The 88,332-nt window shown below is 43.3% G+C and carries 71 protein-coding genes and 1 tRNA gene; 36 read left to right on the forward strand and 36 right to left on the reverse strand.

Annotated features, from left to right (window positions below; translation table 11 throughout):
- Nucleotides 1-726: 726 nt before the first annotated feature.
- From thrS to rnr, 4 genes are all read left to right on the forward strand, one after another.
- Nucleotides 727-2,661: a threonine--tRNA ligase gene (gene thrS / locus QO189_RS12820; RefSeq protein ID WP_371533018.1), complete on the forward strand. Its 1,935-nt coding sequence runs from the start codon at nt 727-729 to the stop codon at nt 2,659-2,661.
- A gap of 23 nt (nt 2,662-2,684) precedes the next feature.
- Entirely contained in the window at nt 2,685-3,188 is a 504-nt protein-coding gene (gene infC, locus QO189_RS12825; RefSeq protein ID WP_057762155.1) for a translation initiation factor IF-3, read from the forward strand.
- A gap of 334 nt (nt 3,189-3,522) precedes the next feature.
- Nucleotides 3,523-4,767: a toxic anion resistance protein gene (locus tag QO189_RS12830; RefSeq protein ID WP_371533019.1), complete on the forward strand. Its 1,245-nt coding sequence runs from the start codon at nt 3,523-3,525 to the stop codon at nt 4,765-4,767.
- A 137-nt stretch (nt 4,768-4,904) separates the two neighbouring features.
- The gene (gene rnr / locus QO189_RS12835; RefSeq protein WP_371533020.1) at nt 4,905-7,181 is read left to right on the forward strand and encodes a ribonuclease R; all 2,277 of its coding nucleotides are present in this window, start codon (nt 4,905-4,907) and stop codon (nt 7,179-7,181) included.
- 93 nt (nt 7,182-7,274) lie between these two features.
- On the opposite strand, the gene QO189_RS12840 is transcribed toward rnr, so the two are convergent.
- The 3 genes from QO189_RS12840 to hisA form a co-directional block, all read right to left on the reverse strand.
- Complete coding sequence (locus tag QO189_RS12840) at nt 7,275-7,574, reverse strand: hypothetical protein (protein ID WP_371533021.1); 300 nt, start codon at nt 7,572-7,574, stop codon at nt 7,275-7,277.
- 81 nt (nt 7,575-7,655) lie between these two features.
- On the reverse strand, nt 7,656-9,284 hold the full coding sequence (locus QO189_RS12845) for a mechanosensitive ion channel domain-containing protein (protein ID WP_371533022.1): 1,629 nt from the start codon (nt 9,282-9,284) through the stop codon (nt 7,656-7,658).
- A gap of 75 nt (nt 9,285-9,359) precedes the next feature.
- On the reverse strand, nt 9,360-10,097 hold the full coding sequence (gene hisA, locus QO189_RS12850; RefSeq protein WP_371533023.1) for a 1-(5-phosphoribosyl)-5-[(5-phosphoribosylamino)methylideneamino]imidazole-4-carboxamide isomerase: 738 nt from the start codon (nt 10,095-10,097) through the stop codon (nt 9,360-9,362).
- A gap of 1,085 nt (nt 10,098-11,182) precedes the next feature.
- Here hisA and QO189_RS12855 point away from each other — a divergent pair.
- The 14 genes from QO189_RS12855 (at nt 11,183) to QO189_RS12920 (ending at nt 26,596) form a co-directional block, all read left to right on the forward strand.
- The gene (locus QO189_RS12855; protein WP_371533024.1) at nt 11,183-12,535 is read left to right on the forward strand and encodes a Na(+)-translocating NADH-quinone reductase subunit A; all 1,353 of its coding nucleotides are present in this window, start codon (nt 11,183-11,185) and stop codon (nt 12,533-12,535) included.
- A 5-nt stretch (nt 12,536-12,540) separates the two neighbouring features.
- A complete protein-coding gene (locus tag QO189_RS12860) occupies nt 12,541-13,776 on the forward strand; it encodes an NADH:ubiquinone reductase (Na(+)-transporting) subunit B (protein WP_371533025.1) in 1,236 nt (411 codons plus the stop codon).
- Nucleotides 13,757-14,659, forward strand: coding sequence for a Na(+)-translocating NADH-quinone reductase subunit C (locus QO189_RS12865; RefSeq protein ID WP_371533026.1), 903 nt, complete (start codon nt 13,757-13,759; stop codon nt 14,657-14,659). The genes QO189_RS12860 and QO189_RS12865 overlap by 20 nt, the downstream gene beginning before the upstream one ends.
- Before the next feature lies 1 nt (nt 14,660).
- On the forward strand, nt 14,661-15,332 hold the full coding sequence (locus tag QO189_RS12870) for an NADH:ubiquinone reductase (Na(+)-transporting) subunit D (RefSeq protein ID WP_201602231.1): 672 nt from the start codon (nt 14,661-14,663) through the stop codon (nt 15,330-15,332).
- A complete protein-coding gene (gene nqrE, locus QO189_RS12875; RefSeq protein ID WP_075107228.1) occupies nt 15,332-15,940 on the forward strand; it encodes an NADH:ubiquinone reductase (Na(+)-transporting) subunit E in 609 nt (202 codons plus the stop codon). Before QO189_RS12870 ends, nqrE begins: the two co-directional genes overlap by 1 nt.
- 122 nt (nt 15,941-16,062) lie before the next feature.
- Nucleotides 16,063-17,298: an NADH:ubiquinone reductase (Na(+)-transporting) subunit F gene (gene nqrF, locus QO189_RS12880; RefSeq protein ID WP_371533027.1), complete on the forward strand. Its 1,236-nt coding sequence runs from the start codon at nt 16,063-16,065 to the stop codon at nt 17,296-17,298.
- A gap of 167 nt (nt 17,299-17,465) precedes the next feature.
- Entirely contained in the window at nt 17,466-18,266 is an 801-nt protein-coding gene (locus QO189_RS12885; protein WP_371533028.1) for an SDR family NAD(P)-dependent oxidoreductase, read from the forward strand.
- Between the two features lie 150 nt (nt 18,267-18,416).
- A complete protein-coding gene (locus QO189_RS12890; protein WP_371533029.1) occupies nt 18,417-19,580 on the forward strand; it encodes an FAD:protein FMN transferase in 1,164 nt (387 codons plus the stop codon).
- A gap of 144 nt (nt 19,581-19,724) precedes the next feature.
- Nucleotides 19,725-19,970: a (Na+)-NQR maturation NqrM gene (nqrM, locus tag QO189_RS12895; protein WP_238035777.1), complete on the forward strand. Its 246-nt coding sequence runs from the start codon at nt 19,725-19,727 to the stop codon at nt 19,968-19,970.
- A 330-nt stretch (nt 19,971-20,300) separates the two neighbouring features.
- Nucleotides 20,301-21,515, forward strand: coding sequence for a CynX/NimT family MFS transporter (locus QO189_RS12900; RefSeq protein ID WP_371533030.1), 1,215 nt, complete (start codon nt 20,301-20,303; stop codon nt 21,513-21,515).
- Nucleotides 21,516-21,649: 134 nt separating this feature from the next.
- Nucleotides 21,650-22,489 carry an arylesterase gene (locus QO189_RS12905; protein WP_371533031.1) on the forward strand — a complete coding sequence of 280 codons (840 nt, stop codon included), beginning with the start codon at nt 21,650-21,652 and terminating at the stop codon, nt 22,487-22,489.
- A gap of 25 nt (nt 22,490-22,514) precedes the next feature.
- Entirely contained in the window at nt 22,515-23,234 is a 720-nt protein-coding gene (locus QO189_RS12910; RefSeq protein WP_371533032.1) for an ABC transporter ATP-binding protein, read from the forward strand.
- Nucleotides 23,235-23,286: 52 nt separating this feature from the next.
- Nucleotides 23,287-23,955: a hypothetical protein gene (locus tag QO189_RS12915; protein ID WP_371533033.1), complete on the forward strand. Its 669-nt coding sequence runs from the start codon at nt 23,287-23,289 to the stop codon at nt 23,953-23,955.
- 37 nt (nt 23,956-23,992) lie between these two features.
- Nucleotides 23,993-26,596: an ABC transporter permease gene (locus tag QO189_RS12920; RefSeq protein ID WP_371533034.1), complete on the forward strand. Its 2,604-nt coding sequence runs from the start codon at nt 23,993-23,995 to the stop codon at nt 26,594-26,596.
- A gap of 206 nt (nt 26,597-26,802) precedes the next feature.
- Here QO189_RS12920 and QO189_RS12925 read toward each other — a convergent pair whose 3' ends face one another.
- The 3 genes from QO189_RS12925 to QO189_RS12935 are packed head-to-tail and all read right to left on the reverse strand — an operon-like array spanning nt 26,803 to nt 29,000.
- Nucleotides 26,803-27,636, reverse strand: coding sequence for a hypothetical protein (locus QO189_RS12925; protein ID WP_371533035.1), 834 nt, complete (start codon nt 27,634-27,636; stop codon nt 26,803-26,805).
- Nucleotides 27,637-27,642: 6 nt separating this feature from the next.
- A complete protein-coding gene (locus QO189_RS12930; protein WP_371533036.1) occupies nt 27,643-28,191 on the reverse strand; it encodes a hypothetical protein in 549 nt (182 codons plus the stop codon).
- Nucleotides 28,188-29,000, reverse strand: a complete 813-nt coding sequence (locus tag QO189_RS12935) for a TIGR04255 family protein (protein WP_371533037.1) — start codon at nt 28,998-29,000, stop codon at nt 28,188-28,190. The genes QO189_RS12930 and QO189_RS12935 overlap by 4 nt, the downstream gene beginning before the upstream one ends.
- Before the next feature lie 620 nt (nt 29,001-29,620).
- Between QO189_RS12935 and QO189_RS12940 the strand changes: the two genes are divergently transcribed.
- Nucleotides 29,621-30,946 (forward strand): valine--pyruvate transaminase, encoded by a 1,326-nt coding sequence (locus QO189_RS12940; RefSeq protein WP_371533038.1) that lies wholly within the window; start codon nt 29,621-29,623, stop codon nt 30,944-30,946.
- A gap of 103 nt (nt 30,947-31,049) precedes the next feature.
- Here the strand turns inward: QO189_RS12940 and QO189_RS12945 are convergent, their stop codons facing one another.
- The 4 genes from QO189_RS12945 to hisB form a co-directional block, all read right to left on the reverse strand.
- The gene (locus tag QO189_RS12945; protein ID WP_371533039.1) at nt 31,050-31,955 is read right to left on the reverse strand and encodes a DJ-1/PfpI family protein; all 906 of its coding nucleotides are present in this window, start codon (nt 31,953-31,955) and stop codon (nt 31,050-31,052) included.
- A 391-nt stretch (nt 31,956-32,346) separates the two neighbouring features.
- On the reverse strand, nt 32,347-32,736 hold the full coding sequence (locus QO189_RS12950) for a hypothetical protein (RefSeq protein WP_371533040.1): 390 nt from the start codon (nt 32,734-32,736) through the stop codon (nt 32,347-32,349).
- Nucleotides 32,737-32,907: 171 nt separating this feature from the next.
- Nucleotides 32,908-33,543 carry an imidazole glycerol phosphate synthase subunit HisH gene (hisH, locus tag QO189_RS12955; protein ID WP_371533041.1) on the reverse strand — a complete coding sequence of 212 codons (636 nt, stop codon included), beginning with the start codon at nt 33,541-33,543 and terminating at the stop codon, nt 32,908-32,910.
- A gap of 172 nt (nt 33,544-33,715) precedes the next feature.
- Complete coding sequence (gene hisB, locus QO189_RS12960) at nt 33,716-34,363, reverse strand: imidazoleglycerol-phosphate dehydratase HisB (RefSeq protein WP_371533042.1); 648 nt, start codon at nt 34,361-34,363, stop codon at nt 33,716-33,718.
- 399 nt (nt 34,364-34,762) lie between these two features.
- Here hisB and QO189_RS12965 point away from each other — a divergent pair, with 399 nt between their 5' ends.
- Both QO189_RS12965 and QO189_RS12970 read left to right on the forward strand, forming a co-directional pair.
- Nucleotides 34,763-35,185: a hypothetical protein gene (locus tag QO189_RS12965; protein ID WP_371533043.1), complete on the forward strand. Its 423-nt coding sequence runs from the start codon at nt 34,763-34,765 to the stop codon at nt 35,183-35,185.
- 122 nt (nt 35,186-35,307) lie between these two features.
- Nucleotides 35,308-35,383, forward strand: a tRNA-Phe gene (locus QO189_RS12970).
- A gap of 123 nt (nt 35,384-35,506) precedes the next feature.
- Here QO189_RS12970 and QO189_RS12975 read toward each other — a convergent pair.
- Complete coding sequence (locus QO189_RS12975) at nt 35,507-35,863, reverse strand: hypothetical protein (protein ID WP_371533044.1); 357 nt, start codon at nt 35,861-35,863, stop codon at nt 35,507-35,509.
- 133 nt (nt 35,864-35,996) lie between these two features.
- Between QO189_RS12975 and QO189_RS12980 the strand changes: the two genes are divergently transcribed.
- Together QO189_RS12980 and QO189_RS12985 are read left to right on the forward strand one after the other, a co-directional pair.
- Nucleotides 35,997-36,497: a DUF4385 domain-containing protein gene (locus QO189_RS12980; protein WP_371533045.1), complete on the forward strand. Its 501-nt coding sequence runs from the start codon at nt 35,997-35,999 to the stop codon at nt 36,495-36,497.
- A gap of 127 nt (nt 36,498-36,624) precedes the next feature.
- A complete protein-coding gene (locus QO189_RS12985; protein ID WP_371533046.1) occupies nt 36,625-37,308 on the forward strand; it encodes a phosphoglycolate phosphatase in 684 nt (227 codons plus the stop codon).
- Nucleotides 37,309-37,357: 49 nt separating this feature from the next.
- On the opposite strand, the gene QO189_RS12990 is transcribed toward QO189_RS12985, so the two are convergent.
- Nucleotides 37,358-38,938 (reverse strand): YifB family Mg chelatase-like AAA ATPase, encoded by a 1,581-nt coding sequence (locus QO189_RS12990; protein ID WP_371533047.1) that lies wholly within the window; start codon nt 38,936-38,938, stop codon nt 37,358-37,360.
- Nucleotides 38,939-39,274: 336 nt separating this feature from the next.
- Here QO189_RS12990 and QO189_RS12995 point away from each other — a divergent pair, with 336 nt between their 5' ends.
- Nucleotides 39,275-41,725: a penicillin acylase family protein gene (locus tag QO189_RS12995; RefSeq protein WP_371533048.1), complete on the forward strand. Its 2,451-nt coding sequence runs from the start codon at nt 39,275-39,277 to the stop codon at nt 41,723-41,725.
- Between the two features lie 363 nt (nt 41,726-42,088).
- Nucleotides 42,089-43,582, forward strand: coding sequence for an oxygen-independent coproporphyrinogen III oxidase (gene hemN, locus QO189_RS13000; protein WP_371533078.1), 1,494 nt, complete (start codon nt 42,089-42,091; stop codon nt 43,580-43,582).
- A gap of 77 nt (nt 43,583-43,659) precedes the next feature.
- Here the strand turns inward: hemN and QO189_RS13005 are convergent, their stop codons facing one another.
- The 4 genes from QO189_RS13005 to QO189_RS13020 all read right to left on the reverse strand — a co-directional run bounded on the left by QO189_RS13005 (nt 43,660) and on the right by QO189_RS13020 (nt 46,755).
- On the reverse strand, nt 43,660-44,541 hold the full coding sequence (locus QO189_RS13005; RefSeq protein WP_201603343.1) for an SPFH domain-containing protein: 882 nt from the start codon (nt 44,539-44,541) through the stop codon (nt 43,660-43,662).
- Between the two features lie 90 nt (nt 44,542-44,631).
- Nucleotides 44,632-45,246 (reverse strand): NfeD family protein, encoded by a 615-nt coding sequence (locus tag QO189_RS13010; RefSeq protein ID WP_371533049.1) that lies wholly within the window; start codon nt 45,244-45,246, stop codon nt 44,632-44,634.
- A 194-nt stretch (nt 45,247-45,440) separates the two neighbouring features.
- Nucleotides 45,441-45,992 (reverse strand): porin family protein, encoded by a 552-nt coding sequence (locus QO189_RS13015; RefSeq protein ID WP_371533050.1) that lies wholly within the window; start codon nt 45,990-45,992, stop codon nt 45,441-45,443.
- Between the two features lie 226 nt (nt 45,993-46,218).
- Nucleotides 46,219-46,755, reverse strand: a complete 537-nt coding sequence (locus tag QO189_RS13020) for a porin family protein (RefSeq protein WP_371533051.1) — start codon at nt 46,753-46,755, stop codon at nt 46,219-46,221.
- A gap of 283 nt (nt 46,756-47,038) precedes the next feature.
- Here QO189_RS13020 and QO189_RS13025 point away from each other — a divergent pair, with 283 nt between their 5' ends.
- Nucleotides 47,039-48,271, forward strand: coding sequence for an 8-amino-7-oxononanoate synthase (locus tag QO189_RS13025; RefSeq protein ID WP_371533052.1), 1,233 nt, complete (start codon nt 47,039-47,041; stop codon nt 48,269-48,271).
- A 50-nt stretch (nt 48,272-48,321) separates the two neighbouring features.
- On the forward strand, nt 48,322-49,149 hold the full coding sequence (locus tag QO189_RS13030) for a methyltransferase domain-containing protein (RefSeq protein ID WP_371533053.1): 828 nt from the start codon (nt 48,322-48,324) through the stop codon (nt 49,147-49,149).
- A 127-nt stretch (nt 49,150-49,276) separates the two neighbouring features.
- Here QO189_RS13030 and dnaK read toward each other — a convergent pair whose 3' ends face one another.
- Complete coding sequence (gene dnaK / locus QO189_RS13035) at nt 49,277-51,217, reverse strand: molecular chaperone DnaK (RefSeq protein ID WP_371533054.1); 1,941 nt, start codon at nt 51,215-51,217, stop codon at nt 49,277-49,279.
- Nucleotides 51,218-51,401: 184 nt separating this feature from the next.
- A complete protein-coding gene (gene grpE, locus QO189_RS13040; protein ID WP_371533055.1) occupies nt 51,402-52,001 on the reverse strand; it encodes a nucleotide exchange factor GrpE in 600 nt (199 codons plus the stop codon).
- A 450-nt stretch (nt 52,002-52,451) separates the two neighbouring features.
- Here grpE and QO189_RS13045 point away from each other — a divergent pair, with 450 nt between their 5' ends.
- Nucleotides 52,452-53,846, forward strand: coding sequence for an alpha/beta hydrolase (locus tag QO189_RS13045; RefSeq protein WP_371533056.1), 1,395 nt, complete (start codon nt 52,452-52,454; stop codon nt 53,844-53,846).
- Nucleotides 53,847-53,863: 17 nt separating this feature from the next.
- Here QO189_RS13045 and QO189_RS13050 read toward each other — a convergent pair whose 3' ends face one another.
- From QO189_RS13050 to fmt, 8 genes are all read right to left on the reverse strand, one after another.
- Nucleotides 53,864-55,000 carry a metallophosphoesterase gene (locus QO189_RS13050; protein WP_371533057.1) on the reverse strand — a complete coding sequence of 379 codons (1,137 nt, stop codon included), beginning with the start codon at nt 54,998-55,000 and terminating at the stop codon, nt 53,864-53,866.
- A gap of 87 nt (nt 55,001-55,087) precedes the next feature.
- On the reverse strand, nt 55,088-56,059 hold the full coding sequence (locus tag QO189_RS13055) for an epimerase (RefSeq protein WP_371533058.1): 972 nt from the start codon (nt 56,057-56,059) through the stop codon (nt 55,088-55,090).
- A gap of 328 nt (nt 56,060-56,387) precedes the next feature.
- A complete protein-coding gene (locus QO189_RS13060; protein ID WP_371533059.1) occupies nt 56,388-57,017 on the reverse strand; it encodes an L-threonylcarbamoyladenylate synthase in 630 nt (209 codons plus the stop codon).
- A gap of 123 nt (nt 57,018-57,140) precedes the next feature.
- Entirely contained in the window at nt 57,141-58,394 is a 1,254-nt protein-coding gene (gene dprA / locus QO189_RS13065; RefSeq protein ID WP_371533079.1) for a DNA-processing protein DprA, read from the reverse strand.
- 57 nt (nt 58,395-58,451) lie between these two features.
- Nucleotides 58,452-59,561, reverse strand: a complete 1,110-nt coding sequence (locus QO189_RS13070) for a LysM peptidoglycan-binding domain-containing protein (RefSeq protein WP_371533060.1) — start codon at nt 59,559-59,561, stop codon at nt 58,452-58,454.
- Nucleotides 59,562-59,885: 324 nt separating this feature from the next.
- The gene (gene thrC, locus QO189_RS13075; RefSeq protein ID WP_371533061.1) at nt 59,886-61,307 is read right to left on the reverse strand and encodes a threonine synthase; all 1,422 of its coding nucleotides are present in this window, start codon (nt 61,305-61,307) and stop codon (nt 59,886-59,888) included.
- A gap of 46 nt (nt 61,308-61,353) precedes the next feature.
- Nucleotides 61,354-62,937 carry a transcription antitermination factor NusB gene (locus QO189_RS13080; RefSeq protein ID WP_371533062.1) on the reverse strand — a complete coding sequence of 528 codons (1,584 nt, stop codon included), beginning with the start codon at nt 62,935-62,937 and terminating at the stop codon, nt 61,354-61,356.
- 94 nt (nt 62,938-63,031) lie between these two features.
- Nucleotides 63,032-64,120: a methionyl-tRNA formyltransferase gene (gene fmt / locus QO189_RS13085; RefSeq protein ID WP_371533063.1), complete on the reverse strand. Its 1,089-nt coding sequence runs from the start codon at nt 64,118-64,120 to the stop codon at nt 63,032-63,034.
- 311 nt (nt 64,121-64,431) lie between these two features.
- Here fmt and QO189_RS13090 point away from each other — a divergent pair, with 311 nt between their 5' ends.
- Nucleotides 64,432-67,296, forward strand: coding sequence for a response regulator (locus tag QO189_RS13090; RefSeq protein ID WP_371533064.1), 2,865 nt, complete (start codon nt 64,432-64,434; stop codon nt 67,294-67,296).
- Nucleotides 67,297-67,397: 101 nt separating this feature from the next.
- Here the strand turns inward: QO189_RS13090 and QO189_RS13095 are convergent, their stop codons facing one another.
- The 8 genes from QO189_RS13095 to rpmH all read right to left on the reverse strand — a co-directional run bounded on the left by QO189_RS13095 (nt 67,398) and on the right by rpmH (nt 74,833).
- The gene (locus tag QO189_RS13095; protein WP_371533065.1) at nt 67,398-68,072 is read right to left on the reverse strand and encodes a riboflavin synthase; all 675 of its coding nucleotides are present in this window, start codon (nt 68,070-68,072) and stop codon (nt 67,398-67,400) included.
- Nucleotides 68,073-68,506: 434 nt separating this feature from the next.
- Complete coding sequence (ribD, locus tag QO189_RS13100) at nt 68,507-69,562, reverse strand: bifunctional diaminohydroxyphosphoribosylaminopyrimidine deaminase/5-amino-6-(5-phosphoribosylamino)uracil reductase RibD (protein WP_371533066.1); 1,056 nt, start codon at nt 69,560-69,562, stop codon at nt 68,507-68,509.
- Nucleotides 69,563-69,676: 114 nt separating this feature from the next.
- Nucleotides 69,677-70,135, reverse strand: a complete 459-nt coding sequence (gene nrdR / locus QO189_RS13105) for a transcriptional regulator NrdR (RefSeq protein ID WP_201599406.1) — start codon at nt 70,133-70,135, stop codon at nt 69,677-69,679.
- Between the two features lie 87 nt (nt 70,136-70,222).
- On the reverse strand, nt 70,223-71,659 hold the full coding sequence (mnmE, locus tag QO189_RS13110; protein ID WP_371533080.1) for a tRNA uridine-5-carboxymethylaminomethyl(34) synthesis GTPase MnmE: 1,437 nt from the start codon (nt 71,657-71,659) through the stop codon (nt 70,223-70,225).
- A 207-nt stretch (nt 71,660-71,866) separates the two neighbouring features.
- On the reverse strand, nt 71,867-73,549 hold the full coding sequence (yidC, locus tag QO189_RS13115) for a membrane protein insertase YidC (RefSeq protein WP_201599407.1): 1,683 nt from the start codon (nt 73,547-73,549) through the stop codon (nt 71,867-71,869).
- Nucleotides 73,550-73,764: 215 nt separating this feature from the next.
- A complete protein-coding gene (yidD, locus tag QO189_RS13120) occupies nt 73,765-74,139 on the reverse strand; it encodes a membrane protein insertion efficiency factor YidD (RefSeq protein WP_371533067.1) in 375 nt (124 codons plus the stop codon).
- Between the two features lies 1 nt (nt 74,140).
- The gene (rnpA, locus tag QO189_RS13125; RefSeq protein WP_371533068.1) at nt 74,141-74,512 is read right to left on the reverse strand and encodes a ribonuclease P protein component; all 372 of its coding nucleotides are present in this window, start codon (nt 74,510-74,512) and stop codon (nt 74,141-74,143) included.
- A 186-nt stretch (nt 74,513-74,698) separates the two neighbouring features.
- The gene (rpmH, locus tag QO189_RS13130) at nt 74,699-74,833 is read right to left on the reverse strand and encodes a 50S ribosomal protein L34 (RefSeq protein WP_007394757.1); all 135 of its coding nucleotides are present in this window, start codon (nt 74,831-74,833) and stop codon (nt 74,699-74,701) included.
- A 590-nt stretch (nt 74,834-75,423) separates the two neighbouring features.
- Between rpmH and dnaA the strand changes: the two genes are divergently transcribed.
- The 5 genes from dnaA (at nt 75,424) to QO189_RS13155 (ending at nt 83,458) form a co-directional block, all read left to right on the forward strand.
- A complete protein-coding gene (gene dnaA / locus QO189_RS13135; protein ID WP_371533069.1) occupies nt 75,424-76,869 on the forward strand; it encodes a chromosomal replication initiator protein DnaA in 1,446 nt (481 codons plus the stop codon).
- A gap of 160 nt (nt 76,870-77,029) precedes the next feature.
- Nucleotides 77,030-78,205, forward strand: a complete 1,176-nt coding sequence (gene dnaN / locus QO189_RS13140) for a DNA polymerase III subunit beta (protein WP_371533070.1) — start codon at nt 77,030-77,032, stop codon at nt 78,203-78,205.
- 129 nt (nt 78,206-78,334) lie between these two features.
- A complete protein-coding gene (locus QO189_RS13145) occupies nt 78,335-79,558 on the forward strand; it encodes a DNA replication/repair protein RecF (RefSeq protein ID WP_371533071.1) in 1,224 nt (407 codons plus the stop codon).
- Between the two features lie 518 nt (nt 79,559-80,076).
- The gene (gyrB, locus tag QO189_RS13150; protein WP_371533072.1) at nt 80,077-82,707 is read left to right on the forward strand and encodes a DNA topoisomerase (ATP-hydrolyzing) subunit B; all 2,631 of its coding nucleotides are present in this window, start codon (nt 80,077-80,079) and stop codon (nt 82,705-82,707) included.
- A 124-nt stretch (nt 82,708-82,831) separates the two neighbouring features.
- On the forward strand, nt 82,832-83,458 hold the full coding sequence (locus tag QO189_RS13155) for a manganese efflux pump MntP family protein (protein WP_371533073.1): 627 nt from the start codon (nt 82,832-82,834) through the stop codon (nt 83,456-83,458).
- A 108-nt stretch (nt 83,459-83,566) separates the two neighbouring features.
- Here QO189_RS13155 and rlmF read toward each other — a convergent pair whose 3' ends face one another.
- Together rlmF and QO189_RS13165 are read right to left on the reverse strand one after the other, a co-directional pair.
- Complete coding sequence (gene rlmF / locus QO189_RS13160; RefSeq protein ID WP_371533074.1) at nt 83,567-84,589, reverse strand: 23S rRNA (adenine(1618)-N(6))-methyltransferase RlmF; 1,023 nt, start codon at nt 84,587-84,589, stop codon at nt 83,567-83,569.
- An 87-nt stretch (nt 84,590-84,676) separates the two neighbouring features.
- On the reverse strand, nt 84,677-85,396 hold the full coding sequence (locus QO189_RS13165; RefSeq protein ID WP_371533075.1) for a LysE family translocator: 720 nt from the start codon (nt 85,394-85,396) through the stop codon (nt 84,677-84,679).
- Between the two features lie 239 nt (nt 85,397-85,635).
- On the opposite strand from QO189_RS13165, the gene QO189_RS13170 reads away from it, so the two are divergent.
- Together QO189_RS13170 and QO189_RS13175 are read left to right on the forward strand one after the other, a co-directional pair.
- Nucleotides 85,636-86,436 carry a crotonase/enoyl-CoA hydratase family protein gene (locus QO189_RS13170; RefSeq protein WP_371533076.1) on the forward strand — a complete coding sequence of 267 codons (801 nt, stop codon included), beginning with the start codon at nt 85,636-85,638 and terminating at the stop codon, nt 86,434-86,436.
- A gap of 81 nt (nt 86,437-86,517) precedes the next feature.
- On the forward strand, nt 86,518-88,269 hold the full coding sequence (locus QO189_RS13175) for an NACHT domain-containing NTPase (protein WP_371533077.1): 1,752 nt from the start codon (nt 86,518-86,520) through the stop codon (nt 88,267-88,269).
- Nucleotides 88,270-88,332: the final 63 nt, after the last annotated feature.

Below are 88,332 nucleotides of genomic sequence, written 5' to 3' on the forward strand. Positions count from 1 at the left end.
AACAGGTTAACCGCGTTATCAATGTGTAATCTACACATCTCTCACTGCCAGTCCGTCTGATGAGGGCGTATTATAGAGGGTTTAATTTTTGTGTCAACCTGTTTTATTAATGTTTTTAATCTTATTTTAGTAGAATATGAAAATGGTAATTCTTTCAATGGGTTGGGATTGGCTCCTTTAAAAAGATAATAGAAGCGTGCTTTAATTGATAGTTTTATCAGATATGTATTGCCGTTTATTATCTTTGAATTATCTTCTACCTCTTTTAAGGCACTCCTACTCATACCTCCAATATTGAGATTACTACAAACATCACTACATATAAGGTCAATCGCCAAGCTTCATATAGTTTTGCCAACATTCTATTTTGAAATGTTCAAAAATAACTTTCGCAGGTTATTTCTTATTGAGATTAAGGCTCTATCCCATGATATCTAGTGTTGGTAGACGGTTTTTGCTATAATCACCCTTTTATTACATTACTTATTTTTACTGATTATCTATATTAGATAGATGACAAGGTTCTGTCTATGATGTCGGTATTGGTTTGATACTCTTGAATAACCAATAAAACCCACAATATATAGCAGTACAAAGTAGTAGCAAGTAATGTGTCACTCTCACTATATATCACAACGATTAGATATAATTGATGCGGTCTCACGGTTATATGATTGATTGTTGCAATCATCACTGCCAACGGACCCAATAACAGGCGAATAGATTATGGTAGCGATTACTTTACCCGATGGTAGCGTGAAAAACTTCGAAGGTCATACAACAGTCATGGAAGTGGCGCAAAGTATTGGGACAGGGCTCGCTAAAGCGACAGTTGCTGGACGTGTCAATGGTCATCTAGTAGATGCGCACGATCCTATCGTCGCTGATGCCAACGTTGAAATCGTAACGCCAAAAGATGACGATGGTGTTGATATCATTCGTCACTCATGCGCTCACTTATTAGGTCATGCGGTTAAACAGCTATATCCTGATGTGAAGATGGTCATCGGTCCTGTTATTGATGATGGTTTTTACTACGATATCTTTAGTGAAACGCCATTTACGCCTGAGCATATGGACGCGATTGAAAAACGTATGATGGAGCTTATCAAGCAAGATTATGACGTTATTAAAAAAATGACGCCACGTGCCGAAGCGATCGAGATCTTTGAATCACGTAATGAAGACTATAAGTTAAAACTAATTAATGATATGCCAGGTGAAGAAGCCTTTGGTCTGTATCATCATCAAGAATACGTCGACATGTGCCGTGGCCCTCACGTACCAAACACTCGCTTTTTGAAAGTGTTCAAACTGACTAAAATGTCAGGTGCTTATTGGCGCGGCGATGCGAAAAATGAACAATTACAGCGTATCTATGGTACTGCGTGGGCTGATAAGAAACAGTTAAAAGCTTATATCCAACGTATCGAAGAAGCAGAAAAACGTGACCATCGTAAAATTGGTAAAGCGCTGAACCTATTTCATATGCAAGAGCAAGCCCCAGGTATGGTGTTCTGGCATGCTAATGGTTGGACGATTTATCAAGTACTTGAGCAGTATATGCGTAAAGTACAATACGACAATGGCTACGAAGAGATTAAGACACCTCAAATCGTTGATCGCAGTTTGTGGGAGCGCTCAGGACATTGGGGCAACTACGCAACCAATATGTTCACCACCTCTAGTGAGAACCGTGATTATGCAGTAAAACCAATGAACTGCCCTTGCCACGTGCAAGTGTTCAACCAAGGCTTAAAGTCTTACCGTGACTTGCCCCTACGTATGGCAGAGTTTGGTTCTTGTCATCGTAACGAGCCATCAGGTTCACTGCATGGTTTGATGCGCGTACGTGGTTTTACTCAAGATGATGCGCATATCTTCTGTACGCAAGCGCAAATTCAACAAGAAGTTGCTGACTTTATTAAGCTAACGCTTGCTGTTTATGAAGACTTTGGCTTTGATAACATTATTATGAAGCTATCTACTCGTCCTGAAAAACGTGTTGGTAGTGACGAGTCTTGGGATTTTGCAGAAAAGGCTCTCGCAGATGCGCTTGATAGCTCAGGCCTAGACTGGGATTATCTACCTGGTGAAGGTGCATTCTACGGTCCAAAGATTGAGTTCAGTCTAAAAGACTCGTTAGGACGTATTTGGCAGTGCGGTACCATTCAGGTTGATCCAAACATGCCTGAGCGTCTCGATGCTGAGTTCGTCAATGAGCAGAACGATCGCGAAGCGCCTATCATGTTGCACCGTGCAATCTTAGGGTCATTTGAGCGCTTCATTGGTATTTTGATCGAAAACTATGCTGGTTGGATGCCAGTATGGCTAGCACCGCAGCAAGTTGTGGTCATGAATATCACAGATAAACAGGCTGATGCATGCGAAAACGTGGTTAGTGAGCTTAAAAATGCAGGTTTGCGCGCTATTAGCGACTTGCGTAACGAAAAGATTGGATTTAAGATACGAGAGAAAACATTAGAACGTATTCCCTATATGCTAGTATTAGGGGATAAAGAAGTGGAATCGGGCAGTGTCAACGTCCGAACTCGCGAAGGTGAGAACCTTGGCGTGATGAGTGTTTCTGAATTTATTACATTAGTACAGACCGCTGTCAGTAAAAAAGGCCGACAGACCCCAAAAACAGATGAGGAGTAATACCTATTAAACAGTCCAACCGTTTGAACATCAACGAAGATATCAACGTCAAAGAAGTCCGTCTCGTCAAAGAAGATGGCGAGCAAATGGGTGTGGTTGATATCGCAACCGCGATGAAAGCGGCACGTGATGAAAACCTAGATTTGGTTGAATTAGTTCCTGAAGCTAAGCCGCCAGTATGTAAGATCATGGATTATAAACATTTCCTCTATGATCAAAAGCAAAAGGCTAAAGAAGCTAAGAAAAACCAAAAGCAGACTCAGCTCAAAGAGATGAAGCTACGTCCTAGTACCGAAGAGGCCGATTATCAGGTTAAACTGAGAAAAATCGTGAGCTTCTTGGAAGATCAAGACAAAGTTAAAATTAGCATCCGTTTCCGCGGGCGTGAAATGGCGCACCAAGACATCGGTCGCAAACAACTTGATCGTATCATTGAAGATACTGCTGATATCTCAAACGTCGAACAATATCCTAAGATGGAAGGTCGTCAAATGGGTATGTTGCTCGGACCTACAAAGAAAAAGTAATCTGTTCATTGGATTACTTTGAGTAGTGGCTGTTAGTCCATATAGCTATTTATAACTCTAACCATCAATATGCTACGGGATATTGATGGTTTTTTATTATTTGAACTGATTGCTGTCTCTTTTAAATGTATTTAGCCAGATATAATTGGCTGACGCTATTTTACAAAATCTACCTTCTCAACCATTTGATTACGCGGTAGTCTAAAGGTCTGTTTTATATTTGCTAATCAGCATTTATCAAAATTTTTAGTCAGTGTATAACAATAACGTATATCGCGACCGTTAGAGTCACGGATAAAACACACTACTTTTAGCCGACATCAAAGGAAATTTCATGCAAGAATTGACGCCACCAGAAAACGCCACAACTCCTAGTATCTCTCTCACAGCGCCTGAACCTGTCAAAGAAATACAAAAAAGTGAAGCCGATCAAATGGTCAAGTTGGATGAAAGCCAAATTCCAGAACTCGATGCCAAGGTTGATGCATTTGTCGATCACGTGATTACTAACTCGGTGCATAGCCCAGAGTTTCAGCAAAACGTTCAATCTATTCATAATTTGGGTACGAAAGAAATTCGTGAGTCAGCGCAAGTCTCTAATCGGATGTTGGAGCTACCGGCCAAAAGCCTCAATGACAGTTTGTTTGATAACTCCCCTATCGCTAAGTCTTTAACTGAGCTGCGTGGTATTGTCGAAGATCTAGATCCTAGTAAAAAAGAGCTAACTAGCTCACGTAAGCTGTTCGGTCTGATCCCATTCGGTAATAAGGTACAAGATTATTTCCGTCAATACGAGTCAGCACAATCGCATATTAATGCCGTTGTCACCAGTCTCTACAATGGTAAAGATGAATTGCTCAAAGACAATGCGATGATCGAGCAAGAGAAAGTCAATATGTGGGAGTTGATGCAGTCTATTCGCCAATATGTCTATGTTGGTAAGAAGATTGATGAGCAGCTAGAGCAAAAAGTTTATGCGATAGAGGCAACAGATCCTGAGAAAGCACGCATTATTAAAGAAGAGATGTTGTTTTACGTCCGTCAAAAAAATACCGACTTCTTGACTCAGTTAGCAGTGAATGTACAAGGTTATCTAGCGCTCGATACCATTCGCCGTAATAACTTAGAGCTGATAAAAGGGGTTGATCGTGCAACCACGACCACCGTTTCTGCTTTACGTACAGCGGTTGTCGTAGCTCAAGCAATGACCAATCAAAAACTGGTACTTGATCAGATTACGGCATTGAATAAAACCACGAGTAGCTTGATTGAATCGACCTCTGCCATGCTCAAACGTCAGTCAGGTGAGATTCATGAGCAGGCGACCAGTAGTAGCATTGAGCTTGATAAATTGCAAAACGCCTTTAATAATGTCTATGACACCATGGATATGATCAGTAATTATAAAATCGAAGCACTAGAAAATATGAAGCAAACGGTTAATACCTTGACCACTGAAGTAGATAAAGCACAAAAATACTTGGATAAATCAAATCAAACCACGGTGCTAGAAGTGTCGAAAGAGCTTGATAGCAAAAAGATCACCAATCAATCAAACAGTATTGATATCGACATTTGATTTGTTCACATAGCAGTCATTAAAACTGACTGCTTCCTGCTACCGAGGACACATAAGACAATTGACGCAAGATATTGCGCTGTCGTTCGTGTTAAGATAGTCCCTATTAATAATTTTAAAAATAGATACGGTAATTTATGAGTTGGAATGATCCAAACGCCTCGAGTGAGGCAAAAAAATATGACAACCCGATTCCTAGTCGTGAGCTGATACTCAGCACGATTAATGAGCATGGGGAAGTCACGCATCAACAATTGGCAAAAGCCTTTAATATTGATGATCCTGACCAATTTGACGCTTTGGGCAATCGCTTGAAGGCAATGGCACGTGATGGACAAGTGAACCGCGAAGGCCGTCCTTATCGCTATCGCACGGTCACCAAGCAAGACATCGTCACAGGCACCGTATCTGCACATCCAAAAGGTTTTGGTTTTGTGGTGCTAAGTGATATGCCAGATTTGTTTTTGCATGAAAAGCAAATGCGCTGGGTATTCAATGGCGATACAGTAGCAGCTGTCGGCACCTCGACAGACAATCGCGGTCGTACCGAAGGCCGTATTGTTGACGTGGTCGAGCGCCGCCAAAATAACTTCATCGGTACGCTTGCGCGTGATGAAGACGGCTATTGTGTTGAGCTTGGCAGTCCAAACAATCATCAACCGATTACCGTCACTGATGATAACGTACAGGCATTGAATGCTAAACAAGGCGCGCCCGTTAAAGTAGACATCATTGACTGGCCAAACCAACATGAATTTGGTACGGGTAAAATCACTGAAGTGTTGTCTGATGACAACGACCGTGAATTGATTATTGAGACGACCCTTCTCAACTATGATATTCCTTCTGAATTCAGTGAAGCGGCACTCAAGCAAGCTGCTGATTATCAAGAACCGACTGAAAATGACATAAAAGGTCGCACAGATTTGCGTCATCTGCCACTTGTCACTATCGATGGTGAAGATGCACGTGATTTTGATGATGCCGTATTTGCTGAGAAGCGCTCAGGTGGTAACTACCGTGTCGTGGTTGCGATTGCGGATGTCAGCTACTACGTCACGCCCAACTCACCACTCGACCAAGATGCCTATGAGCGCGGTACCTCGGTATACTTCCCGCATCGCGTGATTCCGATGTTGCCTGAAGTGCTCTCTAACGGTTTATGTTCATTGAACCCTAATCTAGATCGCTTATGTATGGTTGCTGATATCAAAATATCGCGCGCAGGCAAGGTCACAGGATATGAGTTTTATCCGTCAGTGATACACTCGCAAGCACGCTTAACTTACAACCAAGTGAACGACTATCTTGCCAATCCAAATGATAAGAGGCTTCCTAAGTCATTAACGGGTAATAAAGACGTCAAAAAATCCATTGATACGTTGTACCAGCTTTATGAGCTACTGCTTAAGAAGCGTGAAGAACGTCATGCAATGGAATTTGAAACGGTTGAAACGTACATTAAATTCAACGAAAAAGGTGGCATTGACGCTATTTTACCGCGCACTCGTGGTGACTCTCAGAAGCTGATTGAAGAATGTATGCTCCTCGCTAATACCTGCGCAGCCAACTTTGCGCTTAAGCATGAGCTACCAGTCTTATATCGTAACCATGATAAGCCTGATAATGAGAAGTCGATGCGTATCCACGAATATGCAAAAAACTTCGGTTTACCTTTCCCAGAAGAGAATCCGACACAAGCGGACTATCAGCGCATTATCGAAGCGACTAAAGACCGACCAGATGCGATCAGCATCCATAGCATGCTATTGCGTTCAATGATGCAAGCAAACTATGCGCCTGACAATATTGGTCACTTTGGCTTGGCTTATGATGAATACAGTCACTTTACCTCGCCGATTCGCCGTTACCCAGATTTGATGTTGCATCGCGGTATTAAAGCTCAAGTAACGAATAGCAAGCAGCCTGTTATGGACTTCTCTCTTGATGGTGCCGGTACACAGACGTCAGATACAGAGCGCCGTGCGGAAAAAGCATCGCGCTATGTAGAGTCTTGGCTCAAATGCCACTACATGACCGATCATGTTGGCGAAGAGTTCGAAGGGGTTGTGACCTCAGTCACTAACTTTGGTCTATTTGTCACCTTGACTGACTTATACATTGATGGTCTAGTACATATCTCGAATGTTGGTGATGACTTCTTCGTTTATGATGAGCAGCAACAGCAGCTCATCGGTAAAGACAAAGGCACGCTCTTTGGACTAGGTGATTTGGTCAAGGTACAGGTTGCTGGCGTCAACATGGACTTGCTGCAAATTGACTTTGATTTAAAAGAAAAACTGCAGTCTAGTGCCATGAATCAGACAAAAAAGCAGCCTGCTAAAAAAGAGCAGCCTAAGAAAAGCCCTGCGAAGAGAAGTAATAACCGTAGAGGATCTAGCAAAAAAAGCTAATCTGAAACCGTAGTAACATAAATAAAAAGGGCTAACGATAACGTTGGCCCTTTTTTATGCTTTGTTATTTATAATTTTAGGTTAAATATTTTCTTACTGTGCATCACTCATTTGATCCAAACGATCTTGTTCAGATTGCTGTGCCTGGTCAATTTTATTAGTTGCATCATCTAAAATGGCTTTTGGCTGTTCGCCAAGTGGTTTGCTGGCAATATTTGCAGAGCTATTCTTAGAGCTATCTGCATCAGATACAGCTGCTGTAGGCTGTTCAGAGGCTACACTGCTAATAGCAACCTCTCTATTTTTCTCATGACTATTGCCATTAATGATATTAAAACCAAGCAATGCCACGATACCGATTACGGCGAATATGATTAGATGCTTCATTTCCATAAAAAATCTCGACTTTGATTGATTACCAAATACGAGTTTCATTGCACTTTTTGTGCCGACTTTTAAGCCTGCTATCTCTTACTATTCTTGTGGACTATTATTATTAAGTAAATCCGTTTCATCTGAGCTTTGAGCAATCTCTTGCTCGACCTTTTCCATCAGCTTGTCATCAGGGCGGGCATCGAGGACCTCATCAGCATTACGGCCTTGCAAAATAACTTTGGCTCGCGCCTTCGCTTGCTTTTTATCTTTATCATCAATAGGATTCTCATTATCTTGATGGGTCACAGTAGGCTCAGGTGTGGTTGAGGTTATCGTCACATCAGCTTTGTCGCTACCAGCACTGCTCTGCATATACTCAAAAGCTTTCTCTAATTTGTCATTAAACCGCAAACGATAAATGGGTTCAGGCAAGCTAAAGCCTTCGTTTTCTAATGCATGTTTGGTCTCGCGAATGGCAATACTACGCGCTTTGGCAAAATCTGTCTCTGATTGATCTACCCAAACCTGAAACTCTAAAACAATATTAGAGTCACCGACATTGATAATGACGGCAATCGCTTTAGGCTCATCCAATACAAATGCTAACGTACCTATTGCATCCAGTCCTACTTTGATGGCTGCTAATGGATCATCATTCGCATCAACGCCTAATTCAAAAGTAAAGCGGCGCTCGGGATTTTTAGTGTAGTTTAAAATGGTACCTTTAAAGACTTCAGCATTAGGAATACGCAACTGATTGCCATCTAATGTCATCAGTATCGTCGCACGTGAGGTCAGACGAACGACAATGCCCTCTTGCCCATTAATGACCACCTGATCACGTGCACGAAATGGCTGACGAATACTCAGCATTAGGGAGGCGATATAGTTTTCGATAGTGTCTTTGACTGCAAAACCAACGGCAATACCGATGACACCAGCACCGCCAAGCAGAGTGCCTAAAATTGTCTCCGCCCCGATGAGACTCAGCCCTAAGATAAGACCAAAAATAATAAAAATGACTTTGACCGTTTGTGACAGCAGCTCGGCGACAAAAGGATTGGGCGTTAGGCGCTGCCACATTCTCTTGCGATTAGATAACCAACTGCCAAACCATGTCACCAATGCAAAGATAACGATGCCGACTAGCAGTAAAGGTAACGCCTTCACGAGGTTTTCTAATTGCGCTTTTAGACCTTGATAAACCGTCGAGACATTCTCTTGAACATCCAACGTTCGATTGATATTGTCATCAACCGTGACAACATCTGTCAAACGGTTGGTCAGATTGATGGCTTGCTGTGCTTTTTTTTCGTTGGCGGTCTCCCCTGTTAGGGTGACGACGCCTTGGCTAACACTGACATTGACGGCCTGCAACCCTTCAATTTCAGAAAAAATACCATTGATACGCTGACGGATTTCATTGTCTTTTTGCGGGGTGGGTGTGGTTTCAATTTGACCATTATTGGTGCTCTCGCCACTGATTACTGGTGGCGGGGCGGGTGTCGGTAATGAGGTGGCAGGTTCTGATGCTTCCTCGTCTGGCGCAGGATCACTATCAGGTGTTGTCTCTTCTGCACTCTCCACACCTAGCGCTGTTGCAATACCAGAGAGCTCTTCACCAGCAGCGTAGGCGGGCCATGTACAAACAATGCTTAACAGCAACAGCATTTGACCCCACGCTGTTATAAAACGGCGTATCATTGGACGGTCAAAATAAGTGGCCATAAGCATCCTTTGCTTTTTTAAATATTTTATATCATTCAAATTTTCACTGGTGATTAGCTATCTGACTTTCTTTATTTAGCTATCTAAGTAACGTTGTGCTTCGCTCAAGTTCAGCGTGCCTTCATAAATAGCACGACCAGTGATGATACCTTCGATACAATCACCATAAGGCCTTAACAGCTCGATGTCTTTCATGTCAGTCACGCCGCCTGAAGCAATCACGGGTAGACCGCCTTCGCGAGCCAAGTTGACGGTTTGTTCAACATTGACGCCTTGCATCATGCCATCACGGGCAATATCAGTATACACAATAGAAGAAACACCCACATCAGCGAAGCGCTTGGCAAGCTCGGTTGCCTTGGTATCGGTAACATTGGCCCAACCATGAGTGGCTACCATACCGTCTTTGGCATCGATACCAACGATAATGTGTCCTGCAAATTCACGGCAAGCTTCTGCAACAAAATCCGGATCTTCAACGGCTTTTGTACCAATAATAATGTAGGTCAGACCGGCAGTAATGTATTGCTCAATAGTATTCATATTACGCACGCCGCCACCTAATTGAATAGGCAGGTTCGGATATGCTTTGGTAATATCATTGACCACTTGTCTGTGTACTGGCACGCCATCAAAAGCACCATTCAAATCGACCAAATGTAGACGACGTGCGCCCTCATCTACCCAACGTGCAGCCATAGCGACTGGGTCATCAGAAAACACCGTATCATCTTCCATACGACCTTGTTTTAAACGTACACATTTACCATCTTTTAAATCAATGGCCGGGATAATGACAGGCACAGCACACATATAGCATTCCTTATAAAGCACAATATTGGCAATAAATTTAGTAAATTACATTGTTGAGAATGAAACGATATTAGAGAATCAAACAACGATAGAAAACACCACGCAAACGCGGCATAAATTATAGACAGATTCAAAAAACCAAATAAAATTGGTCAGAAATCTGCTCAAATAGAGATAGGATACAATCGAAACCAAACAATCATAACCATAAGTTGTAGTACGTAGAATCACCACCAACATTCGTTAAATTCTATTACTGACTGGCAATTTTAGGTCAATTTAGCGTATAATCCTAGGTAAATTTTTATTTGTTTCTATGTGATAGTAACCAGGTGTTACGCTTTTTGTTGAGTCGTTATTGCTTAGTAGCATATCGAGGCGATTCAGATACAATGAGCAATGGCTAAATATATCTGTATGATATTAACTGATATTTTGCCAAAAAGGGTTATAATAGAAATCTAATCTGGTAGCTTGTATACCACCGATTCTGCAGTCTTAAGCCCCATTGGTTGCCTTTTAAATCCCTATCACGAGCTAACAATATTAGAACAGTTATGACTAGAGTTATAGCAGCTCACAATAATGATGTGATGCTTGCTTATCTAGGTTGCCTTTTAGCCAGTTTGTCATCTACTTCAATAGATCGTTATTTGGTCACACTTCTAAAAAATTGCGTATTTTTAAATGATACTGATTGGATAAAAGTGGCCCATCATACTGGTGTTACAAGTTTTTAATTTCAATGAAACGTGTGATAAGGCTGTTATTTTCAAAGTAATCTCTTTTGGCAGTGTGCTTTTGGTGATTGATTTTGATTCGATAGTTTTAGCATACACCTTGGTAGCCAGTCGCCACTTTGGTAATTCGAATAAGACATTAACGTGTTGTTAAGGAGTCTAAGGTCAGCGTTAATACTCTTAATAGTAGTTATGGTCATGTATTGTCCTCACAAAGCTTTCATCGCTATTTCAATATAGAAGTAGATGATTGAAGGCTTTATTGAGTGATATAAATGTTCATACTACCGATGTACCAAACAGGACGTCTGGTATCGTTTTAGACTATGGACTAAGTTTTCGCTTATGATTACCATCAAAAAAGGTTTGGATTTGCCCATCACCGGTGAACCCTCCCGCGAGATATCTGAGCACCAACCGACACATGTAGCACTTGTTGGCTATGACTACGTGGGCATGAAGCCTACGATGAATGTCAAAGAAGGTGACATCGTAGCAAAAGGTCAGCCCGTTTTTGAAGACAAAAAACGTGTTGGCGTCATCTACACTGCACCTGCTGCTGGTAAGGTCGTCGCGATTAAACGCGGTGAGCGCCGAGTGTTTGAAAGTCTTGTGATCGCGGTCGACCCAAAAGGTGAAGAAATAGACTTTGAGCGCTATGACTCACAGCAGCTTGCTGACCTAGACTCTGAAGTCGTTGAAACCCAACTGATTGCCTCTGGCGAATGGACTGCGTTTCGTACGCGCCCCTACAGCCGTGCACCAGAAATTGGTGCTCGTCCACACGCTATCTTTGTCACAGCAATGGATACCAATCCATTAGCCCTTGACCCAATGCTGGTGATCAATGAGCAGCTACAAGCGTTCAATGATGGTCTTGCTGTACTTTCGACACTAACGCCAAAGACTTTTGTCTGCCATCATGGCGATGCACAGCTGACGCCAGTTGCAAAAACTGCGGCTAATAATGTCACTGAGTATCACGCCTTTGCTGGTAAACATCCAGCAGGTCTTGCTGGTACGCACATTCACTTTTTGCATCCAATCATGCGCGGTGTGTCCGTATGGACGATTGGATATCAAGACGTGATTGCAATTGGTAAACTGTTCACGACTGGACATCTGTATACACGCCGTATGCTAAGCTTAGCTGGCCCTGCGGTTACCAAGCCACATTTGGTTGCGACCGAGCGCGGTGCTGATATTACGGCATTGACTAAAGGTCAACTAGCGGCAGGCGAGAACCGTATTATCTCAGGTTCAGTTTTGTCTGGTCGTAAAGTGTTTGACAATATCGCCTATCTTGGTCGTTTTCATAATCAGATCAGTGTACTGACTGAAGGCCATGAGCGCCCAGCGTTCCACTTCTTTAGCCCAGGAAAAAACCGCTTCTCAAAACTGCCTATCTATATTTCGCAGTTCTTTGGTGGCAAAAAATACAATTTCACCACGACAAGTAACGGCTCACCTCGCGCCATGGTACCAATCGGTGTCTATGAAGAAGTCATGCCTCAAGATTATCTACCGACCCAACTGTTACGTGCTTTGATTGTCGAAGACATCTTAAGCGCCACTGATTTGGGTGCACTTGAGTTGGACGAAGAAGATTTGGCACTATGCACCTTTGTATCTCCTGGCAAATATGAGTTCGGTGATATTTTGCGTGATAACTTAACGCGCATTGAGCTGGAGGGCTAACCACGATGAAATTTTTACACAATATGTTCGATCGTATGGAGCCATCTTTCACTAAAGACGGCAAACACGAAAAGTACTACGCTATTTTTGAGATGTTTGATACGTTCTTACGTCAACCAGACTCAACCACCTATGCGTCATCGCATGTGCGTGATGGTATTGATCTAAAACGTATTATGATTACGGTATGGTTATGTACGTTCCCAGCAATGTTTTGGGGTATGTACAATATCGGTCATCAAGCACTAACTGCTATCGCACAGCTCGGCTTGCAGCCTGACGGCTGGCGTACAGTTATCACTAGCATGGCAGGCTATAACCCAGACAGTATCTGGGCCAGCTTTGTCTACGGAGCCATGCAATTTTTGCCGATTTATATCGTGACGTTTGCGGTTGGTATTCTCTGTGAGATTATCTTTGCCGTTGTCCGCGGGCACGAAGTCAACGAAGGTTTCTTTGTGACGTCAGTTCTATTTGCATTATGTCTACCACCTGATATTCCATTATGGCAAGTTGCCCTAGGTATTATCTTTGGTGTGGTTGTTGCAAAAGAAGTGTTCGGTGGTACTGGTAAAAACTTCTTGAACCCTGCCCTATCGGGTCGTGCATTTCTATATTTTGCTTATCCAGCGTATATGTCTGGTGACTCAGTATGGACGGCAGTAGATGGATTCTCAGGCGCGACGCCGCTTGGCCTTGCAGCCCTTGGGGTGGTTCCTCAGGACTTCGTCGATGTCTATGGTAATGCGATCACGTGGAGTGATGCATTCTTAGGTAACATGCAAGGTAGTATCGGTGAAGTATCGACGCTAGCTATCCTAATGGGTGCTGCGGTGTTGCTTTGGACGCGTATTGCTTCTTGGCGCATCATGGCAGGTTGTGTGGTTGGTCTGATCGCCACATCTCTTGTGTTCAATATGGTTGGCTCTGACGACAATATGATGATGAGCTTGCCGTTCTACTGGCACTTAGTGATCGGTGGTTTCGCTTTCGGTGCTGTGTTTATGGCAACCGATCCAGTTTCAGCTGCGCATACTAATAAAGGCCGCTGGGCTTACGGTATTTTGATTGGTTTTATGACCGTATTGATTCGTGTCATTAACCCGGCTTTCCCAGAAGGCATCATGCTGGCCATTTTGTTTGCCAACTTATTTGCTCCACTGTTTGATTATTTTGTGACCCAAGCAAACATCAAACGCCAAACCGCTCGGAGGGTTCGTTATGTCCAAGCCCAAAAGTAATAACGCAAAAACCATTAGTGTGGCTTTGATGCTGTGCTTGGTGTGTTCCGTATTGGTCTCGGCAGCTGCCGTTGGCCTAAAGCCAGCACAAGTCGAAAATGCGCGCTTAGATCGTAACAAAAACATTTTGGTTGCGGCTGACATGTACGATGCTGAATCTGATACAGCAGATGATGTTGCCGAACGTTTTAAAGACTTTGATGTCAAAATCATTGATCTAAATAAAGGCAACTACCTTGATGACGATGAGTTAAAAACGGCTGGTATTCCTGATCGTAATGCTTATGACGCTAGTCAAGCGACAAAAAACCAAGCCTTAAGTGAAGACTTGGGTGACAATGATCCTGCTGGTATTGGCCGCAAGCCAAAATATGCTAAAGTCTATGTCAAAGAAGATGACGCGGGTAAGCCTGATCTGATCGTTTTGCCAATTCAAGGCTATGGACTTTGGGGTACGATCTATGGTTTCTTGACGCTTGAGAGCGACATGAATACTATCAAAGGTATCAGTTTTTATGAGCATAAAGAAACCCCGGGTCTTGGCGCTCGTATCGAAGAGCCAGAGTGGCGCGCAAAGTGGAACGGTATCCACTCTTATGATGACAGTGGCGACGTTGCCACGGGTGTAACCAAAGCCGGTAATTCAAAAGACAACTGGGTTGATGGCATCAGCGGTGCAACACTAACTAGCCGCGGCGTGAGCAACATGATTCAGTTTTGGTTAGGTGAGCAAGGCTACAAGCCTTATCTAGATATGCTACGTGAACAGAGCGGCCAGACACTTGATAATGCAGACACACAAGCAAATCAATCAAAGTCGGCAGCTCAACCTAAAACCGAATTGGCAGCCACGCTACCAGTAGCAAACGGCAAGGAGGCATAACATGGCTGATACTAAAAGTATTTTAACCACGCCTATTTTTGACAATAACCCCATTGGTCTACAGATTCTCGGTATCTGTTCGGCGTTGGCGGTCACAACGAGTATGGCAAATGCCATGGTCATGTGTGTGGCATTGACATTGGTGACGGCGTTCTCAAGCTTCTTTATCTCTGTCATTCGTAAAAAGATTCCATCGAGCATCCGTATTATCGTACAGATGACGATTATTGCATCATTGGTTATCTTAGTTGATCAGGTACTAAAAGCGGTCGCTTATGATGTGAGTAAAGGTCTGTCGGTCTTTGTTGGTCTGATCATCACTAACTGTATCGTTATGGGCCGTGCTGAAGCATTTGCGATGAGCAACCCGCCAATTCCAAGCTTCTTAGATGGTATTGGTAACGGTCTTGGTTACTCAGCGGTCTTGTTATTCGTTGCTACCATTCGTGAGCTGTTAGGCGCAGGTACTTGGTTTGGTATCACTATCCTACAGCCAGTTACTGATGGCGGTTGGTATATACCGAATGGCTTATTGCTGTTGCCACCATCAGCGTTTTTCATTATTGCTTTGTTTATCGCAATCGTCCGTATCTGGAAACCAGAGCAAGTGGAAGAAGCTGAGTTTGTAATGAAGCCGCAGTCTAAAGGCATGGCACATGGAGGCGGTCACTAATGGGACATTATATTAGTTTATTTATAACCTCAGTCTTTATTGAGAACATGGCACTTGCCTACTTCTTAGGCATGTGTACTTTTTTGGCCGTATCCAAAAAAGTCTCAACGGCTATTGGTCTAGGGGTTGCTGTGATTGTCGTGATGGCAATCACGGTTCCGCTAAACAACTTGCTATTCCAGTTCATCCTAAAAGATGGTGCGCTGGCATGGGCAGGCTTTCCTGATATTGATTTGAGCTTTTTAGGATTGCTCAGTTATATTGGTTTGATTGCTGCCACCGTACAGATTCTAGAGATGTTCTTAGACAAGTTTGTACCAAGTCTTTATAACGCGCTTGGGGTATTCTTACCACTGATCACTGTAAACTGTGCCATCTTAGGTGGTGTACTATTTATGGTAGAGCGTGACTATAACTTTGGTGAGTCTGTCGTCTATGGTGTGGGTGCAGGCTTCGGTTGGGCACTTGCTATTACTGCATTGGCAGGTATTCGTGAAAAGCTCAAATACTCAGACATTCCAGCGCCATTGCGCGGTCTTGGTATTACCTTTCTCACGGTTGGTCTTATGTCGCTCGGCTTTATGTCGTTCGGTGGTATGTCCATCTAAACTACTAAGCTCAAAGCTTCTATTAGCTATTTGATCTATTTAATTCATTTATTCGGTAAGGGTTCGGACACAGCTTAAAACATGTCTTCGCACCCCTACCCCATAGATTAAGGATACCTACCATGGATTACGCTACGGCGATTGGTGGCGTTGCTATGTTTACCTTGATCATCATGGGCCTCGTCGCTATTATTTTGGCGGCGCGCTCAAGACTGGTCAGTTCAGGCGATGTTACTATCCATATTAATGATAATCCCGATAATGACGTGGTGACACCAGCAGGCGGTAAACTACTGCAAACGCTAGCGGGCGAAGGCATCTTTTTGTCTTCAGCGTGTGGTGGCGGTGGTACTTGTGCGCAGTGTCGTTGCCGCGTTATTGAAGGTGGTGGTTCTATTTTGCCCACCGAAGAAGGCTACTTTACTCAAGGCGAGATCCGCAATCACATGCGCTTGGCTTGTCAGGTAGCTGTTAAGCAAGACATGAAAATTGAGATTGATCCTGAGTTCTTTGATGTACAGAAATGGGAATGTGAGGTTGTCTCTAATGACAACGTTGCGACTTTCATTAAAGAGCTGGTACTAAAAATTCCAGAAGGCGAAGAAGTAAACTTCCGCGCTGGTGGTTATGTACAGCTTGAAGCGCCGCCGCATGAAGTACATTATAAAGACTTTGTGATTGACGAAGAGTATAGAGAAGACTGGGAGAAATTCGGTATCTTCAACTATGTCTCGAAAGTTGATGAACCTGTTATCCGTGCTTACTCGATGGCTAACTACCCTGAAGAGAAAGGTCTGATCAAGTTCAACATTCGTATCGCAAGTCCACCGCCACGTGGTGGTGATGGCATCCCGCCAGGCAAAATGTCTTCATGGGTATTTAGCTTGGTACCTGGCGACAAAGTGACGGTTTCGGGTCCTTACGGTGAGTTCTTTGCCAAGAAGACCGAAGCTGAAATGATCTTTGTCGGTGGTGGTGCTGGTATGGCTCCGATGCGCTCGCATATCTTTGATCAGCTCAAACGCTTGAACACTGATCGTAAGATTAGCTTCTGGTACGGTGCTCGCTCAATTCGTGAGATGTTCTACGTTGAAGACTATGACCAACTAGAAGAAGAGTTTGATAACTTTGAGTGGCATGTGGCATTGTCTGACCCATTACCAGAAGATAACTGGGAAGGTCCGACTGGCTTTATCCATAATGTATTGCTCGAAAACTATTTGAAAGATCATCCAAATCCAGAAGACTGTGAATACTACATGTGTGGGCCACCGATGATGAACGCTGCTGTCATCGACATGCTACACAGCATGGGCGTAGAAGACGAAAACATCATGCTTGATGACTTCGGTGGTTAAGTTAGCTAGATACACTCAAAAGCATACGAAAAAAGAGTCTCAATTGAGGCTCTTTTTTTTGTGTGATTTTTAGCAACCATTGTGATTCCTTAGACTACAAATCTAACTAGTAGATTAGCTTTGCTATCCTATATCATGAACGCTCTAAATATTAAGAAAGGACGCTTATGAAAACGAAATACAAAGATCTGACCATTTGGATCACTGGTGCCTCTAGTGGTATTGGGCAAGCATTGGCGATTGCCTTTGCCAAGCGTGGTGCTAGAATTATTCTTAGTGGCCGTAATAACGAAAAACTAGAAGCCGTCAAAAAAAGCTGCAAGCGTGCGAACAGGCATATCGTCATTCCGTTTGATATCAGTGACGCTACTCAAGCAAAAGCAGCCTATGACAATGCCAAAGCTCAGGCAGGAACAATCGATTGGCTCATCAATAACGCTGGTATTAGTCAACGCTCACTCATCATGGAGACAGATGAAGACGTCGAGCGTCAGATCATGGAGATAGACTACTTTGCACAGACGCGTCTGACGAGACTGGTATTGCCAGACATGATTGCACAAGGCGGTGGCAAAATCGTCATGGTATCAAGTGTGGCAGGTTTATTAGGTACGCAATATCGCGGCGCTTACGGGGCAGCTAAAGCCGCACTGCATATGTGGGCAAACAGCTTACGTGCTGAACTGTATGACCAAGGCATAGAAGTGGCAACGATATTCCCAGGATTTATCCAGACCAACATCTCTATTAATGCTTTAACAGGTGACGGCAGCGCCCAAGGAACGATGGATGAGGCAACTAATAAAGGTCTCACGGCAACTGAGTTTGCAAAGCAAGTAGTGAAGGCACTCACAAAAGGTGAGGAATACATCATTGTCGCGGGGAGCAAAGAGAAACTGGCCACTAGGGTCAATCGAGTATCGCCGCCAAAGCTGTATAAGTTAATACGTAAATCACAAGTAAAATAGCTTGGTTTGTAGTAGCCTAGTATGCAGTAGCTTGCCATACAGTAGATTGTCACTGAACATTGCCATCGTTGGTATTTCTAGGGTCAAGGGGTGTAAAATAAGCAGACTTGTTTTACACCCTATTCATTTCTACGTCATACCGAAGATCTTATGAAAAATACCCTATACTTATACTGCTCAGCTCCCAAAATCACTCTAAATACCGCTCTACTTAGTGTCGTTGGTCTTGTCAGCGGCCTAAGCCTCAGTGCTTGCCAACAAACACCAGATTATAACTATCTGACTGGTGAAACGATGGGGACAAGCTACCATATCAGTTATCAGCTCCCTGACAATGCAGACGAAGCAGCCATACAAGCGTCAATTGATGAACGCTTGAAACAGATTAACGACAGCATGTCGACCTATCAGAGCGACTCGACCATCTCTAAATTTAATCGGTTGGATAAAAACACGCCGATTACCATCGACGCTGATTTTAGTCGAGTGCTGGATGTGTCAAAGATTGTCTACGAGCAATCTGGTGGTGCGTTTGATCCTACCGTTATGCCTTTAGTAGAGACTTGGGGTTTTGGCAGCACCATGACAGTCGAGCGTCTACAGAGCCCGCCTACAGCGCTAGAGATTGCTCAAGCAAAAGCACTGGTAGACTTTGAGAGCATCGTAAAAAAAGACCAAACGGTATCCAAAACTAAAAACGGCGTCGAGCTTGATTTTTCTGCCGTTGCCAAAGGGTATGGGGTTGATGTCATTGCTGACGTACTCAGAGAGGAATATCAAATCCGCAATTATATGGTTGAGATTGGCGGTGAAATTTCGACGTCTGGCGTTAACAATCAACAGCAGCCATGGCAAATTGCGATTGACGCCCCTATTGAAGGCAGCACTGTCAGCGAGCGCCAAACGATATCTGCGATTCGTCAACCAAAAAACACGGCTAGCCAAATGCATCTGGCAACCTCTGGAAATTATCGCAACTCCGTCATATTTGATGGTAAACGCTATAGCCATACCATCGATCCGACCACTGGCAAACCTATTGCGGGCGGTGCGCCCTCAGTCACGGTAGCAGCTGATTCAGTTGCATTAGCTGATGCATGGGCGACAGCGCTGACAGCGATGCCTTATCACAAAGCACTAGATGTCGCTAAAGCCCAAAACTTGGCTGCTATGTTTGTAGTATTGGCTGACGATGTAAAAGCAGACGGGCCTGAGAGTAATGTTTCTGATGATGTGTCTGATGATAATATCGATGACTGGCAAGTAATACAGACACCAGCGATGCAAGCATTACGCGCTGATAAAAAGCCCTAGTAAGTTTCTGGCATTGAAACAAGAGAATACGATAACCCGCAACGAGCGACACCAAAATTTGCTATACTATTAGTTAGTTGCCATGAAAAGTACATCGTTATCACTAACAGCAACTGCCCCACTTTTGACAATGAGGTTTCCTCTATGCTTAGCCAATTGCTTCCCATGCTTGCCATTACCTTTACGGTGTTTATCCTATTTTTCATTTTTATGGGCATCGGTTATATGGTCAAAAAAAAGCCGCTTAAAGGCTCTTGTGGTGGTGTTGCCAAATTGATGGGTGATGAGCAGTGCTCATTTTGTGGCGATGATCCCAACAAGTGCGACTCATTGATGGCAGAACAACAAGAAAACGCGTTAAGAGCTGCACAACTCGGTAAATCTGTGTAAAAACTCATTGGTTACCATACGCGGGTAGTATTTACCTAACATCTGTTCGTATAATAGCGTCAAGTCATTCAAAGTGACTTGGCGCTATTTTTATATCGCCATCTCTTATTATTCCTATTTAGACACTTTCTACTTAGATATTTTCTATTTAAAAAATTGGCCAGCAGACATATCTGTTTTGCCCTCTGCAAATTTTTAGTTCTGATTGACGTTATTGATTACCGTTTAGGTACGTGTCTGAGTAAATGATCTTTGGTGTTGTTTTACAAGCGACGATTTTTCGGCGCTGTTTTATAACGTGTCCTTTTTCCCTGTTATCGTTGTGCTGCTATGTCTGCCTCATCCAATCTGCCTTCATCACGTTTCACCTTTTGGTTAGTGCTATGTGCCATGATTTTGCTAGCGACCAATATGCGCGCCCCTATCGTTGCGCTGGGCGCTATCGCGCCAGTGGTAAAAGAAGCACTCAGTATCTCGGAGATACAGATTGGCTGGCTAGGCGCTGTGCCGATGCTGGGTTTTGCCCTTGGTGCGCTGATCTCACCAGCCATTGGTAAGCGCTTCGGGCTTGAGAATACGCTGATTGCTATGATCGCGCTATTAACCACTGGCATGATTTTGCGTACCGTTATCCCGACGTGGACTGGGTTTTTAATCGGTACTTTATTGTTGACCCTAGCAATCGGCTTTGCTAATACACTGGCCGCGCCTGTCATTAAGCAACGTACTCCGCAACATATTCCGCTGATTACGGGTTTGTTTAGCTTAACAATGACAGTGACCGCTGGGATAGTCTCAGGCATCGTCCTCCCTTTGTCTGAGCAAGTAGGCTGGCAATGGGCGCTGGGTGGTTGGACGATTTTGGGTATTTTTGCGTTATTGATTTGGTTATTTTTGCGTGTGCGTTTAGGCTCATCAAATCACCAACTTGTTATCTCTACAGATTCAGATGCCTCTGATATCTCTATGTGGCGAACGACGTTTGCTTGGCAAATTGCTGTCTTTATGGGGCTGCAATCGTTACTGTTTTATACCGTTGCCAGTTTTTTGCCCTCTATTTTGGTTAGTAAAGGGCTATCTGCCGTGAGCGCTGGACAAATGGGCTCTATGTTTCAGTTTATGGCACCCATCTCTATTTTGAGTCTGACTTGGCTGATCAATCGTGGTCGTCCTATTCAAGCACTCGCTGTGTTTGCCGCTGTGCTCAACGTTATTGGTGTGTTGGGTATCAGCTATCTATCCACTGAGTTGGCGTGGCTATGGTCAGCCATGATGGGGATTGGTTGCTCAGCGATTTTTACCTTGAGTATGATGTTGTTTTCGTTACGGACGTATACCACCAATCAATCAAGTGAGCTGTCTGGTATGGCACAAGCCGTCGGTTATTTGATTGCCTTTTTTGGGCCGCTTGGCACAGGCTGGCTCCATGAATCGACTGATAGCTGGGGTCTGCCACTTTTTATTATGCTGGTACTCATGATTGCAAACGTGGTGATTGCTTGGCTCGTCAGTCGTCCAGTGATGGTTGATGGTAAATACATTTGATTTCACACTTTTGACTTCTATAAGCTTTTGACTTCTAACGCGTAATAAAGCTGTCTTTAAATTAACCTTAGGGCAATATTGGTCGCTGTCTTATTTTGCTACACTGGTTTGATTGCATATAGGACATAACCCCCATGATGAATTTATCCTCTCGTTTTGCTCAGCGTTTGCCTGCTATCGTCATACTCACAGCCGTAATGGTCATCAGTGGCTGTCAAAAAGATGCCGAACCTACAGCGCCGACTGACACGCAGAATACCGAAACAACTAACAATCAAGCTGATACTGCGTCCGTAACCACTAAGGCCGCAGCACCCGCCGATCAACAAGTCAATTCGTCACCAATCACTATCTTAGCGCTTGGCGACTCACTGACAGAAGGTCTTGGGGTTGATAAAAATGATAACTACCCTGCGCAGTTAGAAGATCGTCTGCAAGAGATGGGCTATGACAACGCCAAGGTGATCAACTCAGGGCTGAGCGGTGAAACCAGCACGGGTCTGGTCAATCGCTTAGATTGGGTGCTACAAACCAAACCTGATGTAACGATTTTGACCATTGGTGCTAACGATGCCATACGTGGTATCGACGTGGCGACAATTGAAGCCAATATTCGTACGGCGGTTAAACGTCTACAAGACAATGGTAGTGTCGTTATTTTGGGCGGGATGTCGATCTATGACAATTTAGGTAGTGACTATGTTGCGGCATTCTCAGAGATTTATCCTCGCGTCGCGAAAGACATGAACGTGACCCTTATTCCTTTCTTTTTAGAGGGTGTGGGCGGTGATCGCGCGCTCAACCAAGCCGATGCGATTCATCCGACGAAGGAAGGCTACACGATTATCGTCAATGACAATATCTTGCCTATTCTAGAGCCTAAATTAAATGAGTTAAAAACAACCGATACAGAGAATACGACTGAAACAGTTCAAGCCGAAACGACAAAAAATACGCCAAATGAGACTACTTAACGAGACCATTTAACGAGACTATGTAATGACATCATCACCTTCGATTGCCGCATCCACGCTACAAGCAGACGCTAAGACACAAGCCCTACTGACCGCCTCACAGTTAAATAAAACGGTGCAAGTCGGTGAGCAAAAATTATCTATCATCAAGGACGTAGATATTTATGTCAACGCTGGCGAGTTTGTGGTCATCATGGGCAAATCAGGCTCGGGTAAATCCACCTTACTAGGATTGCTCGCGGCATTAGACTATCCTGATAGCGGTACGGTATCACTGGCAAATCAAACGCTTAGCAGTCTGGATGAAGATGCGCTAGCAGTGATACGTCAACAGGACATGGGCTTTGTCTTTCAGTCATTTCATCTACTCCCCACACTGACCGTCGCCGAAAATATCGCCTTTCCTCTTGATATCGCAAGGCGCCCAAATCCAGCACGAGTCAACGAGCTGATAGATGCGGTTGATTTGGGTCATAGGCGTCATAGCTTACCCAATCAACTATCTGGTGGTGAGCAGCAGCGTACAGCAGTGGCACGAGCGTTGGTCTCTCATCCTAAGATTGTATTTGCTGATGAGCCAACGGGTAACTTAGACGAGCAAAATGCCGATCAAGTCATGCAATTGTTATTAGACTTACGCCAGCAGGTTGGCTCGGCACTGGTGGTGGTGACTCACGATCCTGCACTTGCCGAGATGGCAGATCGCGTTATTACCATGCATGATGGGCGGATTGTACCGACATGAATGAAAATTCAGTCTTTATTCTTAAATACTCTAACTCCATAAGGTTGACTCAATGGGAGCTTTTGAGATAGAAAACGTGGCAAAAGACTTACTTGCTGGAAAGTTCACTTTTGAGACCGAAGATTATAGCCAAGCAATTAATCAGTTGATTTCGATCTATAAATTAGATAACGCGCTTTATTATTTAAAACAGATGACTGACTCAGATGATTATTCCATTACTTTTGCACTCTCTTTTGTATTAGAGCATTATTCAAAACCTTTCATCGATGCCAACAGAGACGAGATAAGTCAGCTTACTCTACAAGCAATAAGTAAAGGCTATTTGAGAGCAAATAATTATTTTCTATACCCTTTGACGTACTTTATGGAAAATGATGATGAGTACCTTTGTTTTTTAGACTTACTAGAGAATGAGCAAAATACACTACAAAATGATGTATTAAGATATCTACATTACTTTGATACTCACAAATATGAAAAGTTGAACCACCTCAGTAAGCAGCTAGATTTTTCTTTGTTCTATAATTTACCTAGCAAAATAAATAAACACTGGTTTGAGCAACAAACGAAAGGTAAGTCTCTCCTTTACCATAAGGTAGTAGCTAGCGCAGTATATAAGACGGTCAAAGATAAAAAATTCGTTCATTCATTAACTGATATGACAGATGCAGAGTTGTTTGACTTTATCTATATCTGGTTACCTGATGATACATTCTAAAATTTCTTAATACGTCTACCGATTAAGCAAAAAAATTATGACTAAAGCTACAATCAAAAAAAGCGATACTGCTATCAATAATCAAGCTACTGATACTAAAGGGAGCCGTTTTTTTAGCGGTCAAACTTTGGGCTCGCAAGCACTCAGCCGTAGCTGGTGGCAGCGCTGGGTGTATCCAGTCTTGTTTCTACTGACGCTCACTCTATCGCTTGCAACCTATCTGACCCTCGACTCGGTACAGCAGTCTGTCGACAGCTACATCAATGACAATCAGCGCGCGCTCGTTGGTGGCGATTTGATTTTAAACAGTAAGCAAGACTGGCCAAGCGAGGTATTGGCGCAAGTAGAAACCATCCCTGACACGCAGGTCGTATACGATTATCAGTTTAGCGCTATGCTGGTCACGGATGAGCAAACCTTGCTTGCCAGCGTCAAAGCCGTCTCACCGTCTTATCCCTTATACGGTACAGCTGAGCTTGATTCAGGAAAGCCGCTATGGGATCAGCTGACGTCTGACAGTGTCATCGTCGCACCAGAAGTGCTCAGTAGTCTAAAAGCCAGTATCGGCGATCGTATTACCATTGGTGATGCGCAATTCACGATCAGTGATGTACTGACCAAAGAGCCTGACCGTCCGCTGACTACCTTTGGCTTCGGTGGGCGTGTCTTAATGAAACAAGATGCGTTAGAGGCGACCAATCTACTCGGTCAGCGCAGCCGCATCAATTACCGTATCGAGATAGCAGGTGATCCTGAGCTGATAAACACGCAGCGCAAAAAGCTTACAGGCATACTGACCAGTTATCCTGATATTGAGCTCTCTGATGCTGATTCGGCGGACACTTCGGTCTCGCGTATCTCTGATAATGTATTGATGTTCTTAAAACTGCTGGTCATTGCCGTACTGCTACTCTCTGCGGTCGCCATGTACGGCGTCATTAGTGCGTTCGTCAGCAAGCAGCAGTCCAATAATGCGATTCGCTTAGCGTTAGGCGAGCCGCTTGGCTCACTCAAACGTAGCTACTATCAACTGCTTATCGTCACTACCGCCATTGCTTGTGTTGCCGCGATTGTCCTTAGTCTGGGTTTGCTTAAAATTGGTCAGCCGTATCTTGTGGCGATCTTGCCTGCTGATGTGGGTCTATCTATCAACCCAATCAGTGCAATTAAGACCATATTCATTGCATTAGCCCTGACTCTACTAATAGCGCAGCGTGGATTAAGTACGCTAAATACGACCAAACCCGCAACCCTACTCAATCAAGGGGCGAGCACGCAAACGCAAAACTTGCCGTGGTATCGACGCACGCCATTATTGTGGTATGGCATCGTGCTGGCGGGGCTGTATGCCTTCTTTGCTTATGAAGTGGGCTCGCTGTCATTAGGCGCGCAGTTATTGGGCGGCTTAATTGGCTTTGTGGCGATATTCTGGCTACTGGCGCGTGGGTGGCTATGGCTACTTAATAAGTTAGCGAGCAATACTAAGGTCAGCTGGATGCAGCGTATCGCCATTCACAATCTGGCGCGTAAAGGCAATCAATCCGCATTATTCTTTGTCACCTTATCGCTATCGGTGGCGGTGCTGACGCTCATCACCACCCTCAATCACAGTATCAATGCGCAGTTTATCAATGCCTATCCTGAAGACGCGCCCAATTTGTTTTTGCTCGATGTGCAGAGCGATCAGCATGATGAGATTGATACGATTATTGAGGCACCTGTCACCTATTACCCCGTTATTCGCGCGCGCGTGGAGACGGCCAATGATGTGGCGGCAAAAGATATCGAACCTGAGGATGGGTTTGACGATCCTACGCGGGTGTTTAACTTGAGCTACGCAGATACGGTGATGGATACCGAATACATCGTTGACTCGCTCACAGACGACGCGCTGTATACGCCTATCGATGATGCCGATCAACAAGTCAAACCCTTATCTATCTTGGATACTGCCGCCAGTATGCTCAATGTCGGCATGGGCGATCAGGTACGCTTTAACATTCAAGGGATTGAAATCGTCGGGCAGATTACCAGTATTCGCACGCGCTATGAGCGTGGCCCAAGCCCGTATTTTTACTTCTTGTTTGAGCCGTCCGTGCTATCCGCAGCCCCGCAGATTCAGTTTGCCACTGCCCACGTGTCAGAGAGTGCTATTCCAGAACTACAAGGCAAACTGGTACGCGAGTTCCCTGCGGTCACTACGATCGATGGTACGGCTATTGCGAAGCAAATCCAAGAGCTGGTGGTACAAATGAGCCGCTTGGTCTATGTGTTCACCTTGCTTGCCCTGCTCACTGGGGTCATGGTGCTGATCAGCTCGCTACTGTCTACTTCGCAAGATCGCATGAAAGACAGCGCGTCATTTAGACTGCTCGGTATGCAAAAGCGCGACCTGTATATGCTCAATATCTCGGAGCTGGGCGTGCTTGGTATTAGCGCAGCGACCTTTGCCGTTGTTATCGCGAGCGTGGGCGCATGGGCCGCCATCACGCAGTGGTTTAATCTACAGTTTAGTGTGCCGTGGGCGAGCTTGGCTATTGGCGGTGCGGCATTAATCGTCTTGCTGTTTGCTATTGCCATTATCTATGTGAGATTGGTGATTGGACGCGGGATTATGGCACGGGTTAGGGCAATGATTTAGTGCTTGTAGCAGAAACTACTTTAGGAAGCGTTAAACAATTATTCTCACTTTTGGCTTGGCAAAGAAAAACCCCTTAAATGGGGGTTTCTAATTTTCTATTGTTCGTGACTCTAGGTAAGCGTAAGCCCTCATACTCTGAACCTGTATTTTTGTATACATATATTATCAATTAACAGAAGAATATATAAGATCTAACAGTTACATAGTTAATGTAATGAAGATGGAGGTAGGGGTTCTTGGTTTTTATATGAAAGATTATCATAAAGAAGTCTTTTGTGGGTTTCAAGCGTAGCTATAGAAACTTCTTCTTTGGTACCTATAATGATATCACCTACATTAAAACCTGCTTCACTCATAGCTTGCTTATATAAGTCAGTTATATCTTGAATTTCTTGATATATTTTATGGGTATTCTTGGCTTCTTTTGTAATTAAAAAAAGTAAGTCTACATCATAACTTTGATCATCAATGACTTCTTCATCGGGGTAAATGTCTACATATACTCCTATCACATCTTTGCTGACTTTTTTTAATTTCTTTTCTTGACTGCTACCCCATTTATCTTTGAATCTTCTTTCGAATGTTGAAGGAAGAGCAGGACGGTTGTATCTGGAAGCTAGCCAATTTGCATATTGACTAACTGTAGTATCTCTTAGAGTGATGTCCTCACAAGGCTTAATCTTCTTTACTTTTTCAATATTTATCTTTTCTAGCCTAATTTTCTCATGAGCAAGAAGTTCTAAATTTATAGATTCAAATCCTTTATTAAAACCATTATCTTCAGTAATTATATGCAAGCATCGTGGGTTCTTATTATGTAGAAAATTACCTTTAACTTCTTCTTTTGGCCTAGCAACTGAAAATTCTATAAATTTTTCTTTATCCACACTTGCACAAGCATCACATGACTGTGATGCTGTTATAAGATATATATCACCTTCTGGAATAACCGGAAATTGAGCTCTCAATAGCTCTATATCTTCAGAAGTTACAAAGCTACCTTGCAACCAGTTATTTTCCTCTAGCCAAGAACGTGACATAAAAACCTACAATAATTCAGTACTATTTGTTTTTAAAGACTGGCGGAGAAGCCTACGCCCTGCGAATAAAACCTTTTGACTATCTAACGAGTTTTCTTGAAGCATACTAAACACGCTCTGATCATCTAAGATCAATTTTGTTAAAGAGCTTTTATCTTTGGGAAAATTCTGATCTTGCCAGTCCTTTGATAGTAGAAACAACTTGAATGTTCGTTGTCGGCTACTATCACGTGCGATTTCACCTTTTTCTTTCCAGTTAGATAAGGTTTTCCGAGAAGCAACTCCACAGGCTTTACTCAACTCTTCGTCGGACAGTGAAAAAGTATCTTTTATGAAGTTAAGTTGACGGCTAACATCATTATTAATGTCTTTATTAGAATTAATAATCATAGCTATTGAAGTAGTATTTTTTTGACTCTCAAAGCTAATGGTGCTAGCAGGACTTCCTCCACTTCCGGCAAATGTGGTTCCACTAGCTACCAATATAGATGTTGCAACAAATGCTTTCTTAACAACATGGCCACTTCCAGATGTTGTATAGTTATTTGAATTCATTTCCATATCTCCTTAGCTTGTTTCGTAGTACTATCCCAAAAAGCTTGTCTATTAAGCTTATGCATTTTAGCTAATTTTTCGAGAACTAAGTTTATATCGAAATCTAAAGCTTCTTCAATAGTTTTAGAAATAGGGTTTTCTGTGTTAGATTGCCAGACATGATCAAAGTCTAAAATAATACGTTCACTTACTTCATTTTGAGATGCTAACTTAATAGGTAAGTTTACAATATCTGGCCACGTTGATAAGTTACTCTTACCATGCATGGAACGAGCTGTCATGACTCCTTCATTAGTTTCTACAGTTGTTTCATTAGTTTGTATAGCAACATTACCAATTTCATTTAGAAAAGAGTTTCCAAAGATGCTAGATTGAACGTATTCACATACATCCATATTATCACTTTTTGAGATGATTAAATCAGCATACCTTAAACCAACACGAGTCAATAAAGTAGGCTTAGCAAACTCTATCAATACTTTTAAAACTTCTTCACACTTTGCTTGAAAGTCTTCAAAGCGCTGATAATCACTTGTTACAAACACCAGTCTCTTACTATCAAGAACTATAGCATCTAGCTTATTTTTACCAATTAAAGCCCATTGTGGAGACTGGTTGATTTCTAGGCCTTCATTAGTGATGTTAACTTCTTGAGTGTGTTGTTCTTCTAAGAATGGATAACTATGCCTTAACGTTTCTTGGATTTTTGAAACGTAATTTGCCATACTCATAATTTCAGTAAAGCGAAATTCAGCTAGTACAAAAATTAACGGCTGATTACTTAGCTTGTAGTACTTATCGCTATTCATGACTAATAATCCATATAAAGTTAAGACACATTGCTTTGGTAAACAGAAGGGGCTTCCCTCAAATTCACTTAATAGCTCGGTTGACTTTAAGATAATAAGAAGCTGATATTCATTATAATATCAGTTTTTACACAATATTTTACACACATATTATCATTAAATGTTAAGAATTGTCATACATATAGAACTCTATAAACATCCAATCAACGCTTTGCGTAATAAAAAAATTAATTAGTAGCTGTTTAATGAAGCCTTACTATATTAGCAGTTACTCTAAAGAACCCTTTAGCCCTGATTGAAGCAATAGCTTTGTAGAGTGTGGCACTTACAGCGCCTTGCACAGGAGTGGTAGCTCGAACGTTAGAACACGTCTTGCTTAGGTACTATGTGCCACAGAACACCAACTACAAACGTAAAGCAGGATTAGCTCCAAAACCCTAAGTTTCTACAACGCCCTCTACTCACCTAGAAGGCGTTTTTTACTTCACAAGCTGTATAGACATTTAAACCAATATCAGTCCCGCACTATGCTTATTTTATAGCCCTCATTTGCTATACTAGCCCAACTTTATCGGTTAAATACCCACTTATAACACCCTCCCAAACAGCATGGTAGCCTTATGAAATTCTCAAAGTTCGGTCAAAAATTTACCCAGCCCACTGGCATCTCACAATTGATGGATGATCTGGGCGATGCGCTAAAAAGCGATCAGCCAGTCAATATGCTGGGCGGTGGTAACCCTGCCAAAATTGATGCCGTCAACGAGTTATTTTTGGAGACCTATAAGGCGCTTGGCGTTGATAATGATGCAGGCGTGCCCAACAGTAGCGCGATTATCAGCATGGCTAACTACTCCAATCCACAAGGGGATGCAGGCTTCATCGATGCGTTGGTTGGCTTCTTTAACCGGCATTATGATTGGAATCTAACGTCAGAAAATATCGCTCTGACTAATGGCTCGCAAAATGCGTTTTTCTATTTGTTTAATCTGTTTGGAGGTGCGTTCACAGATGAGCAGAACGAATCTGTCGACAAATCCATTCTACTGCCATTGACCCCTGAGTATATCGGCTATAGCGATGTACATGTGGAAGGTCAACATTTCACAGCGGTATTACCGCATATAGATGAAGTGACGCATGATGGTGAAGAAGGTTTCTTTAAATATCGTGTGGATTTTGACGCGTTAGAAAACTTGCCCGCGCTAAAAGAAGGTCGTATCGGGGCGATTTGCTGCTCACGCCCGACCAACCCGACGGGCAACGTGCTGACCGATGAAGAAATGGCGCATTTGGCCGAAATTGCCAAACGCTATGACATTCCGCTGATTATCGATAATGCCTACGGTATGCCCTTCCCGAATATCATCTACTCTGATGTCAATTTGAATTGGGATGACAATACGATTCTGTGCTTTAGCCTGTCGAAGATTGGCTTGCCCGGTATGCGTACCGGTATTATCGTTGCTGATGCGGAGGTAATCGAGGCAGTTAGCGCGATGAATGCGGTGGTGAATCTAGCACCGACCCGCTTTGGTGCTGCAATTGCCACGCCACTGGTCGAAAACGACCGTATCAAGCAATTATCTGATAATGAGATTAAGCCATTTTATCAAAAGCAGGCGAAACTCGCGGTGACGCTATTAAAAGAAGCATTGGGCGATTATCCGCTGATGATTCACAAGCCTGAAGGCGCGATATTCTTTTGGTTATGGTTTAAAGACTTGCCGATTAGCACGCTAGATCTATACGAGCGCCTCAAAGAAAAAGGCACATTGATTGTACCAAGCGAGTACTTCTTCCCCGGTGTTGACGTTAGCGATTACCAACATGCACACGAGTGTATTCGTATGAGTATTGCCGCGGATGAGCAAACACTGACGGATGGTATTAGAGTGATTGGTGAAGTAGTGCGCGAGTTGTATGATGAGGCAAAGAACAAATAGCCCTAGCTGCAACTCGCAGAACAAAAAACGGACTAATTAATAGTCCGTTTTTTTATGCTATGAAATGATCTACTTTATTTTAAGTGAACGGCTTGCCAAGCTTTTAGCTAAGCGCTTTTAGTAATTCATGAGCGCTTAGTTTACCAAACTCATTGGCAGCTAATGGTCCATCCCCTGAGATCAGTTTTCTGTCTTGATGAGTGCTACCAGTGGCCAGTTTATTGCTAATAGTGACACCTAGGTCTTCAAGCTTTTCACCAAAGTACCATGGCATCGTACCAGGCAGATAGCCAATTTTTGGCATTTGCTTATCCATAGCAGTGGGAAACGCTACCATCTCATAACCTTTAAAGATAAAGTCGCGCTCGGACTTATCATCTGCCTTATCAGAACCGTTTAGGTTAGCGGACAATAAAGCGGCAGGTCCATGGCAAATCGATAAGGTAAATAAGTCATTTTCATGGCCCCAGCGTAGCAATTCACCAAGGTTCTTGTCCTCAGGCAAGCCTAGCATCGCGCCTTGACCACCTGGAATAAAAATCGCTGCATAATCGTCGCTATTAGCCATGTCATTTTTGACAAAGTCAGCGATACTTTTCGGACTCTCAAGCTTTGACTGATACTCAGCGTATATTTGTTTAACATCGTCATCATCTTCTGGCATCGCCCATTGCTCAACTTTGACAGACGCTCCTGTTGGCGTAAAGATATCCGTGTCAAAACCCGCTTTTTTAAAATGCAATAAAGGCACCATCATCTCAACAGGATGATTGCCGGTATCAAACTTTTTACCATTTTCCATAGTCATGTATTGCTGCTCGCTACAGACCATGAGGATTTTTTTATTGCCCGTATACGGCGTGTCATACTCTGTGTTGTCATAGTTGGTTTTACTTGGGGCCGCCAATTTCAAAGATGACTTGGAAGGAATATATACTCCCGCTTCGATTTCTTGGGCTTGCAACCCTAATGTTTCTTTTGCATTGTCTAGTATTCCTTGGATATTCATAGTGCTTCCTAGTTATTATTAATTATGGAGGATGGATAGCTAGTCAGGTGGTATTTAAAGACGATATGCTTAGGATATACACCGATACCGCTACCCTTTTATCTTAAGATAACAAACTAAGAAAGGGTTAAATAGACAAGACTTTTTATATTTCGTAAGCTTTGTAAAGAGAGCGTGTTTAATCTGTCAAATTACAACCGCTGCAATAGCTACCGACTTAGGCAGAAGCTATTTTAGAAGTCATTTATGTGGATATTTTTATAGGAGTATTGTTCTTGATGAACCAATGCAAAAACATGGTATCGAAGCGATTGGCGGAAGTTTTTTGTGAGCTTTATGATTAAGCGCAAAACAAATAATTGTAAATAAAGCGAATAAATAAAAACGGACTTTAATAGTCCGTTTTTTTATGGCGTTTGGTCAGTGAGGTAGATTTATTGGTTGGTCGAAATATAGTCGTCCACTTATTGAGCGCAAAGAGCAGATAAGGCAGCAGGCACGTATTCATCAGATCATGCAGACTGGCCTTCATGTCCACCATTTCTAATGCCAAAAGGCCTTTTGGTACGATGATATGGCGATTGTCCAGATACTCACCTGATAACGCCACGCCAGTGACCACGATCAATGCGATAAACGCTTTGATATTGTGGTTTTTGATGATAGGACGCAACACAAACAGACAAAGCAGGTAGACACCAACGCCGACATAGATATGTAAGGCATCTTTGGCAAGGCCAGTTGTTTCAACAACATTAAGTTTGAAAGCGGTAAAGTCCACTAGAGTATTCCAAATATAAGCGAGCAGAAAATGATTGAGCGTATCACTAAACAATAATAACTAAAAATTGATAGTTAAGAATGACAATAGTGGAGAATAAAAAAGGTAGATTATACAAGCGATAATCTACCCTATTCTGAAGCAAGTGTGCAATTTACGTTTACTGCCTATCTACACATTCCACTCGACAAAATTCTTTAGCAGTTGCAAGCCTGCGGTATGGCTCTTTTCTGGGTGGAACTGGGTGGCAAATAGATTGTCTTGGATGATACTGGCACAGAACGGCTGTCCATAATCACATACCGCCGCCACTTGCGCGCTATCCGCAGGCTCGCAGTAGTAGCTGTGCACAAAATAAAAATGCGCGTTGTCTTCAATACTTTGCCAAAGTGGATGGTCAAAATCCATACCACTAATGGTATTCCAGCCCATATGTGGTACTTTTATCGTTGCGCCTTGCTTGTCTTTCCACGTAGGATCAAACGCTTCTACCGTACCGTTTAAGATGCCAAGGCAGTCTGTACCTCCATTTTCAGCCGATTGCTCAAATAACGCTTGCATCCCCACACAGATGGCCATCACGGGCTTGTTAAACACTGCATGGCGTATCACCTCATCAATGCCTGCCTCATGCATACCAGCGATACAATCACGCATGGCACCGACACCAGGAAAGACGATCTTATCTGCTGCCGCGACAACTTTTGGATCATTGGTGATAGAGACATCTGCCCCGACGACTGATAGTGCTTTGCCAGCTGAATGCAGATTGCCCATGCCGTAATCTAATAATGCTACTTTAGTCATCAATTGGTTCTCGTTTTTAAATATTTTGACTACTATACTATTTATATTATTAGCTATTACTAAGGTGTAGATAAGGTTTTGCTACAAGGAAGTCGAGCGCAGGCTGTACAACCAGTACGCCAAGCTTGACTGGCCCTTTTGAGTAATCTTGTAGAAGAGCCTTAAATGCGTCTTAGAAAGCCTCTTTGGTCGATGGCAAGGTGTTTAGCGCACGCTCATCATATTCGCATGCCATACGCAGCGCCCGCGCAAACGCTTTAAATGTTGATTCAATCTGGTGGTGGCTATTTTTGCCTTTGAGATTATCCAAATGCACCGTCATCCACGAGTGATTGACGAAACCATAAAAGAACTCACTGAATAGGTCAACATCGAAGCGGCCAACGTGCGAACGTGTAAACGGGATGTCCATGTGCAGCCCCGGACGCCCTGACAGATCAACCACAGCGCGGGTCAGTGCTTCGTCCAATGGCGCATAAAAGTGCCCATAACGACGGATGCCTTTTTTGTCGCCCAAGGCTTTATTGAAGGCCTGACCAAGGGTGATACCCGTGTCTTCAACGCTATGATGGTCATCAATAAAGGTGTCACCGTTGCACTTGATATCCAAGTCAAACAAACCATGACGCTTGATCTGATCGATCATATGATCCAAAAATGGCACGCCCGTGTCTACCACACCTTTACCCGTCCCATCGAGGTTGACGGTACAAGTGATCTGGGTTTCCGCGGTATTACGCTCAACGGTCGCGATGCGCTCAGGGCGACCATATAAATTTAGGTTTGTTGCTTGATTTTGCTCAGTTGCATTGGCTGTCATGGCTATTCTCTATCGGTTTTTTATCAGTGAAAAGCGGTCAATTATAAATAGGGTAAAACATCGCCCATTGCTGTCCGTTACATCGCCGCTAGCACTGCAATCAGCACCAGCAAAAAATGTATGAAAAAGTGATATATACAAAAGATATCAATATATTAGCGTTTGTACGTACGACATATTATGTAGCCTCATCATAGCAAACCCTAACATTTACTGCCACGACCAAGCGCCAAACCACGTACAAAATTACGTAATTCTGCTAAAATAGTGTGTTCAGTATTATCAATCATGACTCGCTCGAATATTGACAATGTCTACCTTGTGGCACTACTCTCCATGACATAGTGCTGTGTCATACTGACTTTATACTATAAAAACACTCTGTTTATAGGAACTGCTATGCCGTTAGAAGCGATCGCCATTAATAGTTTGGATGCGCCACTTATCAAAAAACCTGCCCGCGATAATGAGCTAGCAGAACGCTTGCAGGCATTATACGATAGCGATGATGCGCAGCCTGATGGTACTGAGGTATTAAATATCGTGGCGCAAGGATTCAAACGTGGACAGTACCTCTATGTTGGTATGTTCAATGATAAGCCTATCGCTGCGGTTGCTTGCTTTGATGATGGGCAGACCAATGCCAAGCGATTACAGTATCTGACGGTACATCCAGAGAATCGTAAACGCGCCATCGACGCCAAATTCATTAAACTGGTCTATGATGCTGAGGTCAAAAAAGGTGTGCGTGAATTCGTCCCCGCTGATGCTGATATTCACCGAATCATGAGCGAGTACGAACTCCTGCGCGTAAAAGACTAAATATAGAGTAAATAGGGTTCATTTCGCCAATATTTGATTATTTATCGACTTTTATGAGATATAACGCAAAAATCACTTGACAGTCGTGCTCATATTTAGTTTAATAGCGCCTCAACGAAGACGGCTCGATAGCTCAGTAGGTAGAGCAACGGATTGAAAATCCGTGTGTCGGCAGTTCGATCCTGCCTCGAGCCACCATTCGTTAATAGATTCTAAAAAGTCCCGAACAGTGATGTTTGGGGCTTTTTTTATGTTTAAATTTTACCGTAGTCTTTAGCATTCATTTTATTCATGCGTCGCTCTTATCCGTAGAGCTGACCACTATTCGTACAACCGACCACGTAATAGCAAATGACAGCGCTCGCGTGAATCCAAGTCATAGATCGTTGCGCGGTAATCAATACCGTGGCGTCCTTCAAAGAATATCACGCGATCACCCACGGCTAAGAAACAAGACGTGCGCGCATCATAAATAAAGCCATCTATTACGAACGCCAAATCGCGATCTATCTCGCGTACGGTATACGTCTCACCTTGCGGAATCAACTTTTCGAACCAAGCACTATGGGCAGCCAGACTCGTAAACATACTTGCCGTTAGCAGTAGTAGCGCAATCCGTATTTTTTTAGATGCTAGCGAACGGATTTGCTTAGTGACACTTATTTTGTTCTTTAACATGATATTTCTCATCGCTCACTTTACTCACGGTTGCATAACATTTTTGTGCTTTTTTCTACACCGCTTGGCTCAGTATACTCAATAACTATGAATGAGCAGATACCCATTATAGTACAGAGCCTAGGTGGCAGATATGAGAGAATTCGATTACGACTTGGATTATAAAAATCTTGATCTACGTGAGCATCCTGAGCTATATCGCGTCGGTCGCGGTGAGCAAGGCGTCTTACTGGTAGAGCCTTACAAGTCTGAAATCCTCCCGCATTGGCGTTTTGCCACGCCTGATATCGCCTGCGAGAGTAGTGAGACGATTTACCAGATGTTTTTAGATTACTTGGCTGACGATGACTTCGTCGGTGCAGATATGGCGCGCAAATTTATTCAAATGGGCTATACCCGCGCGCGTCGCTATGCCAATCACAAGGGCGGTAAAAAATATAAAGGGCCGGTACCTGATGATAAAAAAGGCCAAAGCGGCGCCCATGGCCGCGACGAGTTACCACGACAAACCGAAGACCCCATCAAAGCAGAATCGGCGCGTATTTTTAAGCAAAAATGGGACGAGTGCCGTGAGAACGAAGATTATCTAAGAATGAAGAAAGAACACCGCGCGCGTTATAAAGATGTCGAGTAATTGCTAATGCTCAGAGCCTTGAGAATATAACAACACTAAATTGACCAGTCTTAAAACACTACTGTGCTAAGGTATAACACGGAATATCTAACATAATAAATATAATTATTTTTAATAGTGAGGAACGATGAATAAGCAACTTTTAATTTTTGACTTTGATGGAACGCTCATTGATAGCGTGCCCGATTTGGCCGATGCGACCAATGCAATGCTGACCACGCTTGGCAAAGACACCTACCCAATTGAGACGATACGCAATTGGATAGGCAATGGTTCACGAATGCTCGTAGAGCGTGCTTTGGTCGGTGATATCACTGTCCCAGAGGGCGCATTGACCCAAGCCGAAGCCGATCACGCAGAGCAAATATTTTTTGAAGCTTATAAAAACCTCAGTGGTAGTAAAACCGTTGCCTATCCAGATGTCGATAGCGGCCTTAAAAAACTCCATGCCGCTGGCTATACGCTTGCCCTAGTCACCAACAAACCCATTCGTTTTGTGCCAAAAATATTAGCATCATTTGGCTGGCAGGATTTGTTTAGTGAAGTGATGGGCGGTGACAGTTTACCCGTCAAAAAACCAGACCCAGCGCCTCTATTGCACGTTTGCGACGCTCTCAATATCAGTGTCGCGCAGTCAGTGATGATTGGGGATTCTAGAAACGATATGTTAGCGGGACAAAGCGCCAATATGGACACGCTTGGACTGTCTTATGGCTATAACTATGGACAAGATATTCGTGAGCTAAACCCAACCGAGGCGTTTGATAATTTTGCTGACTTGGTTACTTGGATTATGAAAGATAATATCTAATCCATAAAAGTATTTATCAAACGGATGTAAAAATTGGCTCAAACGAAGACTACTCCTTACTACGATAGCTGAGCGCCTCAGAAACATGGGCGCTGGTAATATCGACACTCGCAGCCAAATCAGCGATAGTACGCGCGACTCGTAACACTCGATGGTAGCCACGTGCGGATAAATTCAAGCGCTGCTGAGCAAGTTCCAATAGTTGCTTTTCGCTGTCGCCGAGTTTGATGTATTCATCGATTTCGCTCGGGCTTAGCTCATTATTAACTTTTCGTTGTCGTTTTAATTGATGCTGATGCGCGGCTGCTACTCGCTCGCGTACTTGTTTGGAAGTTTCACCTGTCTGAGTGTTTTGCAAGTCAGCAATGGGCAATGCTGGTACGGTAATATGCAAATCAATACGATCTAATAGTGGCCCTGACAGTTTATCTTGATAGCGTTTGATTTGCTCAGGTCGACAGCGGCAGCGACCTGAGGTATCGCCGTCATAACCACACGGGCACGGATTCATCGCTGCGACCAGTTGGAAGTTCGCTGGAAAGGTCATTTGCGAGTTGGCGCGACTAATAGTGATTTGCTTGGCTTCTAACGGCTGGCGCAATACCTCAAGCACACTGCGATCAAACTCTGGTAACTCATCAAGAAACAATACACCTTTATTAGCAAGCGTAATCTCACCCGGTTTGGGCCGTGAACCGCCGCCAACCAACGCCACGGCTGATATGGTGTGATGCACCTGTCTGAATGGCCTTGTCCCGTAATCGTAATCACTGTCTGCCACTGAATACGTACTAGCTACCTCGAGCGCATCCTCATCACTAAGATCAGGCAATATCGTCGGCAAACGTGACGCCATGAGCGTTTTGCCAGAACCCGGTGGCCCTGTGAATAATAAAGAATGACCGCCAGCTGCTGCAATCTCCAGCGCGCGGCGGGCATGATGCTGTCCTTTGACATCTGCTAAGTCTACTTGATAGCCGACCTGCTGCGGTGCTGGACTGGGCTTCACCACTTCCAAACATTCATAGGTTGCGCCCGCGTCAGTCAGCGACTGTAAGTGGTTACATACTGCTTTTAGACTCTGTGCAGCCAATATCGTCACACCATCAACGCGGCTAGCCTCACGACCATTATCAGCTGGTACGATGAGCTTTGGTGTCTGCGCTAAATGGCTTGGCTCACTTTGTGTTTGTTCATTTGTGTCTATCACCTGTGATAATTTTAACGCAAGTCCTTCCGCTTTAATCGCGCGGGCGACCGCCAAACTACCCGTTACTTGACGCAGTTCACCGTTGAGTGCCAACTCGCCAATAAACTCAAACCCTGATAACACTTCTGGCTCAAGTTGTCCGCTTGCCGCCAATATACCAATGGCAATCGGCAAGTCCAGGCGCGCGCCATCTTTAGGTAAATCAGCGGGTGCCAAATTAATCGTTAGACGGCGATTGGGAAATTGGAACCCTGAATTAAGAATGGCAGAGCGTACCCTATCTTTACTCTCGCGCACGGCCGCTTCAGGTAGACCAACAATGGTCAATGCAGGTAGTCCTTGCGATAGATGTACCTCAATGATGACCTTGGGGGCGTGCAGACCGACGACTGAGCGGGTATAGACTTGGGCAAACGACATCAGCGTTTCCTAATATTAGAGATTAATCGATGATAAAGTATTATTTATCAGCGCGCAAATGTCGTGTTTTATAGTCTATTTTATTTACTAGCATAGTTATCAAAAATTATTATATGATAAGTAGGTGCTCTTATGCCTCGTCTCAACTGACTTGATTTTTTGATTTACTCAATGTCTATCAAATAGGCTAGATATAGTAAAAAATTTTCTCAGTATGGCATGTCTAGAGTTAAAAAGAGCATTGGCAATAAAAGGATTTTATTGATCATATAAAGCTCGGTGATTGCTGTTTTCTACGGCTTTATACACACCAACTAACCATGGATGGATAAGCTTATGAGCATCGATATGCTTAATCGGCGTGTGCCTAGGCTCGCGCTACTCACAGTGGCAGTTTCTATAGGATTATCTGGTTGTTTCGGCGACGACGATAACGATTCATTTACCTCTCAATCAACTTATTCAGCAAACATTCAGCGTACCGAGTTCGGTATACCTCATATCACTGCCAAAGACTATAAAGGACTTGGTTACGGCGTGGGTTATGCCTTTGCCGAGGATAATATCTGCTCGCTGGCACGTGAAGTCGTTGTGGCTAGCGGCCAAAGTATGCGGTATCTGGGCGACGAAGGTGATGTGGACAGCGACGTTTTTTATACGTGGTACAACTCTCCGGAGAGACGCGCTAAATTTTTGGCTGCTCAGGATCCAGAGGTCGTTGATGCGGTCACTGGTTACGCGGCTGGCTATAGCCGATACCTACGGGATAAAGGGGTTGATAACATCAATCCTGATTGTGCAGGTGCAGAATGGGTACGTGAAATCACGATTGATGATTTGCTGACCGTATATGGCAAAGCGAACTTGCGCGGTGGCCTGTCTAACTTTGTCCAACCCATCGTAGCGGCCGCACCGCCTGATTCAAATACAACGATGAACAGCAGTAGAATGCGTACTGTGAGTCCAGAGCCAGTAGCCGAGTTTGATAACTCCACGATCAATGCGATGAAAGGTGGCAGCAATGCTTATGCTTTTGGCAGCGAGGTAACTGGTACAGATAGTGGCATCTTATATGGCAATCCGCATGAGCCATGGGAAGGCGTGCAGCGCTTTTACGAGTTTCATTTGACCTTACCAGGCGAGCTTGATGTGATGGGCTCCGCTCAACAAGGTCAACCCTTTATTAACATCGGTTTCAACAAGGATGTGGCTTGGAGCCATACAGTTTCGACCGCCAAACGCTTCACCCTTTACCAACTCAGTTTGGTAAATGGCAATCCTATGAAATACAACTATCAAAACAGTACAGGTGTGTTTGAGCAACGTGATATCGAAAAAGTCGATGTGACCATTCAACTGCCGAACAATCAGACATTGGTTCGTCCTATCTACTTATCACAGTATGGACCTATGCTGAATGTGAAAGCACTGAACGGTCAATTACCTAACTGGGGCGATAACAATCTCGCTTATACGATCCGTGATGCAGCTTCTGAAAACCCGCGTGCCCTGAATCAATGGCGTAGTATGAACAAAGCGCGCAGTGTGGAAGACTTGGTTGATAGAATGCAAGATACCCTTGGTCTCGGCTTCGTCAATACCATTGCCACTGATCGCTATGGTAAAGCACTATATGCCGATATCTCAACCGTACCGCATGTCACCAAACAACAGCTAGAATCTTGTAGTGCCAATGCTGGTCCATTCCTTGGCGCGTTGATTGCATCAGACTTGCCAGCACTAAACGGAGCCACAGCTGCCTGTGAATGGGGCAATGATGCTGACTCGCCGCAAGCAGGTATTTTCGGACGCTCAAACCTGCCTTTCTTAATTCGTGATGATTACGTCGCCAACTCAAACGACAGTTATTGGTTGAGCAACCCAAAGCAGCCATTAACTGGGTTTTCACCTCTCCTACGTCGTCGTCTATCACCATTCTTAGGGCCTAATGCCGTAGATGGTGTGCCGTTACTCATGCGTTCGCGCATGGGACTGACACAGATCTCAGACCGACTCAGCAATAAAGACCAACTTGGTGGCAACACTTTTAATTTAAATAATATGCAAGACGTTGTCTATGGCAACCGCAGCTACGTCGCCGAGCTCGTACTCGATGATGTGTTGGCAGACTGTACAGCCAATCCTGTGATGCCACTGACCAGCGGTGGTACGATCGATGCCACTCAGGCTTGTGCCGTTTTGAGCAATTGGGATCGCCGTGATAATTTAGATAGTAAAGGCGCTCATGTATTTAGAGAATTCTGGCGCAAGGTCAATTTTACGGAAACCACGGACGATGCATTCAATGTGAAGTTTGATATTAACGACCCTGTCAACACGCCTCGTGACCTCATTATCAATGACAATACCCGCAGCGCATTGGGAGATGCGATTGCCTTCTTTAATAGCAAAAATATAGCGCTTGATGCGACTTTGGCAGATCTGCAATATGTCATCGATGCAGGCAATAATAATGAAAAAATCCCTATGCATGGTGGACTTGGACGCGAAGGTATATTTAACGTTGCTCAAGGCCCAGGATTAAACGAAGATGGTACTTATAAGCCAATTACCAATGGTCCTACCTATATGCAGACTGTCACCTTTGATAGTAAAGGACCCGTCGTAGAGGCGCTATTGGCTTACTCACAGGCCTCAGACAGTACACGCCCTTACCATCGCGATCAGACACGTCGTTACTCAGCTAAAGACTGGATACGCTTACCGTTTAGTCAAGCTGAAGTGAACGATCAGGCCGTTGGTAGTATCCTTCAGCTAAGAGAATAGTTTTCATAGAAAAAAGCATAAATATAAAAGACCTCAGCTCAGTGCTGGGGTTTTTCATATTTGCATAACAACCCTTCTTCAACACTTAAGTACACGCACCGACCTCCCCACTGCTAATAAGGATTTGCTATACTAGCTGCTATATATTTAGCGGCACCTTTTGCTACTAATAGACGATTCAAATAGCTCTATTAGCCACTTATGAAAACACAAAATCGACTCCAAATATGAGTCATTGACAGCACAAAATCCAGCAGTATCGAGAGTCAAAACGAGGAATACCGCATGACAGACTATTCAGAACAGAACACTCAGCAGCCCTACAACCGTGCGGACGAGCCACCAACCACTGTGCGCCCTGTTATGCAACCAGATAACCCTTATGCCAGCACGCGCGGCAGTATCACCAGTAAGCAGCTACCAGCATTTGATGAGGCGATCATCAATAAGTACAATCGCTCGGGACCGCGTTATACCTCCTACCCGACGGCGTTAGAGTTCACGCCAATACCAGATAGCTTTGAGACAAATAGTTTTGAGGCAGTTGGTCTTGAAACGAAAATCCTGCAGAATCGCGAGTCACGCGCGCCTTTATCTTTATACTTCCATATTCCGTTCTGCCGTCACCTTTGCTATTACTGCGCCTGCAATAAGATCATTACCAAAAAAAATAGCGACTCTGGTGATTACTTGCAGTATTTAATGGCTGAGATTGCCTTTAAACGCCGCTTGCTGTCTGTGCCAGAAGGTAGCGATAAGCCCTTGGTCAAGCAGCTCCATTTAGGCGGTGGTACACCAACATTTTTGCGTGATGAAGAAATGGTACAACTGTGGGAGTTTTTACAGACTCAGTTTGAGTTTTTGCCAGAAGATGAGGGCGACTACTCTATCGAAATCGACCCGCGTGAGCTGAGTGATAATACGCTAAAGATATTACGTAACCTTGGTTTTAATCGTATCAGTTTGGGTGTGCAGGACTTAGATGAAACGGTACAAATCGCGGTCAATCGCGTGCATTCAGCAGAGCTTATTGAGAATGTATTAACAGAGGCGCGCGCGCTTGGTTTTCACTCCATCAATATCGATCTGATTTATGGTTTGCCGCATCAAACGCCTGCTACTTTGGACAAAAACGTAGAACGCATCATTGAGATGTCACCAGATCGTCTGTCTGTCTTTAACTATGCGCATCTGCCTGAGCGTTTCAAAGCCCAACGTCAGATCAAAGACGAAGATTTACCCAGTCCAGCCGCCAAACTGACCATGCTTGGTAATACTATTAACACCTTGAGCGAAGCGGGTTATCAATATATTGGTATCGATCACTTTGCCAAGCCTGATGACGAGTTGGCCATTGCTCAGCGCGAAGGCAAATTGCATCGTAATTTTCAGGGCTACACTATCATGGGTGACTGTGACTTATTGGGCTTTGGTGTCTCATCCATCAGTCAAATTGCCAATAGCAATACGCGCTATATACTGCAAAATGACACCGAACTACAGAACTACCAAGCTAAGATTGATATCGCGAAAATCAATCCTATGGTCATGCCTGCCGTGAAATATATTAAGACGTCCATCAGAGATCGCTTACGTGAATATGTCATCATGAACTTGCTCTGCCACGATTATCTTGATTTTAAAGATGTGAATCAAAAATTTGGTATCGATGCGATTACCTATTTTATTGATGAGATTCAACAGCTGGGCGAGATGCAAGCAGATAGACTGATTGATATGGATGCAGCAGGCATTCGCGTCTTACCTAGGGGCCGCTTGCTTGGTCGCAATGTCGCCATGGTGTTTGATGAATATCTAGAAAAAAAACACAAAAACCGCTTCTCAAAAGTTATTTAAAATAACGATTTTGAAGCCACTTATTAGCCATTAAAAAGACCTCAAATGAGGTCTTTTTTTATATCTTTGCTGTCTATCTACAATTTTAATTTATCACCAACCATGCCTTTAACAGTACTCAAAATATCTGCTGGCAACACCACCATTTTTGAATTGTCAGACTCTGCCAGTTGACGAATAGACTTGATGTACTGCTCGCCAAGTAAGTAGACAATCGGCATCTCCTCATCACCCATCGCCGCTGTGATAAGACGGATCGATTCCTCTGAGCCTTTAGCCAGTACCACTTGCGCCTCAGCATCGCGACGTGAAGCTTCCAGACGACCATCTGCTTCCAAAATAGCCGCTTGTTTTTGACCATCGGCACGAGTAACGGTCGCACGGCGTAAACGCTCTGCGGCTGCTTGCTCTTCCATAGAGGCTTGCATGGTTTGCGAGGGGTTAATGTCTTGAATCTCTACTGTTTTTAACGTAATACCCCAATCTGCGATGTCTTCTGAAATCGCATGTTTGAGCAAAGCTTTGATCTCATCACGACTTGATAAGGCATTATCCAAATCCATCTCACCAATGATTGAGCGCAAGGAAGTTTGCACCAAATTGCGGATACCATGCTCATAATCTTCAATACCGTAAACCGCTTTGTCTGGACGCAGGATGTTGATATAAGCCACAGCATTAGCGATGATAACGACGTTATCACGGGTAATGACTTCTTGTGATGGAATGTCTAATACGATGTCTTTTGTGGTGACTTTATAAGCGACTCTATCCACAAAAGGAATGATAATGCTAAAGCCAGGCTCTAGTGTTTGCTGATATTTTCCCAGCCGCTGCACGACCCATTTGTACCCTTGCGGGACGATACAAACACTCTTAAAGACGGTAAAAACCACCAATGCTGCCAATACCAGCATCACGATACCGACGCCATTTAAACTACTCAAGATGCTACCCATGTGATTCTCCTTGACCATCGCTTTATTTGCCAGCGACATGATTTATGTCCTTTTTTTCTTAATTTAAAAATCTTTGGTACCTGATAACGTTTATTTGTTAGTACCTGTCTCTTTGAGATCAGGTTTGTGCAAGCTCAGTCTACTCGCTTTAGATTGTTTGGCAGGCATTTGGCTACTTGCAGGCAATTGACTATTGATCGTCGGGGTAATGTTTGGATGTATGGTTTTGGGTGCTTGGAGGCGCTGCGTGGGTGCAACCACCACCTCATCGCCGACCATCTTTATGACTACCACTCGATCACCTGTCTCGACATTCACGCCTGCTGTGCGACATGGCCACTCATCTGCACCCCAAATGGGCACGTTAAAGCGCACCATACCTGAAATGCCTGTTTGCGGTTTGACCACAATCATGCCTGTCTCACCAATAATCAGATCGCTACTCTGCCCCGCCTTTTTGCGGTTTATGGACAGCGGCTTGATGTATTTGACCCAAGCAAACATAAACAAAACTGATAGCGTCAGCCAAATCAATACCTGAAATAATAAAGAAATGGGTAACAGCCACGCTAAAGCGGCAACAATCACAGCGGCCGCGCCAAACCAAAGGCTTGCAAAGGTCGGAATAAATATCTCAGCAATCATCAAGGAGAAGCCCAACACCAACCAATGCCAAGGTTCAATCATCCAGATAGTCTCAATCATCGCTGTCTACTCCTGTATCTGCCTATCTCCAATGTAGCACAGTTTTGTAAATAATATTATCTTAAAAATCAATTACCTATTATTATTTATGGTGCAGTATTTTAATAAAACAAGCATAATGAATGTTAAAATCAGCACAAAAAAAACGACCACTTAAAGTGATCGTTTTTTTTGTCATCTACACAAATTAAATCTTAGAATTTATAATGTGCACCAACAGTCAATAGTGTAATATCTTCAGCAACATAGTCGTATTCAGCTTCAACACTCATGTTAGGGTTGAAGTTATAACCCAAGCCAATACCGCCAGCTACACCACTGTCGCTATAGCTATCACTTACAGAGTTTCCAAGAATATCTTCAGCAGAAGCTTCAATCTCAGCTTTAGCAAAGCCTAGTTTGCCTTTGGCATATAAACCAGTATTTGGGAATGCATAGCGATAAGTACCATAGGCACCATAAGTTTTCAGGTCATATTCAGCATCGATATTATTATTACCGAGATCAACATCAGCGTCACTAGAACCCACATACTCAATCTCAGCACCAAAGTTAGGGTCGAAGTTATAACCAGCATAAACGCCATATGCAGTAGCATCATCAAAATCACTGTCGTCTAGCATGAATTGACCAGCTTTAACACCAACGTACGATTGACCAGCACCATAAGAGATAGCTGCTTGTGCACTCATTGTCATTACTGAACCAGTGATTACTGCAAGCAACGCTTTTTGTAGATTTTTCATAAACTATTCTCAACCTTGGATTTAATAAACAAATAATTTGTTTACTATCAAACACTACTCAACTATTTTCTACTCGTAATTAGTAGTGGCAGTATCATACCAAATTATTTGTCAAAGTAAACATGTGTTGTAAAAATATTTTATAGGCATAAAAAAACGACCACTTAGAGTGATCGTTTTTTATTCTACTTATTTAGTCAAAATATAGTTGACGAATAAATAATTCTTAGAATTTTAGTTGTGCACCAACAGTCATAAGATCTGCATCGCTACCTAGCATGTCGTATTCAGCTTCTACACTAAAGTCAGAGTTTACTGCGTAACCAAGACCTACACCACCAGCAAGGTTGGTATCGTCATCTGAACCATTATATAAACCTGCAACGGTATTAGATGCTTCCACTTCAGTTTTTGCTACACCTAGTTTACCTTTTGCGTATAAACCAGTGTTTGGGAATGCGTAACGGTATGTACCATAAGCACCGTATGTTTTAGCATCAATATCACCGCCTCTGTAGTCAGCATCATCTGAACCAACATATTCAACTTCCATACCAAAGTTAGGATCGAAGTTATAACCAGCATAAACACCGTATGCAGTTGGATCATCAGCATTGTCGATATCTAGATCAAATTGACCGACTTTAGCACCAACATACGGTTGACCTGTATAGCCGTTACCATAGTTAACAGCGGCGTTTGCACCTACAGTAAGTAAAGAACCAGTTGCTAGTGCAAGTATAGTTTTTTGTAGAGTTTTCATTATTAGCTCCTTCAAGTAAATTTGGACAAACAAGTTATTTAGTTGTATTGACCATTTGGCCCTATCGCCTTGTTTGCTAACGATGAGTACATAGTAACAAACTATTTCAGACACTCTGTCAGTGTTTAATGGTATGAGAGTTAAGATTTGAAAGCATTTGTCAGCGCTCGGGTTACAAAGGCTGATATATGAAACTTTTTGTTACACATCACGTTTTTGTGCAATAATCCCTACTCATTGTGTTCCGCGTATACTGACGAATAAAGAAAAAGGACGGCTCTGTATGTCAGCTTCTATCAACGCACAGCTACAAATTGCGCTCTTACAACTCAAAGACAAACAGCAGTATCGCAAATTACCAGGTATCGAACATCAAGGACGGTATGTAATTGTTAATGACAATACCCTATTAAATATTGCTAGCAACGATTACCTAGGTTTGGGCAGTGATGCTGAGTTGCAGCGTGAGTTTTTTGAATTTATTCAGCAATCAGTGGACTGTTTACCCAAAATGAGTGCAACGTCATCGCGTCTGTTAACTGGTAACGATGCACAGCTACAAGCGCTAGAAGACGAGCTACAAGCGTGGTATGAAACCGCAGCTGGAATAAATCAAACTACGACAAAATCTGCGTTGGTATTAAATAGTGGCTACCACGCCAATATCGGGATTTTACCTGCATTGACTGCACTATCAGTGAAGACAGTTATTTTGGCAGATAAGTTGGTACACGCCAGTATGATTGATGGTATCAGGCTAAGCGAAAGTAAACGCTGTCTGTATCGCCGCTATCGGCACAATGATTATGCGCATTTGGCTGCTATGCTCGCGCAGGTTGAGGAGGACGTGGAGCGTATCATCATCGTCACCGAAAGTATTTTTAGCATGGACGGGGATCGTGCTGATCTACCTACTTTAGTTAAGCTAAAAGCCGCTGACAGTCGTATTGAACTGTATGTCGACGAAGCCCATGCCGTCGGTGTCCTGGGAACGCAAGGATTAGGGTTAGCCGAAGAAACAAATACTCTCACTGAGATTGACTACCTAGTGGGTACGTTTGGTAAAGCGTTTGCTTCGGTTGGCGCTTATATAATATGTGATGAGGTGGTCAAATCATGGCTCATCAATCAGATGCGTCCGCTGATTTTTAGTACCGCATTGCCACCGATCAATCATGCATGGACACGGTTTATTTTGGCAAAAATGCCGCAGCTACAGACGCGGCGACAGCATTTGGCGCAGATTTCATTACAGCTGAGCCAAGCCATTAGCCCTGAATATCGTGTAGCATCAGCAGCAAAAGATCCTATTTACGAGTCACCCATTGTGCCTTATATTTTGGGTGACAACGCTCGTACGATGGCAAAAGCGAAACAGCTCCAAGCCGCTGGATTTTATGCCTTACCCATTAGGCCACCGACCGTCCCTGCCAATACATCACGTATTCGCTTGGTACTCAACGCAGCCATTACCCATACTGAGTGCGAGCGCCTGATCATGCAATTATCTATATGACGACAGCAGTTTTTGATGCTCATTATAAAATTTTATGTGAAAGAACGATTATGGAACATCCCCTCACTACTTCTGAGCTAAGTGCCCGCAAGCAGACCATTGCGCGGCATTTTTCTCAAGCCAGTCAGTACGATAAACATGCTCACATTCAGCAGCAGGTTTGTCAGCACTTATTGATGGCTATCGATAATACCAATCAAGACAGTGTGCTTGAGATCGGTGCAGGCACGGGACAACTAACGCAGCTACTGGCAGCATATGTACAAAGTGAGCGATGGTGTATCAACGAGTTATGTGAGCAGCAAGCCACTCATTTACAGGAGTTGTTGCCACAAGCACAAATCCTTATTGGCGATGCGGAAACGATGGATTTAGGCGGTGAGCATAGCTTAGTCATCAGTGCCAGTGCGATTCAGTGGTTTGATAATCCACTCAGCTTTATCGCACAGTCAGCCTCACGGCTAAAACCTAATGGACAATTATTACTAAGCACCTTTACCCCAGATAATTTTTTGCAAATAAAGACACTGACACGACAAGGACTGCGTTATCCAGATATTAGTGAATGGCAATCAGCACTGGATCAAGCAGGATTTAGACACATAAAGCTATCAACGCAGCGCTTTAACGTGCCTTTTGCCCAGCCTTATGATGTGCTTAAACATATGAAGATGACCGGTGTCTCTACCAATCAAACACATAGCAGGCAAACGATTGGTGAGCAAACGTCCAACACACAGCCTTTTGTCTGGACCAAAACCCGCTTGCAAGCATTCGAGCGCGATTATTGGCAGCAGTTTTCGGGCATAGATGAGGACGATCAGCCTTGCGTATATCTGACTTACGACGTACTAATGATTGATGCGCGTTTGCCATAACGGCACGCTTGAAACTATATACTTGAATATCAGGCATAAAAAAACGCATCTCGAAAGATGCGTTTTTTTGATCTAGCTAATTTAATCTAACTAGCGATTAAATCAGCCTTGAACATTAAGTAATTACTTACTTTTTGTCTTCATCTACTTCAGTGAACTCAGCATCAACAACGTCATCATCCGCTTGGTTGCTACCATTAGCGTCAGCACCTTGTTGGAACTGGCTTGGATCCATACCTTCTGCGCCAGCACCGCTATCAGCGTAGATTTTTTGGCTAACTGGCAAGAATGCGTTGTCTAGCGCTTCAAGCTTGGCTTTGATTTCGTCATGATCGTCTTCTTTCGCTGCCGCTTCAAGCTCAGTGATCGCAGTTTCTACTGTTGATTTTTCTTCATCAGTGACTTTATCTTCTGCTTCTTTCAGCGCTTTTTGTACCGCATGGATACGACCATCTGCTTCGTTACGAACTTGCGCTAGATTAGCGAATTTCTCATCTTCAGCGGCATTAGCCTCTGCATCACGAACCATTTGTTCGACTTCTTCGTCCGACAAACCAGAATCCGCTTTGATTTGGATGCTTTGTGCTTTACCAGTACCTTTATCGGTTGCTGAGATGTTCATGATACCATCAGCGTTGATGTCAAAAGACACTTCGATTTGCGGTAAGCCACGTGGTGCTGGTGGGATATCCGTCAAGTCAAAACGACCAAGCAGTTTGTTTTGGTTAGCGATTTTACGCTCACCTTGATATACCTGAATCGTTACTGCTGGCTGGTTATCTTCAGCTGTTGAGAATACCTGTGATTTCTTGGTAGGAATCATGGTGTTTTTCTCGATAACTGGTGTCATAACACCGCCCATGGTTTCGATACCTAGCGTCAATGGCGTTACATCAAGTAGCAATACGTCAGTTTTGTCACCAGACAATACCGCGCCTTGGATTGCCGCACCAGCTGCAACTGCTTCGTCAGGGTTTACGTCTTTACGTGGCTCTTGACCGAAGAATTCTTGTACTTTTTGTTGAACTAGTGGCATACGAGTCTGACCACCAACGAGGATAACGTCATCGATATCGCCGATTTTTAGGCCAGCATCTTCAAGGGCAATTTTACAAGGGCCCATGGTACGCTGTACTAACTCTTCCGTTAGGCTCTCTAGTTTTGAGCGACTGATAGTGACAACCAAATGCTTAGGACCACTGCTATCAGCAGTAATATAAGGCAAGTTCACTTCAGTGCTTTGTGCACTTGATAGTTCGATCTTCGCTTTTTCAGCGGCTTCTTTTAGACGCTGCATCGCAAGAGAGTCACCTTTTAGGTTAACGTCTTGTTCTTTTTTGAATTCAGCCACTAAGAAATCGATCAATGCTGAGTCAAAGTCTTCACCACCAAGGAACGTATCACCGTTGGTCGCTAGTACTTCAAACTGTTGCTCACCGTCAACGTCTGCAATTTCGATGATTGAGATATCGAAAGTACCACCGCCCAAGTCATATACAGCAACAGTGCTATCGCCTTGTTTCTTGTCCATACCATAAGCAAGTGCCGCAGCAGTTGGCTCATTGATGATACGTTTTACATCAAGACCTGCAATTTTACCTGCATCTTTGGTTGCTTGACGCTGTGAGTCATTGAAGTAAGCAGGTACGGTTACGACTGCTTCAGTCACGCTCTCACCAAGATAATCTTCTGCTGTTTTTTTCATTTTTTTCAAGATTTCAGCAGAAACCTGTGGTGGCGCAAGCTTTTTACCGTTGATTTCTACCCACGCATCGCCGTTGTCTGCTTTAGCGATTTTGTAAGGAACCATGCCGATGTCTTTTTGCACGACTTTGTCATCAAAACGACGACCGATCAAACGCTTAATCGCAAACAATGTGTTGCTTGGATTGGTGACTGCTTGACGCTTCGCTGACTGACCAACCAATGTTTCGTCATCTTTATAAGCGACGATTGATGGTGTGGTACGCGTACCTTCAGCATTTTCGATGACTTTAACTTTGTCACCTTCCATTACTGCTACACACGAGTTAGTCGTACCTAAATCAATACCAATTACTTTACCCATAATCAATTGCTCCTAATTTGTTTTTAACTATAAATACTTATTTATCCAGACCGTAGTCGGTCACTTGTTGCTATATATCGGTTTGCTTGTTGTATTTTTCAAGGCGGTAATCAAGCAAAAACAGTCTTTCCTGTGATTTTTTGTGAAAAACCTTCATATTAGTAGGGTTTAGCCCCAAAAAATATTATTGACCAACACGTACCATGGCTGGACGTAGCAGACGACCGTTTAAGCTATAGCCTTTTTGTAGAACTGTACCGACGGTATCAGCTTCTGCTTCTGGATCGATACCCACTGCTTCATGGAAGTCCGCGTTGAATTTCTCACCTTCTGGATCGACCACTTCTACGCCATGACGTGTGAGTACAGAGACCAATGCTTTGTGAGTTAGTTGTACCCCTTCAGCGACTGGGTCATTCGCGTCTGCGTTTTCGATAGCACGCTCTAAGTTATCAACAATATCGAGTAACTCTTTTGCAAATTTTTGAAGAGCGAATTTTTTGCTCTTATCTGCTTCTTGCTCGGCGCGCTTTTGTGCATTGTACGCTTCAGCGTTGGCGCGAGCAGTGCTTTCTTTGGCTTGCTTCACTTCACCTTCTAATTCAGCGATGCGCGCTTTGAATGTGTCAAGGTTGATCTCGTTTTCAATCGTGGCTTCTTCGCCTGAGTTGTTCTTTGGATCAAACTCATCCAAGGTTTCTTCTAAGATACTTTCTTTATGCTCAACATTGTCATGTACGACCGTTTGGTCAAAGTTTTCTTGGTTGGTATTTTGCTCGCTCATGATAGCTCCTTGGAATATCAATAATAATTGAGATAAGACACAATAAATCAGCCAATCGCTGGCTGTATCATGCCTTTATCAGATACTTAACGGTTATCACTCATTTTTTATATTAATACGCTCTAATAGCTGCTTGATAAAGGTAGTAAGTATAAATTTCAAGCCTAAAGCAAAGGAATTTTTCGCATTTACGACAAATATAGTTAGATCTTTCTTTAAAACAAGTACTCAGCATTTCTCCGCTGTGTCAACTGGTCTCAATATACGTTAACAAAACGTACAAAAAACCGTCAATTACTCTAAATAGGTTACCGTTGCTACCCACGCCATTACTAAATAACACCCTGTTTTACGCACTACTGCCTTATTATTGCTACAAATATTATTCCTTACTCTAAAGTGTACGCTGATGTAACAGTAAACACTCAAAAAACAGTTATGAGAGATGTTATGTCTAATTCAACAGTATCATCAATCAATACCTTACTGAACAAAACATTGATGGCGCTGCATTTGGCGTCAAACGATGAGATGATTAGTGAAGCGAAAGACAATGGTGTGCAAAAAAAGCGTTTGAGCGTGAAAGAAAAAATGCTCAGTTATAACCCAATGACACATTGCCAGCCACACACTTTGCACTATGCGATGAAAGGTCTTGGCTATCTACCAACGCCAGTATTAGAAGGTTTGATTGCCTATCTAAAAGGGCCTCACTCAAAGCAATATCTGCATGCCAATGCTCATTTGCGCCTGATCCTCGCGGTGAATAGTCATCTTAAGACACCATTAGAGCTGACGCCCATGCATGAACTCCGTGAAAGGTTTGCTGCAGATGCGGTAGCGATGCAAGCACCGAGTGTATGGCATCAAGCGGGTGGCAGTATGCTAAGTAACATCAAACCTTTTATCAAAAAAGGTGAAACACCTGTCAATTGGGAAGATAAAACCATAGCCAACGCGGATGATGGTGATATGACCATTCGCTGCTATCAGGCAGGTACCAAGAGCATTGGCCCTAAAAAAAGACGTAATCATAATCCTGACAAAACAGCCATGTTGTTTTTTCATGGTGGTGGATTTTGTATCGGTGATGTCGATACACATCACGAGTTCTGTCACGCGGTCTGTGAGCAGACTGGTTGGCCCGTGGTCAGTGTGGATTATCGCTTGGCTCCTGAGTGTCCTGCACCCGCAGCGTTGAAAGACTGTATCACCGCTTATGCTTGGTTGGCTGAGCACTGCCATACCTTAGGTGCCTTACCGTCACGTATCGTTCTTGCAGGCGATAGCGCAGGTGGTGGTCTTTCTACCTTGATTGCACAGCAACTCACCGCACCAAACGAAAACGCTTGGTTAGACTTGGGTACAGATGGTCAGAAAATGTTTGATCTATTAAAGAAGCTACCTGCGCCTCTAGCACAGATGCCACTGTATCCTGTGACTGATATTGAGACAGATTATCCAAGTTGGGAGCTGTATGGTGAAGGCCTGCTATTGGATCATGCTGATGTGGCAGTATTTGACGCTGCTTGTCTTGAGAATAGTCCGTTGCCACGCATACATATATTAAATTCGCCAATGCTTGGTGATAACAGCAAAGTATGTCCCACCTATATCGTCGCCGCTGAACTCGATGTATTGCGTGATGAGGCATTTGCTTATGCCAAACAGCTAAAGAGTTATAAGGTACCTGTTGAGACCCATACTGTGTTGGGCGCACCGCATGGCTTTATTCATTTTATGAGCGTGCATCAAGGACTTGGGCAGGAAACAAAAAATATTATTCATGGTTTTAGCGGCTTCGTCCGTGAGGTTATTAGTACAAAATCGCAGCTCGTGGCATAAAGATTAGCTAGTACTAGCTATTTATTAGTATGACTAGAAACGGTAATTAACCAAATCTCTGAGCGTGAGCCCAATCGAAACGGAATACCCCAAAAGCCATAACCCGAGGATACCACAAAGTGTCCTCTGCCAATGGCCTCATACCCATAGCCTAATCGGTTGATGGCGCTCACGATGAAGTTGGCGGGGAATACTTGTCCATTGTGAGTGTGTCCTGATACCTGCAGATCGATTGGTAACTGACTGTGTTCCTCAATATCGCTTGGTCTATGATCCAGCAGTATCACTGGCTGTGAAGTATCAACTTTCGCGAGCAGATCAGGTGTCGCGACACGCTGGCGTTTATGATTATCAAAACGTCCAACCAGCCATATAGGCTGCCCCTCATGTTCGATACCAAATACGTCATCATTTAATAAATGTACGCCTGCATCGACTAACGCTTGGCTAATTGGCTGTTCGTGCCCATACAAATCATGATTGCCCAACGTTGCATAGACGCCATATGGTAGATTAGCGCACAGCTCAGCTAAGTTTTTTGCCATATTATAGTTATTAAACGCGTCTGTATTGTCATCCATGATATCGCCTGGCATAAGCAGCATATCAGCTTGCGAATCAATCATTAGACGGTTCAACCTATCTATCGCTGCTACGCCAAATAGTCGTCCTAGATGCAGGTCACTCGCGACCGCAATGCGCAATGGTTTAGCAAGCGGTTTGTTGATACTAATGGACAGCTTGCGTACGACTGGCACATAAGCACTATGCAGCGCATAAGAGAATAGTCCTATAAATATAATCAAGGCTAGGGCACGTAATCCAATAGCGATACTGCTCAGGTCATTGGTCGCATTACCTGACAGCAGGACTATTAGCCAATATCCACCATAGATTAGGCCTATCAGCAATGCCGTGAGCAGCATAAAATGCATAACCAACATCCAACCGCTAACCCAGCGGTAGCTATTGGCAAACGCTCTTTTGACACTTAATATCAACAATCCGTTAGTAATAATAAATATAGTAGACCATATAGCGATTCGGAGCGTTGGCGTGATCCAAGGCTGTAACCACCACTGTAAGCTTAGAGCAGCACCCGCACTAAACAGCTGCAAGAGCAAAAAAATGGTGATGAAAAATGCATAACGCATGGATTGCCCTTAGACAGAAATACAATCTAGTGAATATTTAATATAAGCCGACCTTATTATGTTTCACATGAAACAATCACGACGTAACTACTTCTGATCCTCTAATGCTTGTTTGAGTGTCACATGATTAAATGTGTAACCTGCATCAAGAAGCGCTTGTGGCAGCACCTTTTGTCCATCAATCAGTAGCGTTGACATCTCACCAAACATGAGCTTCAGCAAAAACTCTGGCAAGGTAAAAAGTGTCGGCCGATGTAACCATGAGCCAAGCGTTTTAGTAAAAGTATGGTTACTCACGGGATTGGGCGCAGTGAGATTATAGACAAAGGCTGGCGTATCACTTCTTGTCTCTATGACATTATCGTTATGTGAAACTCTTTGTTTATGGCCAAATTGACTGACAAGATGCTGTTCAATAATAAAAATCGCCGCCCCTACCCAATCGTCACGACTAATCCAGCTCATGATTTGTTGACCATCACCCAACTGCCCGCCAACGCCAAATTTAAATGGCAGTAATAATTTGGCCACCATACCGCCTTCAGGATGTATCACAACGCCTGTTCGTACAATAGCGACAGGAACATCGTAATCAGTCGCTTTGAGCGCCAAGCTCTCCCACTCCTCACATAAGCGATGGGCAAAGTCTGTCTCAAAACTGCTGTGTTCAGTTAATGGCTTATCACCTTGCGTGCCGTACCAACCGATTGCTGAGCCGCTTACTAGTAGTTTTGGCTTTGTTGCAGTACGTTGGATGAAGCTTAATATCGATTGAGTAGGCTTAATACGACTGGCTATTAATTGCTCTTTACGCTCATCGCTCCAACGCGCGTCAGCAATACCTGCGCCAGCTAAATTCAGTATGACATCAAAGCTCATATCAGAGGTTGCAAGCTCATCGTAAGTCATCATACTGATGTCATCAGGATGAGCTTGACTGCTATCTCTGGTCAGCCAAGTAATCATCACCTCTTTACCTTGCGTGCGATACCGTTCGATTAACTCTCGGCTAAACGCACTACCCAAAAACCCTGAGCCACCACTAATTAAAATTTTCATACCCTACTCCCTATATGTATCAAATATCGCAACGATGACCTATCGTTGAAAGATTCATCGTTCAATAAAAATCAGCCCCTTTTAACTATCGTCTACTTTTTTGTCGTTTTTATCAAAATAACTTTTACATACTTTTAGTAAAGCAACGGGAACAAAGGAAGCGGGTTTAGCGATAGCTAGCGCTGAGACGGTATATTTTTGCTATGGCTACAGAACGATAACCATAGCAATTTTCAGCTAGCGAAATACAGTGTATCGATGGCGACAGCACAAAAAAGACAGTACGAAAGACTAGGCTATAATGGTATGAAAGGTCGTTTATTGCCTGCTAACGAATGACTGAGCCTGTCGTTGCATCACGGATTTGGCTGGGTAAGATATAACCTAGAGTATCTGCCTGAAAATAGCTAATCTGCTCACCAAAGTAACCATAGGCGGTATCAAAGGTGCTGGCAGGCGATTGACCTGACGGGTTGCAGCTAGTCGAAACAATGAAGCCAAATGGATTATTTGCGCTGACCATCTGTTGGCACAGTTCTCGTATGATAGGATGGGCGATGACCCTGACTGCAATGGTCTGATGCTCACCCATTATCCATGAGGGCATCGTGGTCGAAAGTGTCTGAGGAATGGGTAATAACCAAGTATGCGCTTGGCGATTTTGTAACTCGCCGTCATTAACATCTGACTGCCAGCTATCGATAACTTGCTGGTGCTGGTTATTATTTAAAGAGGCTAGTAGAGGTGACAAACGCTCTACGCTATCGGTAATGACGATCATGCCTTTGGCTTGCGGACGTTGTTTGATATCTAAGATACGCTGCACAGCGGCTTGATTATAAGGGTCGCAACCGATACCCCAAACGCTTTCTGTTGGGTATGCAAGCAGCTTTCCTTCTTTAAGCCAGTTTGCAGCTTGTATGGCAGAGTCAGTGATAAAAGGTATAGATTGGCTCATAGCTTACATGTTTCATGCTGGAATAGAGACACTAATAATAGCACAAGAGACAGGCTGACTAAGGTAGCGATATTTAGAATCTATCCTACTTATTTCTATGTGGTAGTTAAGAATTACGATACGCTATACACGTAAATAGCGTCCGCCTTGCACACTGATGACGCCCATTAGTTCAAGTTCCATCAGCTGTCCAATCAGCTGTGGCGGCGCAAGCCCAGTGGCAATAATAAGTGCATCTAAATCCTGTCCATGCCAATCGAGCTGCTCATAGATCTGTGTTAAATGCTCAGGAACAACGATCGCGCTACGAGGGGATTTGATATGAGAAGGTTCTGGCTGACTGACCGTTGTGACAGAGCCTGTCTCTACATTTAGCGCATCAGATGACTGAGTTGCCTGCGATTGTTGGCTATTAGCGCTTGTAGTAATATCTGTTGGTCTATACGAGCGCTTATCATAATCAAGCTGATCATTGACATCCTCTAACACCTGCTGTGGATGATAAATCAACGTTGCCCCTTCACGTATCAGATGATGGCAACCTTCGGCATTGCTATTATCAATATGACTTGGAATGGCAAAGACTTGTTTGCCTTGCTCAGAAGTTAGACGGGCGGTAATGAGCGAGCCACTTTTGATCGTCGCTTCGGTCACAATCGTGGCTAGACTCAGCCCAGCTACCAGACGGTTACGGCGCGGAAAGGTATGTTTGTGCGGCTGAGTATGCGGTAGTAGTTCACTAATAATGCAGCCACCTTGCTCAATAATTTGAGCAAATAACTGGTCACGATGATTGGGATAATTCACATCAATCCCTGTCCCCATCACGCCGATAGTACGACCTTGATAGTCAAGATCAGTCTGCGCCAAAGCGCCTAGATGAGCCCGTTTGTCCACGCCTATCGCCAGACCACTGGTGATGATATACCCTGCCTGTGCCAGATATTGCGCCATATCAAACGTGATTTTTTGAGCATGAGCTGTTGGTTTTCGACTGCCTACGATAGCAATTTGAGCTTGATGCAGGCGCGCGCTATTTCCTCGAAAGAATAATAATGGCGGCGGATCATAAATATGAAGAAGCTGAGCAGGATAGTCAGGCTGACCGGCAAACAATAAACCATAGCGCCCATCTAGAAGCGCTTGCTGTATCTTATCAATAGCAGCGTGTGTTTGCTCTGGATGTTCATGACGTTTGAGATGCGTGTGATGAATGCCTAACTGCTTCCATGCCTCTACCTTGGCTTGCCATGCGAGCTGCGCGTCACCATAAGTGGTAACAAGCTTGTGATAAGCAGATAATGATGCATTCACCTCATACCACAGCGCCAATATCGCACGCTGATCGTCGGATAAAGAAGAGGTGACTGCGGTCATTGTCATCTGTCTCGTTTGGGCAAACTTAGCAAAATCGCTTCACAAAGCCTTATGTGCTTATAGATAAGGGGGTGGCAATAGTTGGTCGCCAACATTGAGTGGTAGCTCAGAGTCAAGTACGTAAGCATAGCTGATATTATCAAAGGTATTAAACACCATCACCATACCGCTTGGCTCATTTGGCAAGCGTACCGGCATGTCATTATCCTTAACATCTCGTACCAATGGGCCTTTTTGATACACGGTCAGTACGTCACCTGGTTTGGCGCCATGCAAGCTGCCTAAATTGATCGCTACCACGCTGCCTTTAGCGGCAGAGCTGATTGAGTCCATCACCCGCACTATCATACCGCCACGATTGACGCTGGCAGGCGTTGGATAAAAGACAGGTGGAATGGCGTTATCCAACTCGACAAACACGCGATCACCTTCACGCACTTCTTTGTCGTAACTGTCAGTAAGCTGCAAGCTGGTGACGCCATTACTTTCTGTCGAAGTAACAAGGCCAGTCGCTACTTGCGTGACTTCCAGACCGATAACTTCTTGAGTTTTAGGATCAACGTATAGGTCACCCTCGCGGTATACGCCATAGCGCTGACCAACGATCAGTGGCACCCCTTTGGCATAGACTTTATCACCGCTTGCTGTGATTAAATTGCGGTTTTTGGACGCCAAGATATACGGTGTGGTATTGAAATCTTCTGGATTCACAATGAGCGTTTTATCAAGCCAATGCTGAATAGCAGACCATGGAATAGGCGGAATACTATTGGCCGTTGATGTCACGGCGATAGTACTGGCAACCACGTTACCCGTTAGTTGCTTTTCGATACCAGCACAGCCCTCTCCTGTATCGACTCCTATCAGCGTCTTACCTTGAATCACACAAAGGATAAGAATGTCATCTGGATAAATAAGGTTTGGATTTTTGATTTGCTTGTTGGTTGCCCAGATCTCTTTCCAGCGCCATGGACTGTCGAGGTAGCGGCCTGAGATGTCCCATAGGGTATCGCCTTTTTTGACGATATAGCGATTGGGGGCGTCTGCTTTTATGGTAGGTGGTGGATTATTGGCGTGGGCTGTGGTCATCAACATGGCACTGCTAAATGTCGTAACTAATAATCCTTTTGCCAGTGCTTTTGCTGTCTTTTTTAAGCTCATCTTCATGGTTATATCCACAATATGTACCACTGTTTTGGTCACAATAAATCACACTTAATTCATCACTCTAAAAACATTTGACTTTATGAAAAAATCAATATTATCAGTGATTTATAAGTATCACTCTTGTGGCAACTATAGGGCAGCTGTTCAGTATAATTGGCTAGATTCATTCCCAAAAAAGCGTCTAGCAAAATAATGACTCGCTGACGCTGTTTCTAATACTACAATTATATCTACCATAACACAATCATAAACACTTTATTACAATGGTGTAACTTTTATACAAACGCTTCTATCTATAGAAGATGAACTCACAACGTTTATCGCTTATGCGGGATTTGGTGCAACATGCTGACGAATTTGCTCAGCAACCAATGCCGCATCATTGTCCAAGACTATGACATGTTGTGGCAAACTCTCTAAGCCTTCTGTGTGAGCCGGACGCTCGATGTCGATTTGCCCCACTGCTTCAACAATAGTGTCAGCAAATTTAACAGGCAATGCGGTCTCTGCACAGATAATGACTTCGCCTTCACGCTGTAACTCTTTGGCGACCTTGATACCGTCAGCTGTATGCGGATCGACAAGTTCGCCATGCTGTTCATACAACGCTTTGATCGTGTTTAAGCGATCGCTATGGGTTGATTTGCCAGCAGCAAAACCGTAACGTGTATTGACCGCTTCCATCAAATCAGACAAGTCGAACCCTTGACCTGATTTTACGCCGTCAAATAACTCATGAACGCGCGCGCTGTCTTTATCCAGTAACAAGTAAACAAAACGTTCAAAGTTCGAAGCTTTTGAGATATCCATTGATGGACTTGAGGTTACATAGGTTTTGTCAGTGGGGCGCGGCTGATAAGCACCTTGGTTAAAGAAGTCATTGAGCACGTCATTTTCATTGGTGGCAACAATTAAACGCTCAACGGGCAGACCCATTTCACGTGCGATGTGACCGGCGCAAATGTTACCAAAGTTACCTGATGGCACGCTAAAACTGACTTTTTCGTCGTTATTTGTCGTCACCGCAAAATACGCTTTGAAGTAATAAACGATCTGCGCGAGGATGCGTCCCCAATTGATAGAGTTGACCGTACCTAAGTTATACTGCGCTTTAAAGTCAGCGTCTTGCTGCAGCGCTTTGACGATATCCTGACAGTCATCAAACATACCATCGATCGCGATATTATGGATATTATCATCAGTCAAGCTATACATTTGTGCCCGCTGAAACTCACTCATTTTACCATGCGGTGATAGCATAAAGACTTCGACGTTTTCTTTACCGCGTAGGGCGTATTCCGCTGCACTACCTGTATCGCCACTGGTTGCACCAATAATAGTGATACGTGCCTCTTTTCTTTTGAGCACATACTCAAAGGCATTGCCCAAGAATTGCATAGCTACGTCTTTAAATGCTAGCGTTGGGCCGTTTGATAATCCTAAAATGTATAAGTTATCTTCGAGCTTGCGGACAGGAACAATATCATCAGAACCAAACACATCAGCTGTATAAGTACGCTCGATAATGTCCTGCAAATCAGCTGCTGGAATATCAGTGGCGAAGCGCTGCATAATCGCCATCGCTAGCTGTGGATAGCTGAGTGTGCGCCACTCATCGAGTACAGCGCTATCAATCGTTGGGTAATGCTCAGGCAACATCAAACCACCGTCTGGCGCAAGACCCATTAATAGCACATCACTAAAGTCCATCGGTGCTGTCTGACCACGAGTACTGATATATTTCATTAGATCGTCCTGTCTACAATAGTGTTATTCAATAATTAAAAACGGTTTATTCAGCAGTCTTTTGCAATAACGCATAATAAAAACCATCGCCACTCTCGCTATCGATTGGCAAGCATTGGCGACCAATCTCTTGGGCGATACCCCAATTGCAATCCTCAGTAAATTCAGTCACTGACGCATCGTTATGGTAGCTGATGAAGTCTTGCATTTGCAGCACGTTTTCTTGCTTTAAAATAGAGCACGTGACGTACAACAGATAACCGCCCACTTTGAGCTGCGGCCATAGGTTATGCAAAATATCCGCTTGCAGCAGGACGGTTTGTTCGATATCTTCTTCGGTACGCAAAATACTGATATCAGGATGACGGCGAATCACGCCCGTCGCGGTACAAGGAGAGTCCAATAATATCGCATCAAATACTGGCTCATTGGTCGCCGCTTTTTTATTTTTGCCATGCTGCCATCTGGTGGCATCAGCGCAGACAACGTTGAGGGCGATATTTTTCTCAGCTTGTTCTAAATCTTGCTGTTTGAGATTGAGACGCTGTAAATTGTCGTAGATGCGTTCGATACGCGGGGCTTCGTTATCGATAGCCGTTAGCTTAATTTTAGGCACTGGCGAAACTTCTTCTGTATTATCTTGTTTCACGTGAAACAACGATGAAGAATCATTTGAGCTAAGCAGCTCTAACCAATGAGCAAGCTTACCACCTGGAGCGGCGCAGGCATCTAGAACATGTATCTCGTTATTCGTATTTTCCGCATCAGACTTTTCAGCGCTGAGCTTCGCCATTAACGCTTTGTTAATAATAGGTGCCGCAAGCTGAGCATGCATATCTTGTACGCTAGCAGTGCCTTCAGCGAAATCAGGCAAAGCATTGACAGCGGTGCTCTGATGTAGTCTTAAACCTTTGGTCGACAGCGTCGTCGCTGCCTCTGACGAACCAGCCAGCTGTAAACTGCTGGTTAGCTCAATCATGTCAGCGTCAATCTCTGCACCGTACAATGCTTGCTGATAGTCCTCTACTGAAGTAACTGCCGAGTTGACTCGCAAAAACATGGGTGCCGCTTGGCGTAAGCCTTGGGTCAGCTCATCATACTGCTCACTCCAGTCTTGCTTAAGCTGATAAGCAAGCCAATTTGGCAAACTGTGTTTTTTATCGCACTTCTTACGGAATTTACTCGGATTTTTGGCAACTTTGCGCAAGATAGCATTGATTAAACCTGTCGCGTGGGCAAATTCAATCTCTTTTGCCGACTCCACTGTCTCATGGATGGCAGCGTGATCTGCCACTTCCAAATACAGTAACTGCACCAAACCCACTTGAATCGTGGTACGAACTTCGACCTCGTCAATAGGGTTGTCCGCTAGCGTGTCGAGCAATCGCGCAAGGGCATGCCATTGGCGTAACGTGGTCAGTAACAATGCATGTGCAAAACCTTTATCACCGTCATGCAGACTGTTTAATAATGGGTCAAGCACGCTTGAGAGCGATTGACCATTTTGAATCGCAAGCAAGGTGCGAATGACGCGAACGCGAACGCTGCCATTCATAATCAGGTTGCTTGATGGCTTGAGCTTATTGTTTCTAGGTGCATTGTTTTTAGACGCGCTGTTGGTTTGTCTCATGAAGTTGTATTTCCTTGACGTATGATCGATCGCGTCTTGTGCTAGTAGGGTTAAATGTCTTTAAAGCTATTCAGATAAAGCTATTTAGATAAAATTATTTTGATTCTGCTGTGAATCGATCACCGTCGTTTAGCTGATTACCATGACAAAGCTGTTCCGCGGTCATCGGCTTACCACCAGCAAATTGTAAACGGGTGATGGCTAGAGTGTTGCTCAATTGCTCGTCATGAGCGCCATTACTATTTGGTTGTTCAGCCTCTTGACCACAAGCGACTAAGATTGCTTTGCGTCCCACACTCACGACCGTACCAGCGGACTTATCTGTTTTTTGCGTGGTATTGATGGGTAGTGCAGCGAGTATTTTGACACGCTGCCCTTCTAGAAAAGTATAAGCGCCTGGCCATAGTGTCAATCCACGAATTTGACGCTCAATGATAGCAGCAGGTTGTGTCCAGTCAATCTCACCTTCAGTTTTTACGAGCTTTTCGGCATAATTTGCCTGACTGTCATCTTGGGTGATTGCCTGTGCTTGGTAATGTGATAAATCTTTTAATACTGTGGCGATAGCTGTCGCACCAAGCGCTGCCATCTTATCATGTAGGCTAGCAGCAGTCTCATCAGGCTCTATACTAGCGCTCACCTTATAGAGCATATCACCAGTATCAAGCCCTTTATCCATCTGCATGATGGTGATACCTGTCTCATCATCACCTGCTAATAGTGCACGGTGAATAGGCGCTGCACCGCGCCAACGTGGCAACAATGAGGCATGAATATTTAGACAACCATGCGTGGGTGTGGTCAATACACCGATAGGCAAAATCAAACCGTAAGCAGCGACAATCATAAGATCTGGCTGATACGTACGCAATGTTTGTCGTGCTGCTATGCCCTCTGTGCTGGATTTTTTGAAGGTGACTGGCTGCTCGACAGCGATATCGTTCGCTAATGCCACTTCTTTGACAGCAGAGGCTGATAGTTTTTGGCCGCGTCCTGCTTTACGATCCGGCTGGGTATATACCGCGACAATATCGATATTAAGTGCGTCTTGCTGGCGAATGAGCGCTTCTAGACTAATGGCAGCAAACTCAGGCGTGCCTGCAAATACGACCCTTAGTCGCTCGGTAGATAGTTTATTATTATTTATAGATGTATTAGACAGATCAAAAGTGGCAGTAGTCATAGTCTTGCAGTATATAAGGTTAATTTGTCCATTATAGGTGAGTTTACGACGTTGTGCCATAAGTGTGGTAGTCTCAATCCAGTATGACTAATGACGCTTTTTGCCTTTATAATATAAAAAGTGTCATTGCTCTAGTTATCGACCTTCTTATAGAATAAAAATACTTCGTCAGCAATACTCTACAAATAGCACACTATTATTCTGCTATAGATAATAGGAAGGTATCAGTAGCAAGGTTTTGGATAAATCAATTACTATAAGAAACGATGATTTCACTATATATTTTTGCGTCGATATAGGGCCATGCTCTCATGCAACAGTTTCAGTCCTTACAGCGATTATTGATCTTCTATGCATCGACCTTGCTGGTCATGCTGTTGCTGTACTATGTCACGTTGTTTGATGGGTTGAGACATCATAGCGAACAACACAGTATAGATACTTTTCATGCGTTACAGCACAGTATTACTGAGCATGCCGCGCCTATAGATATAGAAATAGAAAAAATCCTAAAACAGCCTACTTTTGATCATATCAGCTATCAGCTTATTTTGATGATGCCATCTGGGCAAACTTATATCCATCGTAAAACTCAACCGAATGAATCAGCTTTTACGACAGTCACGTTTCCCACAGTCAATGCAGCTACCTTGTCTAAGGATAATCAAAGTGCTTATACAGTCAGTAATAGTGCTTTAACAGGAACGATAAAGCTCGAAAGTGGTCACCAGGTTTATGTTGTGTTGCGCTATGAGCCTTTGACTATCGAATGGACCTCATATCGTTATTGGCTACCATTAATGGTGGCTTTGATACTGTTTTTTATCGCTTTGTTTTATATGCTCCACCGTCGAACCAACTGGGAGCAGCTAATAGCTTACACTGATAAGTTGAGTGTTCATGCAAAAGAGTCTTATACGCCGCCACCCTTTTTACAAGAAAAATCCACCACTGAGTTTTTGCTACTAGGTCATGCACTGAGCCGTGTCAGTTATCAGCTACACAACGACTATCGACGTATCAAAACATTAAATCATCGTTTGGAACGCTTGGTTGATCAATCACCGCTACCAATGCTGATGAGCTTACGTCACGGTCAGATTAGCTTCTATAATCAACGCTTTGAAAAAATATTTACACCCTCTGACAAAAACGGACACAGTTATACACTCACTGACTTTGTCATGGGCAAAGATGAGGCGACTCAGCAAATACTGCAAACGCTAGCTAGTTTACAAGTCTCGCGTACACTGACCGTCTATGGAATAGACAATAAACAAGCCTACCAGTTGCATGCTACACCATGGTTTGGTGAGCATGGACAAGTTCATGGTTTTACGGTACTGCTTAATGATGTCAGTGAGCTGGTTAATCAGAACGAGCAGTTGCAACAGCAAAATAAACAGCTACAGCGAAAGGTTGATGAGTTCAATAAACTTAGGTTTGTCATCGGTCATAAGTTGCGCATACCGCTAGAAGCTATGATCGATATCCTTGAGCCAATCGATCCGAACACATTGAATGCAAGACAAAACAAAACGCTAGATACTTTGATTACCACCAGTCAAAACATGCTGACCGCACTCAATGAGACGCTACATATAGGAAATATCGAGGTTAGAAAAACTCGTCTTAATATTGAGCCCGTCGATATTTACAAGCTTGGTCAGGAAGTTAATGAGCTAATCATAAATGATACGAGGCAAAGAGGGCTTGAGCTGATTTACTTCTTTGCCCCAGACTCTCCACGCTCTATTGATACTGATGACGTGCGTCTCCGGCAGATTTTGCTGAATCTACTGCACAATGCCGTAAAATTCACCCCCTCCGGTCATGTAGCACTTATTATCGAACTAACCGACCACGAGCAAATGTCAGAGGCTAGCAAAGAGACCTTGCAGTCTATCAATACAAACCTTACTACAGATGCAGTGAGTTGCTGGGTGCGCTTTAGTGTGCAGGACACTGGTATCGGTATCACATCTGCCAAACAGCATCAGCTTTTGTCGTACTTAAATAAACCCCATAGCCCAGATATTAATCCAATATCGCAAAATGCTATCGATGCAGGGTTGGGACTAAAAAACGTCAATAGCTTTGCGCGATTACTAGGTGGATTTATAGAACTAACCAGTACCGTTAATGAAGGTAGCGTGTTCAACCTCTATTTGCCTTGTCGACGTCCAAGCTATCAGCCGGTATATCATCCTAGTCAGCACCTAAATCATATTTGCCTAATCGCGGTCGTCCATCAGCCGCTTGTTGCGCAACATTTACAGCGGCTTTGTGAGCACTTAGCGATATCTAGCACTATTTATACTTCTGTAGACCTAGCGACTATAGAGCAATTAACAGAACGCCTAAGTCGAGAGCAGCAAAGCTCAGCACCCATACTCCTACTAGATTATGAGTACTATGACACCAGCGCGATCTTAGTTGGCAGCAAGACCAACGCTGACAGCTCAGCGAAATATCAAAATTCATTACCACAAGGGCAGTCTGACCTCACAAAACCCCATTTAACGCACAGCAATCATATAGTTACGAGCATCGATAGACGGCAGGCATTAAACAGCCTGCTCGCTAATACATCCTTTCCTAAAATACTGTTTAGTATGAAATCTGAGCGCCGCATACCCTCTATGTTACTCGATCAATGTGATGGCTTTTTGGCAAAACCTTTAGATAGTGCGCTATTACTGTCTGAAATCCTGCGCTTGACAATACCAGCTAGAAAAAAGCTAACACAAACACAAGATATCAAAGAGAACATTAGCGAGACAACTGCTCAAAAAGAAAGTTCGCAGCCATTATCACCCCTTATCTTAGTGGTGGAAGATAGTCCAACCAATCAAAAAATAGCCTGCAAAATGCTGAGTAAACTTGGCTATCGCAGTATCGTTGCAGAAGATGGTCAGCAAGCGCTTGATATATTAGCCAGCCAGCGTGAGGAGATTTCCCTGATTTTGATGGACTGCCGGATGCCAGTCATGGACGGTCTACAAGCTACTCAGGCAATCCGCGCACAAGGCAACGATATACCTATTGTCGCGCTAACGGCAAATAATACAGAAGAGGATCGCAAGGCCTGCATGCAAGTAGGTATGAATGAGTTTTTATCCAAACCTATCAGTAAAAAGGATCTAGAAACCGTTTTACAAAGCTTTATACCCTAAACGTCAATAAGAGAATAAAAAAAATCACCCTGTCGATATTACTTTGATTTCGTAATACGGACAGGGTGAAATATCTAGACAGGTAGGTATAGCCTCAAACGTTATTTCATAAAGCCATTATCTGCTAAAAAAGCTTCTGTAATTTGGCTTTGAGGATTGGCGGTATTCATGCCACCAGATTGTGATTTATTTAGCAAACGCTCCAAATAACGCGCAACGATATCCACTTCGATATTGACCTTGTTACCCACCAACCAATGCTTAGCGATATTAGTCACTTGAGCGGTATGCGGGATAATATTTAAAGAAACGATATTTTCACGTACCAGATTGGTAGTCAGACTAATCCCGTCTACCGTGATAGAACCTTTGGTCGCTGTATAATGTGCCAACTCTTGAGGTATCTCAATCTCAATATAAATAGAACGTGCATCTTGCTGTAGCTTACTGACGATGCCTACCCCATCTACATGACCGGCAACAATATGGCCACCAAAACGAGTCGTCGGTAGCATCGCTTTCTCTAGATTGACCGTATGACCTGCTTTCAATGTTTCTAGCGCTGTTCGAGCAATAGTTTCACGTGAAACATCAACAGAGTAATGGTTATTACCGAGCTCTACAACAGTCAAACAGATACCGTTCGATGCAATAGAATCACCGAGCTTTACATCGCTAAAATCCAAATCATTAGACTCTATGGTCAAGCGTATATCACCGCCTGTTGGTTGCATAGATTTTACGGTTCCAACGCTTTCTATAATTCCAGTAAACATATCATCCTCATCTCGTTATTATATTGCTACTATAAACACATAGCTTTATTTATCAAATACTTAACCAAATTTCTTAGTGCTGCCTTTCTAAGCACACTTCGCAGTGAAACACGCGGTAAATGCAGGCTGTCATTGGATAGATTGTGGATAAGTAAGCGTAAGTCAATAGGATACTCTTAAAATCTTTAATAACTATATAGTTATCCACAACGGTGCTAAATTTATTTTGGCGCTTACAGCGTAAGAATAAGAGATATAACATACTGATTATTATATAATTTATCATACAAACCCAAAAATAATCAGCTTTTCATGTTTCATGTGAAACAAAGTTATACACAGTTTCATGTGGAACATTTAAAATAACAACGTACTTATCCACATACTGTTCAAATTATAAGCATTTTGTGGATAACAGTTTTGCAAGTAAGAGCTCATAAAGGCAATAGTGTTAATTTAAGGTCAGAACCAAGTTGCTCATAATTATAAATATCGAAGCGCAACTGTTGAGCCAGTGAGATAGGATTGAAATTAACCATTGGTCGCGCTTGATCACCAAGTAGACAAGGCGCCTGATAAACAATCAACTCATCGACCAGCTGCTGACTTAAAAAGCTTCCCGCAACGCCAGCACCTGCCTCCACCAAGACATCATAGCATTGATGGTCTCTCACTAATGTTGCTAGTAAATCAGTGAGATCATCTGTGTGCCAATAAATCGTATCTGTACGGCGGCATAATTGATAATCAGACTGAGCACTGTGCTCTAAACGCTGACGTCTATCTAGCACTACAATCCGAGGTGCTGGTATTTTTTTAGGTAATACGCCTAGTTGATTCGAACGCACGTTGAGCTGCGGATCATCAGCTATCACTGTCTCACTACCAGTTATAATTACTCCACTTCGCGCGCGTATTTTTTGCACATCTTCGCGAGCCGCATTTGATGTAATCCATTTTGACTCACCAGATGCCATTGCGGTGCGACCATCTAGGCTAGTCGCTATTTTTAATCTGACATAGGGCATCTGAGTCCGCATAGCCTTTAAAAATCCACGATTTAAAACTTCTGCCTGCTCTGTCAGTATGCCAATTGTCACTTCAATACCTGCCTGCTCTAGCAGCTTAACCCCGTGACCTGCCACCTGTGGATTGGGGTCTAAACCTGCAATCACAACGCGCTTCACCTTTGCGGCCACAAGTGCCAATGCACACGGCGGTGTACGCCCTGTATGGCTGCATGGCTCTAGAGTCACATAAGCCGTCGCGCCAACTGCTCGATCGCCTGCTTCTTTTAATGCAAATACCTCTGCATGTGGCTCACCAGCTTTCGGATGAAACCCTTGACCGACCACTTCTTCAGCTTGGACGATGACACAACCTACTGCTGGATTTGGCCTAGTGGTATACAAACCGAGCTTAGCTTGTTCGATAGCAAGCATCATAAAATAGCGGTCTTGCGCATCTTGAGAGTGATTTATAGTTGGCATAACAGTAGGCTTAATAAATGATTGGTAATAATTACGGAGAATTTTATTTAATAATCTAAGCGCTTTGAACTAAAAATCAGTTTAATGGTTAGACATATTTATTGATGTATCAGCTTATTTGTCATTTGGACGAATATTAGCAATCTCTTGATGAAAGGCATCGATGTCTTGAAAATCACGATAAACACTAGCAAAACGCACATAAGCGACATCATCTAACGCTTTTAGTTCACTCATGATGATTTCACCCAAGACTTTGCTACTGATTTCACGCTCACCCATTTGTCTGACACGTTTTTCAACTCGACTAATCATTGCCTCTTGCTCATCGATAGTGATGGGGCGCTTTTGCAAAGGCAACAAGATAGAGCGGCGCAGTTTTTCATTGTCGTAGGGTTCAATCTTGTTGCTAGATTTGATAATCCTTGGCATCACCACTTCTACCATCTCAAACGTTGTAAAACGCTCTTGGCAACTATTGCACGAACGGCGGCGACGCACTTGCGCACCTTCTGCAGCAAGACGTGAGTCGATCACTTTTGTCTCTGATGCATTACAATACGGGCAGTGCATAGCAATTCCTTATTTTACGACTAAGAATAAAAGCAAAACTTATAAGATAGACAAATGTATTGAGTAATAGATAAGGTTATTCAACCGTTATTTACCAATACAAAAACTACCAAATATCTTACCAAGCAAATCATCAGCACTAAACTCGCCCGTGATTTCACCCAAGCTCTGCTGCGCCTGACGCAAGCTTTCGGCGACTAACTCACCTGCTTGAAACACCGTTAACTGCTCATGCGCCTCTGTTAAATAGTTGGCGGTCCGTCTGAGGGCGTCTATATGACGGGTACGAGCGATTAGGCTATTTTCTGGTGGGTGAAAACCTACCTTTGCACATAACACTTCAACTAAATTATCGATACCAATACCTGTTTCACATGAAACATTAACTTGTTCGTAGCCTCTGTCTTTGATTTCGGCTTGCGTTATAGAAGCCGATTTTTCACTACTATCATCGCTCAATAAATCACTTTTATTGGCAATTATTAGTAATCGTTTGGCATCTGGTAGCTCACCAAATAACTGCTCAGCCAATTGCAACGGTGTGCTTTCTTCTTCAACATCGCGAGTCACATCGTAAACCATCAGCAGCATATCAGCTTGGGTAATGGCGGTGCGAGCACGTTCAATGCCGATACGCTCTACCGTGTCCTCTGTATCACGTAGACCTGCTGTATCGGTAAGGTGTAGCGTTAAACCATTGAGCACTACCGTCTCTTGCAGCGTATCACGCGTGGTACCAGCGACATCGGTCACGATAGCACGCTCCTGTCCCGCTAAACGATTGAGTAAGCTTGATTTACCGGCATTTGGCCTACCTGCTAGCACAACATGGATACCATCTCGCAAAAGCTGACCTTGTTTTGCAGTGGCTAATACTTGCTGTATTTTATCTTGCGTTTGTTCAAGTTTACTTTGTATGACTCTGTCAGATAAAAAATCAACATCCTCTTCATCAGGGAAATCAATGGCAGCTTCAACGTGCAAGCGCAAATGAATCAACTGCTCTAATAGCTGATTAATCTTTTGAGAAAACTCACCGCTTAGAGAGCGGATGGCACTACTCGCCGCCGCCGCACTGGTCGCATCAATTGCATCAGCGATTGCCTCTGCCTGCACCAAATCCAACTTATCATTATCAAAAGCACGATAAGAAAACTCTCCGGCACTCGCTTGTTTGGCGCCCAGCTCAAATACACGTGCGAGCAACTGGTTCTGTAGAATGACGCCGCCGTGCCCTTGTAGCTCAATCACATCTTCACCCGTGAATGAATGCGGACCTTTAAAGAACAGTACCAACCCTTCATCAATAACGGTGCCATCAGCTTGATAAAAGCGGCAAAAACTGGCCATACGCGGCGTAAAAGCAGATTTACCCGTAAGCGCGCAGGCCATGGCATAAGCACGGCTACCTGATAGACGTATAACACCCACACCCCCTCGCCCGAGTGGCGTTGCAATCGCAGCAATCGTGGCGAGTCCCGATGTATTAGATTTTTCAGAAGAATTAGGTGCGGCTAATGCCATTTCTAAGGAATCCACAATGACTCTCAATAGCTAAAAATCCCATTATAGACGTCTGTGCTCATAGTGACAAAGCAAACTTTGAAACGCGGACTAATCATTGATATTTTCTCTTTAATGTTGATAAGCTGTGGATAACATTTTAGCACTTATAAAAAAACCACCGCTTGCGCGATGGTTTTTGTTATTACTTTTCTGATAGAGCGTCAGTTAGTCAACTATTTTTACCGTGCGACGTTTCTGCTCTTCTTCAACTTTCTTATTTACAATATATTGCTGAGTCATACTGAACAAGTTGTTCACTGTCCAATACAGTACCAAACCTGCTGGGAAGAATAGCATGAATGCGGTAAAGATAATTGGCAAGAACTTCATCACTTTTGCTTGCATTGGATCTGCTGGCTGCGGATTCAACTGCTGCTGTATGAACATTGACGCGCCCATGAGCAACGGCAAGATAAACCATGGGTCCATTGCTGAAAGATCGCGAATCCACAGAATCCATGGCGCATGACGCAGCTCGACACTCTCTACGAGCACCCAATATAGGGCTAAGAAAATTGGCATCTGCATCAAGATTGGTAAACAACCCGCCATCGGATTGACTTTTTCTTCTTTGTAGATGGCCATCATTTCTTGCGACATTTTCATGCGGTCGTCGCCATGCTCTTCTTTTAGCGTTTTTAGTCTCGGTGCAATAGCGCGCATTTTTGCCATTGAATAGTAGCTCTTATTAGAGAACCACATCAAAGCAATTTTGACTAGAATCGTTAGTAGGATGATTGACCAACCCCAGTTACCCACAACTTTATGCACACCTTCCAAGATAGCAAACAAGACCTTCGATATTGGCCACAGTAAACCATAATCAACGGTCTTATTCAGACCAACTGCTACATCTTTTAGCTCAGACTGTACTTTTGGACCAGCATACAGTGTGGCATCCAATGTCACTTGCTTATTCGGTGCTACATTGACTGGCTGACTGTTAAAGCCAATAAAGTAGTCGTTGCCAGTCTCGCGGGTGAAAAACTTACCAGTGAAATTTTCAGGCGTCCATGCAGAGACAAAATAATGCTGCACGATGCCAACCCAGCCTTTATCACTGGTCGTCGTCAGCTCGCCATCGCTGAAGTCTTTAAATTTCAGCTTATTGTAAGGATCATCTGGCGTACCCCAGGCACCACCAAGATAAGTCGCCATGCTCAGCGCGCCTTTATCAGACATACCAGGATCTTTACTATCGTCACGTTTTAGCTGCGCAAACATCTGGCCTTGCCACGCATTAGTAGAAGCGTTTTGAATTTTGTAACTAATATCGATCGGATATTTGTTTTCAGTAAAGGTAAATGTCTTGGTGATTGTCACGCCATCTTTTTTGTAAGTAAGCGGTACTGACAATGTTTGTTGCCCTGCTTCCATCACATAATTGTTGGCGGTGTGACTGTAAGTCGCTCGACCTTCTGCCGTATCAATACCATTTTGGCCGATAAGTCCAGACTGAGCCACGTATACACGATTGCTATTATTTTCTAGCAATACGAAAGGCTTATCGCTATCGAGCGTCGCGTCATACTGCTTGAGCGCAGCATAGACTATATCACCGCCTTCTGGATTGATTTTGATGTCATAGCGATCGGTCGTTACCGTGATTAATCCTGTGTCCTTTGCAGGCGTAGCTGTCACAGCTGTGTTATCCACAGGTAGTGTCTGAACCGGAATATCACCTGCGGCACCAGTGGTAGAAGGAATGTCAGCACCTACTGAACTTGTAGTTTCTGGCACCGCTTCTACAGCTGGTGCATCGGCATAATCATCTCGCCATGCCAAAATCAGCAGATAAGCGGTAATTAGCATCGCAATGATGATCATCACCCGAAATATCTTTTGCATAAACCTTTCCTAGATTAAAAATTAGGGAATGAAAAATTAGGGCATGTGTCATGACTGTACTGCATAGTTATCATCATGATCGATAACCGCGTTGAGAGTCATTTACATAAAATGTGCATCATTTTACTAAAAATCTGCCTCAAATGATACCAAGAGTGTGGATAACTTGTGGGTAAGTCATTGAAGATGATATCTAAAGCTCGAAGTTGCGGTTTTCATGTTGTCTTCATTAAGTAGTTAAGACGTGGCACATACCCCTGACGATCTCGGTAAACGCCCAGTCCTTGAGCGGTACTATTGGATATATCAGTAAAGGACAAGTACTTATAGCGATAAGAAGATAAAGGGAGCGGGACAAAGTCAATGCCGTGTCCACCAAGCGGATGACATCTGCTAAGACGTTTTAACAGCAACCAACTACCTGCACGAGTACCATGCCACGCCAAAGCTTGTTTACCATAGTTTGAACATGTGGGATAGTAACGGCAGCGAGCAGGTATTATAGGGCTAATTATTTTTTGATAAAAAACAATTGTATTGAATAATAATTTAAAAATCGTTTTATTTGATTTTTTGAAAAATAAATTCATTTTATTTTTTTTCTACTTTTTTAAATATATTATTTATTTGATTTTTTATTTCTTTACTATTTATATCTTTTACAGACTTTTTAACAATAAAAACTATATCTTTATTTTCTATTTTAAAAGCTTTTGTACGGAACTGCTCACGGATATGTCGTTTAATCAAATTTCGAGCGACAGCAGTAGGTACTTTACGCTTAGTAATCGCCATGCCGATACGTGGCTTGTCACAGGCACTGGGTCTCACAAACGCCATCAAGTGACTCTGATGTATTTTACGCTCAGGTGCGTCAAACACTTCACGAAAAGCTGCTGGTGTCAGTAGGCGCTGCTCTTTAGTAAAATTGGCTGTAGGTGTAGCTGAAAGAGATTTGGGCATGGTATGACCTAATATGATAGGGAATGGCGATATTAGAGATAATAGCAAAATATAGAAACAAAAAAAGCGCCGATGCGGGCGCTTTTAATATATGGCTAAGTGTCAGTTGTGATGATTGACTATTGCAATCTATAAAAAATAGGAACACAACAAGCACTATTAGCCATGCTTATCGCTATCTACTGATTATACAGTTAGACGATGACGTCCTTTAGCACGGCGACGAGCTAAGACCTGACGGCCTTTTTTAGTTGCCATACGAGCACGGAAACCGTGAGTACGTTTACGCTTGATCACGCTTGGTTGGAATGTACGTTTCATAACTCACCTATCAAAATAATGGACTAAATTCGTAATAACGGAGGATTATACCATCCAGTATAGTTTTGGTCAATAAACTAATTTAGCCTGTTTTCAGAGATTTAGTTTCTGCTATCAGACTACTAGATATTATTTGTTCAATACTTCAGTTTTGTTTAGCCAGTTTTTTTAGTTAACAGTAAATAATTTTCAAAGTTATCCACAGTTTTGTGTGACGTCTATAATAATAATTAATTAATATATATAAGTATTGTTGTTATTGAGACCTTATTTATCTGTGGCTAACTCCATTTTATCCTTATTTATCAAAATACTAGACTATGGGTAAGGTTGTGGATAACCTGTGGGCTAAATATGGATAACTTATCTTGTTGAGTTATCCACAAAAATATCCACAGTCTTATCCCCAAAAAACAAGGTTTTATCCACAGGGTATCTATGTTAGATTAGCCCCTACTTCGTGTGTGGCTTCTCATAGCTTTTCAGTGTGACTTTTAAGACAGTTAATTGCGGTTGATACTAAGCATTTATGTAGAAGGTCAGGCTATTAAAATTAACTATTATTTCAAATTATAGGGTTAGTATTTTTCATGATAGACACAGCAAATATTTGGGATAAATGTCTGAACGATTTGCGCTATAACGTTAAAGACAACGTTTTCACCATGTGGCTGCGACCTTTGTCAGCTCACCAAGAAGCACAAACTCTAATCATTCTTGCGCCTAATGATTACTTTGTCACGTATATCAAAAAGAACCATCTTCAAGATATTCAGCAATTGGTTACCAAGCACAGTCAAGGTAGCATTGAGGAGGTTGTGGTCCGTGTTGATAATGCGGGACGTGAGGTAGACGATAGTCAGCAGTTACAATCAGGCTCGTTATTTTTGGAAGATAAGCCCTCCCCTACTCCATCTGAGCATAAATTTGAATCTATCCATCATAATAATTCGAAAGCAGATATCGACGCTAATATGCGTCAGGGAGAACTAAACGATTCAGCTGATGCTAAATCACTAAGCTATCTCAATCCTGACTTTACTTTTGAGACATTTGTCACCGGTAGGTCGAACAATCTGGCCTACAAAGCTTGTTACGAACTTGGTAAAAAACAATCAAAAAATCGGCACAATCCGTTATTTATATACGGACCTTCTGGATTGGGAAAAACGCATTTAATGCATTCTGTAGCACATCGCTATTTAAAAAATAATCAAAGTTTTTATTACTTCACTTCTGAAAAATTTATAAATCAATTAGTTTATTCATTAAGAAATAATAAAATAGAAGATTTCAAAAAGAAAATAAAAAAAGTAGATTTGTTAATTGTAGATGATATTCATGTCTTAGCAGGAAAGACCAAAAGTAGTAATGAGTTTTTAACATTGTTTGCAGATTTTACTAGTGGTGACAAACAGCTGATTTTGGCTTCTGATCGTCATCCATCACAAATGACGGAATTTGATGAGCGCTTTAGGTCGCGATTTTCTTGGGGATTGACAGTCGCGGTTGACCCTCCTGAGATTGATACTCGCGTGCAAATTTTGCAGAAAAAAGCCGCTTCTTATGGCATGGTGCTGCCTAAAGAGTGTGCATTGTTTATCGCTCAAAACGTGGTATCCAATGTCAGACGTCTGGAAGGTGCTCTCAATCAAGTTTTTGCAAATGCCAATTTGACAGGCGCACAGATTACTCTTGAGATGGTGCAATACGCGCTAAAAGACATCGTCGCTATGCGTGTACAAGCCGTAAACATGGATAATATCCGCAAAATAGTCGCTGAATACTATGATGTAACGGTCAAGGATATTATGGGGCGTAAACGTACTCGTAGCATCGCCAGACCTCGCCAAATAGCGATGGCCCTATCGCGTGAGTTGACCGGTGACAGTTTTCCTGAGATTGGTCAATCATTCGGTGGACGGGATCACACAACAGTGATGCACGCTTGCGATAAAGTAAATGAATTACGAGCAGCAGATCCAGCGTTTGACAAAGATTATAAGACGCTGGCGTTGATGCTACAGGCAGGTTAGGAGAGTAAGTCTTCACTGTATTTTAGCGAGAAAATATCGTTTATAATATTGAAAATATAAGCAGATAGATGCTCTGTAGATTATAGTCAGTAGACAAGGTATTATTAGACGATTACGTCAAGTTTTTATAAAAAAATCATTCAAATAAGAGTAACTAAGCATGCAATTATCGATCAATCGAGAATCGTTACTAAAAGCTATCAACTTGATCGCCAAAGCCGCTGATAAACGCCATAATATGGTGATATTGGGCAATATTAAGCTGCAGTTATCAGAGTCCGAGCTTATCTTGACAGCCTCAGATTTAGAAGTGGAGCTGACATCGACCTTGAAATTGCCTGCTGGTGCTTGTGTTGAAGCAGGAACAACGACGCTACCTGCAACAAAACTAAAAGATATTTGTAAGTCTTTACCAGCACAAGCTCAAGTTAATCTAGCGACTCAAGCGAATGAGCGTTGTCTGCTTACCAGTGGCAAGAGCCGTTTCACGCTAGGTACCTTACCAAGTGAAGATTATCCAAGCTTGGGCAATCCTGAAAATATTACGCCGTTGAACATCAGCCGTAGTCGCCTGACAGATTTGATTCACAAGACTCAGTTTGCGATGGCAATTCAAGATGTACGTTATTATTTGACGGGTATGCTGTTTGATGTTTCACAGCAGCAGTTGACGACCGTTGCGACTGACGGACATAGACTGGCCTTGGCACGTAGTGTTATAGATGTGAGTGCTGATCTGAGTATGCAGGCTATTTTGCCACGTAAGGCAGTAATTGAGCTTGAACGTTTGGCGACTGAGCTTGGCAAAATGCTAGGGGATCAGGACAATGCAGTTACGCTGAGTTTTGGGCGTGAGTTTTTGCAAGTGAGCTTACCATTTGGCGATGTTGATAGTGCAGGGCAAGTTAGCCAAAATCTAATGGTGACGTTTACTGCCCGTTTGATTGATGGCAAATTCCCTGATTATCGCCGCGTCATGCCAAGCAATACAGATAAACTTGCGTTATTTAGTCAAGAGAAAATGACTGACGTATTACGCCGCGTTGCGATTTTGAGTAATGAGAAGTCGCGCGGTGTGGTCTTTAATTTTGCCAGTGATGGTATGGTAGAGGTACGTGCCAACAATGCTGAGCAAGATGAAGCTGTTGAGATGATACAAGCCAAATATCAGGGCGAGCCAATGGAGCTGTCATTCAATGCTGCGTATCTACAAGACGTGCTAGGGGTGATACAAGGTGATTTGCAGATGCATATGAGCCAATCGAATGCTTCAGTGTTGGTCAATCAGCTTAATGATGAGTTCCATCAGTACGTCATTATGCCGATGCGTATATAGTCTGATTTTTTGCACATCATACAGCATTGAACCGCGCTAGCATCTTTTAAGGATGTACGCGGGCAGCTTAAATTTAAATAAACTTTTGCTTGCTTTTAAAGCTGAAAATAATGGGCGGCTATCGATATTATGATTGAACGTCTACAAATATCAAATCTGCGCAACCTCACACAAGTTAATTTGCATTCTACTGTTTGCAACGTTGTCATCGGTGCAAATGGTAGCGGCAAAACCTCTTTACTTGAAGCGATATTCTTATTATCCAGAGGCAAGAGCTTTCGCCATCACCAGCCAAAACGTTATATTCAGCACCATCAGAATAATACAACCGTATATGCTAGGCTCAATGACAGTCGTACGCTAGCCATTCAAAAACAAGCAGATGCTACAACCATTCTGCGTCTTAATCAAGCTACTGTCTACAATCAAAGTATATTGACTGAGCAGCTACCCACGCTATTGATAGATCCCTCAACCATGGATATGTTAGAACAGGGTAGTGCCAGTCGCCGCCAGCTATTAGATTGGTTGGTGTTTCACATGAAACAAGGTTTTCACCCACAATGGGTCGCCTATCAACGCCTTTTAAAACAGCGCAATAGTTTACTAAAGAAGACTCGTCAATTGACTCAAGTCCAGCTAGCTGAGCTAAAGTCTTGGGATAAAGGACTGAGTAATCATGCGGCGTTGATACATCATTATCGTGAGCAAGTATTTACTGAATGGCAGCCTTATTTTTCCAAAAGTGTTTTGCAGTTGTTGCCGTCTTATGCTGAGCAATTAAGCCTAAGTTATAACGCTGGCTATGACACTAATGTCGCGCTTGATGTACAGCTTAATGAGCGATTAGAACAGGATTTACAGCTAGGATATACCCGTATAGGCAATCATCGGGCTGATATCCACGTACATTGGCGCTCTGATAATACTGTACGATCTGATGATGTTGTAGATAGTCAGGCGACAATTACAGCGTCTTCAGATCATGAGATGAATACTAAATTACCAGTTTTAAAAGAGCAGGCCGCCAATGTATTGTCCCGCGGTGAAAAGAAGCTGCTCATAACTGCGCTACGCTTATCGCAGTTGCCGTTATTACTCAATGATAATAAAGATAGTGGTTCGTTTGATAATAACTCAACATCGAGAGCGACTCCTGTCGTGCTACTAGATGACATCACCGCAGAATTAGATGATAGAGCGATAGAGATTCTTTTATCAACGTTAGCGCAGCTGCCTTGTCAGGTGTTCATGAGCAGTTTGACGGATGATATCGTACCTCTGGTTAATGAGCTGTGGTCAAAACCTAAGTTGTTTCACGTGAAACAAGGCCAGATATTATCTGTTGATTAACTTTGAGTTTCTTATCATCGCTTTAAGCATTTTCCTGCCTACTTGTAACTCCTTTTATACGTCCTTTATTGAGTATCACAGTCACGACTATCACTCATACTAGCTATTAGGTAAAGACACTGACTCATAAGTCGTAAAACTCCCAGTAAACAGTGACTTACAGACAAAAAAATGCTAAAATAACCCTTTATTTTTGTCCTGTTCTCAGCAATTTATTCGATAGCATCATATAAAAGATTTCTATTTTTTGTTTCTTTATAAGTATTTGATAATTAAGTATTTTATTTATTTCAATAGTTTTAACAATGGCTAGAAAAACAAAGACTATTACTAATAAGTAATTTGCCAATTTTATCTCTATACCGTCTTTTTGAGGCTAACGGTGGTTATTGATTTAGCCGCTCATATGCACTCTAAGTTATGAATAATAGAAGTTGATTTTAAGGTGCCATCATGAGGCGTAACCATCTGGGTGCGCTGATAAAAACGGCTGATAATGGCTAGATTAAGGAATGTACATGAGTGATTCATTACCTATTGACCACGAGCAACAGACGTCAGACAGTGCTGCCGAAACGATCGCACCTGTCGTAGCGCCAGAAGGGTTACCCTCTGATTATAGTTCTAAGGATATCCGCGTACTACGTGGGTTAGAGGCTGTACGCGTACGCCCTGGTATGTATATCGGTGACACTGACGATGGCACAGGCTTGCATCACATGGTCTTTGAGGTCGTGGATAACTCTATCGATGAGGCGCTGGCTGGTCACTGTGATCAGATCGATATCATCATTCATGAAGACGAGTCTGTTAGTGTGATGGATAATGGCCGCGGTGTGCCAGTCGATATTCATCCAGAAGAGGGTGTATCTGCTGCTCAGGTCATTATGACTGTCTTGCATGCAGGTGGTAAGTTTGATGATAATAGCTATAAAGTATCAGGTGGCCTACATGGTGTTGGGGTATCGGTCGTCAACGCATTGTCTAAAAAGCTTGAGATGAATATCTGGCGTGAAGGCTATCATTACCATCAGACCTATACTGATGGCGTACCTGACGCTGATATTCAGCAGATGGAAGCGACCGATCAAACCGGTACGCAAATCCGCTTTTATCCAAGTAGCGACGTATTCACCGGTACGGTTTTTGAATATGATATCTTGGCAAAACGCCTACGCGAGCTGTCATTTTTGAACTCTGGTGTGCGTATCGTTCTGACCGATGAGCGCATTGATAAGCGTCATGAGTTTGAGCACAAAGGTGGCTTGCTAGAATTTGTCAGCTATATCAATGCAGGCAAAGACGGTATCAATGAAGTATTCCATTTTACCAGTCAACAAGACGACGGTATCAGTGTCGAGGTTGCGCTGCAATGGACCGATACTTACAACGAAAAAGTGCTGTGCTTTACCAATAATATTCCGCAAAAAGATGGCGGTACGCATCTATCAGGTTTCCGCTCAGCACTTACACGCGGCCTAAATAGCTATATGGATCGCGAGAACCTATTCAAAAAAGAAAAGGTTGCTGCGACTGGTGATGACGCTCGTGAAGGTCTAACGGCTATTGTCTCGGTGAAAGTGCCGGATCCGAAATTCTCAAGTCAGACCAAAGACAAGCTGGTCTCAAGTGAAGTGAAATCTGCTGTCGAATCAGCGATGCACGATAAATTCAATGACTACCTGCTAGAGAATCCAACGGCTGGTAAAGCCATTGCTAATAAAATTATGGAAGCAGCAAGGGCGCGTGACGCTGCTCGTAAAGCGCGTGAAATGACCCGTCGCAAGACGACTCTGGATATTGCAGGTCTGCCTGGTAAACTTGCTGACTGCCAAGAAAAAGATCCAGTACTATCTGAGCTATACATTGTGGAGGGTGACTCTGCAGGTGGCTCAGCTAAACAAGGTCGTAGCCGTAAAACCCAAGCTATTTTGCCACTAAAAGGTAAAATTCTAAACGTTGAGCGTGCGCGCTTTGACAAGATGCTATCGTCTGCTGAAGTGGGTAATTTGATTACGGCATTGGGCTGTGGTATTGGCCCTGACGAATATAATCCAGATAAAGTACGTTATCACAAAATCATTATCATGACCGATGCCGATGTTGATGGGTCACATATTCGTACTTTATTGCTGACGTTCTTCTTCCGTCAAACACCTGAGTTGATTGAGCGTGGTTATATTTATATCGCTCAGCCACCGCTATATAAAGTGAAAAAAGGTCGTCAAGAGCTATATCTAAAGGATGATGAAGCGCTTAAAGCGTATCTATTGTCATCAACGATTGACAATACGAAGCTACACATCAGTGCTGATGCGCCTGCCATTACTGGGCAAGCGCTTGAGACGTTGCTGAATGATTATAACCAAACACAATTGATCAAAGCCCGTTTGCAGATCCGCTTCCCAGCGGTCATCTTAGATGCATTGACGCATACGCCGAAACTTAGCACTGATATGACTTATGATGAGTCTGCCATGAAGGATTGGAAAGCCGCGATGCAGACTAAGCTAGATCATTTCGGTAGTGATCTGAGTCCTGAGATTGAATTGGTTAATATCCATGCGCCGCAGCCAAAAAATATGGATGCAGCGGCTGCCGATCTATTGGGGATGACGCCTGTCATTGGTACTGAGGCCGCAAGCACCGCAGAAGGCGAAGCGTCAGACAATGAGGCTCTATCTACTAAGGCGCAGTGGCTACCACGCGTCACGGTATATGTGCATCAACTGGCGCACCATTATCTGCTAGATGCTAGCTTTATCAACTCAGGTGAGTATGGCAAGCTGTTACGTCTATCAAGCGAGTGGAATACACTGCTTGAGAGTGATGCCTTTATCCGCCGTGAAGCAAGCGCGGGGACGACTAAAGATATCCCAGTACGTGACTTCGATTATCTCTGGCAGCAAATGATGCTCGATGCACGTCGTGGCCTGGCTATCCAGCGTTACAAAGGTCTGGGTGAGATGAACGCCGACCAGCTTTGGGATACGACGATGGATCCAGAAAACCGCCGCATGCTACGTGTCACTATCGAAGATGCGATTGCCGCTGATCATATGTTTACCTGCTTGATGGGTGATCACGTCGAACCGCGCCGTATCTTCATCGAAGAAAATGCCCTAACGGTGTCAAATCTAGACATCTAAATTTGAGTGTTCTATTCATAACATATGGAATACCGTTTCGATCATCGAAGCGGTATTTTTGTTTCACGTGAAACTTACGTAGATAAATTGATATTAGTTAGCAGTTATAATTTGTGGAAATAAAATGATCGAAGTGATATTACTTGCTATCGCCCTAGCGATGGATGCATTTGCGGTATCGATAGGACTGGGTGCTAAGGCTCAAAAATATAGCCATCAGTATGTACGGCGCTTGGCTATCTATGCTGCGCTGTACTTTGGTATTGCTCAGGGCGTGATGCCGCTCATTGGTTATTTATTGGGTGCAGCGCTGCTGGGTTGGTTGGCGGCGGCCGCGCCTTGGATTGGCGGTACTATTTTGATTGCTCTAGGTGGGAAAATGCTTTACGAAGTGTTTACTGCTGATGAGTCAGATACTGACAGTGATGATCTGGACGTCAATGATGATGCTATTAACACTGATAGTGATACAGTATCAGCCACGAGTAAGCATGGACATATCAATCATCGCACTATGTTTACGCTAGCGATTGCCACCAGTATCGATGCGATGGCAGCCGGATTTACGCTAAATTTATTGGCCTTGAACGCGTGGTTAGCTTGCTTGATTATCGCGGTAGTAACGGCTGTGTTTGGCTGGATTGGGGTCTATTTGGGACGTCGCTCAGGCACATGGTTAGAAGAAAAAGCAGAAGTATTGGGCGGCGTGGTACTGATAGCGATTGGCATAAAAGTCATGTTTTTTGGCTAATTTATTTAGAGTTTCACTTAGCCTTTATGCAAAAAGCACCGCCTTGAATATCAAAGCGGTGCTTTTTTTGTTTCACGTGAAACTTAAGTTAACTAATGTATCTATCGACTACTCTTCATCAGTATCAAAGCGCCAAGCCAATACACGAGTGCTCTTTTGACCTTGGCTCATCTCAATGATACGCATCTGCGCGACATCCAGCTGCTTTAATAGTAGCTGCAAAGGTTTCACGTTTTCAGATTTTGAGACTAAAGTCGTAAACCAACCGACATGCTCTGCAAAACTTTGGCTTTCTTTTGCCATCTTGGTCAAGAACGCAATCTCGCCACCTTCACTCCACAATTCTTTATGCTGACCACCGAAGTTTAGATTTTGAGCAGCATTACCTGACTTGGTTGAATGACGGCTGATTTGCTCGCTTTCATTTTTACCGCGATGGCGTTGCAAGTTGTGCTGCTTACGGCTGTTGGCTTCCATTGCTTCTTCTAATGACGCGTGAAACGGCGGGTTACAAACCACGACGTCAAAGTAATCTTGACGACCAATGATATTTTTAAAGATAAACTTAGGCTCAGGTTGCAGTTTAACTTTGACCGCGCTTTTTAGCTTTGGATTGGCCTCACAAATGAGTGCTGCGGTATTGACCGAAATCGGGTCAATATCACTCGCGGTAAAGCGCCAGCCGTAGCTTTGGCTACCGACGATCGGATAGATCGCACTGGCACCCGTACCGATATCTAGAGCGTGAATTTCTTTACCCGTCGGCGGTGTGTTGTCGGCATTCACATGTGTAGTTTGCGCGAGTAAGTCTGCAATGTAGTGAATATAATCGGCACGCCCAGGGATAGGCGGACACAGATAGCCTTCAGGAATATCCCAAAATTTAACGCCGTAATAGTTTGCCAATAGTGCTTTATTTAGCACACGAACTGCTTGATGATCCGAGAAATTGATCGTCGGCTCGCCTTTGGGATTGGTGATGGTGTGCTCAGCAAGCTCAGGCAAGGCGCGAGTCAATACGGCAAAGTCGTAACGACCTTGGTGCGGATTGCGCGGATGCAGCTGACCGAGTTTTTTGGCGGTCGCAGGAGATCGGTTTCTGTGTTTGCTGTTTGCAGGGATACGGGTCATAAGGTAGGGCTACGATAGGTGAATATAAGCAAACAGTGTAGCAGATTTCGCAGGTTTCTAATGGTTTATCCGTGCTTTATCGGTCGCTTATCGATGACGAAAGATTAGGTTGAGTCCCAATACGATCATCGCTGACCCTAATACACGGTCAATCCAATGCTCAAAACGCTGAAAGCGGCGGTGAATCGCAGGGATAGAGAGTAGCATTACTACCGTGCTAAACCATGCCATCTGTAGCACCATCATCCAGACACCGTAGATGGCCAATTGCCAAAGTGGAATATTTGGCGACAGGACGAGGGTAAAAATCGCCACAAAATAGACAGGCGCTTTTGGGTTAAAGACATTACAGAAAAATCCACGGCGCAACGTGGCAAAGGTAGACTCGGTATGAATAGAGGCACTTTTCTCAGACAAGCTTTTAGAGGAAGGGCTGTTAGCAGAAAGGGTTGCTTCGTTCTCTGCTTGTGACACATTAATTGGCACGTTTTCTGTCGTTGTTAATTCTACGGGCTTCTTAGGTTTGGCTTGAATGCCTTGCCACCCTAGATAGATCAGATAGCTACCACCGAGCCATTTAATCGCGGTTAATAATGGCTGTGAATGGGCAATCACCGTTGCCAATCCCAGCACCGAATAAATGATATGCACCGACAGCCCCAAGGTAATACCCAGACTACAAATCAAACCAGTACGTCGACCCTTAGCTAAGGTCTGCTGTGAAACCAAGACAAAGTCAGGCCCTGGTGAGGCGGCAGCCAGCAAGTGAACGCTTGTAATCAACAAAAACCCGTGCCAAAACTCCATAAAACCCTCTGTACGCTATCTAGTCTGAATCATAGTTGCACTTATCACAAATGAGGTCAACTTTTATCTATTATCGCGCCATTCGAGTCATTGCTATCGCTTGTGTTATGGCTATATGCTGTCTATATTAAATGAAGTATTAAAAATAATTCTATCGACAAACCGCTATAAATAAACGATCAAGATTCGACGATATAATGACTCACTACATAAAAAATGACTTCGACAAGGACAGCACCATGACGACGGACAGTAATACGCAAGACAATCGCATCACTTATGACACAGACGGCACTATCTGCCTGATTGGGCTAGACCGTGCCAACAAACGCAATGCTTTTGACAGTCATATGATTACGCAGTTATCTAACGCCCTGACCCAATATGAAGACGATGATCATCTACGCTGTGCGCTCATCTTTGCTCATGGTGATCACTTCACCGCTGGGCTCGATCTGGTCGAGCTGCAAGACAAGCTGAACGATGGTGTGTTTGAGTTCGATGATAATCAAATTGACCCGTGGGGCATTAGCGGACGCTTACGTACCAAACCTGTGGTCGTGGCGGTAAAAGGGACTTGCTTTACCGTGGCTATCGAGCTGATGCTCAACTGTGACGTGGTGATCGCAAGCGACAATTGTAACTTTGCACAAATGGAAGTCCAGCGCGGCATCATGCCATTTGGCGGGGCGACGGTACGATTTGTCGCGGCGGCAGGCTGGCAAAAAGCCATGCCGTATCTGCTCACGGGCAAAACATTCGATGCGCAAACGGCTGATCGGCTGAACTTGGTCAGTGAAGTGGTGGCAAATGGGTCTGAGTACGAGCGTGCATTAACACTGGCACAAGAGATCTGTAAAGCTGCGCCGCTGGGTGTCAGAGGCGCGCTGTCCTCAGCACAAGACGCGAGCCGCAATGGTGCTGCTAGTGCACTTGCTAATATCCATAGTTATCTGCCGCCGCTCTTTCATTCAGAAGATGCCAAAGAGGGCGTGATGGCGATGGTTGAGAGAAGGGAAGCTGAGTTTAAGGGGCGTTAAATATAGGTTTTTCTAATATTAAACTCTAATATTAACAAACAGATTTCGGTAGATAATTAGAGTTGGAATAGGTAGGTTGATATGGGTATTGAAACTACAGGAAGTGTCAAAGAAATTAGAGACGTCTTTGTAGAGGTTAGTCAGTTTGTTACTAACTTTATTGGTAAGGACTATCAAAAGTTTGCTACCAAATACAACTTTGCTTTGAGTGACTACTTAGAAGCTAAGCGAAGTAGTCTTTCTAAAGTCAAAATGGCTTTCTTTTCCTCACAAGTAGTTGAACTTGATGAAATTTATGTCCCGCAGTTCATTTATGTAGGAAAAAAACTTTGCTCACAGGAAAGTTTTTTTAATTCACTCTTACAAAATAAAAAAATGGTAGTTAGTGCCACAGCAGGCTCAGGAAAATCCTGTCTTCTGAAGAGTATGTTCATAAGTGTAATAAGAGATAAGAGTAATCTACTCCCTTTATTCCTAGAACTTAGAAAAGTGAATGAGACTAACGACTCTATTTTCGAAACGCTCAGGATAGATATAGCAATATATAACGAAAAATTTAATAAAGATAATTTGAACTATTTACTTGATAGAGAGGGGACAATAGTATTTCTAGATGGTTTTGATGAAGTGAACCATGACTTAAAGGATAGGTTCACGAAAGAAATTAATAACTTAGCAGATAAATATCCAAATCTTATTATCCTAGTTTCATCAAGACCAGAATACAATCTATTCTCTGATTGGTCGCTATATAACGTCGCTCATATTCAGCCTCTAGTTTTGCCTCAAGCAATAGAGATAATAAGGAAGCTAGTTTACGATGAAGATGTAAAAGCAAGATTTATCTTAGCATTACAAAATAGTCTTTTTCATAAGCAGGAAGGATTTTCTAGTAACCCGCTCTTGCTCACAATTATGCTTGTAACTTATGAGCAATTTGGAAGTATTCCTGATAGAGCTTATATATTTTATGATTTAGCCTATCAGGCATTATTCAATAAACATGATGTATCTAAGCAAGGATTTTTAAGAAAAAGCTTAACAAACTTAGATATGTATGAGTTAAGGAATATCTTCGCTTTATTTAGTCTATTTACTTATAGCAAACAGATGTTTGAAGTGACAGAAAATGAAATTAATACGCTATTAGGAAAATGCCTAATACATCTAAAATCTGAAGTAAGTTACAAAGATTTGAAATTAGAGTTGCTGAATAATGTGCCTCTTCTAATGCGAGATGGCTTAAATTATTGCTTTACTCATCGCTCATTTCAAGAATATTTTACCGCATATTACATAGTGCATCATGCAGTTAAACAACAGGTTTTTGAACGTGTGTGCGGACGATATTATTCAGATAATGTTGTTGATATGGCCTTTTCTATGAACAAAGAAATAATAGAAGACAATTGGATACTTCCAAAGATTAATAAAATTCTAGAGTCAAAACCGCTAGATATTGCAAATATACATAATAAAATAACCCTAATTTCAGTGTTCTTTAGTCAAGTTGAAGAGGTAAAAGATAGAGGGAAAAAGGAAATAGGGTTCACACACAATGAAAATTCTCATTTCCTATACTATCTAATCAAAAAATACGATTGTTATAGTCAAATTATTTATTTGAATAACAAACATCATTCTCATGATTTTACTTATGAAGAAACAGATTTTTTTGAATTAGTCTTAAACGATAAGCAAGCTATAATGCTTGAAGAGTTGGACGATTTTGAGAAAAGTTTAGTTTGTCGTATGGGTGGTTCGCGTTATGGAGAATGGAGCTTTGAGTTAATTGAACATATTAAAAAACTAATTTTAACTAGGGTGTGTTGACAATTACCGTAAATGGATAATCGTCGCTGCTAAATAGATATTAGCAGCAAACGACTCATCCGT

Origin of the sequence: Psychrobacter sp. Arc29 (assembly GCF_041431175.1) — a bacterium.
In the GTDB taxonomy this organism is placed as follows: Bacteria; Pseudomonadota; Gammaproteobacteria; order Pseudomonadales; family Moraxellaceae; genus Psychrobacter.

Bases quoted from the DNA above. Each gene is read 5' to 3' on its own strand.
- thrS (WP_371533018.1), top strand. From the start codon at position 727: ATGGTAGCGATTACTTTACCCGATGGTAGCGTGAAAAACTTCGAAGGT.
- QO189_RS12830 (WP_371533019.1), top strand. From the start codon at position 3,523: ATGCAAGAATTGACGCCACCAGAAAACGCCACAACTCCTAGTATCTCT.
- rnr (WP_371533020.1), top strand. From the start codon at position 4,905: ATGAGTTGGAATGATCCAAACGCCTCGAGTGAGGCAAAAAAATATGAC.
- QO189_RS12840 (WP_371533021.1), bottom strand. From the start codon at position 7,574: ATGGAAATGAAGCATCTAATCATATTCGCCGTAATCGGTATCGTGGCA.
- QO189_RS12845 (WP_371533022.1), bottom strand. From the start codon at position 9,284: ATGGCCACTTATTTTGACCGTCCAATGATACGCCGTTTTATAACAGCG.
- hisA (WP_371533023.1), bottom strand. From the start codon at position 10,097: ATGTGTGCTGTGCCTGTCATTATCCCGGCCATTGATTTAAAAGATGGT.
- QO189_RS12855 (WP_371533024.1), top strand. From the start codon at position 11,183: ATGATTACCATCAAAAAAGGTTTGGATTTGCCCATCACCGGTGAACCC.
- QO189_RS12860 (WP_371533025.1), top strand. From the start codon at position 12,541: ATGAAATTTTTACACAATATGTTCGATCGTATGGAGCCATCTTTCACT.
- QO189_RS12865 (WP_371533026.1), top strand. From the start codon at position 13,757: ATGTCCAAGCCCAAAAGTAATAACGCAAAAACCATTAGTGTGGCTTTG.
- QO189_RS12870 (WP_201602231.1), top strand. From the start codon at position 14,661: ATGGCTGATACTAAAAGTATTTTAACCACGCCTATTTTTGACAATAAC.
- nqrE (WP_075107228.1), top strand. From the start codon at position 15,332: ATGGGACATTATATTAGTTTATTTATAACCTCAGTCTTTATTGAGAAC.
- nqrF (WP_371533027.1), top strand. From the start codon at position 16,063: ATGGATTACGCTACGGCGATTGGTGGCGTTGCTATGTTTACCTTGATC.
- QO189_RS12885 (WP_371533028.1), top strand. From the start codon at position 17,466: ATGAAAACGAAATACAAAGATCTGACCATTTGGATCACTGGTGCCTCT.
- QO189_RS12890 (WP_371533029.1), top strand. From the start codon at position 18,417: ATGAAAAATACCCTATACTTATACTGCTCAGCTCCCAAAATCACTCTA.
- nqrM (WP_238035777.1), top strand. From the start codon at position 19,725: ATGCTTAGCCAATTGCTTCCCATGCTTGCCATTACCTTTACGGTGTTT.
- QO189_RS12900 (WP_371533030.1), top strand. From the start codon at position 20,301: ATGTCTGCCTCATCCAATCTGCCTTCATCACGTTTCACCTTTTGGTTA.
- QO189_RS12905 (WP_371533031.1), top strand. From the start codon at position 21,650: ATGATGAATTTATCCTCTCGTTTTGCTCAGCGTTTGCCTGCTATCGTC.
- QO189_RS12910 (WP_371533032.1), top strand. From the start codon at position 22,515: ATGACATCATCACCTTCGATTGCCGCATCCACGCTACAAGCAGACGCT.
- QO189_RS12915 (WP_371533033.1), top strand. From the start codon at position 23,287: ATGGGAGCTTTTGAGATAGAAAACGTGGCAAAAGACTTACTTGCTGGA.
- QO189_RS12920 (WP_371533034.1), top strand. From the start codon at position 23,993: ATGACTAAAGCTACAATCAAAAAAAGCGATACTGCTATCAATAATCAA.
- QO189_RS12925 (WP_371533035.1), bottom strand. From the start codon at position 27,636: ATGTCACGTTCTTGGCTAGAGGAAAATAACTGGTTGCAAGGTAGCTTT.
- QO189_RS12930 (WP_371533036.1), bottom strand. From the start codon at position 28,191: ATGAATTCAAATAACTATACAACATCTGGAAGTGGCCATGTTGTTAAG.
- QO189_RS12935 (WP_371533037.1), bottom strand. From the start codon at position 29,000: ATGAATAGCGATAAGTACTACAAGCTAAGTAATCAGCCGTTAATTTTT.
- QO189_RS12940 (WP_371533038.1), top strand. From the start codon at position 29,621: ATGAAATTCTCAAAGTTCGGTCAAAAATTTACCCAGCCCACTGGCATC.
- QO189_RS12945 (WP_371533039.1), bottom strand. From the start codon at position 31,955: ATGAATATCCAAGGAATACTAGACAATGCAAAAGAAACATTAGGGTTG.
- hisH (WP_371533041.1), bottom strand. From the start codon at position 33,543: ATGACTAAAGTAGCATTATTAGATTACGGCATGGGCAATCTGCATTCA.
- hisB (WP_371533042.1), bottom strand. From the start codon at position 34,363: ATGACAGCCAATGCAACTGAGCAAAATCAAGCAACAAACCTAAATTTA.
- QO189_RS12965 (WP_371533043.1), top strand. From the start codon at position 34,763: ATGCCGTTAGAAGCGATCGCCATTAATAGTTTGGATGCGCCACTTATC.
- QO189_RS12975 (WP_371533044.1), bottom strand. From the start codon at position 35,863: ATGTTAAAGAACAAAATAAGTGTCACTAAGCAAATCCGTTCGCTAGCA.
- QO189_RS12980 (WP_371533045.1), top strand. From the start codon at position 35,997: ATGAGAGAATTCGATTACGACTTGGATTATAAAAATCTTGATCTACGT.
- QO189_RS12985 (WP_371533046.1), top strand. From the start codon at position 36,625: ATGAATAAGCAACTTTTAATTTTTGACTTTGATGGAACGCTCATTGAT.
- QO189_RS12990 (WP_371533047.1), bottom strand. From the start codon at position 38,938: ATGTCGTTTGCCCAAGTCTATACCCGCTCAGTCGTCGGTCTGCACGCC.
- QO189_RS12995 (WP_371533048.1), top strand. From the start codon at position 39,275: ATGAGCATCGATATGCTTAATCGGCGTGTGCCTAGGCTCGCGCTACTC.
- hemN (WP_371533078.1), top strand. From the start codon at position 42,089: ATGCAACCAGATAACCCTTATGCCAGCACGCGCGGCAGTATCACCAGT.
- QO189_RS13005 (WP_201603343.1), bottom strand. From the start codon at position 44,541: ATGGGTAGCATCTTGAGTAGTTTAAATGGCGTCGGTATCGTGATGCTG.
- QO189_RS13010 (WP_371533049.1), bottom strand. From the start codon at position 45,246: ATGATTGAGACTATCTGGATGATTGAACCTTGGCATTGGTTGGTGTTG.
- QO189_RS13015 (WP_371533050.1), bottom strand. From the start codon at position 45,992: ATGAAAAATCTACAAAAAGCGTTGCTTGCAGTAATCACTGGTTCAGTA.
- QO189_RS13020 (WP_371533051.1), bottom strand. From the start codon at position 46,755: ATGAAAACTCTACAAAAAACTATACTTGCACTAGCAACTGGTTCTTTA.
- QO189_RS13025 (WP_371533052.1), top strand. From the start codon at position 47,039: ATGTCAGCTTCTATCAACGCACAGCTACAAATTGCGCTCTTACAACTC.
- QO189_RS13030 (WP_371533053.1), top strand. From the start codon at position 48,322: ATGGAACATCCCCTCACTACTTCTGAGCTAAGTGCCCGCAAGCAGACC.
- dnaK (WP_371533054.1), bottom strand. From the start codon at position 51,217: ATGGGTAAAGTAATTGGTATTGATTTAGGTACGACTAACTCGTGTGTA.
- grpE (WP_371533055.1), bottom strand. From the start codon at position 52,001: ATGAGCGAGCAAAATACCAACCAAGAAAACTTTGACCAAACGGTCGTA.
- QO189_RS13045 (WP_371533056.1), top strand. From the start codon at position 52,452: ATGTCTAATTCAACAGTATCATCAATCAATACCTTACTGAACAAAACA.
- QO189_RS13050 (WP_371533057.1), bottom strand. From the start codon at position 55,000: ATGCGTTATGCATTTTTCATCACCATTTTTTTGCTCTTGCAGCTGTTT.
- QO189_RS13055 (WP_371533058.1), bottom strand. From the start codon at position 56,059: ATGAAAATTTTAATTAGTGGTGGCTCAGGGTTTTTGGGTAGTGCGTTT.
- QO189_RS13060 (WP_371533059.1), bottom strand. From the start codon at position 57,017: ATGAGCCAATCTATACCTTTTATCACTGACTCTGCCATACAAGCTGCA.
- dprA (WP_371533079.1), bottom strand. From the start codon at position 58,394: ATGACCGCAGTCACCTCTTCTTTATCCGACGATCAGCGTGCGATATTG.
- QO189_RS13070 (WP_371533060.1), bottom strand. From the start codon at position 59,561: ATGAAGATGAGCTTAAAAAAGACAGCAAAAGCACTGGCAAAAGGATTA.
- thrC (WP_371533061.1), bottom strand. From the start codon at position 61,307: ATGAAATATATCAGTACTCGTGGTCAGACAGCACCGATGGACTTTAGT.
- QO189_RS13080 (WP_371533062.1), bottom strand. From the start codon at position 62,937: ATGAGACAAACCAACAGCGCGTCTAAAAACAATGCACCTAGAAACAAT.
- fmt (WP_371533063.1), bottom strand. From the start codon at position 64,120: ATGACTACTGCCACTTTTGATCTGTCTAATACATCTATAAATAATAAT.
- QO189_RS13090 (WP_371533064.1), top strand. From the start codon at position 64,432: ATGCAACAGTTTCAGTCCTTACAGCGATTATTGATCTTCTATGCATCG.
- QO189_RS13095 (WP_371533065.1), bottom strand. From the start codon at position 68,072: ATGTTTACTGGAATTATAGAAAGCGTTGGAACCGTAAAATCTATGCAA.
- ribD (WP_371533066.1), bottom strand. From the start codon at position 69,562: ATGCCAACTATAAATCACTCTCAAGATGCGCAAGACCGCTATTTTATG.
- nrdR (WP_201599406.1), bottom strand. From the start codon at position 70,135: ATGCACTGCCCGTATTGTAATGCATCAGAGACAAAAGTGATCGACTCA.
- mnmE (WP_371533080.1), bottom strand. From the start codon at position 71,659: ATGGCATTAGCCGCACCTAATTCTTCTGAAAAATCTAATACATCGGGA.
- yidC (WP_201599407.1), bottom strand. From the start codon at position 73,549: ATGCAAAAGATATTTCGGGTGATGATCATCATTGCGATGCTAATTACC.
- yidD (WP_371533067.1), bottom strand. From the start codon at position 74,139: ATGAATTTATTTTTCAAAAAATCAAATAAAACGATTTTTAAATTATTA.
- rnpA (WP_371533068.1), bottom strand. From the start codon at position 74,512: ATGCCCAAATCTCTTTCAGCTACACCTACAGCCAATTTTACTAAAGAG.
- rpmH (WP_007394757.1), bottom strand. From the start codon at position 74,833: ATGAAACGTACATTCCAACCAAGCGTGATCAAGCGTAAACGTACTCAC.
- dnaA (WP_371533069.1), top strand. From the start codon at position 75,424: ATGATAGACACAGCAAATATTTGGGATAAATGTCTGAACGATTTGCGC.
- dnaN (WP_371533070.1), top strand. From the start codon at position 77,030: ATGCAATTATCGATCAATCGAGAATCGTTACTAAAAGCTATCAACTTG.
- QO189_RS13145 (WP_371533071.1), top strand. From the start codon at position 78,335: ATGATTGAACGTCTACAAATATCAAATCTGCGCAACCTCACACAAGTT.
- gyrB (WP_371533072.1), top strand. From the start codon at position 80,077: ATGAGTGATTCATTACCTATTGACCACGAGCAACAGACGTCAGACAGT.
- QO189_RS13155 (WP_371533073.1), top strand. From the start codon at position 82,832: ATGATCGAAGTGATATTACTTGCTATCGCCCTAGCGATGGATGCATTT.
- rlmF (WP_371533074.1), bottom strand. From the start codon at position 84,589: ATGACCCGTATCCCTGCAAACAGCAAACACAGAAACCGATCTCCTGCG.
- QO189_RS13165 (WP_371533075.1), bottom strand. From the start codon at position 85,396: ATGGAGTTTTGGCACGGGTTTTTGTTGATTACAAGCGTTCACTTGCTG.
- QO189_RS13170 (WP_371533076.1), top strand. From the start codon at position 85,636: ATGACGACGGACAGTAATACGCAAGACAATCGCATCACTTATGACACA.
- QO189_RS13175 (WP_371533077.1), top strand. From the start codon at position 86,518: ATGGGTATTGAAACTACAGGAAGTGTCAAAGAAATTAGAGACGTCTTT.